Raw genomic sequence first — 91,362 nt, forward strand, 5'->3', positions numbered from 1 at the left:
GCGTATGGCCAAAATGGACATGACTCTGGAAATCGAACTGGGTTGCACCGGTGGTGAAGAAGACGGCGTGGACAACAGCCACATGGACGCTTCTGCCCTGTACACTCAGCCAGAAGATGTTGATTACGCTTACACCGAGCTGAGCAAAATCAGCCCACGCTTCACTATCGCAGCGTCCTTCGGTAACGTGCATGGCGTTTACAAACCAGGTAACGTGGTTCTGACCCCGACCATCCTGCGTGATTCTCAGGAATACGTTTCTAAGAAACACAACCTGCCGCACAACAGCCTGAACTTCGTCTTCCACGGCGGTTCCGGTTCTTCTGCTCAGGAAATCAAAGATTCCGTCAGCTACGGCGTTATCAAAATGAACATCGATACCGATACCCAATGGGCAACCTGGGACGGTATCCTGCAGTACTACAAAACCAACGAAGCGTATCTGCAAGGTCAGCTGGGTAACCCGAAAGGCGAAGACCAGCCGAACAAGAAATACTACGATCCGCGCGTATGGCTGCGTGCTGCCCAGTCATCCATGGTGACGCGTCTGGAGCAGGCCTTCAAAGAGCTGAACGCGGTTGACGTTCTGTAATTTGCGCTGCTAACAGCCTCAGAAAGGCCCGCCTGTGCGGGCCTTTTTTTATGCTTTTTCAATAAGCTGTAAATCCTGATTTTGTGATCTGTTTGGCAAAACCCTGGCTTTTTGTTTACCCTTTACTCACTTGCCTGTCCCTCTGTGGGAGGGTTCTGACGTTGAATGAGCATAAGGATAGATAAATGGAAGATCTCGGTGTTGTAGATAGCATCAATAACGCTGGCTCCTGGCTGGTGCGTAACCAGGCGCTACTGCTGAGTTATGCGGTAAACATCGTTGCGGCGATTGCGATCATCATCATCGGGATGATTGTCGCGCGAATCATTTCGAATGCGGTTAACCGCGTAATGCGCGCGCGTCACATTGATGCCACGGTTGCGGACTTTCTCTCCGCGCTGGTTCGTTACGGTATTATTGCCTTTACGCTGATCGCCGCGCTTGGCCGCGTCGGGGTGCAAACGGCATCGGTTATCGCCGTATTGGGTGCCGCCGGTCTGGCGATTGGCCTGGCGTTGCAGGGCTCCCTGTCGAACCTGGCGGCTGGCGTGCTGCTGGTGACCTTCCGCCCGTTCCGCTCCGGCGAGTACGTTGATCTGGGTGGGGTGGCAGGTACGGTATTGCAGGTGCAGATCTTCTCTACCACTATGCGTACCGTAGATGGCCGTATCGTGGTCATCCCGAACGGTAAAATCATCGCTAATAACATCATCAACTTCTCACGCGAACCGGTACGTCGTAACGAGTTTATTATTGGTGTCGCGTATGATTCTGATATTGATAAAGTGAAACAGCTGCTCACCAACATCATCGACTCCGACGATCGTATTCTGAACGATCGTGAAAAGACGGTGCGTCTCAACGAGCTGGGTGCCTCATCAATTAACTTTGTGGTTCGTGTCTGGAGTAACAGCAGCGATCTGCAGAGCGTTTACTGGGACGTACTGGAGCGCATCAAACGTGATTTCGATGCCAACGGTATTAGCTTCCCGTATCCGCAGATGGACGTTAACTTTAAGCGAGTGAAAGAGAACGCGAGTGAATAACTGACACCCGTTTAATGACGCCCACGCATCGCGGGGGCGTCGTTTAAAGGCTATTTTTGCAAGGCATCCTTAAGCGCTAATCCCACGGCACGCATTATCAGAGCGGCATCTTTATTGCCTTTCTCTTCCTGAATCTGGATCCATTCTGCCTGTACCTGTTGATAATTCGTGGCTTCCTGCCAACGCGCGAGCTCTGCATGGCTCAGGATGTGAAGGTGAGCCCCCTCTTTTGCCATCCGCTTACCCAGGGAACGAACACTCTTGTCGAGTAGCGTGCCCAGTTGCTTTTCCGTTGATGCCGCCGCCCGTTGAATGGCAGCCTGATCTTTTGCATCCAGCGCCGCCCACACCTCTTTATTAATCGCTAATAGATAAACATGTCCCAGCCACATCGCGGGAGAGTAACTTACCCACGGCGCAGCGCGCTGCGCCTGAATGTCCCAGGCGCTATCAAGATTTACCAGAAGACCATCAAGCTGCCCGCTGCGCAACGCCCCGCTAATGTTGTTGTTCCAGGGCATTGAGATTGGCGTTCCTCCCGCGTTCCTGAGCCACGCCTGGTGCCAAAAGCTGGCTGTGCGCCAGCGGGTTCCCTCCAGCGCATCGAACCGTAGCGACGGTACCGTGCTGAAAAATCCGGCTGGATAGCCCAGGAAAAATTGCAGATTGATCAGGTTGTTGTTGTTCAGCTCGCAGCTGAACTGTGGATTCTGCAAAAATATGTGTTTAAAAAAGGCGACCTGAGCTGCGCCCGTATCCGGCCCAACAGGGAAGCTTTTGAAAATCTGGTGCAGAGGGAGTTGGGCGGGTGAATACTCCGGAACCACAATACCCATATCCGCTATTTTGCCCTCGGCAACGGTGGTAAGCGCATTGTAGCTGGCGGAGAGCTCACCTCCCCAGTGAGCTTCTATTTTTACCTTTCCCTGAGATTCACGCTCAACTGCATGGAAAAAAATCTCGTTGATGGCTCGTGTTCGCATGTTGCCATAGGGTTCGTGATCGGTGTAGCGCAACACAGTTTGCGCGTGGCCAACAGCGCAGGACATGAAAAGGGCAGTGAGAACTAACGACAGACAAAACATTCTACGATGATGTTTCATACCAATCCCTGGTGAGTTAAATAAACGGAATTGATTCTGTTATACAATAATCACCACTGCCATTAATTATTTTAATTAACAATTAATAATATCAATTTCAACTAATGAAGCTCTGGCAGTATAGTCTGCACTTAAGACAACAGCATGAGACATTAAGAATGTTATCCTATTATTTTCAAGGTCTTGCACTAGGCGCGGCCATGATACTCCCCCTCGGCCCACAAAATGCCTTTGTGATGAATCAGGGGATACGTCGCCAGTATCACCTGATGATTGCGCTGCTATGTGCCGTGAGCGATCTGCTGCTCATTTGCGCGGGGATCTTTGGCGGAAGCGCCCTGTTAATGCAGTCACCGTGGCTGATGGCGCTGGTGACCTGGGGCGGAGTGGCGTTTTTACTCTGGTATGGATTTGGCGCCCTGAAAACCGCAATGAGCAGTAATCTGGAACTGGCGACCGCCGAAGTAATGAAGCAGGGACGCTGGAAGTTGATTGTCACTATGCTGGCCGTCACCTGGCTTAATCCGCACGTTTATCTTGATACCTTTGTCGTACTGGGCAGTCTGGGGGGGCAGCTCGACGTAGAGCCGAAGCGCTGGTTTGCGCTGGGGACAATTAGCGCCTCATTCTTGTGGTTCTTCGGTCTGGCGCTGCTCGCCGCCTGGCTGGCTCCGCGACTGCGCACCGCCAAAGCCCAGCGCATTATCAACATCCTGGTGGGGCTGGTGATGTGGTTTATCGCCTTCCAGTTGGCGAAAGAGGGTATTTATCACGTGCGTGAACTATTCAACTAAGCGTTGTCTTATGGACAATAGGCCAGCAGCCGCTAAGCTTGCTGGCATGCGCCCTGTTACATGGGCACTCTTTCGCAGCATGGAGGAATGAAAGTGAAGTTGAATGCAATCGCCCTGGCGACATTAATGGGTTTTGCCGCCGTATCTGTTCAGGCCAGCGAATTGCCTGACAGCCCGCATATTGTTACCTCAGGTACGGCAAGCGTGGATGCGGTACCGGATATCGCCACCCTGGCCATTGAAGTGAACGTGGCGGCAAAAGACGCCGCGACAGCCAAGAAGCAGGCTGACGACCGTGTTGCGCAATATCTCTCTTTCCTTGAGCAGAACGGCGTAGGTAAAAAGGATATCAACTCAGCCAACTTGCGTACCCAGCCAGATTACGATTACCAGAACGGTAAAAGCATTCTGAAAGGCTACCGTGCCGTGCGTACGGTGGAGGTGACCGTGCGTCAGCTCGATAAACTTAACTCTCTACTGGATGGCGCGCTGAAAGCGGGGCTGAACGAGATTCGCTCCGTCTCACTGGGCGTTGCGCAACCTGAAAAATACAAAGACGAAGCACGTAAAGCGGCGATTGATGATGCCGTGCGTCAGGCGCAGCAGCTGGCTTCCGGTTTCAACAGTAAGCTGGGGCCAGTGTACAGTGTTCGTTATCACGTCTCTAACTACCAGCCGAGCCCGATGGTTCGTATGATGAAGGCCGATTCAGCACCGGTCTCCGCACAGGAAACCTACGAGCAGCCAACGATTCAGTTTGATGATCAGGTTGATGTGGTGTTCCAGCTTGAGCCTGCGCAGGGTCAGCAGCAGGATACGGCAGCTAAAGCGCAGTAACGATTTACGCTTCACTTAAACCCTCTCCAGCCGGAGAGGGTTTTCACGTTTAATCCTGTCTTAATACCTTATGCCCGTGGGCCAGCAGCGCATCCGTCACGTTGCGCATCATGCGGCTTTCCGGCGCAAAACGGTGCCAGTACAACATCCGGCGCTGATAGAGACCTGGCGTCAGGTCGATAAGCTCGCCGCTGTTCAACTCTTTCTCAATCTGCAAGTGCGGAATCATACAGCAGGTGGTGCCCTGACGCGCCAGCTGCACAAAGGCCTCTGACGAGTTAACAATATGGCACGGCACGCTGCCTGGCGGCAGGTCGAAGTTCTGTTGTAAAAATGCCTGGTGCATATCATCCAGATGGTCGAACGCCACGGCAGGGGCTTTAAGCAGCGCGGCACGGGTCACGCCGTTCGGGAAATAGCGGTCGGCAAAAGCTTTTGACCCGACGAACAGGTAATCCAGCGCCCCCAGTTGGTCTACCAGGCAGCTTGGCAGCGCCTGAGGCTGGATACTGACTGCGCCTACCACTTCCCCGCGACGCAGACGCTCCTGGGTGCGGGTTTCATCTTCAACCTGCAGGTTCAGACGAATGGGCGAATCGGATAAGACCGGCGCCAGCGCGGGCAGCAGCCATGTCGCCAGACTGTCGGCGTTTACCGCCAGTGACAGCAGCAGTGGGGTAGAGCCGGTCTGCTCGTCACCCAGCCACTCCTCTTCAAGCAGCTCAACCTGACGCAACAACGCCAGCAACTTCTGCCCCTGTTCGGTTGGGCGCGGTGGTACGGTACGAACCAGCAGCGGCTGCCCGAACATGTTCTCCAGCTGTTTGATACGTTGTGATACGGCGGATTGCGTAATGCACAGCTTTTGCGCCGCGCGTTCAAAACCGCGTTCACGAATAACGGCATCAAGCGCCTGAAGTGTTCTGTAGTCCGGACGTTTCATTGCTTTGGCTGGCTCCCAGGAAATTCATTACGTCGCACTATGACATAAATTTATGTTTGATACAGACGAAATTGGTGACCGCGCCGATCACACCGGCAAGGTGTTTGCTCTATAATGCGCGTCACGCATTGACACCACAGGCATGAGATCATGACACAGGATGAACTGAAAAAAGCAGTAGGATGGGCCGCTCTCCAGTATGTGCAGCCGGGCACCATTGTTGGCGTGGGTACGGGGTCGACCGCAGCACACTTTATTGATGCGCTGGGGACGATGAAAGGCCAGATCGAGGGCGCGGTTTCTAGCTCTGACGCCTCTACCGAAAAACTGAAAAGCCTGGGTATTACCGTTTTTGATCTCAACGAAGTGGATCGTCTGGGGATCTATGTCGATGGTGCTGATGAGATCAATGGTCATATGCAGATGATCAAAGGCGGCGGCGCGGCGCTAACGCGTGAGAAGATTATCGCCTCCGTAGCTGACAAGTTTATCTGTATTGCTGATGCCTCCAAGCAGGTGGATATTCTGGGTGCATTTCCCCTGCCGGTTGAGGTGATCCCGATGGCGCGCAGCGCTGTGGCGCGCGAACTGGTGAAGCTGGGTGGCCGTCCGGAATACCGCCAGGGCGTGGTTACGGATAACGGCAACGTGATTCTGGATGTTCACGGTCTGGAAATTCTGGATGCTATCGCAATGGAAAACGCGATCAACGCGCTTCCGGGCGTCGTCACGGTAGGGTTATTTGCCAATCGCGGCGCGGATGTCGCGCTGATCGGTACCGCAGATGGCGTCAAAACCATCACAAAATGATCTCGTGGGGGGCATTGTCCCCCCGCTAAATATTTTGCAAAAGCCAAATTCGGTGACTTGTATCACGTTTTTCGGTCTCGTCTGACAATCCTGCCGCTTTCATTATCATCTCCAGCATTTTCCTCTGCCATTTTGCTCTGGATGACTTTTCTTCAGAGAGCCGACGCAAACGTTCATATTGCTGCAATAGTTTTTTTTGATATGTTGGCTGGAGCGGATTTAAATCCAGCACAACATCAGTTCAGACAATCAGACAGGGTCGGGTAAATGGCAAAGGTATCACTGGAGAAAGACAAAATTAAATTTCTGCTGGTCGAAGGGGTGCATCAAAAAGCACTGGATAGCCTTCGTGCGGCGGGTTACACCAACATTGAGTTTCATAAAGGTGCGCTGGACACTGAACAGCTGAAAGAGTCGATCCGTGATGCACACTTCATTGGCCTGCGATCCCGTACCCAACTGACCGAAGACGTTATCTCCGCCGCTGAGAAGCTGGTTGCTATCGGCTGCTTCTGTATTGGCACTAACCAGGTTGATCTCGGCGCTGCGGCGAAACGCGGTATTCCGGTGTTTAACGCACCGTTCTCAAACACCCGTTCCGTTGCCGAGCTGGTTATTGGCGAACTGCTACTGCTGCTGCGTGGTATTCCGGAAGCGAATGCCAAAGCACACCGCGGTATCTGGAACAAACTGGCGTCCGGCTCTTTCGAAGCGCGCGGTAAGAAACTGGGCATCATCGGCTACGGCCATATCGGTACTCAGCTCGGTATTCTGGCGGAATCTCTCGGCATGAACGTCTTCTTTTACGATATCGAGAGCAAATTGCCGCTGGGCAACGCGACTCAGGTTCAGCATCTCTCCGACCTGCTGAATATGAGCGACGTGGTGAGCCTGCACGTGCCAGAAAATGCCTCCACCAAAAACATGATGGGTGCGGAAGAGCTGGCGCTGATGAAGCCCGGTTCACTGCTGATCAACGCCGCACGCGGTACCGTGGTCGATATTCCGGCTCTGTGCGATGCCCTGAAGCGTAAACACCTGGCGGGTGCCGCCATCGACGTCTTCCCGACTGAACCGGCAACCAACAGCGATCCCTTTACCTCTCCGCTGTGCGAATTCGACAACGTGATCCTGACGCCGCACATTGGTGGCTCAACGCAGGAAGCGCAGGAGAATATCGGTCTGGAAGTGGCGGGCAAGCTGAGCAAATACTCCGATAACGGTTCGACGCTCTCTGCCGTGAACTTCCCGGAAGTGTCTCTGCCGCTGCACGGTGGCCGTCGTCTGCTGCACATCCATGAAAACCGACCAGGCGTGCTTACCGCCATCAACCAGATCTTCGCCGAGCAGGGCGTGAACATCGCGGCTCAGTATCTGCAAACTAACGCCCAGATGGGCTACGTGGTTATCGATATTGAAGCAGATGAAGATGTGGCGGAGAAAGCGCTGCAGAGCATGAAGGCGATTCCGGGCACCATTCGCGCCCGTCTGCTGTACTAATCCTGCAAGTTTGTCGGGTAGCGTTCGCGCTTACCCGACATCTCTACCACTCCCACACCCTGGACGGGGTAACCACCGCAGGCAGCGGAATATCCCATTTCTCAACCGGCAGCGCTTCCACTCTCTGACAATCATGGGCATAACCCACAGGCTGCAGGCCATACTGCTGCCAGTTTTGCAGGGTACGATCGTAAAAACCGCCACCCATCCCCAGCCGTTGGCCGTGCTCATCAAAGGCGACCAGAGGCGTAATCAATACATCCAGTTCGCTCAGAGGCAGCACGTCACGTACATCCAGTTTTGGCTCGGTGATTTTCAGACGATTCACCACCAGCTCGCTGTGGGGATGGTAGTGCAGGAAGAGTAAATGGCCTGGGCTGAAGGGGTGCAATACGGGCAAATAGACCTTCTTGCCGGCGCGCCACAGCGCATCGATAAGCGGTCGGGTATCCAGTTCGCCATCAAACGACAAAAACAGCGCCACGGTATGGGCCATCAATACGGGTGGCCAGGCCATCATGCGGGCGGCGGCTTGTTGGGCAAAAAGGGTTTGCTGTTCGGCGGATAATGCGCGACGACGCTGGCGAATAGATTGACGAATGGCTTGTCGGGATGAAGAGACTTCAGGAAGTTGCGTCATGGGTAATGAAGAGGTAGTAGGAAGAGAGGGAATCTCCGAGATGCCGCCGCGGGCTGTAACCCTTGAACCCTTGGTTCAAGGTGAATGTGTCGTCATAGTCTTAAGGCTTCTCGGACGAACCGAGCATGCTCACCGACCATGGAGCGCCACATTCTTGTGGTATGAAATATCGGCTCAGGGGACTGGCCCACATGCAAACATCTCAGAGAAATTTTTTCTTCACAGTCACTCTACCATAGTCAACTGTGAAGCGTTATTCAAAGTTTTGCCCCGTTCTTTCGGTAATGCGACCCTGATCAAGTAACGCCTGTTCAATGGTCTGCTGGAGCATTTTAATACGTTGTTCCATGCTCGCCGCGTAATCGCGGGTCTTCGCTTTTTCCTGAGTCAGTTCATAACTGATGTTCAACGCGGCAATAAAAACCAGTTGCTCAGTATTGGTGACTCTAGTGCGTTCTTTTAGATCTTGCAACCGCTGATTCAGATCATCCGCAGCCTGATTCAGAGCATCCCTTTGTTCAGGCGGGCAATTCACTCGCAGCGAGCGGCCAAAAATTTGGATATCGACGGGTTGTGCAGACATGCCACCTTCCTGCTGTTTGACTGCGCTACCTTCACATCCGGCCCGGGGCCTGCGAAGGGGCGACACTATAGCTACCCTGGTGCGGAGATACAAGCCCTTTTCTGGTGTCACCAGGGTCCAAAGTGGTAGCATATCATGAATATTCCTCCCAATGATGACGAATGCGCATGTCTATACAGAACGAAATGCCTGGCTACAACGAATTTGGCCAGTTACTGAACCAGCAGGGCGTGGGGCTCACCCCGGCTGAAATGCACGGTCTGATCAGCGGGATGCTGTGTGGCGGAAACAACGACAGCTCATGGCTGCCGCTGGTTCACGACCTGACTAACGAAGGGCTGGCTTTTGGCCACGAGCTGGCCGAGGCCCTGCGAAAAATGCACGCCGCGACCAGCGATTCACTGGAAGATGACGGCTTCCTTTTTCAGCTTTATCTGCCTGAAGGCGATGAGGTCAGCGTCTTTGAGCGCGCCGACGCGCTGGCCGGTTGGGTTAACCACTATCTGCTTGGCCTGGGGGTAACGCAGCCGAAGCTGGATAAAGTGACCGGTGAGGCGGGTGAAGCCATCGATGATCTGCGTAATATCGCCCAGTTAGGCTATGACGAAGACGAAGACCAGGAAGAGCTGGAGATGTCTCTCGAAGAGATCATTGAGTATGTACGCGTAGCATCGCTGCTGTGCCATGACGCGTTTACGCGCGTGAAACCGACAGCACCGGAAGTTAAGAAGCCAACCTTACATTAAGAACAACCACTGGAGGGTGTCATGACTCAGCAAGAGTATCTTCGCCGCCGTCAGGCGCTGTTGGCGACCATGAAGCCAGGCAGCGCCGCGCTTATTTTCGCCGCACCGGAAGCCACACGCAGCAACGACAGCGAGTACCCCTATCGCCAGAGCAGCGATTTTTGGTACTTCACTGGCTTTAACGAGCCCGAAGCCGTGCTGGTGCTGATTAAGAGCGATGACACCCATAACCACAGCGTGTTGTTTAACCGGGTACGCGACCTGACGGCCGAGATCTGGTTTGGCCGTCGGCTGGGGCAGGAGGCAGCACCAGAAAAACTGGGCGTAGACCGTGCGCTGGCCTTCAGTGAGATCAATGAACAGCTCGCGCAACTGCTCAATGGCCTGGACGAGGTCTACCACGCCCAGGGCGAGTATGCGTATGCCGATGAGATTGTATTTACTGCGCTCGATACGCTGCGCAAAGGCTCACGGCAGAACCTGAAGGCACCAGCGTCTGTGACTGACTGGCGCCCTGTCGTGCATGAGATGCGCCTGTTTAAATCGCCCGAGGAGCTGGAGGTAATGCGTCGCGCCGGTGAGATCAGCGCCCTGGCGCATACCCGTGCCATGGAACGCTGCCGCCCCGGGATGTTTGAATATCAGCTGGAGGGGGAAATTCTGCACGAGTTTACCCGCCACGGCGCGCGTTTCCCCTCTTACAACACTATCGTTGGCGGCGGCGAAAACGGCTGCATTCTGCATTACACTGAAAACGAATCCGAACTTCGCGATGGGGATCTGGTGCTGATCGATGCAGGGTGTGAGTATAAAGGCTATGCGGGAGACATTACCCGTACCTTCCCGGTTAACGGTAAGTTCACCCCTGCCCAGCGTGCGATTTACGATATTGTCCTCGATTCGCTGGAGACGGCGCTGACCCTCTTCCGCCCTGGCACCACCATTCAGGAGGTGACCGGTGAAGTGGTGCGTATTATGGTCACCGGGCTGGTCAATCTCGAAATCCTCAAAGGTGACGTGGAACAGCTCATTGCAGAGAACGCACATCGCGCCTTCTTTATGCACGGACTTAGCCACTGGCTGGGGCTGGATGTCCACGATGTCGGCTTCTATGGCCCGGACCGCTCCCGCGTGCTGGAGCCGGGAATGGTGCTCACCGTGGAGCCCGGTCTGTACATTGCCCCGGATGCCGATGTCCCGGCGCAATATCGCGGCATCGGTATTCGTATTGAAGACGATATTGTGATTACCGAAACCGGTAATGAAAACCTGACGGCGACGGTGGTGAAAAAAGCCGACGATATCGAAGCGTTGATGGCGGCGGCGTGCGCATGAGCGTCATCATCGTAGGCGGCGGCATGACCGGCGCGACGCTGGCGCTGGCGATCTCCCGGCTTACCCAGGGGCAATTACCCGTCCATCTTATTGAAGCCGTCGCACCACAGCGTAACGACCATCCGGGTTTCGATGCCCGTGCTATCGCTATCGCGCAGGGTACCTGTCAGCACCTTGCCCGCATCGGTATCTGGCAGGCGATTGCCGACTGCGCGACGGCGATCAAGACCGTGCACGTGAGCGATCGCGGCCACGCCGGGTTCGTCACCCTTGAAGCGCAGGATTATCGTATCGATGCCCTTGGACAGGTAGTCGAGCTCCATGATGTGGGGTTGCGGCTTTTCCGTCTGTTAAAAGAGGCGCCGGGCGTGACGCTGCATTGTCCGGCACGTGTTACCCATTTCACGCGTAGTGAAGATCAGGTCAGCGTGACGCTTGATGATGGCAGCTCTCTCACGGGTGAGTTGCTGGTGGCCGCCGATGGCTCGCGTTCAGCGCTGGGCCAGCAGTGTGGTATCCAGTGGCAGCAGCAGCCTTATCACCAGTTAGCGGTTATCGCCAACGTTGCCACTGCCGTGGCGCATCAGGGCCGTGCCTTTGAACGTTTCACCGAATACGGCCCTCTGGCGATGCTGCCCATGTCTGAGGGGCGCAGTTCGCTGGTCTGGAGCCATCCGCTGGAGAAAGCGGACGAGATCAAAGGCTGGTCTGACGAACGTTTTCGCAACGAATTACAACAGGCTTTCGGCTGGCGGTTAGGGCGCATTACCCATGTTGGGCAGCGCGCACATTATCCGCTGGCGCTCACCACCGCCAGTCAGGCTATTTCCCATCGCGTAGCGCTGGTGGGTAACGCCGCCCAGACCCTGCACCCGATTGCCGGGCAGGGCTTTAATCTGGGGCTGCGCGACGTGATGACCCTCGCCGAAACGCTGGCGCAGGCATTTTTCGGACAAGAAGATTGCGGGGCGTATCCCCTGTTATGCCAATATCAACACCGTCGTCAGCGCGATAAAGAGGCGACCATCGGCGTCACCGATGGGCTGGTGCATCTGTTCGCTAACCGCTGGGCCCCGCTGGTTGCGGGGCGCAACTTAGGGCTGATGGCGATGGAATTATTCATTCCGGCACGCGACGTGCTGGCGCAGAGGACTCTCGGTTGGGTCGCTCGCTAAGGAGTTAACAAGTGCAGAATGTTGATGTTGCCATTGTCGGTGGTGGGATGGTTGGGCTGGCGTTAGCCTGTGGTTTACAGGGTAGCGGCCTGCGCGTGGCGGTACTCGAACAGCAGCCGCCTCAGCCCATAGCCGCCGATGCGGCACCCGAATTGCGCGTGTCGGCCATCAATGCCGCCAGCGAAAAGCTGCTTACCCGCCTTGGCGTCTGGTCTGATATCGTTGCGCGCCGCGCCAGTTGCTATCACGGTATGGAAGTGTGGGAGAAAGACAGCTTCGGTCACATTGCCTTTGATGACGAGAGCCTGGGCTATAGCCATCTCGGCCATATCGTTGAAAATGCAGTGATTCACCAGGCGCTGTGGCAAAAAGCTGAACAGTGCAGCGATGTCACACTACTGGCGCCAGCGCAAATCCAGCAGGTAGCCTGGGGAGAAAATGAGGCGTTTCTCACCCTGCAAAGCGGCGAAATGCTCACGGCACGCCTGATGGTGGGGGCCGATGGCGCCAACTCCTGGCTGCGTAACAAAGCCGATATCCCCCTGACCTGGTGGGACTACCATCACCATGCGCTGGTAGCGACGATCCGCACCGCTGAGCCGCATCAGGCCGTGGCGCGGCAGATTTTCCACAATGACGGCATTCTGGCCTTTTTACCGCTCAGCGATCCCCATCTCTGTTCCATCGTCTGGTCGCTCTCTCCCGATGCGGCACAGGCCATGCGCGATGCTACACCAGAGGCCTTTAACCAGGCGCTTTGCGTGGCGTTTGATAACCGCCTGGGGCTCTGCAGCGTCGAAAGCGAACGTGTTGTCTTCCCGCTGACGGGGCGTTATGCCCGCCAGTTTGCCGCGCATCGTCTGGCGCTGGTGGGGGATGCTGCCCACACCATTCATCCGCTGGCCGGGCAGGGGGTCAATCTCGGCTTTATGGATGCCGCGGAGCTGGTTGCTGAATTGCGTCGTCTGCATCAGCAGGGTAAAGACATTGGCCAGCATCTCTATCTGCGCCGCTATGAGCGTAGCCGCAAACATAGCGCCGCCATGATGCTGGCAGGGATGCAGGGTTTTCGCGAACTCTTTGCCGGTGCTAACCCGGCCAAAAAATTGCTGCGCGACCTGGGCCTGAAGCTGGCCGATACCCTTCCGGGCGTGAAACCCCAACTTTTACGCCAGGCAATGGGTCTGAACGACCTGCCGGACTGGCTGCGCTAAATAAGACCCCCGTCACACTTTCCTTTCCCGGCCTGCTGGCCGGGTGTTTCTCCTCGTTTGAAATAATCTAATTTCACCCGCTTTTTCGCATTAATAAAACTAATGTGGTGATTTTTATGTTGCGGAAAATCATCCCGTTTTTCCAGATTAAATATCATTTTTAACAGAATGCGGCGGGTGTGATGCTGGATTTGTGCGGCCTGTATCGCATAATTCTAGTGAATAACTCTGTAGGCTTTCGGCACCTTTTTGGTCATAAGCTAATGTGATGGCCCATTTTCGCTTATGGTTTGCCGCCGTTTTCGGTGGTAAGTTCAGGTCAAAGAGAACGTTTGCGTCGACATCCAGGAGTGGTGCCGATGCCGGGTTTCGTGGGGATAAAACCGCATGAAACGCAAAGATAGCCCTGCTTATTCAACGAGGAAAAGATGGCTCAACAGACTCCTTTGTACGAACAGCACACGTTATGTGGCGCGCGCATGGTGGATTTCCATGGCTGGATGATGCCGCTGCACTACGGCTCACAAATTGATGAGCACCACGCCGTGCGCACCGATGCCGGCATGTTCGACGTTTCCCACATGACCATTGTCGATCTGCACGGCAGCCGCACCCGGGAGTTTTTACGTTATCTGCTGGCCAACGACGTCGCCAAACTGAAGACGCCGGGAAAAGCGCTCTATACCGGCATGCTCAATGCCTCCGGCGGCGTGATTGATGACCTCATCGTCTATTATTTCACTGAAGATTTCTTCCGCCTCGTTGTAAACTCCGCCACCCGCGAAAAAGACCTCTCCTGGATTACCCAACACGCCGAACCTTACGCCATCGACATCACCGTCCGTGACGATCTGTCGCTGATTGCCGTTCAGGGGCCGAATGCCCAGATGAAAGCCGCGACGCTGTTTAGCGATGAGCAGCGTAACGCCACCGAAGGTATGAAGCCGTTCTTTGGCGTGCAGGCAGGTGACCTGTTCATTGCCACCACCGGTTACACCGGCGAGGCGGGCTATGAAATTGCCATGCCTAACGAGAAAGCCGCAGATTTCTGGCGTGCGCTGGTAGAAGCTGGCGTGAAACCGGCAGGCCTGGGGGCGCGCGATACGCTGCGTCTGGAAGCCGGTATGAATTTATATGGCCAGGAGATGGACGAAGGCGTCTCTCCGCTGGCTGCGAATATGGGCTGGACCATTGCCTGGGAACCGGCTGACCGTGACTTTATCGGTCGCGAAGCGCTGGAGATGCAGCGTGAGAAGGGCACCGAACAGCTGGTTGGCCTGGTTATGAAAGACAAAGGCGTACTGCGCGGTGAACTGCCGGTGCGCTTCACCGATGCCGATGGCAATCATCGCGAAGGGGTGATCACCAGCGGCACCTTCTCGCCGACCCTGGGCTACAGCATTGCGCTGGCACGCGTACCGGCGGGCATCGGTGAAACTGCCGTTGTACAGATCCGCAATCGCGAGATGCCAGTTGCCGTCACTAAACCGATTTTTGTTCGCGCCGGTAAGCCGGTCGTCTAATTATTTTTATCAGGAGAACTTCAATGAGCAATGTGCCAGCAGAACTGAAATACAGCAAAGAACACGAGTGGCTGCGCAAAGAGGCGGACGGCACTTACACGGTAGGCATCACCGAGCATGCGCAAGAGCTGCTGGGTGACATGGTCTTTGTTGACCTGCCGGAAGTGGGCGCGACCGTTAGCGCAGGCGATGACTGTGCGGTGGCGGAGTCTGTGAAAGCCGCTTCTGACATCTACGCGCCGGTTGGCGGCGAAATCGTTGCCGTGAATGACGCGCTGAGCGACTCCCCGGAGCTGGTAAACAGCGAACCTTACGCGGGCGGCTGGATCTTTAAAATCAAAGCCAGCGATGAAGCGGAAGTTGCCGCGCTGCTGGATGCCACCGCGTACGAAGCACTGTTAGAAGACGAGTAAGCCTTTTCCCTCTCCCCTTTGGGGAGAGGGTAGGGTGAGGGGAACAGACGACATCCTCACCCCAGCCCTCTCCCTCAGGGAGAGGGAGAATACACATTCACTGCACGTTTCAGGAACCATCGCTCATGACACAGACTTTAAGCCAGCTTGAAAATCGTGGCGCCTTTATTGAACGTCACATCGGGCCGGATGCTCAGCAACAGCAGGAGATGCTGAACACGGTTGGCGCAGATTCATTAAACGCCCTGATCGGCCAGATCGTGCCAAAAGACATCCAGCTTGCCACACCGCCGCAGGTAGGCGAAGCCACGACGGAGTTTGCCGCGCTGGCGGAGCTGAAGGCGATTGCCGGCCTTAACAAGCGCTTTAAGTCTTACATTGGCATGGGCTACACCCCGGTACAGTTGCCGCCGGTTATTCTGCGCAATATGCTGGAAAATCCGGGCTGGTACACCGCCTATACGCCGTATCAGCCGGAAGTCTCTCAGGGCCGTCTGGAAGCGCTGCTGAACTTTCAGCAGGTGACGCTGGATCTCACGGGGCTGGATATTGCTTCTGCCTCACTGCTGGATGAAGCCACCGCCGCTGCCGAAGCCATGGCAATGGCAAAACGCGTCAGCAAACTGAAGGGCGCAAACCGCTTCTTCGTCGCGGCCGATATCCATCCGCAAACTCTGGACGTAGTACGTACCCGTGCGGAAACCTTCGGGTTTGATGTCATTGTGGATGATGCCGAAAAGGTGAAGGATCATCAGAATGTCTTTGGCGTGCTGTTGCAGCAGGTGGGCACCACCGGTGAAGTCCACGATTACAGCGATCTTATTGCCGAGCTGAAAGCCCGTAAAATCGTGGTCAGCGTAGCGGCCGATTTTATGTCGCTGGTACTGCTCACGGCGCCGGGTAAACAGGGGGCGGACATCGTCTTCGGCTCTGCCCAGCGCTTTGGCGTTCCGATGGGCTACGGTGGCCCGCACGCGGCCTTCTTTGCCGCAAAAGATGAATTCAAACGCTCCATGCCGGGCCGTATTATCGGCGTCTCTAAAGATGCGGCCGGTAATACCGCGCTGCGCATGGCGATGCAGACGCGCGAGCAGCATATCCGCCGCGAGAAAGCGAACTCCAACATCTGTACCTCTCAGGTACTGCTGGCCAACATCGCCAGCCTGTATGCCGTCTTCCATGGCCCGGTTGGCCTGAAGCGCATTGCTTCCCGCATTCATCGCTTCGCCGATATCCTGGCGGTGGGTCTGCAGCAAAAAGGGCAAAAGCTGCGTCACGCCCACTTCTTCGACACCCTGTGTGTTGAGGTTGCCGACAAGGCCGCCGTGCTGGCGCGCGCCGAGGCCGCAGAGATTAACCTGCGCAGCGACATCCTGAACGCGGTGGGTATTACGCTGAACGAAACCACGACCCGCGACGATGTTGCAGCGCTGTTCGATGTCCTGCTGGGTGCAGACCATGGCCTGAACATCGACACGCTGGATAAAGAGGTGGCGCACGATAGCCGCTCCATCCAGGAAAGCATGCTGCGTAACGACGACATCCTGACCCATCCGGTCTTTAACCGTTACCACAGCGAAACGGAGATGATGCGTTATATGCACTCTCTGGAGCGCAAAGATCTGGCGCTGAACCAGGCGATGATCCCGCTGGGGTCATGCACCATGAAGCTCAACGCCGCGGCCGAGATGATCCCGATCACCTGGCCGGAATTCGCCGAGCTGCACCCGTTCTGCCCGGCAGATCAGGCGGAAGGTTACCATCAGATGATCAACCAGCTCTCTGACTGGCTGGTGAAGCTGACCGGCTACGACGCGCTCTGCATGCAGCCGAACTCCGGCGCACAGGGGGAATACGCGGGCCTGCTGGCGATTCGTCACTATCATGAAAGCCGCAACGAAGGGCATCGCGATATCTGCCTGATCCCAAGCTCCGCGCACGGCACCAACCCAGCCTCTGCTCAGATGGCGGGTATGGAAGTGGTGGTGGTCGCTTGCGATAAGAACGGCAACATTGATCTTGCGGATCTGCGGGCGAAAGCCGAGCAGACCGGTGACAAGCTCTCCTGCATCATGGTCACTTACCCGTCCACTCACGGTGTGTACGAAGAGACTATCCGTGAAGTCTGCGAAATCGTGCACCAGTATGGCGGCCAGGTTTACCTGGATGGCGCCAACATGAATGCCCAGGTGGGTATCACGACCCCAGGCTTTATCGGCGCGGACGTCTCCCACCTGAACCTGCATAAAACCTTCTGCATCCCACACGGTGGCGGCGGACCAGGTATGGGGCCGATTGGCGTGAAAGCGCACCTGGCGCCGTTTGTTCCGGGCCATAGCGTGGTGCAGATCGAAGGCATGCTGACCCGTCAGGGCGCGGTTTCTGCCGCACCGTTTGGTAGCGCTTCTATCCTGCCAATCAGCTGGATGTATATCCGCATGATGGGTGCTGAAGGGCTGAAGCAGGCAAGCCAGGTCGCCATCCTCAACGCGAACTACATTGCGACGCGTCTGAAAGATGCCTATCCGGTGCTCTACACGGGCCGTGATGGCCGCGTAGCACACGAGTGCATTCTGGATATCCGTCCGCTGAAAGAAGAGACCGGCATCAGCGAACTGGATATTGCTAAACGTCTGATCGACTACGGCTTCCACGCGCCAACCATGTCCTTCCCGGTTGCCGGAACCCTGATGGTTGAGCCAACCGAGTCTGAAAGCAAAGTCGAGCTGGACCGCTTTATCGATGCGATGCTGGCGATCCGCAGTGAGATTGACCGCGTGAAATCGGGTGAGTGGACGCTTACCGATAACCCACTGGTAAATGCCCCGCATACCCAGAACGAACTGGTGGCGGAATGGAACCACGGTTACACCCGCGAACTGGCGGTCTTCCCGGCGGGTGTGGCAAACAAATACTGGCCGACGGTTAAACGTCTGGACGATGTCTACGGCGACCGGAATCTGTTCTGCTCTTGCGTGCCGATGAGCGAATACCAGTAACCCCCCACTGATTAACAAACCGGGTAAGCGCATGCGCTACCCGGTTTTTTTTAAGGAGTGAACAATGGCAATCGCACTGGTTACCGGCGCCAGCCGGGGGATTGGCAAAGCTACCGCGCTGCAGCTGGCCCGTGAAGGTTATACCGTGGCGGTTAACTACCATCACAACATCCACGCCGCAACGCAGGTCATTAATGCCATACAGGACGCAGGAGGCAGGGCATTTGCATTGCGCGCCGATATCAGCGATGAAGCGCAGGTGCTGGCAATGTTTGAAAGTCTCGATCGTGAAGGAGAACCGCTCGCCGCCCTGGTCAATAATGCCGGCATTCTGTTTGAACAGAGCACGATTGAGAATCTCTCTGCCGAGCGCATTAATCGGGTGCTGGCGACCAACGTCACCGGCTATTTCCTCTGCTGCCGTGAGGCGGTCAAACGCATGGCGCACAACCACGGGGGTAAAGGCGGGGCGATTGTTAACGTCTCCTCCGCCGCCTCTCGCCTTGGCGCACCGGGCGAGTATGTGGATTATGCCGCGTCGAAAGGGGCCGTGGATTCGCTGACCACCGGCTTAGCGCTGGAAGTGGCAGCGCAGGGGATCCGCGTGAACTGCGTGCGTCCGGGGCTGATTTACACCGATATTCATGCTTCTGGCGGTGAGCCGGGGCGTGTCGATCGGGTGAAGTCGATGTTGCCGATGCAGCGCGGTGGGCAGCCGGAAGAGGTGGCACAGGCGATTGTCTGGCTGCTGAGCGAGAAGGCGTCGTACGTGACGGGCAGTTTTCTTGAATTAGCGGGCGGGAAATAGAACCTCTCCCCGCAGGGGAGAGGCCATGTGCCCGTGGGGCTTAAAGCGTTTCGCCGTTACTGGCGATGACGGTTTTATACCACTCAAAGCTCTTCTTACGGGAGCGCGACATGTCGCCCGTACCGTCGTCGTGCTTGTTCACATAGATAAAGCCGTAACGCTTGCTGTATTGACCCGTGGTGAACGACACACAGTCGATGCAGCCCCACGGGGTATAGCCCATCAGATCTACACCATCGTAGGTGACGGCTTTTATCATCTCTTCGACGTGGGCACGCAGATAGTCGATGCGGTAATCATCGTTGATGCTGCCGTCCTCTTCCACTTTATCGTAGGCGCCGAACCCGTTTTCCACGATGAACAGCGGCTTCTGATAGCGTTCATACAGCTCGCACAGTGCGTAGCGCAGGCCCACCGGATCAATCTGCCACCCCCAGTCAGAGGCTTTGACGTGCGGGTTCGGCACGCTACCTTCGAAGCCGGAAATTGCATCGCCGGTACCGCCCTCTGCCTTCACGGCGTTGGTCATGTAGTAGCTAAAGCCTAAATAGTCGCAGGTGCCTTCGCGCAGGATCTGCTCGTCGCCCGCTTCCATATTGATAGAGAAGCCGCGGCGTTCCCACTCGTTCAGCACGTAAGACGGGTAGTAGCCGCGCAGCTGAACATCGGTAAAGACATAACGCTCACGCATGGATTCCTGGGCATACATCACGTCTTCTGGCTTGCAGGAGAACGGATAGAGCGCCACCATCGCCAGCATGCAGCCGACTTTCATCTCCGGGTTAATGCGACGCGCGGCCTTCACCGCCAGGGCGCTGGCCACGAACTGGTGATGCAGCACCTGGTACATGGTCTCTTCCGGATTAGCATGCTCGGTATAGACCACGCCAGAGCAGCAGTAGCCGAACAGCGGCGCACGCCAGTTACGCTGGTTATTGATTTCGTTAAAGGTCATCCAGTACTTGACCTTATTTTTGTAGCGCTCGAAGACCACTTCAGAGAAGCGCACAAAGAAATCGACCACTTTACGGTTGGTCCAGCCGCCGTATTCCTGCACCAGATGCAGCGGCATTTCGAAGTGGGAGAGGGTGATCACCGGCTCGATGCTGTACTTCAGCATCTCATCGAACATCTCATCGTAGAACTTCAGCCCTTCTTCGTTTGGCTGGGTTTCATCCCCTTTCGGGAAGATACGGGTCCAGGCGATGGAGGTGCGGAAACATTTGAAGCCCATTTCGGCAAACAGCTTAATGTCTTCTTTATAGTGGCCGTAAAAATCGACCGCCTCATGGTTCGGATAGTATTTCCCCGGCACCACTTGCTGGGTGATTTCACGCGGTACGCCATGGGCACCGCCGGTCAGCACGTCACAAATGCTCGGCCCTTTGCCGCCTTTGTTCCAGCCGCCTTCGACCTGATGCGCCGCAACCGCGCCGCCCCATAAAAAGTCTTTTGGTAAGGTGAGTTTTTTCATCTTTGCTAATCTCGTTAATTACGTTCTGTTTTCGAGTCTAACAAAGGGGAATTAAAAGTCACGATATAACAATTCGCGCAAAATGTGATTTGTTACACCAAAAAAACAGGATGTTTTATTCTGTCAGTTTCTTCGCCAGTTTACGGCCTAAAGATTCCAGAATATAAATCACCGGGATCTGAGTGGTAATATCGTAGACGCCGCCGATGCGCGTTTGAGGCACATGCCAGGAGAGATTAAAGTCGGCCAGCTTCGCCAGGCGAGAGTGCTCGTGACTGGTAATGGAGAGTACCTTGCAGTGATGCAGGCTGAACTGGCTGGCGAAACGCAGGATCTCTTCAGTTTCGCCCGAGACAGAGAGGACAATAGCCAGGGCGTTTTTAGCCATATCGTTAGTGACGGGGAAATAAGGATCGTCGATATGGTTGCTGAATTTTCCGATATTTGAGAAAAAGCGTGCGCCATATTTTGCCAGGGAGCCAGAGGTGCCCGCGCCGACAAATATAATTCGTTCAGAAGATAAAATAATATCTACAGCGTCGTCGAGCAGGGCATCAAACTCTTCGTTATTGACACCTTTAAAGAAGCTGATAATTTCGCTGGCGCCAAAATTAGCTTGTTGAGGTTCGTTCTGCTCTAAATAGAGTTTAAAGCGTACCCGAAATTCAGAATAACCTTCACAGTTAAGCTTGCGGCAAAAACGCAGCACGGTGGTCGTGGACACGCCCGCGGCATCTGCCAGCTCGCGAATGGTCATATACATGACTTTGTCGCGGTTTTTGATGACAAAGTTGTAGACCATCATCTCCAGATTATTGAGACTGGCAATCGCGGCGTGGGTGAACATACTCACTGTGGCAAAACTCTCATCGCAGACGTCATCGTTAAGGAATCATACCATGCAGCCAAACGACATCACTTTTTTTCAACGCTTTCAGGATGACATTCTGGCCGGGCGTAAGACCATTACCCTTCGCGATAAAAGCGAGTCGCATTTTAAAACAGGTGATATTTTGCGCGTTGGCCGCTATGAAGATGATGGCTATTTCTGCACCATCAAGGTGACCGGCACCGCGACCGTGACCCTGGATACGCTTGATGAACAACATGCACGACAAGAAAACATGACCTTATCTGAGCTAAAGCAGGTCATCACCGACATCTATCCCGGGCAGACGCAGTTTTATCTCATTGAATTTGAATGTCTTTAACGTAGAGTGAACAGCTGTGCGGTGAGGTTTATATGTAACAATATGAAAAATATAACTTATCTGAAAATCAGACTTTATTTTAGCTAACAGGTGTTCACTGGAATCATTCTCAGTTAGCATAGTCTGGCGATACGTTATTTTTTTATGTTCTCCTGGAGACCTCTATGGTTAATAAACCATTACTCGCACAGGGATATTCACTGGCTGAGGAGATAGCCAACAGCATCAGCCACGGCATCGGCCTCGTCTTTGGTATTGTCGGTCTGGTGTTACTGCTGGTGCAGGCGGTGGATGCTAACGCCAGTGCGATGGCTATTACCAGCTACAGTTTATACGGCGGGAGCATGATTTTGCTGTTCCTGGCCTCCACGCTTTATCACGCTATTCCACACCAGCGAGCCAAGATCTGGCTGAAGAAATTCGACCACTGCGCCATCTATCTGTTGATTGCCGGCACCTATACACCTTTCCTGCTGGTGGGGCTGGGTTCTCCGCTTGCGCGTGGGTTAATGATTGTTATCTGGAGTCTGGCGCTGCTGGGCATCCTATTTAAACTGACCATCGCTCACCGCTTCAAAGTTCTGTCACTGGTCACCTATCTGACCATGGGCTGGCTGTCGCTGATTGTGGTCTATCAGCTGGCGGTGAAACTGTCGGCAGGCGGCGTGACCTTGCTTGCGGTAGGGGGCGTAATCTATTCGCTAGGGGTTATTTTCTACGTCTGCAAACGCATCCCTTACAACCACGCCATCTGGCACGGCTTCGTGCTGGGGGGAAGTGTCTGTCACTTCCTGGCGATTTATTTATATGTGGGGCAGGTGTAACCGCGGTGCGGCGCGCGCGCTCTCATAACAAAAAACGGTAACCTTCGGGTTACCGTTTTTTTTTACTCGCCGTCTGTCAGGGCTATTACTCTTCCAGAGAGTAAGGCAGCGGCTCGATGCTTAATGTGTTGGCGTCATCACGTACACGGAACACGCTGTCAGGCTCCATATCGTTATTCATCACGACCTGCACCAGCAGGCGGCCATCATCAAGCTGAACGGCGGCCAGAACCGTACCGGTACGACGCCAGTTATCACCCATCTTCATTTCAAGGTCTTCGCCGGCTTCCGGAACGCGGCTGGCGGTGCCCGCCAGATACCAGAGCGCACGTTTATTCGCGCCACGGAACTTCGCACGCGCCACCATCTCCTGGCCGGTATAGCACCCTTTTTTGAAGCTGATGCCACCCAGCGCCTGCAAATTCGTGGCCTGCGGAATAAATTGCCCACTGTTGGCGCTATCGATGACGGGCACACCGGCTTCAATGTTCAACGCCAGCCACTGCTGGCTGCCGTTCAGCTGCGCTTCGCCGCGCAGCGCTTCGGTCAGGCGCTCGGCCGTGGCGACGTCGGTGACCAGCAGGAAGCGTTCAGCGGGATGTTCAAACCACAAAATAGACGTAACGCCATCGGTGGTCAGCGGTTTGCTGGCATCCGGCAGCTCTGCAAACTGATTCGTCAGGGCAGCACGCGCCTGGAAACCGGCCACGCCCAGCAGCACGACCTCGTCGTCCGGCGAAAAAGTGACTTTGGAGAAGACCGCGTATTTTTTTAGCTCAGTCAGCTGAGCATCGCGCAGGTTGCGGCGCTCGATAAAAGCAAAGCCCTCGCCGCGACGGAACAGGCGCAGGTTACTCCACATTTTACCTTTTGCATCGCAGTGAGCCGCAAGCAGATGCTGGTGCTCCGTCAGTTGACCCACATCCGCAGTCACCTGGCCCTGCAGATATTTTTCGCTATCCGGGCCGGTAACGGAAACCAGCGCCCAGTCATCGAGGGTGATCAGCGTCAGCGGCAGACGCGCAGAGGCGACAGGCTGGCGCGGAGAGAAAGGGGTAAATGCCATAGTGATGTCCTGATTTGCTTAACGCTTTATTGATGCCTAATGGTAAAAGAGACTGTAGTCAATGCAAGCGGTTTCAACAGGCTATTCGTGCCTTCAACGCGTTCTGCGAAAGGTTACGCAAGAGCGTGCGAGCCGCTTCAGTTTTGCCTCTGTTTTCTGCGCAGCCTCTTCCGATGCGTAATATTCCAGTAAAGAATCGACAGAAAACACGTTACACTAGATTTTGCCTCACGCAGGGAAAACTCTGGCGTGGAGCAGTGTCTGAACCCAACGTTATGCAGGAAAAATGACATGGATATTAATAATAAAGCCCGCATTCACTGGGCATGCCGTCGCGGTATGCGTGAACTCGACATCTCCATCATGCCGTTCTTCGAACATGAATACGACAGCCTGAGCGATGAAGATAAACAGCTGTTTATCCGCCTGCTGGAGTGTGATGATCCAGATTTATTCAACTGGCTGATGAATCATGGCGAACCAGCCGACAGCGAGCTGCAACGGATGGTGCTTTTAATTCAAACACGGAATCGGGAACGTGGTCCTGTGGCAATCTGATTTACGCGTCTCGTGGCGCTCACAGTGGATGTCTCTTTTACTCCACGGGTTGGTTGCGGCCGCCATTCTGTTAATGCCATGGCCGCTGAGCTATACCCCGCTCTGGCTACTACTTCTCTCGTTGGTGGTCTTTGACAGCGTTCGAAGCCAGCGGCGGATCAACGCCCGTCAGGGTGAAATTAAACTGTTTATGGATTCTCGCCTGCGCTGGCAGGGGAAAGAGTGGGAGATCGTCGGCTCGCCGTGGATGATTAACGCCGGCATGATGCTGCGTCTGCGTGCAAGCGAAGAGCAGCGCTGCCACCATTTATGGGTATCGGCGGATAGCATGGATGAAGGCGAGTGGCGAGACCTGCGTCGGATGATTGCTCAGCAACAGCCGACGCAAGGACGGTAGCGATTTAGCTAAACTGCTCTGCCATTTCGCCGAGGATCTGCTCGCACCAGTTTTGCAGCCGCTCTTCGCTGAGGTCGTATTGGTTGGTTTCATCCAAGGCCAGACCGACAAACAGCTGCCCTTCTGCGGTGATAGGTTTCTTACTGGTAAACTCGTAGCCTTCCGTCGGCCAGTAGCCGATAAAGGTCACCCCTTTTGGCGCGAGTTTATCGTGCAGCATGCCCAGCGCATCCAGAAACCATTCGCCGTAACCCAGCTGGTCGCCCATGCCGTACATCGCAATAATTTTGCCGTCCAGGTTCAGAGAGTCCAGCTGATCCCACACCGTTTCCCAGTCCTCCTGCAGTTCGCCAAAATCCCAGGTTGGAATGCCGAGGATCAGCACGTCGTACTGCTCCATCAGGGTCGGCGCATCGTCTTTGAGGTTATGGAGGGTGACCAGCTCAGGGCCGATAATGTCGCGAATTTTCTCAGCAGCCATTTCGGTATAGCAGGTGCTGGAACCATAAAACAGACCAATATTCATCGCTAAAATGTCTCAATACTTGCTTTGACGTTGCGAACTAGTGTACCAGAAACGATACGCCTTCAGGCATAATGCACCGACAGCAGAACTAAAGGGGCGGAAGTGGAAAAGGATCTCGCACTCATCGAACAATTTCTCGACGCGCTCTGGCTTGAGAAGAATCTGGCTGAAAATACCCTCAGTGCTTATCGGCGCGATTTGACGATGCTGGCGGCGTGGCTGCATCATCACGATCGCGAACTGGCGACTGCGCAAAGCGACGATTTGCAGGCCCTGCTTGCCGAGCGCGTGGAGGGGGGATACAAAGCCACCAGCTCCGCGCGGCTGCTCAGCGCCGTGCGTCGGCTGTTTCAATATCTTTATCGCGAGAAAATTCGCCCGGACGATCCCAGCGCCTCGCTGGCGTCGCCTAAGCTGCCCCAACGTCTGCCCAAAGATCTGAGCGAAGCGCAAGTTGAGCGATTATTACAGGCACCCGTTGTTGACCAGCCGCTGGAGTTACGCGATAAAGCGATGCTTGAAGTGTTGTATGCGACAGGTCTGCGCGTCTCTGAGCTGGTCGGGCTGACGATGAGCGATATCAGCCTGCGTCAGGGTGTAGTGCGGGTGATCGGTAAAGGGAATAAAGAGCGATTGGTTCCGCTGGGCGAAGAGGCGGTGTACTGGCTGGAAAACTGGCTGGAGCACGGTCGCCCCTGGCTGCTGAACGGCGTCTCTAACGATGTGCTGTTTCCCAGCCAGCGCGCCCAGCAAATGACGCGGCAAACCTTCTGGCATCGCATCAAACATTACGCCACACTGGCAGGCATCGACAGTGAAAAACTGTCACCGCACGTTCTGCGTCACGCCTTTGCAACGCATCTGTTAAACCACGGGGCCGATTTGCGCGTGGTGCAGATGTTGCTTGGTCATAGCGATCTTTCCACGACGCAAATCTATACGCACGTCGCCACGGAACGCTTGCGGCAGCTACATCAACAGCACCACCCACGCGCGTGAGTGCCGAATTGTTTAAGGAAGGATTATGAAAAAGTCATTAGCGCTGTTCACTCTGCTGGCAGCTTCGTTATCGGGTTTGGCACATGCAGATGATGCAGCGATTAAACAGTCGCTGGCTAAGCTTGGCGTCACCAGCAGCGACATTCAGCCTGCGCCCATTGCCGGAATGAAAACCGTCATGACCAGCGGCGGCGTGCTGTACGTCACCGAAGATGGCAAACATTTCCTTCAGGGGCCGCTGTACGATGTGAGCGGCGCGCAGCCGGTGAATATCACCAACCAGATGCTGATGAAAAACCTGAATGCGCTGGAAAAAGAGATGATCATCTACAAAGCGCCGCAGGAAAAACATGTTATCACCGTCTTCACCGACATCACCTGCGGCTACTGCCACAAGCTGCATGAAGAGATGAAAGACTACAACGCGCTGGGGATCACCGTGCGTTATCTGGCCTTCCCGCGCGCGGGCGTCCAGAGCCAGCCAGAACAGGATATGAAAGCCATCTGGTGTGCGAAAGATCGCAACAAAGCCTTTGATGACGCCATGAGCGGCAAAGGCATTCAGCCGGCCTCATGCGATATCGACATCGCGAATCACTATGCGCTGGGCGTTCAGTTCGGTGTGACCGGCACCCCGGCCATTGTGCTGAATAACGGCTACGTAGTGCCGGGTTATCAGGGGCCGAAAGAGATGAAAGCCTTCCTTGATGCACACCAGAAACAGTTTGGCGGTAAATAATTCGCGTGAAATCAACGATACAGCTCCGCCGACGTGAAGTGGATGAAAATGCAGATCTGCCTGCGGATCTGCCGCCCCTCTTGCGTCGGTTGTACGCCAGCCGTGGCGTAAAAAAACCTGACGATCTGGAACGCAGCGTAAAAGGGATGCTTCCCTGGCAGCAACTGAGCGGTATCGATAAAGCCGTTGAAATGCTCTACAACGCGTTTCGTGAAGGCACCCGCATTATGGTGGTGGGCGATTTTGACGCCGATGGCGCTACCAGTACGGCGCTGAGCGTCTTGAGCCTGCGGGCGATGGGCTGCGACAATGTGGCCTACCTGGTGCCGAACCGTTTTGAAGATGGTTACGGCCTGAGCCCGGAAGTGGTGGATCAAGCCCACGCGCGCGGCGCGCAAATGATCATGACCGTGGATAATGGGATCTCCTCTCATAGCGGCGTGGATCGCGCGCATGAGCTTGGGATCCCGGTGCTGGTCACCGATCATCACCTCCCCGGCGATACGCTCCCGGCGGCAGAAGCGCTCATCAACCCAAATCTGCGCGACTGCGCCTTCCCGTCTAAATCGCTGGCGGGTGTCGGGGTGGCGTTTTATCTGATGCTGGCCCTGCGCGCCTTGCTACGTGATAAAGGCTGGTTTGAATCTCGCGGCATCGCCGTACCTAACCTCGCTGAATATCTCGATCTGGTGGCGCTGGGTACCGTGGCAGATGTGGTACCGCTGGATACTAACAACCGTATTCTCACCTGGCAGGGGTTAGGCCGCATCCGTGCGGGCAAATGCCGGCCGGGTATTAAAGCGCTGCTGGAGATCTCCGGGCGCGATCCGTTAAAGCTGGCTGCCAGCGATCTGGGCTTTGCTCTGGGGCCGCGGCTGAATGCGGCGGGGCGTCTGGATGATATGTCCGTCGGCGTGGCGCTGCTGCTGTGCGATAACATCGGCGAAGCGCGCATGCTGGCCAACGAACTGGATGCGCTGAACCAGACCCGCAAAGAGATTGAGCAGGGGATGCAGGCCGAAGCGCTGACTCTGTGCGAGAAACTGGAGCGCAGCAGCGAGACGCTGCCGGGCGGGCTGGCGATGTATCACCCGGAATGGCACCAGGGTGTCGTCGGCATTCTGGCGTCGCGTATCAAAGAGCGTTTTCATCGTCCTGTCATTGCCTTTGCCCCCGCGGGGGATGGCACGCTGAAGGGTTCCGGCCGCTCCATTCAGGGGCTGCATATGCGCGATGCTCTGGAGCGACTCCACACGCTTCATCCGGACCTGATGATTAAGTTCGGCGGCCACGCGATGGCGGCGGGCCTGTCGCTGGAAGAGGCAAAGTTTGACGAGTTCCAGCAGCTGTTTGGCGCGCTGGTGACCGAGTGGCTGGATCCCGCGTTACTGCAGGGCGAGGTGGTCTCGGACGGAGAACTTCCGGCAGCCGAAATGACCATGGAAACGGCACAAATGCTGCGCGATGCAGGGCCCTGGGGGCAGATGTTCCCGGAACCGCTGTTCGATGGCCGCTTCCGTCTGCTGCAGCAGCGCATTGTCGGCGAACGCCACCTGAAAGTTATGGTCGAGCCTGTCGGCGGCGGTCCGCTGCTGGATGGCATCGCCTTTAATGTTGATACCTCTATCTGGCCGGACAACGGCGTGCGTGAAGTGGAGTTGGCTTATAAACTCGATATTAACGAGTTTCGTGGCAACCGCTCCCTGCAGATCATCATCGACAATATCTGGCCAATTTAACGGCAGTAATCGCTATAAAAAAGGGCGTGGATTGGGTACAATCCCGCTCTTATCACCGCATTTTGACTAGTCCAGAAAAGAAAACAGACCATGTTTGAAATTAACCCGGTAAAAAACCGCATTCAGGACCTCACGGAGCGCTCTGACGTTCTTAGGGGGTATCTTTGACTACGATGCCAAGAAAGAGCGTCTCGAAGAAGTAAACGCCGAGCTGGAACAGCCGGACGTCTGGAACGAACCTGAACGCGCACAGGCGCTGGGTAAAGAGCGTTCCTCCCTCGAAGCCATTGTTGATACCCTCGACCAAATGTCTCAGGGTCTGGAAGATGTTTCCGGGCTGCTGGAGCTGGCTGTTGAAGCCGACGACGAAGAAACCTTTAACGAAGCCGTAGCCGAGCTCGACGTTCTGGAAGAGAAGCTGGCACAGCTCGAATTCCGTCGTATGTTCTCTGGCGAATACGACAGCGCAGATTGCTACCTGGATATCCAGGCGGGCTCCGGCGGTACCGAAGCACAGGACTGGGCCAGCATGCTGACTCGTATGTACCTGCGCTGGGCGGAAGCGCGTGGTTTCAAAACTGAAATCATCGAAGAGTCTGAAGGCGAAGTGGCGGGTCTGAAATCCGTGACTATCAAGATCATCGGCGATTACGCTTACGGCTGGCTGCGTACTGAAACCGGCGTGCACCGTCTGGTGCGTAAGAGCCCGTTTGACTCCGGCGGCCGTCGCCATACCTCCTTCAGTTCCGCGTTTGTTTACCCGGAAGTTGACGAAGATATTGATATCGACATCAACCCGGCGGATCTGCGTATCGACGTTTATCGCGCATCCGGCGCGGGTGGTCAGCACGTTAACCGTACAGAATCTGCGGTGCGTATTACCCACATCCCAACCGGGCTGGTGACGCAGTGCCAGAATGACCGTTCCCAGCATAAGAACAAAGACCAGGCCATGAAGCAGATGAAAGCGAAGCTTTATGAGCTGGAGATGCAAAAGAAAAATGCTGAGAAGCAGGCGATGGAAGATAACAAATCTGACATCGGCTGGGGCAGCCAGATTCGTTCTTATGTCCTTGATGACTCCCGCATTAAAGATCTGCGTACCGGTGTTGAAACCCGTAACACGCAGGCGGTGCTGGATGGCAGCCTGGACCAATTTATCGAAGCAAGTTTGAAAGCAGGGTTATGAGGAACCAACATGTCTGAACAACAAGCACAGGGCGCTGACGCGGTCGTCGATCTTAACAATGAACTGAAAACCCGCCGTGAGAAGCTGGCTGCGCTGCGTGAGCAGGGCGTGCCGTTCCCGAACGATTTTCGTCGTGACCATACCTCAGACCAACTGCACGCTGACTTTGATGGTAAAGAGAACGAAGAGCTGGAAGCGCTGAACATCGAAGTGGCCGTTGCTGGCCGCATGATGACCCGCCGTATTATGGGTAAAGCCTCCTTTGTAACGCTGCAGGACGTGGGCGGCCGTATTCAGCTGTACGTTTCTCGTGATGACCTGCCGGAAGGCATTTACAACGAGCAGTTCAAGAAGTGGGACCTGGGCGATATTCTGGGCGCGAAAGGCAAGTTGTTCAAAACCAAGACCGGCGAGCTCTCTATTCACTGCACCGAGCTGCGTCTGCTGACCAAAGCCCTGCGCCCGCTGCCGGACAAATTCCACGGCCTGCAGGATCAGGAAGCGCGTTATCGTCAGCGCTATCTGGACCTCATCTCTAACGATGAATCCCGCAAGACCTTCAAAATTCGCTCTCAGATCATGGCCGGTATTCGCCAGTTCATGGTGAATCGCGACTTTATGGAAGTGGAAACCCCGATGATGCAGGTGATCCCTGGCGGCGCCTCTGCGCGTCCGTTCATCACCCATCACAATGCCCTCGACCTCGACATGTACCTGCGTATCGCGCCGGAACTGTATCTGAAGCGTCTGGTGGTGGGTGGTTTCGACCGCGTGTTCGAAATCAACCGTAACTTCCGTAACGAAGGCATCTCCGTGCGTCATAACCCAGAGTTCACCATGATGGAACTCTATATGGCGTATGCAGATTACAAAGATCTGATCGAGCTGACCGAATCCCTGTTCCGTACCCTGGCGCAGGATATTCTGGGCACCACGGAAGTGCCTTACGGTGAAGAGGTCTTCGACTTCGGCAAGCCGTTCGAAAAACTGACCATGCGCGAAGCGATTCAGAAATACCGTCCTGAAACCAATATGGCCGATCTGGATAACTTCGACTCGGCGAAAGCCATTGCCGAAAGCATCGGTATCAAGGTTGAGAAGAGCTGGGGTCTGGGTCGTATCGTGACCGAGATCTTCGAAGAAGTGGCCGAAGCGCACCTGATTCAGCCGACCTTCATCACTGAATACCCGGCTGAAGTTTCTCCGCTGGCGCGTCGTAATGACGAGAACCCGGAAATCACTGACCGCTTCGAATTCTTTATCGGTGGCCGTGAAATCGGTAACGGCTTTAGCGAGCTGAACGATGCCGAAGACCAGGCGCAGCGTTTCCAGGATCAGGTTAACGCGAAAGACGCCGGTGACGACGAAGCGATGTTCTTTGACGAAGACTACGTAACCGCGCTGGAGCACGGTCTGCCACCAACGGCGGGCCTGGGCATTGGTATCGACCGTATGGTAATGCTGTTTACTAACAGCCACACTATCCGTGACGTGATCCTCTTCCCGGCGATGCGTCCGGTGAAGTAAGCCTGACAGAGACACAAATAAGCCCCGACGTTTACCGCGTCGGGGCTTTTTTATTGCCTGCCGCGGGGAGATAACAGCGCATCGGGCACTATCCACCGGTATACCGTTATCTCGTCTGGCCGCAGACGAGTTCAGCTGCCGTGAAAAGATTGGGCATCGGGAAGGGGGCTGCTATCATATGGCGGCCATTCACGTTGAATAAGGAACTGTTTTGTTTGCAGGAAGCCTGACGAGAAAAAACCTCTTCGCGCTTACTTGCCTGACGCTCACACTTTTGCTGGTGGGATGTTCGGGCAGTAAATCTTCGGGGGGCAGTTATTCCGGTGCGGTTTATACCGTTAAACGCGGCGATACCCTTTATCGCATATCGCGGATGACGGGCACCAGCGTGAAGGAGCTGGCGCGTCTGAATAATATCTCTCCGCCGTATACCATCGAAATCGGGCAGAAGCTGAACGTGAACGGCAGCAGCGCGGGTTCGAAAAAATCGTCTGGCAAGAGCAGCAGAAAAACTGCCGTCACGCCGTCCTATGCGGTGCCGACCTCATCCTGGCCACCGGTTGGGCAGCGCTGCTGGGTCTGGCCTGCCAGTGGAAAAGTGATTGTTCCCTATTCCACCGCAGAAGGGGGAAACAAAGGAATAGATATCGCAGGCACGCGCGGTTCACCGGTTTATGCCTCGGGTGCCGGCAAAGTGGTCTACGTGGGTAATCAGCTACGTGGCTATGGCAACCTGATTATGATTAAACATGGTGAGGATTACATTACCGCCTATGCGCATAATGATTCCATGCTGGTGAATAACGGGCAAAACGTGAAGGCCGGACAGAAGATCGCCACCATGGGCAGTACCGGGACCAATTCGGTGGCGCTGCATTTCCAGATCCGCTATCGCGCCACGGCTATCGATCCCCAGCGCTATCTGCCCGCCCCGGGCGGAAAACCGAAGTGCTAAATGGTTATTTAATCGCCACTTAGCTGTTAGCAGGCTTGTCAGCGTGTGCGTAAAGCCTATAATGCTTTACGCACCTCAAAGCGGGCGTAGTTCAATGGTAGAACGAGAGCTTCCCAAGCTCTATACGAGGGTTCGATTCCCTTCGCCCGCTCCAGCTTTCTCTTTTCTTAAAAAATCTCTTTATTCCTGCATCACCCGACAAATAATCAGCCGCTTAACGCTCTGTCAGCCTGAACAATCACAGCTTTAAACGAAAAAAAGCGCATCTTCTTCCACTCTCTTTTTAAAACGCCACTCTTCTATCTGAACTGCCTGAGGCACCCTTTTTCATTTTGCTTCTCAATGAGCCGTAGCGCTATTCTTACTGCCGAATCAATAATAATTACAGAGGCAATGTCATGGATAACGAACTCCTGGAAGCGGGGTATCGCGCCTATACCGGTGAAAAAATTGATGTCTATTTTAATACCGGTATCTGCCAGCATGCAGGCAACTGCGTGCGTGGAAGTGCAAAGCTCTTCAATCTTAAACGTAAACCCTGGATCATCCCTGATGAAGTGGATGTAGATACCGTGGTGCGCGTCATCGACACCTGCCCGAGCGGCGCCCTTAAATACCGTCATAAATAAGCGAGAAATTATGGAAATTCAGGAAGGCCACAACAAGTTTTATGTCAATGATGCCGCAGGTAACCAGGTCGCGGAAATCGTCTTTGTGCCTACGGGCGAGCACCTGAGCATCATTGAACATACGGATGTCGATCCGAGTCTGAAGGGGCAAGGGGTGGGCAAACAGCTGGTGGCGAAAGTAGTCGAAAAAATGCGTGCAGAGAATCGCAAAATCATTCCTCTCTGTCCGTTTGCTAAGCATGAATTTGATAATAATCGCGAGTACGACAGTATCCGCGCCTGATGTCGCATTCACAGACCTTATCCTGCAAAATCTGATAGTTGCCTCAGTGCTATGCCCCCCGGTACTCTTTCAGGGATATCAGGGGGAAGCATGGATTTACAGATCAAAGAAGCCACGGTTGAGGATATCGCCGTGCTATCCGCATTAGGCAAAACAACCTACCTTAGCCACTTTGCCCACTACTGGCATTCGCAACAGGCGATGCTGGCATGGCTGGAGGAGGAGTATTCTGTCTCGACCCTTACGGCCAGCCTGAACGACCCTGATGTGCGCTGGCTGCTGGCCATCACCGATAAGCCCATCGGTTTTGCAAAATACACCCGGCAACAGCAGCCCGCGGAGCCGGGTACGCTGCTGAATAAACTCTATTTCACCCAGGCCGCCACCGGTCATGGCTTTGGACAATTACTCTTTACAGAGGTGTTAACCCGCGCGAAAGCCAGCGGCAGTCGCTACTTTTGTCTTGAGGTATTGCAGGGCAACGAAAGGGCAAGGCGGTTTTATGAAGCGCAGGGCATGCGCCATCTGCGCGACGACGTGTTCAGCACGCCGGACCAGACCAGCGTGCTGCACGTCTATGGCATGGCGATTTAGGCGATAAACATCACCGATACGCACATCACGCCGACAATCAGCGTCAGCAGATTGCCCACCGAGCGGTAGGGTTTCAGGGACGGGATCAGGTAGGTTGATAACGTCGGCATGATGAACAAAATCATGGCGATGAGCGGCCCGCTAATGGCATAAATCATCGAAATGGCGTTCGGATTAATGCAGCACACCACGAACGTAATCAACGACACGATCATAATAGAGAGCGCGCGGTTAAAGGCCCGGCTTTTCTTGACCCCCACCTGGTTCAACGACGATTTCACTATCTCCGTCGCCCCCTCGATCACGCCAAAATAGGTGCCAAGGAAGGATTTCGACATCGCCACAATGGCGACCACAATCCCGGAAATACCCAGCCAGGACGGCGATGAAGGCATCATCGACAGCGCAGAGAGAATGGTCACGCCTTGCTCTTTGGCGGCCACGATATAGGCCGGCGGAATCGACAGCAGACAACTAAAGACAAAGAACAGCACGCTCAGGCAGATGATCAAATAGGCCACCTTCATGATGCGGGTACAGTGTCCCATGGCGGCATCGCCATACTTTTCCCGACGGTCAACGGCAAAGGTTGAAATGATCGGCGTGTGGCTAAAGGCAAATACCATGACCGGGATCGATATCCACACCTGATGCAGCGTCTGTTTATCGAAGCTCATCTGGTTGGTGAGCAGGGTGGGTTGCCAGCTGCCGGTCAAATAAATCGAGACCAGCAGAAAATAGGCGATCAGCGGGAAGACCAGAAAACCCATTACCCGCAGAGTGATATGACGTCCCATCAGGAAGATGAGGTTAAGGGCCAGTACCACGCCAAGGCTCACCAGCACCCGCACGGTAAGGTCTACCGTCATGCGTTTTGCCAGCTGTTCAGTAAGCGAATTGGTGATCGCCACGGCATAGATCAGCACGACCACAAAGAAAGCCACGAAATAGAGCGTGGTGATCAGATTGCCGATCGTCTTTCCGTAGTAGTGCGTTACCGCACCGGTGATCCCTTCATTGCCTTTTGTCTTTGAGGAGAGGATGAACTGGCACAGTGCTTTATGAGGCCAGTAAGTGAGTGGCCAGGCCACAAGAGCGGTGATAAACAGGACGATAGCGCCTGCGGACCCGAGCTGGATAGGCAAGAACAGGGTTCCTGCGCCCACGGCAGTGCCATACAGGGCAAAGCTCCAGAGGGTCTCTTCTTTAGACCAAATTTTCGACATTAGGAAAACGTATCAACTATAAAAACAACAAAAAGGAGACTAATTTACCATAATTATGGGGAGACGGCGCAGTTGACGTTAGGTAAGCGGGGCCGGAAAGCATTTCCGGCCGGTGGGGACGTTAGTTTGCTGCGGCGCGTCGCAGCTCGCGGCGGCGGATAATACGATCGCGTAGCGTGTCGTATGCCCAGTTATAGAACATGGTGTAGGGCAGGAAGAAAATGAAGAACCCTATCTCTAACATAAACGCCTGAAGCAGACTCACACCCAGCACCATCGATACGATACCGACGCCGATAAATATAAATCCGACTTCAAAACCGAGCGCGTGCAGGGCGCGCACTTTGGTCGTGCGCGGCACCTTATGCCGGGGCCACAGTGCGTCGAACCCGGCGTTATAAATGATGTTCCAGATCATCGCGGTGGTGGCGAGAAGCAGGGTTAATCCTCCCATCTCCAGCACCGGGCGCTGCATCAGCCAGGCGGTTGTCGGCGCGAGGATCGCCGTGGCAATCCCCTCAAAACAGACGGCGTGAAAGATGCGTTCCGGCAGTTTTCTGCGTTGAACATCGTTGTGCTGCATAACCTGATACCTCGTTAGCGTGCCTGTATGGGCAAAATAATGTCGCTATTTTTATCGTTTAAACTGATATATAAAAGTTGGATTCCATCGATAAAGTAGATACACCATGCGCTACTCTCCTGAAGCATTAACGGCGTTTGTCGAGACGGTGGCGGCGGGATCCTTCTCCGCTGCGGCCCGCCGTCTACGAAAAAGTCAGTCCACTATCAGCACGGCCATCGCCCACCTGGAGGACGATCTCGGTTTTACACTGTTTGATCGCAGTGCACGACAGCCGGTGTTGACTGCTCAGGGAAGGCAGGTGCTGGGCTATGTCCAGTCGATCCTGGCCGCCAGCGCTCGTCTCGATGAACTGGCGGTCTCGCTCAGCGATGAAACTGAACCCCGGCTGACCTTTGTACTTTCTGACACCCTGCACCCGGATGTGCTTGAAGAGATGCTCTACCGTTTTGACGAGCGCTTTCCGCACACCGAATTCGAATGTCTGATTGGGGAAGAAGAGGACGTGATCGATCTGCTGCAAAAAGAGCGGGCGCAGATTGGCCTGACCGAGGCGCGTGAGCACTATCCTACCGATATTGGTGCCACCCGCCTGCCCATGCAGACGCACATGGCGATATATACCTCTGCCGGCCACCCTCTGGCGGCGCAGACGCGCATCAATGCCGATGAACTGCACGGCTGGCGAGAGCTGCGCCTGAACACCTATCTGGAGCGCCAGCCAGCGCTGGCTCAGGGACCGGTCTGGTCTGCACCTAACTATCTGATGTTGCTCAGCATGGCGGTACAGGGCTTCGGCTGGTGCGAATTACCCTGCGCGCTGGTAGAGGAGTTCGCGCCGGCAAAAACCCTGGTGCAGCTCAATGTCGCAGGATGGCCGCGATCGGTGGCCATTGATGTGGTATGGAATAAACGTTCCCCGCCGGGAATGGCGGGGAACTGGCTGCGGCATTACTTACAGGAGAAGGCCGATCCCGGGACATCGTCCGGCAGAAAAGGCCCACCCATCCGTTTGTGACGAGCGGGAAAACATTACTTACCGGTATAGATATCAAAACTGAAATAGCGGTCGGCGAGCTTTTTGTAGGTACCATCCGCCAGGATCGCGGCAATCGCCCCGTTCAGCTCCTGGCGCAGCTTATCGTCCTCTTTACGTAGACCGATGGCCGCCCCGGCGCCAAACAGGGCATCGTCCTGAAGCGCGCCGCCAACAAAGGCAAATGCCTTGCCCTGGGGTTTGCTCAGAAAACTGTACTCAGCCATAACGCCCGAGAGGACAGCCCCGTCAATTCGCCCGGATTCGAGATCGCGGATAACCTGGTCGGCCCCCTGATACGCCACCACGTTAACTCCCTCACCGCGCCACTTCTGGTTGGCGTAAGTCTCCTGGGCGGAACCCTGCTCAACGCCAATGGTTTTACCTTTCAGCTGGTCCAGACTGTTGTCGGGCAGGCTATTTTTACGGGCGACCAGGAAAGCGGGTCCGCTGTATATCTTGTCGCTGAAGGCAATCTGCTCTTTGCGTTTCTCGGTGATATACATCCCCGATAAAATGGCATCGAATTTACGCGCCTTCAGGGAGGGAATAATCCCGTCGAAATTATTTTCTACCCAGACGCATTTCGCCTGTAACTTTGCGCAAATCGCATTACCCAGATCGATATCAAACCCAACCACGTCGCCCTGAGGATTTTTCGACTCAAAAGGGGCGAAGGTCGGATCTACGCCAAAGCGGAGCTCCCGGGTCTCACCCGCGAACACGGATGAGGCAGCCATCAATGCCAGCAGCGGTAATAAATATTTTTTCATTTTTATGTACTCTCTTAACGGCAATAGTTTTCCACTAAACGGGCAAAGAAAGAGGCACCCGTGGTGATGATTTCGTCATTAAAGTCGTAGCCCGGGTTATGCACCATGCAGCCGCCTTTCTCCCCTTTCTCGCCGTTGCCGAGTAAGAAATAGCTGCCAGGGCGTTCCTGCAACATAAAAGCGAAGTCTTCGCTGCCGTTAGAAGGCGATACGCTATCCAGCACTGCATCCTGACCAAAAAACTCGATGGCCAGCTGGCGGGCAAAAGCAGTCTGTTCGGCATCATTAATTAATACCGGGTAGGAGTCATAAATCTCGATTTCACAGCGGGCGCCATAGCTACGGGCGGTGAGATCGGCAATCTCTTTAATACGGCGAATCAGTAGCTCACGGATCTCCGGTTTCATGGAACGTACTGTCAGTTCCATCTGGGCACTATCCGGGATCACGTTGGAAGCAATACCCGCGTTGAAGGTCCCTACGGTAACGACGGCGGTTTCTCCCGGCGGTACGTTTCGCGAAACAATGCTTTGCAACGCCATCACCAACGCGGCGCCCGTCAGAATGGGATCGACGCTACGCTCAGGGTGCGCGCCATGTCCACCGTAGCCGTTAAGGGTAATTTTGACGGTATCGGCAGAGGCCATAAAGTTGCCTTCATAGAAGCCGAATTTACCGGTCGGCAGCCAGGGCATATTGTGCAGGGCAAAAATTCGGTCGCAGGGGAAGCGGTCAAACAACCCATCCTTAATCATTAAATCCGCCCCGCCAATTGCCTCTTCGGCCGGCTGGAAAATAAGGTGCACTGTGCCGTTAAACTGACAGGCGTCTGAGGCGAGGTATTTTGCCGTCGCCAGTAAAATGGCGGTGTGTCCGTCGTGACCGCAGGCGTGCATTTTGCCGGGTACGGTACTGGCCCAGGGGAGGTCGGTGGTTTCAAAAATCGGCAGCGCATCCATATCGGCCCGCAGGCCGATAGTTTTACTGCCCTGGCCTTTGCTGAGCGAACCCACAACGCCGGTTTTACCAATATCACGGGTAACCTGGTAGCCCCACGATGCTAGCTGGTGGGCAACCAGATTACTGGTATTAAACTCTTCGAGGCTTAATTCTGGGTTGGCATGTAAATAACGGCGGATGGCAATAATTTCGTCTTCTGATTCTTTTATTTCTGGAATGATACAGTCGACCATTTGTTACTCCAGTGTGAACGCGTGTTTGCAATTTCTAACTTATCTTTCTGCTGAGATAATGCAAATACGTTCTCTTATAATTACCTTGATAATGATTACTCTTCTTAATGTCCTGCGGCGTTAAGCCACAAATCCTTTGTGATAAAACTCACTATTTTTAAACAATTACATTAATAGTTGATAACAATCCTCTACTATTGCCGGTGTCATTTTGCGCAGAGGTTGAGATGAAAGACGTCGTCATTGTGGGTGCATTGCGTACAGCTATTGGCTGTTTTCAGGGAGCGTTGGCGCGTCACTCTGCGGTTGAGCTGGGTAGCGTGGTGGTTAACGCGCTGGTGGCACGTAGCGGCGTTGCTGCCCATGAAATTGATGAAGTGATCCTCGGTCAGGTATTGACCGCAGGAGCCGGGCAAAATCCCGCGCGGCAGGCGGCGTTAAAAGGGGGACTCCCGAATACCGTCTCGGCGATCACCATTAACGACGTATGCGGTTCGGGCCTGAAGGCACTGCACCTGGCCACGCAGGCGATCCAGTGCGGCGAAGCCGACGTGGTCATTGCGGGCGGTCAGGAGAACATGAGCCGTGCTCCGCATGTTCTGACCGACAGCCGCACCGGTGCGCAGCTCGGCAACAGTCAGCTTATCGATAGCCTGGTGCACGATGGCCTGTGGGATGCCTTCAATGATTACCATATGGGCGTGACCGCAGAGAACCTGGCGCGTGAATATGGCATCACGCGTGAGTTACAGGATGCCTATGCGCTCAGCTCTCAGCAAAAGGCCCGCGCGGCTATTGATTCCGGGCGTTTTCGCGATGAGATTGTACCGGTTGCCGCATCCCGCGCTGGCGGCGAACCCTTTATCGTCGATACCGACGAACAACCGCGTGTGGATGCCAGCGCCGAAGGGCTGGCCATGCTGGCTCCGGCCTTTGAAATGCTCGGTTCCGTGACCGCCGGCAATGCCTCGTCAATCAATGACGGTGCTGCAGCGGTGATGATGATGAGTGAGAGTAAAGCGGAAGAGCTGAATCTGCCGGTGCTGGCGCGTATAAAAGCCTTTGCCAGCGTGGGGGTCGATCCTGCCCTGATGGGGATTGCGCCGGTCTATGCCACCCGCCGCTGTCTGGAGCGTGCAGGCTGGCAACTCAGCGACGTGGATCTGATTGAAGTCAACGAGGCCTTTGCCGCGCAGGCGCTGTCGGTAGGTAAGATGCTGGAGTGGGATCCTCTCCGGGTCAACGTTAACGGCGGGGCAATCGCCCTCGGTCATCCTATTGGTGCTTCAGGCTGTCGTATTTTAGTGTCGCTGGTTCATGAGATGGCGAAGCGCAATGCCCGTAAAGGGCTGGCCACATTATGTATCGGCGGCGGCCAGGGTGTGGCGCTCGCCATCGAAAGATAACCCCAGCGCAGTAATATCTCCTGCTACACAGCCCCCAATTTTGGGGGCTTTTTTTGTGAAATGAATCTTATTTTTATCCGCATAAGTCAATTCTCAATTTTCTAATAATTTAAGTGTCATTAATCCCGTGCGTTAATACCCTCCTTTTGTGATCCTTACCATTAAATTTCCCCTTAATCATCTTCTTTTGTTGATGGTTGTCACGTCCATCGTTGCCAAAAAAAATGAAACAAATAATTACGATCAGGATCACTAAAATATCGTTATTTAAAAAATAAAATGCAATTCCATAAAAACGAAACATCATTTTAATTGAGGGTGTCCCATGTTTAAAAAATCTCTGGTCCTTGCTTCTCTCATTGGTGCGTCTTTCGCGGCTCAGGCTGTTACCGTAGATTTGCGTCATGAGTATATCGATACAGGAACTAACGCAGACCGCGTGTCCGTATCACATCGTTTTGATAATGGTTTTGGTTTCTCTGTTGAAGCGAAATGGAAATCAGGTGGTGATAAAGCCGATCAGCCTTTTGCAGATATCGTGGGCAATGGCCATGAAGAGCAAATTAGCTGGCGCTGGAAAGCAAACAAGAATATTGCAATAACGCCGGGCCTGACGCTGGAAAGCAAAGAGAGTAATACCGTCTATAAACCTTATCTGCATGCACAATATAGCTTCGATAGCGGTTTCTACATGGCCGCACGTTACCGTTATGAATATAACCGTTATCCTTCTACGCCAGACCGTGAAGACGATAAAGTCAATCGTGGTGATGCGTGGATCGGTTGGGTAATGGGCGACTGGCGCACCGAGCTCAATTATGTTTATGCGAAAAGCTCTGAAGGCACCATTCGCAATAACAATAAAGATTATTCTCAAGAATATAACGTGAAGCTGGCATATAAGTGGGATAAAAACTGGGCGCCATACGCTGAAGTGGGTAACGTCGGTGTTAAAACAACGGATGAACGTCAAACCCGTTTCCGTTTAGGTGTGGCATATTCATTCTAACCAGACAGCATCAGGGAAAGAAAAGCCGGCTCATGCGCCGGCTTTTTTGTGGCTGAAATATTTTGCGGGTGGCAGTAGAAATAAAAAAAGCCCTCCGCGAAGGAGGGCAAGGCCAGTTACAGAAACACTAACTCAATTAAGATTGCAACATTTCAGGTTGCTCAGGAAGTTTCGCGATATAAAGAGCGGGTTTACCGTCTTTATCGGAACTAAACAGGACCGCACTGTCATCCGGCGTAAAGGAGGGGTGCGGATGGGTCACCTGGCGGCTATTTGCTACCGTGGCCCAGGAGGTATCGTGACGCGCGATGCGGAAATAACCTTTCTTCGCCACGTCGAACGCATACAGATAAGGATCGTTATCGATGGTATAGCCGCTGGTGTCTTTCACATCCACCGGCGTACCCGAACCATCGCCTACCAGCAGCGTGCCATCAAAGTTACTCATCAGATGGGAACAGGCGGGCATCTGCATCACGGTTTCATTAATGCCGGTATCCGGATTGAAGCGATAAATCGTACGGCCCTGTTCGCCCTTCAGATAAGAGACATAAATCAGGGCAGAACCGTTTGGCACCCAGAACTCGTGGGTGCAGCTTTCGCCTTCAGCGTGCTCCTTCACTTTACGCACATGGCTCCCGTCTTCGTTGACCAGCCACATGCGGGCATCGACCAGGTCGTGCGGACCTTCATGGCAGAACGCAACGGTGTTGTCATCGAACGGACGATAGATAGGGTGACCGAGCCAGTTTTTCTCTTCGTGGATGACGCGGCTTTCGCCGGTTTGCAGATCCACGCGCAGCAGACGGCAGTGTGGGCCTTTGTGGAAAAAGTCGTGGAAGATCTTCCAGTCATTGAGCGGTGTCCAGTCGCTTTTGGCGATTTCAATGCCCACCAGTTTCGTGCAATCGCTGTTCGCCACCCAGGTGCCGTATCCGACCCAGTCATCGCTCACGCGATAGATTTCACGCTCGTCGAGCGTGCGCAGATTCACTTCCCGCAGGGTACGATCGTTCTTCACGTAGTAGAGCGAAGTATCGTCGGGTGACAAGAAGCCGCCAAAGGTGTTATCACCGGCCCCTTCGGTCAGCTGTACGGCCTCGGCTTTGTTGATATCCAGCAGGTAGTAGTTCCAGTGGCCGTCAAACTCTCCGGCAAACAGCAGATGGCTGCCATCATTGAAAAAGCATTTTTGATAGAAGTAGTTACGGTGGCACGTTACTTCCGGGGGGGTCAGGCGGGTGACTTCCACGCCTGTATCCGGATCGCGGCTGACGTCATAGTTCAGCTTGACCCGCATACCTTTTGCCATGATGCGCTCCTTGATGTCGACGGCAGGGCAAAGGCCCTGAAGATAATGGTTTAAAAACTGGGTATTAAATTATCAAAACATCGTTTCAATGTGTGTGACTGGTGGCGCACTTCTGGACAATATGGAGACATTTGTATCATTCAGTTTCATGTTATTGCTGATAATAATTTTTGTGCTGAATAACCTAGTAAAAACCTTTCTCTATTCTATCTTCATGTTTTTAAAGTGATTTAAAAACGACCTTAAACGGCGCGGTAGGGCCGTTAGCCTGACAATCGTGATCGAAACTACACTTCTGAGATTAACATGCAGAAAAAGTGAAACAACGTTTCGAATGCAATTGAAAACCCATTTCACAGAAGATAATATGTGCTCATCATGAAAACGGAACATCGTTTTGTTAATTATCCAGGCTAACTAGCCAGAATACGTTGGAGGTTAATGTGGAAGTCAGACAAAGCATCCACAGTGCGCACGCAAAAACGCTGGATACCCAGGGGCTGCGTAATGAGTTTTTAGTTGAGAAAGTGTTTGTCGCGGATGAGTACACCATGGTGTACAGCCACATTGACCGCATCATTGTTGGCGGCATTATGCCGGTGGCAAAAACCGTCTCCGTGGGCGGCGAAGTGGGCAAACAGCTGGGCGTAAGCTACTTCCTCGAGCGTCGCGAACTGGGCGTGATCAACATCGGTGGGCCAGGTACCATCACCGTTGATGGCCAGTGCTACGAAATTGGTCATCGCGACGCGCTGTATGTAGGCAAGGGTGCAAAAGAGGTGGTCTTCGCCAGCGTAAATAACAGCAAACCCGCGAAGTTCTACTACAACTGCGCCCCTGCGCATACCACCTATCCCACCAAAAAAGTGACCCCGGCAGACGTCGCTCCGGTCACGCTGGGGGATAACCTCACCAGCAACCGTCGCACCATCAATAAATATTTCGTTCCCGATGTGCTGGAAACCTGCCAGCTCAGCATGGGGCTGACCGAGCTTGAGCCGGGCAACCTCTGGAACACCATGCCGTGCCATACCCATGAGCGCCGCATGGAAGTTTACTTCTACTTCAACATGGAAGACGACGCCTGCGTATTCCACATGATGGGACAGCCGCAAGAGACGCGCCATATCGTGATGCACAACGAGCAGGCCGTTATCTCGCCAAGCTGGTCCATTCACTCAGGCGTTGGTACCCGTGCATACACCTTTATCTGGGGTATGGTGGGTGAGAACCAGGTCTTTGATGACATGGACCACGTCGCTGTTAAAGATTTGCGCTAACTGCGGGCAGTTATGCATAACTCTGCCTGTTATGACAGGCGCTGAACGATTAAGGAAAAAACATGATTCTGGATTCATTTTCTCTGCAAGGTAAAGTGGCCGTTGTTTCGGGTTGTGACACGGGGCTGGGCCAGGGTATGGCGTTAGGTCTGGCAGAAGCGGGCTGCGACATCGTTGGTATTAACATCGTTGAGCCGACAGAAACCATTGAGCGCGTTACTGCGCTGGGTCGTCGCTTCCTGAGCCTGACTGCCGATTTGCGTAAAATCGACGCTATTCCTGAGCTGCTGGATCGCGCCGTTGCTGAGTTCGGTAAAATCGACATTCTGGTAAACAACGCGGGTCTGATTCGCCGTGAAGATGCGATTAACTTCAGCGAGCAGGACTGGGATGACGTGATGAACCTGAACATCAAGAGCGTGTTCTTCATGTCTCAGGCGGCGGCGAAGCACTTTATCGCTCAGGGCAACGGCGGCAAGATTATCAATATCGCCTCTATGCTCTCCTTCCAGGGCGGTATCCGTGTGCCTTCTTACACCGCATCGAAAAGCGGCGTAATGGGCGTGACCCGTCTGCTGGCCAACGAGTGGGCGCAGCACAACATTAACGTGAACGCCATCGCGCCAGGTTACATGGCAACCAACAATACCCAGCAGCTGCGTGCTGACGAAGAGCGCAGTGCTGCCATTCTTGAGCGTATTCCGGCAGGCCGCTGGGGTCTGCCATCGGATCTGATGGGGCCGGTGGTATTTCTGGCCTCCGGTGCATCTGACTATATCAACGGCTATACCATTGCGGTTGATGGTGGCTGGCTGGCACGTTAATTTTCGCGTCACGTTATAAAAAACCTCTGCCCATGGGCGGAGGTTTTTTTTGCCTGTAATGTTGATTATCCATATCAAGAAAGATAATTAATCCATACTTAAAAAACAGGCACGACAGGCGTCACACATTTATTGTTTATTTATTAGCTAATTAACGGGAAATTAAGATTTTTCATAATCATTTGAAATTGTAATGTCCATCACATAACGCCATGCCATAGCTAATTAGTCCATAACTTCACCCATTCCCGCCTGACACTTATTCCCCTTATCTCGTAATTTCAGTTAACGATTTTTCGGTTCTGGCAGGAAATTATGACATCGATAAATGACTCTACCCTTATGCCGGCTGCGCTGCGCGACACCCGGCGCATGAATCAGTTTGTCTCGATTGCGGCTGCCGTGGCAGGCCTGCTGTTCGGGCTCGATATTGGCGTGATCGCCGGTGCGTTGCCGTTTATTACCGAGCATTTCACCCTCAGCAGCCGCCTGCAGGAGTGGGTAGTGAGCAGCATGATGCTGGGCGCAGCGATAGGTGCGTTATTTAATGGCTGGCTCTCATTCCGTCTGGGGCGTAAATACAGCCTGATGGTGGGGGCAATTCTATTTGTTGCCGGGTCCGTTGGCTCTGCCTTTGCCACACAGGTTGAAGTGCTACTGCTCGCCCGCGTGCTGCTGGGCGTGGCGGTGGGGATTGCATCTTATACGGCGCCGCTCTACCTCTCGGAAATGGCGAGTGAAAACGTGCGCGGGAAAATGATCAGTATGTATCAGCTGATGGTGACGCTGGGCATCGTGCTGGCATTCCTGTCGGATACCTATTTTAGCTACAGCGGTAACTGGCGCGCTATGTTAGGAGTACTGGCGTTACCAGCGCTGCTGCTGATCGTATTAGTGATTTTCCTGCCGAACAGCCCGCGCTGGCTGGCGCAGAAAGGGCGCCACGTGGAAGCGGAAGAGGTGCTACGCATGCTGCGAGACACCTCTGAAAAAGCGCGCGAAGAGCTGAATGAGATCCGCGAAAGTCTGAAGCTGAAGCAGGGCGGCTGGTCGCTGTTTAAGGTTAACCGCAACGTTCGCCGCGCGGTATTCCTCGGCATGCTATTGCAGGCAATGCAGCAGTTTACCGGCATGAATATCATCATGTATTACGCCCCGCGTATCTTCAAAATGGCCGGATTCACTACCACAGAACAGCAGATGATTGCTACCCTGGTGGTCGGGCTGACCTTTATGTTTGCCACCTTTATCGCCGTGTTCACCGTCGATAAAGCCGGGCGTAAGCCGGCGCTGAAGATTGGCTTTAGCGTGATGGCAATAGGTACGCTGATCCTCGGCTACTGCCTGATGCAGTTCGATAACGGTACCGCATCGAGCGGGCTCTCCTGGCTTTCGGTGGGCATGACCATGATGTGTATTGCAGGCTATGCCATGAGCGCCGCGCCGGTGGTATGGATCTTATGTTCTGAAATTCAGCCACTGAAATGCCGTGACTTTGGCATCACCTGCTCTACCACCACTAACTGGGTCTCCAACATGATCATCGGGGCAACCTTCCTGACATTGCTGGATGCCATTGGTGCGGCGGGAACGTTCTGGCTCTACACGGCATTAAACGTGGCCTTTATTGGCATCACCTTCTGGCTTATTCCTGAAACCAAAGGGGTGACGCTGGAACATATCGAACGCAAACTGATGTCAGGAGAGAAACTGCGCGACATCGGCGTGTAATGTCTGTTCAGTTTGCCCCTCTTTTTCGCATAGAGAGGGGCAAGCAAGTTAAACCGCACACAGATAGAGCGCAGGCATTCCTTCCGTATCTGAGGTGTACAACACCCACTTATTATCCGGCGAGAACGAGGGGTGGGGATGCGTCACCTGACGGTCGCCGTCCAGCACTTTCCAGCTGCTGTTATGTTGGCAAATGGCTTTTTGTGTTCCCTTCTTAATATCGAATACCCAGATAAAAGGATCGTTCAGGTTGATATCGCCCGTGTTGTGCGGCGAGCCGTCGCCGACGATCAGCGAGCCATCGTCGTTGCTCATCAGATGAGAGCAGGGGGGAATGGCCATCAGTTCGCGGTTCTCTAAGGTGGCAGGATCGGCACTGCACAGATAGCGCTGGGCTGCATGCTCTTTGTGCGCCACATAATAGAGAGCGGATCCGTCCGGCACCCAGAATTCATGGGTAAAACTCTCTCCTGCGGCGTGCTGGCGCACTTTGCGCAGGTTGCGACCGTCGGGGTTGATCAGCCACATACGCGCATCGATAGCATCGCGCGGGCCCTCATGGCAAAAAGCGATGGTATTGTCGTCAAACGGACGATAAATGGGATGCCCAAGCCAGCGCTTCTCCTGCAAAATCACTGTCCTTTCGCCGGTGCGTAAATCGATATTGATTAAGCGGCACTCCGGCTGAGTGAAGTAAAATGCCCGAAACTTGCTCCAGTCGGTGAGGGGTTGCCAGTCGCTCTTTTTAATTTCAATCCCGACCAGCTTCGTGCAGTCGCTGTTGGCCACCCAGGTGCCGTAGGCGACCCAGTCGTCATCGACCTCGTACACCACGTACTCTTCAAGGCTCTCCAGGTCGACGCGCCGGAGTTCGCGGGTCTCTTTGACATACCAGAGCGATTTATCGTCAGCCGATAAAAAGCCGCCAAAGGTGTTATCTCCAGGCCCCTCGGTGAGCTGCATGGCTTGCTGACCGGGGATATCCAACAGATAGTAATTCCAGTGCCCTTCAAAGGCGCCGCCAAAGAGCAGTTTGCTGCTATCGCGGGTGAAGCACTTTTGATAGAAGTAATTACGGTGGCAAATAATATGCGGGGGCGTCATCCGTATGACCTCGTGTCCGGTCTCACTGTCCTGACGCGTCTGAAAACTCAGCGGGATGATTTTGCCTTTCATGGTGTTTTCTCCATAAAAAAATACCCCAACGCATAGGCGTCAGGGTATTCAAAGTAAGTCCTTGTTAGCGCATGGCGCGCTTCAGAATACGTTCAGCCTGACGCTGGAAGTCAGCGGCAGTCTCTTCCACGGTTTTCTGGCCGTAATCGAGGTATTGCAGAGAGGTGCCGAACTGCGCCACGATCTGTGGATCGTCAAAGTATGGCGATACAGAGAGTTTGGCAGGCAGTGACTGCGCCAGGCGCAGACCCGCTACGGAAGGATCGTTCTCTTTGATGGTGCCGTCTTCCGTCAGGTACTGCACTGCCGCTTTACTCAGCGGTACGCCACGTTCCAGGCCCAGAGTATGGACACCCTCTTTGCTGTTGAGTAGGAAGTTAATCAACTTAGCGGCCGCTTCCGGGTTCTTCGTCGATTTGCCGATGGAGAGCATCTGTGCCGGTTTAAAGAACAGACCCGCGTCCGTTGCGCCCGGCAGCATTGGGTAGCTACCAAGCTCCAGTTTTGCCGGTGGCTTCAGGTTGTCGGAATACTTGGTGATGGTGGAGTTCCACATATAGGTCCCGCCCCATTCACCCTGGATCCACGGCTTCATCTCATACATGTTGCTCTTACCAAATGAGGCATAGTATTTGGTGTCTGGCATCACGTGGCTATCAACCAGCTTTTTGTAGGTCTGGAAAAACTCCACCCACTGCTCTTTGCTGTAGGAGAATTTTTTCGCCTTTTCATCAACCGCCGGGATGTTGTACTTCTGAGTCATATAAGAGTTCAGCAGCGCCAGGGTGTCCTGGTGCTCCAGTACAACCGGGTAATACTGTTTGCCCAGTTTGCTTTCGAAGGTTTTACCCGCCGCCATCAGCTCATCCCAGGTTTTTGGGTAGGTGACACCGGCTTTTTTCCAGGTTTCATCGTTGAAATAGAAGACGCGCGCGGTCACGGAGATAGGGATCCCGTTCAGCTTGCCGTTTACCGTGGTGGACTGCAGCTCTTTAGGATCGAACTGCGCCAGGTCGATCACATCTTTCATTTTGTTCAGATCGTAGAAGCCCTCACCGGTCTTAGAGAAGATCGGCAGCCAGTTCCAGTTGGTCTGCATCACGTCCGGCTCGGTGCCGCCTGCGATTTGCGTCGTCAGACGGGAGAGGTGTCCGTCCCACCCCGTGTATTCGGCTTTAACGTTGATGTCCGGATTCTGTTTGTGGAACTCTTCAATCGCCTTCAGCGTCACCTGATGGCGGCCATTACCGCCCCACCAGGACATACGTAAATCAACATCCTGCGCCATCGATGGCAAAGCAGTCAGACCCAGGGTAGCGGAGATTGCTGCGCTTAAAAGCACTTTTTTCATTTTTATAACTCCAGTCAGAGAGAGATGTTCTGTTCAGATTTCGCGTCAAAGATATGACACTTATTCATGTCGAACTTAAAATACACCTTACGATGAAGCCCCTTTTCAATCATGGGCTTAGCTTCGTCGGAAGGAATGCGGGCTGTCAGTTCATAGTCGGCGACTTTCAGGTAAACAAAGAATTCGTGCCCCATGTTTTCGGCGCGAACCATCTCGCCGCAGCAGCCGCCCTGAAGGAAGGGCTCATCAGAGAGCGAGACAAAGTCCGGGCGAATCCCGTAGAAAATGTCCTGGCCAACGTGGCTCTCGACTTTCTCTTTCAGTTCAGCGCTTAGCGGCATGGTCTGGTCGCCGATGGTCAGGGCGAGCTGGCCGTCCTGGTGCACCAGTTTGCTGGCGCGGATGTTCATTTCCGGCGAGCCGATAAAACCGGCCACGAACATGTTTTTCGGCTTGTGGTAGAGGTTGTCCGGGGTATCTACCTGCATGATATGACCCAGTTTCATCACGCAGATGCGGTCGCCCATGGTCATCGCTTCGGTCTGATCGTGCGTTACGTAGACGGTGGTCGCCGGTTTGCCGGAGGCCTTCAGCTGCTTGTGCAGATCCGAAATACGAATACGCATTGAGGCACGCAGTTTGGCATCCAGGTTGGAGAGCGGTTCGTCAAACAGGAACACGTCCGGCTTTTTCACAATCGCACGGCCTACCGCCACACGCTGGGCCTGGCCCCCGGAGAGCTGGCGCGGCAGGCGATCCAGCAACTCTTCCAGTTCAAGGATTTTGGCCGCTTCATTCACCTGCGCCTCAATTTGCGTTTTTGGCAGTTTGCTCAGCTTCAGGCCAAAGGCCAGGTTTTCGCGCACGGTCATATGCGGGTAAAGGGCGTAGTTCTGGAACACCATCGCAATCCCGCGCTCTTTTGGCGCCAGGTTATTGACGATCTTGTCGCCGATGCGCACTTCGCCGCCGCTAATGGTCTCCAGACCGGCCAGCATACGCAGCGTGGTGGACTTCGCGCAGCCGGAAGGGCCGACGATCACCATGAACTCACCTTCAGCGATTTTCAGGTCGATAGCATGTACCGCTTTGAAGCCGTTGGAGTAAACCTTTTCCAGTTTGTTGAAGATAACTTCAGCCATGATATTTCCCTCTTAACCTTTAATTCCGCTGCTGGTTACGCCCTGTACGAAGTAGCGCTGTGCCAGGAAGAAGACAATGATGGATGGCAGAATGGAGATGCTCGCCATTGCCAGAATTTCGTTCCACGGCGCCCCTTCGGTGACGTCGATGGACATTTTCAGAGCCAGTGCAATCGGGTATTTATCCACGCTGTAGACATAGATCAGCGGCCCGATAAAGTCGTTCATGGACCACATGAACTGGAACAGTGCCACGGAGATGATGGCCGGCTTCAGGATAGGTACCACCACGTACCACAGCACCTGAATAGAGTTACAGCCGTCAATCTGCGCCGCCTCTTCCATGTCTCGCGGCACGCCGCGCAGGAACTGGATCAGCATGAAGACGAAGAACCCTTGCGTGGCGAAGGCCAGCGGCAGGTACAGCGGCATATAGCTGTTCAGCATGCCCATTTCACGGAACATCAGGTACTGCGGGATCAGCAGCACGGTGCTTGGCAGCAACATGGTGGTGATCAGCGTCGCGAACCAGAACTTCTTCCAGGGGATCTCGAAGCGGGCAAAGCCGTACGCCACGATGGTGGAGGAGATAATGGTCAGGATCACTTTGGGGATCACATACTTAAAGGTGTTCAGCATGTAATGACCGAAGTTGTACTCGGTGCCGGTTTTCCAGCCATTCACAAAACCATCCCAGGTGGCATGGGCAGGCCACAGGCTCAGGGTGGTAAAGATCTCGTGGTTCGGTTTGAACGACGCCGAGAACATCCACACCAGTGGGTAGAGCATCAGCAGGCCAACAAACAGCAGGATCACATAGCGAATGCTGGCGCTAATTTTTTCACGACGCAGCGTACGGGCCACCTCGCGTTCTGCGATGCTTCTCGCCGTGGAGAGTTGTTGAATATCAGCCATTTTTGCCTCCCTTATCGGCGGAGTAGAACACCCAGTATTTCGAAGACTTAAAGGCGATAGCGGCGAAGACAGCAACGACCAGGAACAGGACCCAGGCCAGTGCGGCGCCATAACCCATGTCAAAGTATTTGAATGCGGTGTCGTAGATGTAGAGCGAGAACAGATAGGTCGAGTAAGTCGGCCCACCGCCGGTGATGACATACGGCCCGGTAAATTCCTGGAACGCCTGGGTCGTCTGCATAATGAAGTTAAAGAAGATCACCGGGGTAATCAGCGGTACGGTCACTTTCATGAACATCTGCCACTTAGATGCGCCGTCGATCATTGCCGCTTCGTACTGGGATTGCGGCACGTTTTGCAGAGCGGCAAGGAAGATGACCATCGCGGAGCCGAACTGCCATACGCGCAGCAGGGTGACGGACATCAGCGCCAGCGACGGCTCACCAAGCCAGTTGACCGGATCGAGGCCAAATACGCCGATAAAGCTATTTAACAGCCCATCGATGGCAAACAGGGCGCGCCACAGAACGGCAATCGCGACGGAGCTGCCCAGGATCGACGGAATATAGTAAGCGGTTCGGAAGAATCCAATGCCGCGTAATTTAAAGTTCAGGACAAAAGCGATGCCAAGGGCAAAGGCCAGCTTTAACGGGATGGTTAAAAATACATACGCGAAGGTCACGCCCATGGATTTCCAGAAGAGGGTGTCTTCGGTAAACATGTAGCGATAGTTCTCAATGCCGTTAAATACCGGCGGGCTCATCAAATCGTAATCAGTAAAACTGAGGAAGAAAGATGAAACAAATGGGAAAGCAGTAAAGAGTATCAACCCAATTATGTAGGGCGATATCCATGCTAACCCCAGCAGCTTGTTTTCATTCATACATACCTACCTGGCGATCAATGGTTTAAAAAACGGAATCTGCATTTGTAAAGACTTCTCACGCCTGTGTTCCTTAGCATGAGGGGAAATTTTTAGGGCGATGCGAAGGTTAGTCACCCATTACATGCTGATTAATAGGGTATTTTCAGAATGCACCTCGCACTGAAGTGTCTGGTTTTCAAAACTTACGAACTGTCTTTCTTGAATACTAAAACATCGTTTTATTTTATTTTATTGCTATTTATTTCCGCGTCATTCGGTTAATGATGGAAATGTGATCGATGTCGAAACGCTGTTTCAATAAGGTGATGGGGCTGGCATTTTTGCGTCATTTCAAAAAATTGCACTCGCCAAAAGGAAGAGGAGGGTGGGGCATAACGGAGAGGTTTTATAGCAGCAATCCTTTTGTTGGATGGGCTACTAAATTTGATAGCCCATCGACAGATATACCATTCAGGCGTTCAGATTATTCTTAGGTTCTTGTATCATCGGGATCCCCGTAATTTGCCAGGCAGAAATGCACTGCACCTTTAAAAGAAAAACGGTTATGTCATCTATGGATACCAACAAACACACGGACCTCGATTTCCCTCGTTATGCCTCCCCGGCAGTCAATACCCGAGAAATAGACCTTCTGGAGTTGTTACAGACCCTTTTTGCAGCCAAAAAGCGCATTGTGGCAATTACCTTCGCGTTTGCGTTGGCCGGCCTGGCAATCGCGTTTTTACTCCCGCAGAAATGGACCAGTAAAGCCGTTATCACCCCGGCAGAACAGACACAGTGGAACCCGCTGCGCCAGATGATGGTTGCGTTACAAGTCCTTGATGTTGACGTTAAGGTGGACCGACCGGAAGTGTTCAAACTGTTCATTAAAAAATTCCAGTCGCAGTCCCTTCTCGAAGAGTACATGGCGAGTTCACCCTATGTAGTGGGGCAGTTGAAAGGCACAGAGGTGGATCCCCTGACGCTGCATCGCGCGGTGGTCAGCATCGCTGACAGAATGAAAGCAGCCGATAACACCTCCGCAAAAGATGCGGATAAAGCGCCCTATATTTCGTGGACGTTGAGCTTTACCGCGCCAACAGCAGCCGATGCACAGACCGTGCTGGAAGGCTATATCAACTACGTTTCTCGCATCGTCGAGCAGGAGACAATGCAGAACATACGCAACCAGATCGCGCTGAAAACCAAAGTGGTAAAAGAGCAGCTGCAGCTTGATAGGGTGCGCCTGACCAATGTTCACAACACCAATCTTCAGCGCCTGCATTACTCGCTGGAGGTTGCTAACGCGGCGGGCATCAAAAAGCCGGTCTACAGTAACGGGCAAGCGGTGAAGGATGATCCTGACTACTCAGTGGCGTTAGGCGCTGACGGTATCGCGCAGAAACTGCAGATTGAAAAAAACATCAAGGACGTGGCTGAACTCAATGCGGACTTCCAGAACCGTCAATACTATCTGCAACAGCTCGAAAACCTTTCTATCGAAGATGTGAACGTAGAGCCGTTTAAATATCAGCTTTCCCCTTCTATGCCGGTGAATAAAGACGGCCCGGGTAAAGCGCTCATTGTACTGCTGGCGGGATTACTGGGTGGGCTATTCGCTTGCGGTAGCGTACTGTTGAACCAGGCATTAAGTTCCCGTATTCCACTGCCCGAGCCGGTAGCGGCATAAAGGCCAGGAAAGAAAAGGGCGCTTAACCGCGCCCTCTTATTTACTTCAGAAAGTCTTCGCGCACCGGCGTGAAGGTATCCAGCAGCGTACCGGGCTTCAGGCAGACGCAGCCGTGCATCACATGCGGTTCTTTATAGAGCGTATCGCCAGCGGTCACGATATGTTTTTCATCACCGATAGTGAACTCAAACTCGCCAGACAGCACATAGGTCAGCTGCTCGTGCGGATGGTTGTGCATCGGGCCAATTGCCCCCTCCTCAAAATTCACCTCTACTGCCATCATTTTGCCGTCGTGAGCCAGAATGCGGCGCGTCACGCCGTTGCCCAAATCGTCCAGGCGGGTCTCTTTATGAAAAATAAACATGGTTGTATCCTGATATAGAGTGAAACGTTGTTTCAATTAACTTATCTCAGCCCGTATAAAAAGAAAACATTGAACCAAGGAACTGGAAACTCGATCACAAGTTTGCTTCACTGAGGAAAACCAGAAAGGGGAGCAGAATGAAAACGATCGGTCTGTTGGGCGGAATGAGTTGGGAATCAACCATTCCCTATTATCGTTTAATCAATGAGGGCGTAAAGCAGCGCCTGGGTGGTCTGCACTCTGCAAGTCTGCTGCTGCATAGCGTGGACTTTCATGAGATCGAAGCCTGTCAGTCAAGCGGCGACTGGGATAAAGCCGGAGAGATGCTGGCCAGCGCGGCGCTGGGCCTGCAGCAGGCGGGGGCCGAAGCCATTCTGCTCTGTACTAATACCATGCACAAAGTTGCGTCGCATATTGAAGCGCGTTGCTCGCTACCATTTCTGCATATTGCCGATGCGACCGGGCGGGCGATTACGACTTCCGGCATGTCGCGCGTGGCATTGCTGGGCACCCGCTATACCATGGAGCAGGACTTTTACCGGGGCCGTCTGACGTCGCAGTTTGCCATTGAAACGCTGATCCCCGATGAAGCAGACCGCGCGCGCATCAATGAGATCATCTTTGCAGAGCTCTGCCTCGGCACCTTTAGTAATGCCTCGCGCGACTATTATCTTAGCGTGATCGAGAAACTGGCGGCGCAGGGGGCGGAAGGGGTGATCTTCGGCTGCACCGAGATTGGCCTGCTGGTGCCTGCTGAGCAAAGCCCCATTCCGGTCTTCGATACGGCGGCGATCCACGCGGCAGATGCGGTGGAATTTATGTTGTCCTGAGAAGATCGGCCGTAAACTGTTTTGCCCCCTGCTGTAACCAGCCGCTGAATGCCTCCACCAGGGCGGAGGCCGGGCGGTGCAGCGGGCGGATCAAACTCACCGTAAACGGCACCGAGAGGCTAAATGGGCGGATAACCACTCCGCTCGCCGCATACTCCAGCGCCGTGAGCGGATTCACTACCGAAATTCCCACCCCTGCGCGCACCATGGCGCAAATCGATGCTGCGCTGTGGGTCTCCACCACCATCCGGCGTTTAACCTGATGCTCGCTAAAGAGCGAATCCAGCAGCTGGCGATAGCTGTCGGTGCGCGACAAGCTAATGTAGTTCTCACCCTGAAAATCGGCGGGGGTGAGCGCGCTCTTCTGACTGAGCGGATGCCCTGCGGGCAGCACGCACACCTCATCCAGCGACAGCAGTTCAGTACGTTCCGTTCCGGCAGGGGTGAGCAAGGTTTCCGTCAGCCCCAGATCGTGTCGCTGGGCGGAAAGCCACTCCTCAAGTAGCGGGGATTCTTGCGGCACGATAGTGAGATTGACGTCGGGATAGCGCGTCAGAAAGGGCTGTAACAGCGTCGGTAAAAAGGACTGGGAAAAAACCGGCAGACAGGCGATCGACAACTCTCCCTGGCGGAATTCACGCAGGCTTTCGGCGGCGCTGACAATCCTGTCCAGCCCGTACCAGGATCGCTGGACCTCTTCAAAGAGCCGCAGCCCTTGCACCGTAGGATGCAGACGCCCGCGGCTTCGCTCAAAGAGCGTCAACCCAATTACCTTTTCAAAGCGCGCCAGCTCGCGGCTGACCGTGGGCTGCGAGGTGTGGAGCAGACGTGCGGCCTCGGTCAGGTTACCGGCGGTCATTACGGCGTGAAAGATTTCGATATGGCGTAGGTTAACGGCGGGCATAACGGTGGCCTGTGGCAAAAAGTTATCCATATCATTTTTGCATAGACTGACGATAAAACGATATTTTTTATTCGGTTCGCACTGTGGCGTAATCATAAAAAACCTGTACCGGAGAAGACCATGCCACGCTCGTTACACAATACAGACACCGCCCTCAACGCCGAGAATCTGCTGCGCCTGCCTGCGGAGTTTGGCTGCCCGGTCTGGGTTTACGACGCACAGATCGTTCGCGAAAAAATCGCCGCGCTGCATCAGTTTGATGTGGTGCGTTTCGCTCAGAAAGCGTGCTCAAACATCCATATCCTGCGCCTGATGCGCGAGCAGGGTGTCAAAGTCGACTCCGTATCGCTGGGGGAGATCGAACGTGCCCTGGCGGCGGGTTATGATCCGCAAGCCGATGGCGATGCCATTGTGTTTACTGCCGATCTGATCGACAGCGAAACCCTGGCCCGCGTGCATGAACTGCAGATCCCGGTTAACGCGGGCTCGGTAGATATGCTTGCCCAGTTAGGCGAGGTTTCGCCTGGCCATCGCGTCTGGCTGCGCGTTAACCCCGGCTTTGGCCATGGCCACAGTCAGAAAACGAATACCGGCGGCGAGAACAGTAAACACGGCATCTGGTATAGCGATCTGCCGGCGGCGCTTAAGGTATTGCAACAGTACAACCTGAAGCTGGTGGGCATTCACATGCACATTGGTTCTGGCGTCGATTACGGCCACCTGGAGCAGGTATGCGGTGCCATGGTGCGTCAGGTCATGGAATTCGGGCAGGATCTGGAAGCGATCTCCGCGGGCGGCGGCCTCTCTATTCCGTATCGTGAAGGGGAAGAGGCGATCGATACCGATCACTATTACGGCCTGTGGAGCGCCGCGCGTGACAAAATTGCCGCTCACCTCGGCCATCCGGTAAAGCTGGAGATCGAACCAGGGCGTTTCCTGGTGGCTGAGTCCGGCGTATTGGTGGCACAGGTGCGTAGCGTCAAGACAATGGGTAGCCGCCACTTCGTGCTGATCGACGCAGGATTCAACGATCTGATGCGCCCGGCAATGTACGGCAGTTATCACCATATTACCGCGCTGGCCGCCGACGGGCGCGATTTAACCCAGGCAGAGCAGGTAGAAACCGTGGTTGCCGGGCCGCTGTGTGAATCCGGTGATGTCTTTACCCAACTGGAAGGCGGCAAGGTCGAAACCCGTTCGCTGCCCGCCGTGGTACCGGGAGATTATCTGGTACTGCATGATACGGGGGCCTACGGTGCGTCGATGTCTTCTAACTACAACAGCCGCCCGCTACTGCCGGAAGTGCTGTTTGATAACGGCGCGGCACGCCTGATCCGCCGCCGTCAGACGATTCAGGAATTGCTGGCGCTGGAACTCTTCTGATCATACTCCGGCCCTGGCGCGACGGAGTCCCGGATGACGAGCGTGCCGGTAAAGGGCGGGATCGCCTCGATCGGCTGGTCGTTCGCCAGCCGGATCGCCTGATCGATAGCCGTGGTGATCATATTGTCGATCGGCAGATAGACGGTCGACAGGGCTGGCTCCAGCCATTTCGCGCAGGGGGCGTCATCAAAGCCGAACAGAGAGACATCCTGAGGGATACGCAGCCCCGCCTGGTGCAGCGCTTTTGATGAACCCAGCGCCATATCGTCGTTACAGGCAAACAGGGCGGTAAACTTCACGTTTTCGGTAAGCAGTTCACGGCAGAGTTCATAGCCCCGCGTCATCCCGGCGTCGCCATATTTTACCCGGCTCTCATCCCACGCAATGCCGTGTTCTTCCAGCGCTTTACGATACCCCATCAGACGCGCTTTCCCGGTCGGCGTATGGATCGGTACCGTCATACAGGCGATCTCCCGATGCCCCTGGCGAATCAGATAATCCACGGCTTTATACGCCGCATCCTGTTGCTCGAAGAAGACGCAGCGATCGCGGGCCTGGCTGACGTCACGGTTGATGACAATAAGCGGCATCTTCACGCTGTTGATCAGCGCCATAATGGCTTTTTCGCTCATATACCGGGTATAGAGGACGATGGCGTCGCACTGACGATCCGCCAGCATCTGCACGGCTTCCTGCTCCCGCTCGGGCGTGTCATGGCCATCGGTAACAATCAGCTGCTTGCCATGCGTTTCTGTCTGACGCGAGGCTTGTTGCAACAGGCGGCCAAAATAGAATCCGTCAAAGGTGGAAACCACCAGGCCAATACTGTTGCTGGTACGGTTAGCCAGCGAGCGGGCAAGAAAATTAGGGCGATAACCCAGCTCTTCCATCGCTTTAAACACTTGCTGCCGCGTACTCTCTTTTACCTGACCTGTGCCGTTCAGCACGCGCGATACAGTGGCTTTTGATACGCCCGCACGCAGTGAGACATCCAGCATTGTTGCCATTCGTTATTCCTGCATTCCCGTTATAAAAGCAGTTTATCACAGACGTTCCGGCGCTTAAGCCGGGCGGGTAGGGCAAAACCCCCATCATGATCACGCTTTTTGCCACCCGCGGCATCGCGGGCGATAAGTGGTATACCAAAGTGTATCTAAATCACAATCTGGGATACCTCTTACCGCGTTGCGAGCCAAGTCACAGAACAATATGACGCTGAAAGCTATTTTTGGTATGCCAATAGTATCCGGCTGTACACCTTATTCAATAAAAGCCCTTTTACTGAGGTATTACCCCTATGGCCTTACAGGAAAAACTGATCGATTCTCTGGGCAGTTTCGCCACCAAGTTCAACAGTTATCGCTACATCATGGCGATAAAATCCGCTTTCATCACCTTAATGCCGGTCATCATCGTTGGCGCGTTTTCGGTGCTGATCTCCAATATGGTGCTGGATCCGAAAAACGGCCTGGCCAGCTTTCAGTCGCTCTCGTTCCTGGCGGCGCTAAAGCCCATCACCAGCGCGCTTAACTACGCCACCCTTAACTTCCTGAATATCGGCGCCGTGTTCCTGATCGGCGTCGAACTGGGGCGGATCAACGGCATTAAATCGCTCTTTCCGGGGCTGCTGGCGGTCATCTGCTTTATTTGCGTTACGCCAACGACGGTAGAGATGCTGGTGGATGGTGAAATGCACGTGGTAAAAGATGTGCTGCTGCGCCAATTCTCTGACACCCGCAGCCTGTTCCTCGGCATGTTTATCGCGATTCTGTCGGTAGAGATCTATTGCTGGCTGGAGACCCGCCCCGGGCTGAAGATCAAAATGCCCGACACCGTGCCGCCTAACGTTTCTGCCTCTTTTTCTGCGCTGATCCCGGCGATCATCACCACCACCACTATTGCCACCTTCGGCTTTGTCTTCCATCAGTTGACCGGTATGTATCTGTACGATGCGGTTTATCAGGTGGTGCAACAGCCGCTTGAACGCGTGGTGCAAAGCCTGCCGGGCATTCTGCTGCTGATGTTTGTGGCCCAGCTGTTCTGGGTGATCGGCATTCATGGCAACCAGATGATTAAACCGATCCGCGAGCCGCTTCTGCTGGGGGCCATCACCGTAAATATGAGCGCGTTTGAGCAGGGCAAAGAGGTACCCAATATCATTACCATGCCGTTCTGGGATGTCTATATGAGCATCGGCGGCTCCGGCCTGACGATCGGGCTGCTGATCGCGGTGATGATCGCCACCAAACGTAAAGAGATGAAAGAGATCGCCAAGCTCTCGATTGGCCCGGGCATTTTCAATATCAACGAACCGGTGATCTTCGGTATGCCAATCATGCTCAACCCGATTCTGGCGATACCGTTCATTATCACCCCACTGGTGACGGGCTCTATCGGCTATTTCGCCACCGTAACTGGTTTTGCCGGTAAAGCCGTGGTGATGGTGCCCTGGACGACGCCGCCGCTGATTAACGCCTGGCTCTCTACGGCGGGCTCGATGGGGGCGGTGATTACCCAGTTGATCTGCATTGTGACCGCGATACTTATCTATCTGCCCTTTGTGAAAATCGCCTCCCGCCGCGCAGAGATTGCCGCGCAGCAGGCCCAGAACCAGCAGGCGACCCATAACGCATGAGGATTTCATGAGCATAAAACGCATTAGCATCCCTCAGGATTTTATCCTGGGGGCGGCGGCCTCCGCCTGGCAGACTGAAGGCTGGAGCGGCAAGCGAGAGGGACAAGACTCCTGGATTGACCTCTGGTACAAAAATGATCGCCACGTCTGGCATAACGGCTATGGCCCGGCGGTGGCCACCGACTTCATCAACCGCTTCAGGGAAGACGTGGCACTGATGAAACAGGCGGGACTGACCCATTACCGCACGTCCATCAACTGGTCGCGCTTTTTAATCGACTATGAAAACGCCGTGGTCGATGAGACCTACGCCGCCTGGTACGATGAACTGTTCGCCGAGATGCATCGCCAGGGCATTGAGCCGATGATCTGCCTCGAACATTACGAACTGCCTGGCACCCTGCTGGAGACCTACGGCGGCTGGGGATCGAAGCATGTGGTGGAGCTCTTCACCCGGTATGCAGAGCAGGTCTTCGCCCGTTATCACAAGGTCGTGAAGCGTTGGTTCACCTTTAACGAGCCGATCGTTGTACAGACCCGCGTCTATCTGGATGCGCTGCGCTGGCCCTACGAGCAGAACACCGGCACCTGGATGCAGTGGAACCATCACAAAGTGCTGGCGACGGCAAAGGTGGTGAAACTGTTTCGCGAAAAAGGTTACAGCGGAAGCGTGGGCTGCATACTCAACCCGGAGGTGACCTATCCGCGCTCACGCGCAGCGCATGACGTGCGGGCGGCAGAAATTTACGATCTCTTCTACAACCGGGTCTTTCTCGATCCGCTGGTTCACGGGCGTTACCCGCAGGCGCTGTTCTCCCTACTGGCACAGCACGATGTGCAGTGGGAATACAATGAGCAGGAGCTGGCGCTAATTGCGGATAACACCGTCGATGAGCTGGGCATCAACCTTTACTACCCGCACCGGGTTAAGGCGCCCTCCAGGGCCTGGCATCCTGAGACACCTTTCCATCCGGCCTATTATTACGAGCCTTTTGAGCTGCCGGGGCGGCGCATGAATAAATCCCGCGGCTGGGAGATTTATCCGCGCATTATTTATGACATGGCAATGCGCATCAAAAACGACTATCGCAACATCCCGTGGTTCGTTGCCGAAAGCGGGATGGGGGTCGAGAACGAGAGTCAGTTCCGCAACCGTGACGGATTCATAGAAGATGATTACCGGATCACGTTCATCAGCGAACATCTTTATTACACGCTACTGGCGCGGGAAGAGGGGGCGAACTGTCACGGCTACATGCTGTGGGCGTTTACCGATAATGTCTCGCCAATGAATGCCTTTAAGAATCGCTACGGCCTGATTGAGATCGATCTCGATAATCAGCGCGCCCGGCGGCCCAAGAAGTCGGCGAGTTGGTTCCGACAGCTACGTGATGAGCGTGTGCTGGCGCTCACTCTCGACGAAGAATGGAAGTAGGCGAAGAGCGTGCCAGTTCTGGTAACATAGCGCACAAACTGGCCGGGAGGATGCCCGGCCGACGCATTAACAAAGAGTACAGGTGATAACGTGGATAAGGCTGTCGTCCCGGCGGAAAAGAAGCAGTACCAGGAGATTGGCGAGGATCTGCGCCTGCAGATCATCCAGGGGCACTATCCCGTGGGATCGCGCCTGCCGCCGGAGCGTAATATCGCGGAAACCTATGGGGTGAGCCGTACCATCGTCCGTGAAGCGCTGCTGATGCTTGAGCTACAGGGGACGGTGGATATTCGCCAGGGGTCTGGCGTGTATGTGATGCGCATTCCGGAAGAGCACGAAAACGAAGAAGAGCGTTTTCTCAATAGCGACGTCGGCCCGTTTGAAATCCTGCAGGCCCGGCAGTTACTCGAAAGCAATATCGCCGCTTTCGCCGCTAAAATGGCCACCCGCGCCGATATCGACAACCTGCGGCGGATCATTGAGCAGGAGCAGCGGGCGATTGCGGCTAATGATAATAGCCAGGACAACAATAAGATGTTCCACCTGGTGCTGGCGGGCGCCACGCAAAACCAGATGCTGCTGGCAACGGTCGAAAGCGTCTGGCACCACATGGACAGCAGTCCACTGTGGCAACAATTTAATGTGCATATTGCCAGTCGCGCCTATCGTCTGAAGTGGCTCGGGGATCGGCAGACGATCCTGGCGGCATTGCGTCGCCGCGACGTGATGGGCGCCTGGCAGGCCATGTTTCAGCATCTGGAAAACGTCAAAAAGAGCCTGCTGGAGCTTTCTGACGAAGACGCACCGGATTTTGACGGCTATCTGTTTGAATCGGTGCCCCTTTTCCAGGGCAAGCTGGTATGACTATTCAGCCTCTGTACGCCGCCCCCCAGCATGCGGGGCAGGTCGCGCAGTGGTTGTGGCAGGCCTTTGGTGAGGGATTACCGCAGGCGTTCTTCGCCAGTATCGTCCAGCACAGCCAAACGCCCGGGGCACTGCCGCTGACTTTTATTGCCACCGACGGCGAGCGTCTGCTAGGCACGGTGGGGCTCTGGCGCTGCGATCTGATTAGCCGTCAGGATCTTTACCCCTGGCTGGCAGCGCTGTATGTGGATGAAGCCGCACGCGGACAAGGGCTGGCGGGACAACTACAGGATTATGTACGACGTTGGGCGACAGAGGCCGGGTATCGCGAGCTGCATCTCTGGTCTGCCTGCCGTGACTTTTACGAACGTTACGGCTGGCAGTATATCGGCGATGGGCTGGAGTACCCGGACAAAACGGTGCACCTCTACCGTTATTCGCTCACCGCCTCGGCGGGTGGCGTAACGGAGTGACGGCGCACCAGCGTCGGGCTAAAGACATGGGTGATTTCTGGCGGCTGGCGTTTCTCAGCAAGGGAAAGGGCCAGCTCTGCAGCCTGGGTTGCCATGGTAACAATCGGATAGCGCACGGTGGTCAGCCTTGGCCGCACATAGCGCGATATTAAAATGTCGTCGAAACCAATCAGCGAGATCTCGCCCGGCACCTCAACGCCATTATCGTTCAGCACCCCCATCGCCCCGGCGGCCATCGAGTCGTTATAACAGGCCACCGCGCTAAAATTACGTCCGCGTCCCAGCAGCTCGGTCATCGCCTGCTCCCCGCCGCTCTCATCGGGCTCGCCGTACGTGACCAGCCGATCATTGCAGGGCAGGCCGTTTTCACGCAGCGCGTCGTAATAGCCTTGCAGACGATCGTCAGCGTCTGAAATTTGATGGTTAGAGCAGAGATAGCCGATGCGCGTATGGCCTTGTTGAATAAGGTGGCGGGTGGCGAGCCAGGCGCCGTAGCGGTCGTCCAGCGCCACGCAGCGCTTCTCATAGCCCGGGATAATGCGGTTGATAATCACCATGCCGGGGATCTGCTTCATCAAATGAATGAGCTCTTCATCGGGCAATACTTTGGCGTGCACCACCAGCGCCGCGCAGCGATGGCGAATGAGTTGTTCAATGGCCTGGCGCTCTTTTTGCTCGCTGTGGTAGCCGTTGCCAATCAACAGGAAATTACCGGTCTGGTAGGCAACCTGCTCCACGGCTTTCACCATGGCACCAAAGAACGGATCGGAGACATCGCCCACCACCAGACCGACGGTGTCGGTAGACTGCTGAGCAAGGGCGCGGGCATTGGCATTAGGGTGATAGTTGAGGGACTCCATCGCCGTCAGTACCGCCTGGCGAGAGGCCTCGCTGGCTTTCGGGGAGTCATTGATAACGCGCGAGACAGTGGCGACAGATACTCCAGCCAGCCGGGCCACATCCTTAATTGTCGCCATTTAACACCTTCAGTATTGGGTAAGCGTTTACACACCTAACAGTGTTGCGGAAAAGCGAGGTCTATTCAAGCCTGGGAAAATCGTGGCGATCACAAAAGCAGGAGTTATCACCGAAAACAGTGTAATCGTTACACGGCAAGGCGTTTCAGGAGCGTGTGATTATGAATCTTTGCTTACACTTTGGCGCAGGCTGTTGCGATTGTTCGCTGGCTGGCGTCCGGCCCCCCTTGCTACATTCAGGATCCCAGAGGTATTGATAGGTGGAATCAACGTCAGTTGATGAACCGCGTTACACCAGCCTGCGTTCTTACGCAGGTTTTTTTTTGCTTGTAACTCAATATGTAACAGGCGGCGGAAATATTCACACCTGGTTGCACTTAGGCTCATTCGCTTGCGTTTTCACGCTGGCGAAGCCCGTGCCCAACAGCCACAATCAAGATCCCAGAGGTATTGATTGGTGAGAATTCTTGGTACGTACTGCGTACTCATCTCTTGCACCAACCTGCGCAGATGCGCAGGTTTTTTTTTGTCCGGATATAGCTGTCGCCCCTGCCGCACTTCTCGTGTAATCTGCCACAATTTATAGTCATCCCATACATTGTCTGGGCAAAGGGAGTTGAAATGCTTTTTGGGTTTTTTCGCACACTCTTCCGTATTCTTTTCCGCATCCGCCTCACGGGCGATACTCAGGCGCTTCGCGCCGAGCGCGTACTGATCACACCGAACCACGTCTCATTTATTGATGGTATTTTACTGGCGCTGTTTTTGCCGGTGCGCCCCGTATTTGCCGTCTATACCTCCGTTAGCCAACAGTGGTACATGCGCTGGCTTACCAAAGTGATCGACTTCGTGCCGCTCGACCCCACCAAACCGATGATGATCAAACATCTGGTGCGTCTGATTGAGCAGGGTCGCCCGGTGGTGATCTTCCCCGAAGGGCGTATCTCTATTACCGGCTCGCTGATGAAAATTTATGACGGCGCGGGGTTTGTGGCGGCTAAATCCGGGGCAACCGTGGTACCGCTGCGTATTGAAGGGGCGGAGCTGACTTATTTCAGCCGTCTGAAAGGGTTGGTGAAACAGCGCCTTTTCCCGCGTATTAGCCTGCATATTCTGCCGCCTACTCATTTGCCGATGCCTGAAGCGCCCCGCGCCCGCGATCGCCGCAAAATTGCCGGTGAGATGTTGCACCAAATCATGATGGAAGCACGCATGGCGGTGCGTCCGCGCGAAACGCTGTATGAATCACTGCTCTCGGCCCAGTATCGTTATGGGGCGAAGAAGAATTGTATTGAAGACATCAATTTCGCGCCGGATACCTATCGCAAACTGCTGACCAAAACCCTGTTCGTGGGCCGCATCCTGGATAAATACAGCCAGCAGGGCGAAAAAATTGGCCTGATGCTACCGAACGCAGGGATCAGCGCCGCGGTGATTTTCGGGGCGGTCTCACGCGGGCGTATCCCGGCGATGATGAATTACACCTCCGGGGTGAAAGGGCTTACCAGCGCCATCACCGCCGCCCAGATCAAAACCATCTTTACCTCGCGCCAGTTCCTCGATAAAGGCAAGCTCTGGCATCTGCCGGAACAGCTGACGCAGGTACGCTGGGTGTTCCTGGAAGATTTAAAAGCCGATGTCACAACCGGCGATAAGCTGTGGATCTTTGCGCACCTGCTGGCCCCGCGTCTTGCGCAGGTCAAACAGCAGCCAGAAGATGCGGCGATTATCCTGTTCACCTCCGGTTCTGAAGGCAACCCAAAAGGCGTGGTGCACAGTCATAAAAGCCTGCTGGCAAACGTAGAGCAGATTAAAACTATCGCCGACTTCACGGCAAAAGACCGCTTTATGTCTGCGCTGCCCCTGTTCCACTCTTTTGGTCTGACCGTTGGGCTCTTTACCCCACTATTGACCGGTGCGGAAGTGTTCCTTTATCCGAGCCCGTTGCACTATCGCATTGTGCCGGAGCTGACCTATGACCGTAACTGCACGGTGATTTTCGGTACCTCGACTTTCCTGGGGAACTATGCTCGCTTCGCCAATCCGTACGACTTCCACCGGATTCGCTACGTGGTGGCGGGCGCGGAAAAATTGCAGGAGAGCACTCGCCAGCTTTGGCAGGATAAATTTGGCCTGCGCATTCTGGAAGGCTACGGCGTCACCGAGTGTGCGCCCGTCGTGTCGATTAATGTGCCGATGGCCGCGAAGCCGGGCACCGTCGGGCGTATTCTGCCGGGTATGGATGCACGTCTGATGGCCGTGCCGGGCATTGAAGAGGGGGGGCGGCTGCAGCTAAAAGGGCCGAACGTCATGAACGGTTATCTGCGGGTTGAAAACCCGGGCGTACTGGAAGCGCCGACGGCAGAGAACGTGAACGGCGAGGTCGAGACCGGCTGGTACGACACCGGGGATATTGTTCGTTTTGACGAACAGGGCTACGTGCAAATCCAGGGCCGGGCGAAGCGCTTTGCCAAAATTGCCGGCGAGATGGTGTCGCTGGAGATGGTTGAGCAGCTGGCTCTCTCTGTCTCTGCCGATAAACTTCATGCCACTGTCGTAAAAAGCGATGCCAGTAAAGGTGAGGCGCTGGTGCTTTTCACGACCGATAGCGAGCTCAGGCGCGAGCAACTGCTGCAGCATGCTCGCGAGCACGGCATTCCGGAGCTGGCGGTACCGCGTGATATCCGTTTCCTGAAACAATTGCCGGTGCTGGGCAGCGGGAAACCCGATTTTGTGACCCTGAAAGGGATGGTTGAAGAGGCGGAACAACCACATGCGTGAGTCAGTACACACTAACACTTCCCTGTGGTCGAAAGGGATGATGGCGGTGACCGCCGCCCAGTTCCTCTCTGCATTCGGCGATAACGCGCTGCTGTTTGCCACCCTGGCGCTGCTAAAAGAGCAGTTCTATCCGGACTGGAGTCAGCCGATCCTGCAGATGGTGTTTGTGGGTGCTTACATCGTTTTTGCCCCCTTTGTCGGGCAGGTGGCTGACAGCTTCCCGAAAGGCAGAGTGATGATGTTCGCTAACGGTCTGAAGTTGCTTGGCGCAGCCAGCATCTGTTTCGGCGTTAATCCCTTTATTGGCTATACGCTGGTGGGCGTGGGGGCGGCAGCTTACTCGCCGGCTAAGTACGGCATTCTTGGAGAGCTGACGACCGGCGATAAGCTGGTGAAAGCCAACGGCTTAATGGAGTCCTCCACTATTGCCGCGATTCTTCTGGGATCGATGGCGGGAGGCGTGCTGGCCGACTGGCATGTGCTGGCGGCGCTGGGCGTGTGTGCCGTTGTCTATGCCGGGGCGGTGGTGGCAAACCTCTTTATTCCGCGTCTTCCGGTTGCTCGTCCGGGACAATCCTGGCGCTTTACGCCAATGACGGCCAGCTTCTTCAATGCCGTGCGCGTACTGTGGCATAACGGTGAAACGCGTTTTTCGCTGCTGGGAACCAGCATGTTCTGGGGGGCCGGGGTTACGCTACGCTTTCTGCTGGTTCTGTGGGTGCCAGTTGCGCTTGGCATCACGGATAACGCCACGCCAACCTATCTCAATGCGATGGTTGCGGTAGGGATTGTGGTGGGCGCTGGCGCGGCAGCCAAACTGGTGACGCTGCAAACGGTGGCGCGCTGTATGCCTGCGGGGATCCTCATCGGTGTGGCGGTGCTGTTCTTCACGTTACAACACGCGCTGTTGCCCGCCTATGCGCTGTTACTGCTGATCGGTATGTTCGGCGGTTTCTTTGTGGTGCCGCTCAATGCGCTCTTGCAGGAGCGCGGCAAGCACACCGTAGGGGCGGGGAATGCGATTGCGGTACAAAACCTGGGCGAAAATATCGCGATGCTGCTGATGCTGGGCCTTTATTCGCTGGCGGTGAAGGTGGGAGTGCCGGTGGTGGGTATCGGTGTGGGCTTTGGCGCATTGTTTGCGCTGGCGATTGCGGCGCTCTGGATTTGGCAGCGTCGGCGGTAAACCTGTGCGGGCTGATACCTTCTCCATAAGGGAGAGGGCAGAGACGAAAACGGCAACCTCTGGGTTGCCGTTTTGCTTTTGTTATGGGGCGGGGTAGGTATAAACCTGATGCACCGCTTCAATCTCGGCTAACACCTCTTCACTCAGTTCGAGATGCCGGCTTTCAACGTTGGTTTTCAACTGCTCCAGCGAGGTTGCGCCCAGCAAGGTGCTGGCAACAAACGGCTGACGGCGAACAAAGGCCAGCGCCATCTGGGCAGGATCCAGACCGTGACGTTTCGCGATATCGACATACGCCGCCACCGCTTTTTGCGACTGCTCGCCGCTGTAGCGGGTAAAGCGGCTAAAGAGGGTATTACGCGCTCCGGCAGGTTTCGCGCCGTTAAGGTATTTACCCGTCAGGGTGCCAAAGGCCAGACACGAGTAGGCGAGCAGTTCCACCCCTTCATACTGGCTCACTTCCGCCAGACCCACTTCATAGCTGCGGTTCAGCAGGCTATAGGGGTTCTGGATAGTGACGATACGCGGCAGATCATGCTTATCGGCCAGGTGCAGATAGCGCATCACGCCAAACGCGGTTTCGTTAGAGACACCGATATAACGGATCTTTCCGGCGCGCTGGCACTCGGTCAGCGCTTCCAGGGTTTCGAGCAGGGTCACCACCGGCGCGCTGTCGGCCCAGCTGTAACCCAGCTTGCCGAAACAGTTAGTTGGTCGCTGCGGCCAGTGTACCTGATAGAGGTCAAGGTAATCGGTCTGCAGACGCTTCAGGCTGGCATCCAGCGCTTCGCGAATGTTCTTGCGATCAAGGATCTGATTCGGGCGGATCCCGCTGTCATTGTTGCGTGACGGCCCGCTGACTTTAGAGGCGAGGACCAGCTTCTCACGGTTGCCATGCTTTGCCAGCCAGTTGCCAACATAGGTTTCCGTTAAGCCCTGAGTCTCGGGGCGCGGCGGCACCGGGTACATCTCTGCCACATCAATCAGGTTTATCCCCTGGCTGATGGCGTAGTCGAGTTGAGCATGGGCATCGGCTTCGCTATTTTGTTCACCAAATGTCATGGTGCCCAACCCCAGTTGACTGATTTCCAGTGAGCTATGGGGGATACGGTGATAATGCATAGCCGGCTTCCTTTATAGTGACTTATAAGATGGGTCAGGAACCTCCCGACAAAGGAATATAAACATGGCAGAGGGGAAGCAAAAGGGGAAGAGAAAAATCAAAAAGGCCAGCGGGCGCTGACCTTAATCTTTATCGTTCAATAATTTGTGAAACTTCATCGCGGTTAATCTGCATCGAATTTCCTTGCTGATCGCGGTAGCTCACCAGACCGGTATCATCGTCGACTTCGGGTTTGCCGTCAGTCAAAATCATCCGACCGTCCTTTGTCGCCATGACGTAATCGCTACTGCAACCAGAAACGGCAAACGCTAAACCAACAGCTGAAATGATCACTGCCCATTTTTTCATATCCACCCCCTTTAACTGGCTCAAACTCTTCTTAGTGTAGTAATAACTTAGAAGTTACGAAGCCGAAAGCAGTAAAATCTTAAAAATACTCATATTGCGGGCGATATAACGAAAATGGCCATGAAAAACTATGTTTTCAACAAAAAATGGCGTGCCAGCAAGGTGCCGGTGAAATTCTTTTTCAGGTAAAAGCCGCGCGGAAGGGTCAAAATGGGCTCGCCATGTGTACCAATGGCCTCGGTCAGGGCTTTGCTATTGGCGGCTTTAGGACGCAATTGCAACACCTCTCCGTGACGCGCAGTGATACGCTCAACCTGGCCAAGGACAATCATATCCATCAACTCTTCCCAGTCCAGCCGCAGTTGCCGATCTTCTTCTTCGTCAGGGCTCCAGATCAGCGGCGAACCGATTCGCCGTTCTGCCAGTGGAATAGCCCGATCCCCTTCAACCGGCACCCACAGGACGCGGTTCAATTTATGCTTCACGTGGCTGGTTTCCCAGGTGATCCCGGTATTCCCCGTCAGTGGTGCCACACAGACAAAGGTCGTCTCCAGCGGTTTACCCTGACTATCCACCGGGATGGTTTTGAGCTCTACCCCGAGCGCCGCAAAATCCTGCTCCGGCTTGCTGCCGGCGCTGGCACCCAGCCACACCTCCAGCAAGAGACCGATCCAGCCTTTATCACGCTTCAGATCCTGCGGAATGGGTAAACCTGCAAGCCGCGCCAACTCCCCCAAAGAGTAGCCAGCCAGCCGCTGGGCCTGGGCCATTAACTGTGCTTCGCTGTCAGGTGGAGAGCTTAACGGTACGAGGGAAAACATAACGAACCTATTGGTTAAAAAATGAGCAGTTGTTATACACGATCGAGAATGAGTTTATCCCGTTCTTTATAAAGAAAACAGACCAATGATTTATAACGATTTTCTTAACCTTTTAAGGCGAAATTTTTCGAACACAAAAAGGTTGTTCAAATCTGGTCACTGACAATGAACAGGATCTTACACCATGTTATCCACAGAAAAGTGGGATAAGTGGTGATAACCCTGACTACTGGTTCCATTTACAGCCTTGACGTATGGTCAAAATCGAAAAATCAGACAAAATGTGCCTAACTTATTGGCACAATCTGTGGATAAAACCGACGCTGGTGGATCTTTCATCAATACGATGATCTTGCCTGTGACCTGCATCACATTAACCGATGTTATGCAGTGAATTAACAGGGTAATACCCTGTATTTAAAGCTTTTGTTTGGGTGCCATTTTTACGTATCATTAAGAGTAATCTGGGTTGTCCATCGGTAATTCCATACTTCTTCACAACTCTATCCACAGAAAAAGTGAATAAAATCGTCTTTCGGCTCGGTCATCTGTTTATAACTCAGATGAAATTTGTGAGTTATTCAAATGTTATTACGCCGCAGGGCTGTAAGAGAGTGGTTTACCGCCTCACTGGAGTGTGAAACAATCATTTGTATATAAAGTTTAGTTTGAGGTAGTCCGGTGATTGATGACGATGGCTACCGCCCGAATGTCGGAATCGTAATTTGTAATCGTCAGGGGCAGGTGATGTGGGCCCGCCGATATGGCCAGCACTCCTGGCAATTTCCCCAGGGTGGGATAAACCCCGGAGAGACCCCAGAGCAAGCGATGTATCGGGAGCTGTACGAAGAAGTTGGCTTAAGCCGGAAGGATGTTCGTATCCTTGCTTCGACCCGCAACTGGTTGCGTTACAAATTACCAAAACGTTTGGTGCGTTGGGACACAAAGCCGGTATGTATCGGCCAGAAACAAAAATGGTTTCTTCTGCAACTGGTGAGCAGCGACGCAGATATCAACATGCAAAGCAGTAGCACGCCGGAGTTCGACGGTTGGCGCTGGGTTAGCTACTGGTATCCTGTCCGTCAGGTCGTGTCGTTTAAACGCGACGTTTACCGCAGGGTAATGAAAGAGTTCGCAAGTGCCGTCATGACGCTTCAGGAGGCCCCTCCTAAGCCGCAAAGTGCACCTGCCTGGCGACGTAAAAGAGGTTAAGCTACGCACATTATGCTCACCCGCCTGCGAGAAATAGTCGAGAAGGTGGCCAGCGCTCCACGGCTCAACGAGGCGCTGGATATTCTGGTCACTGACATCTGTCTTGCGATGGAAACTGAGGTCTGTTCGGTCTACCTGGCCGACCATGATCGGCGTTGTTATTATCTGATGGCCACGCGAGGTTTGAAAAAACCACGCGGCCGTACCGTCGCGCTTGCATTTGATGAAGGTATCGTCGGGTTGGTTGGGCGCCTTGCTGAGCCTATCAACCTGGCGGATGCGCAGAAACACCCCAGCTTTAAATATATCCCCTCCGTAAAAGAAGAACGCTTCCGGGCATTTCTGGGCGTTCCCATTATTCAGCGTCGTCAGCTGCTTGGCGTGCTGGTCGTTCAGCAGCGCGAACTGCGTCAGTACGACGAAAGTGAAGAGTCTTTTCTCGTAACGCTGGCCACGCAAATGGCAGCCATACTCTCCCAGTCCCAGCTCGCGGCGCTGTTTGGTCAATATCGCCAGACGCGCATACGCGCGCTGCCTGCTTCGCCGGGCGTCGCCATCGCCGAAGGCTGGATGGACGCAACCCTGCCGTTAATGGAGCAGGTTTACGAAGCCTCTACGCTGGACACCGCCCTTGAGCGAGAGCGACTAACCGGCGCGCTGGAAGAGGCAGCCAGTGAGTTTCGCCGCTACAGTAAACGCTTTGCCGCCGGTGCGCAGAAAGAGACGGCCGCCATTTTCGATCTTTACTCCCACCTGCTGTCAGATGCGCGTCTGCGTCGGGAGCTTTTTGCTGAGGTGGATAATGGCTCGGTGGCCGAGTGGGCGGTCAAAAAGGTCATCGAAAAATTTGCCGAGCAGTTTGCGGCCCTGACCGATGGCTATCTGAAAGAGCGGGCAGGGGATCTGCGTACGTTGGGTCAGCGCCTGCTCTTCCATCTTGACGACACCATTCAGGGACCCAATACCTGGCCTGCACGCTTTGTGCTGGTGGCCGATGAGCTGTCAGCGACTACGCTGGCGGAGCTGCCGCAAGATCGCCTCGCCGGGATTGTCGTGCGCGACGGGGCAGCTAACTCGCATGCTGCCATCATGGTGCGCGCGCTGGGGATCCCAACGGTCATGGGGGCAGACATCCAGCCTTCAGTACTGCATCGCCGTACGCTGGTGGTGGATGGCTATCGCGGAGAACTGCTGGTCGATCCTGAACCGGTAGTCCTGCAAGAATATCAAAAGCTTATTGTTGAAGAGAATGAGCTGAGTCGTCTGGCAGAAGACGATGTTAACCTGCCCGCTGCGCTGAAAAGCGGCGAGCGAATCAAAGTCATGCTCAACGCTGGCTTAAGCCCGGAGCATGAAGAAAAGCTGGGTAGCCGTATCGACGGCATTGGACTTTATCGCACCGAAATCCCCTTTATGTTGCAAAGCGGCTTCCCGTCCGAAGAGGAGCAAGTCGCGCAATATCAGGGCATGCTGCAGATGTTCAATGATAAACCTGTCACGCTGCGTACCCTTGATGTGGGGGCGGACAAGCAGCTCCCGTATATGCCGATCAGCGAAGAGAACCCCTGCCTCGGCTGGCGTGGGATCCGGATTACGCTCGATCAGCCTGAGATCTTCCTGATCCAGGTGCGGGCCATGCTACGAGCCAACGCCGCGACCGGCAATCTCAGTATTCTGCTGCCGATGGTTACCAGCATCGACGAGATTGACGAGGCGAAACGCCTGATCGAACGCGCCGGGCGCGAAGTAGAAGAGATGATCGGCTATGCGATCCCGAAACCACGTATCGGGGTGATGCTTGAAGTACCCTCAATGGTGTTCATGCTGCCCCAGCTGGCTTCTCGCGTCGATTTTATCTCCGTGGGCACCAACGATCTCACGCAGTACATGCTGGCGGTCGATCGTAACAATACCCGTGTGGCGAGTATCTACGACAGCCTGCACCCGGCCATGCTGCGTGCGCTGGCGATGATTGCCCGGGAAGCAGAACAGCAGGGTCTCGACCTGCGGCTCTGCGGCGAAATGGCCGGTGATTCCATGTGCGTAGCGATTCTCGTCGGCCTGGGCTTCCGCCACCTCTCCATGAACGGGCGTTCCGTGGCGCGCGTCAAATACCTGTTACGCCATATTGAATATGAAGACGCGCAGCAGTTGGCCCAGCGCAGTCTCGAAGCCCAACTGGCGACAGAGGTACGTCATCAGGTTGCGGCCTTCATGGAGCGCCGTGGGATGGGGGGCCTGATTCGCGGCGGGCGCTAAAAAGCGATACCCTCCCGGTGACGAGAGGGTATACATATCTTTTACAACTTCACCACCGCGTCGCCGTCTCCCTTGTGCTATGATTCGCAACCCTGGAGCCCCCGATAAACACGGGCGGCATTTTTACCGCTGTCCACCTCTTTTCGGCGGAATAACAAGATCCTGTGGTGACAGATGAATAGTGGCTATCTGCATTTTCCGGAATTTGATCCGGTCATTTTCTCAATTGGACCCGTTGCGCTTCACTGGTACGGCCTGATGTATCTGGTTGGTTTCATCTTTGCCATGTGGCTGGCAGGCCGTCGCGCCTCCCGTCCCGGCAGTGGCTGGACCAAAAACGAAGTTGAAAATCTGCTCTATGCCGGCTTCCTCGGGGTATTCCTCGGCGGACGTATCGGCTATGTGCTGTTTTACAACTTCCCGGTGTTCCTCAGCGATCCGCTCTATCTGTTCCGCGTCTGGGATGGCGGCATGTCGTTCCACGGCGGCCTGATTGGCGTCATTCTGGTGATGGTGATCTTCGCTTATCGCACCAAACGTAACTTCTTCCAGGTGTCAGATTTTATCGCGCCGCTGATCCCGTTTGGCCTGGGTGCAGGTCGTCTCGGTAACTTTATCAACGGCGAGCTGTGGGGACGTGTTGATCCTAACGTCTCCTTCACCATGCTCTTCCCGGCTTCCCGCGCGGAAGATATGGCGCTGCTGCCCTCGCATCCAGAATGGCAATCGATTTTCGATACCTACGGCGTTCTGCCGCGACACATGTCTCAGCTGTATGAAATGGCGCTGGAAGGCATAGTGCTGTTTATCATTCTGAACATTTTTATCCGCAAACCGCGTCCAATGGGGGCCGTATCGGGTCTGTTCCTGATAGGTTACGGGGCGTTCCGTATTATCGTGGAATTCTTCCGCCAACCGGATGCGCAGTTCACCGGCGAGTGGGTGCAGTACATCAGCATGGGGCAGATTCTCTCCATCCCGATGATTGTCGCGGGTATTATCATGATGATTTGGGCTTATCGTCGTCGCCCACAGCAACAGCTTTCCTGAGGTCTCATGAAACAGTATCTTGACCTGATGCAAAAAGTGCTCGATGAGGGCACGCCGAAAAACGACCGCACCGGCACCGGTACGCTCTCCATTTTTGGCCACCAGATGCGCTTCAATCTGCAAGAGGGCTTCCCGCTGGTCACCACCAAGCGTTGCCATTTGCGCTCGATTATCCATGAGCTGCTGTGGTTCCTGCAGGGTGATACCAACGTTGCGTATCTGCATGAAAACAATGTCTCCATCTGGGACGAATGGGCCGACGAGAACGGCGATCTGGGGCCGGTATACGGCAAGCAATGGCGCGCCTGGCCTACGCCAGATGGCCGTCACATTGACCAGATCACCACCGTGATGAACCAGCTGAAGAATGACCCGGATTCGCGCCGGATCATCGTTTCTGCCTGGAACGTCGGCGAGCTGGATAAGATGGCGCTGGCGCCATGCCACGCCTTCTTCCAGTTCTATGTGGCAGACGGTAAGCTCTCTTGCCAGCTCTACCAGCGCTCTTGCGATGTGTTCCTCGGCCTGCCGTTTAACATCGCCAGCTATGCGCTGCTGGTACATATGATGGCGCAGCAGTGCGATCTGGAAGTGGGTGACTTCGTCTGGACGGGCGGAGATACCCACCTGTACAGCAACCATATGGAGCAGACCCATCTGCAACTCACCCGTGAGCCGCGTGCCCTGCCGAAACTGGTGATCAAGCGTAAGCCCGACTCTATCTTCGATTATCGTTTTGATGACTTCGAAATCGAGGGCTACGACCCGCACCCTGGCATCAAGGCCCCGGTCGCGATCTGACCCGGTCATGCTGACACAACCGGTGCCCCAGGGCGCCGGTTTTTTTTGCCTGTAATCTCTCTTTGCGGCCCTGCTTCCGCCCTGTTTGCAATGGGCTGCAATGTCAAAAAAAGCGTGGAAACCGCCTCGTAAACCGCCGACTTGCCTGTCGCCAGCGCTTCGCCGCTGCGCCACACTCCGCACATGAAAATCGCAAAGGGCTTTACGCTCATCGAAACGCTGGTGGCTATTTCGCTTGTCGTGACGCTAAGCGCGGCGGGGCTGTATGGCTGGCGAAGCTGGCAGCAACAGCAACAACTCTGGCAGACCGCACGTCAGGTACGTGACTATCTGGTTATGCTGCGCAACGACGCCTGGCGTAATAACCGCGACCATAGGGTGGTACTCGGGCAGCGCGGTCAACAGTGGTGCCTGCGAAGGGAACAGGCAGTCGCGTGCCAGCAGCATGATCCCTGGGTGCTAATCCCCCTCTGGCCAGCCATCAGCGTCAAAGCGATCACGCCCGGGCTAGGCTTTTATGGGCTTCGGGATACGGCCTGGGCCGGGCGCATTTACCTTCAAAGCCCGGCGGGGGAGTGGCTGGTGATTGTCTCATCCTGGGGTCGCATCAGGATGTGCAGCGCAAAGGGAGAATTTGCATGCCGCTAAAACAGACAGGCTTTTCACTGACGGAAGTATTGATCGCGATGGCCATCAGCAGCTTGCTGCTGCTCAGTGCCGTCCGTTTCCTGCCGGGGCTGCAGCGGGCGCTGCAAACGGAAACCGCGCAGCAGGAAATTGAAGAGGAGATCGGGCTGCGATTAGCGGGTATAGGGAAACATCTGCAGCGCGCGGGTTTCTGCGCCGGCACCTGTCAGGGGGCTGCGTTAGAGCTTAGCGCGCAGGGTGAGTGCGTCATTGTGCAATGGGATGAAAACAGTAATGGCCGCTGGGAAACCACCCCACAAACGGCGGCGGAGCAAACGGGATTTCGTCTGAATGCCGGGGCACTGGAGACGCTGCGCGGGGCCACATCCTGTCGGGGTAAAGGCTGGGAGCGGATAACGGATCCGGACAGGGTCACGGTTGTTCATTTTAAAGTAGAAAAGATGCAGCGAGCGGGGTTTGCCCCGGAGCTTACCCTGGCACTTTCTGCCGCGTTTGCAGGTCGGCAGGGGCGGGTTTTCCAGGCCTATCACAGTGTGACGGGGTATAACCTGTGAAGCGGCAAAAAGGGATCTCTTCGCTGGCAATGGTATTGATGATTCTCATGCTGGGCTCGCTATTGCTGGCCGGGCACAACCAGCAACTGAATACGCTGTTGTTCATCGTCAATGCTGAACGTCATGCTATACAGCAGCAGGCCGGGGCGCAGTCAGCGATGGAGTGGGCGCGCACCCTTGGCTGGCAGCCTGTCGCTGCGCAGCAATGCCAAAAGCATCCCAGCCAGACGTGGTGGGCGTGTCTGCGTCCTGTTGGGGATGACGAGCGTCTATTGATTGCCGGCAGCGAAGGCAGCACGCTGTGGCGGTTAGGGAGCATTACCTCCGGTGAGGTCGTATTTTCCCGCCACGGCTGGAGCGACTTTTGCCCCATAAAGGAGGCCGCACTGTGTCAGGCAAAATAATCAGCAGACAGCGTGGATTCAGTATTGTCGAGGTGTTACTGGCAATGGCGCTGATGATCATGGTCGTCACGATGCTGGCGGGCTATCATCGTGCCCTGGCCAGCCGGTTCGTCATGCTCGATCACTATCGCCAGCTCTGGCGCCATGGCTGGAACCAGTCTCAGCTCCACGCCAGCGCTCTCCCGGAAGGCTGGCAAATAAACCGGGGGCAGACAACGCACGCCGGATGTGTCAGCATCTCGGTCACACTTATTTCTCCACAAGGTCGACAGGGGCAGATGACACGCCTGCACTGTCCAATCAGCAAATAGTTGAGAGCAGTTATGTTAAGGGTCTACCACTCAAACCGCCTGGATGTGCTGGAAGCACTGATGGAGTTCATCGTCGAACAGCAACGGCTCGACGATCCCTTTGAACCCGAGATGATCCTGGTTCAAAGCACCGGTATGGCCCAATGGCTGCAGATGTCCCTGTCGCAAAAATTTGGTATCGCCGCCAATATTGATTTCCCGCTGCCCGCCAGCTTTATCTGGGATATGTTCGTCCGCGTGTTGCCAGAAATTCCAGAACAGAGCGCGTTCAATAAGCAGAGCATGAGCTGGAAGCTAATGTCGCTTCTGCCCGATATGTTACCCCGCGATGAGTTTGCCATGCTGCGGCACTATCTCAACGATGATACGGATAAGCGAAAACTCTTCCAGCTGGCCTCGCGGACGGCGGATCTCTATGACCAGTATCTGGTCTATCGCCCGGAATGGCTCACCCGCTGGGAAGCGGGTGAACTGATTGATGGCCTGGATCAGGCGCAAATCTGGCAGGCCCCGCTCTGGAAGGCGCTGGTGGAACATACGCACGCGCTGGGGCAGCCCCGCTGGCACCGTGCCAATTTATATGAGCGTTTCATCGCCATGCTGGAGTCTGCAGACTCTGCACCAGAAGGCCTGCCTTCAAGGGTCTTTATCTGCGGTATTTCTGCTTTGCCGCCGGTCTACCTGAAGGCGCTTAATGCGCTGGGTAAACACATTGATATCCACATTCTCTTTACCAATCCCTGTCGTCACTACTGGGGTGATATTCAGGATGCCCGCTGGCTGGCACGCAGGCTGACCCGTCAGCGGCGTCGTCTTTTCGATGAGCGCAGTGTCCCGCTGTTCAAAGACAGCGAGACGGCGGCGCAACGCTTTAACGATGAAGGGATCCATGAGCTGGCGAATCCTTTGTTGGCCTCCTGGGGCAAGCTGGGACGCGACTATATCTACATGCTTTCAGAGATCACGGAAACGGGTGAAGGGGATGTGGATGCGTTTGTAGATATCACGCCCGACAACCTGCTGCATAACGTCCAACTGGATATTCTGGATCTGGAAAACAGTGCCGTCGCGGGAATCACTGCCGATGAGTTTGCCCGCAGCGATAGAAAACGCCTGCTTGATCCCGAGGATCGCAGCGTGACCATCAATATCTGCCATAGTCCGCAGCGTGAAGTAGAAGTGCTGCATGACAGACTGCTTGCGATGCTTGAGGACGATCCGTCGCTCACTCCACGCGATATCGTGGTCATGGTGGCCGATATCGATAGCTACAGTCCTTTTATTCAGGCGGTGTTTGGCAGCGCGACGGGCGATCGCTATCTTCCCTATGCCGTATCTGACCGTCGCGCGCGCCAGTCTCATCCGGCCCTGCAGGCCTTTATTAGTCTGCTTACGCTACCAGACAGCCGCTTTGTGCCTGAAACCGTACTGGCGCTGCTGGACGTGCCGGTGCTGGCTGCCCGTTTCGACATTGATGAAGAGGGGCTACGTTACCTGCGCCAGTGGGTAAACGAATCGGGCGTGCGCTGGGGGATGGATGACGACAACGTGCAGGCGTTTGAACTGCCCGTGACGGGCCAGCACACCTGGCAATTCGGGCTGACCCGTATGCTGCTCGGCTATGCCATGGAGAGCAGCCAGGGGGAGTGGAACGACGTTCTACCTTACGACGAATCAAGCGGCTTAATTGCCGAACTGGTTGGGCATCTTGCCTCGTTGCTGATGCAGCTTAATCGCTGGCGTAGCAGGCTGATGGAGAGCCGGGAGCTGGAAGCGTGGCTGCCAGTCGCCCGGGAAATGTTGAACGACTTTTTCCTGCCCGACCAGGAGACTGAAGCGGCAATGGCGCTGATTGAGCAGCAGTGGCAGGCGATCATCGAAGAGGGGGTAAATTCTCACTATGGCGAAGCGATTCCCCTCTCTCTGCTGCGCGACGAACTGACCCAGCGTCTGGATCAGGAGCGTATCAGCCAGCGCTTCCTGGCCGGGCCGGTTAACATCTGTACTCTGATGCCAATGCGCTCCATTCCGTTCAAGGTGGTCTGCCTGTTAGGGATGAACGACGGTGTCTATCCACGCGCGCTGGCCCCGCTCGGCTTCGATCTAATGAGCCAGAATCCCCAGCGTGGCGACCGTAGTCGTCGTGATGATGACCGCTATCTGTTCCTTGAAGCCTTGATCTCAGCTCAGCAAAAACTTTACATCAGCTATATCGGTCGCTCCATTCAGGATAACAGCGAACGTTTCCCCTCCGTGCTGGTGCAGGAGTTGGTGGACTATATCGGGCAGAGCCATTACCTGCCGGGCGATGAAGAACGTAACTGTGACGAGAGCGAGAAGCGGGTGAAAGCGCATATCACCTGCTATCACAGCCGCATGCCATTTGATCCAGCCAACTACGTGGCAAGCGAGCAGCAGAGCTATGCCCGCGAATGGTTACCGGCGGCGAAGAGAGAAGGCAAAGCCCATACCGACTTTATACAGCCGCTGCCCGCGCTGTCCATCACCGCCATTACCTTCGAGCAGTTACAGCGTTTCTGGGCGCACCCTGTGCGCGCTTTTTTCCAGATGCGCCTGCAGGTCAACTTCCGCTCTGAAGAGAGCGAAATCCCCGATGCGGAGCCCTTTACCCTGGAGGGACTAAGCCGTTATCAGCTTAATCAGCAACTGTTGAATGCGCTGGTCGATGAGCAAGATGCCGACATGCTGTTTCGTCGTTTTCGCGCTGCGGGGCAGCTACCCTATGGCGCCTTTGGCGAAATCGTCTGGGAGACTCAGTGTCAGGAGATGCAGACGCTCGCTTCCCGCGTGATTGAATGTCGCCAGCCGGGTATCAGTATGGAGATCGATCTCGAATGCAGCGGTATTCCGCTCACCGGTTGGCTACAGCATGTACAGCCGGATGGCCTGCTGCGCTGGCGCCCGGCGATGTTGAGTGTTTCACAAGGGTTGCAACTTTGGCTGGAACATCTTGTCTACTGTGCCAGTGGCGGTGAAGGCGAAAGCCGGCTCTTTGTGCGCAAGGATGGCGAGTGGCGCTTCCCGCCGCTTCCGGCGGAACAGGCTATGCACTATCTGGAACAGCTCGTTGCCGGTTATCTGCAAGGAATGAACCAACCGCTACTTCTGCTGCCAGAAAGTGGGGGGGCATGGGTAAAAACCTGTTACGACGCGACAAACAATGTCATGTTAACCGATGAGGCCACATTGCAAAAAGCGCGTAGCAAGTTCCTGCAGGCCTACGAGGGCAATATGATGGTGCGCGGCGAAGGGGATGATGTCTGGTATCAGCGTTTATGGCGCACCCTTGAACCGGAATACTTTGACGCTATCACGGAAGAGGCGCAGCGCTATCTGTTACCTTTGTTCAAATTTAATTAGTCCTGGCGGCTGTATAAAAATTGCGCGGTCATAAGCATTGAATTATGATGCCCATCGCGTCACGGACTGATGTACCACGATAAAGAGATGCCGGCGCGTTCGGCACGAAACACGTTAATGATGTCGTCCGTGATGATGAGGTAGTGAATGCCAGGCAGCACCATGTTGAAAGCGTTTGTTTTGTTTGTCGCCCTCTGGGCACCCTTCAGTCAGGCGAACACCGGTTGGCAACCCCTTCAGGAAACGATCCGCAAAAGCGACAAAGACACCCGCCAGTATCAGGCTATTCGGCTTGATAACGGGATGGTTGTGCTTTTGGTTTCCGATCCTCAGGCGGTAAAGTCGCTGTCGGCGCTGGTGGTGCCGGTTGGCTCGCTGGAAGATCCCGATGCGCATCCCGGGCTTGCACACTATCTTGAACATATGATCCTGATGGGCTCGAAAAAGTACCCGCAGCCCGACAGTCTCGCCGAATTTTTAAAAATGCACGGTGGCAGCCACAACGCCAGTACCGCGCCGTATCGCACCGCCTTCTACCTTGAAGTGGAAAATGACGCCCTGGAAGGGGCGGTAGATCGTCTTGCGGATGCGATTGCCTCGCCGTTACTGGATAAAAAGTATGCCGATCGTGAACGCAACGCCGTAAACGCAGAGCTGACGCTGGCCCGTACCCGTGACGGGATGCGTATGGCCCAGGTAAGCGCCGAGACCATCAACCCGGCGCACCCGGCTTCCCGTTTTTCTGGTGGGAACCTCGAAACCCTGAGCGACAAACCCGGCAGCCCGGTGCTGGATGCCCTGCATGCGTTTCGCGATAAATACTACTCCGCCAACCTGATGAAAGCGGTGGTGTACAGTAATGAGCCCTTGCCAGCACTGGCAAAAATCGCTGCTGAGACTTACGGCCGCGTGCCGAATAAAAACATTACTAAACCGCAAATTGACGTCCCGGTCGTGACCGATGCACAAAAAGGGGTAATCATTCATTACGTACCGGCGATGCCGCGTAAAGTCTTGCGCGTCGAGTTTCGTATTGACGACAACACCGCCCAGTTCCGCAGTAAAACCGACGAACTGGTGAACTACCTCATCGGCAACCGCAGCGCCGATACGCTGTCGGACTGGCTGCAAAAGCAGGGGCTGGCAGAAGGTATCCGCGCTGATTCCGATCCGGTAGTAAACGGCAACAGTGGCGTGCTCGCCATCTCCGCAACCTTAACCGATAAAGGCCTTGCCCATCGCGACGAGGTGGTGGCGGCGATTTTCAGCTACCTCAATCTGCTGCGCGAGAAAGGGGTCGATAAGCGCTACTTTGACGAACTGGCTCACGTGCTGGATCTCGACTTCCGTTACCCCTCTATCACCCGCGATATGGATTACGTCGAGTGGCTGGCTGATACCATGATCCGCGTGCCGGTTGAGCACACGCTTGACGCGGTCAATATTGCCGATCAATACGATGCTGCCGCGGTGAAAGCCCGTCTGGAGATGATGACGCCGCAGAATGCCCGCATCTGGTATATCAGCCCGGATGAACCGCACAACAAGACAGCCTATTTCGTCAATGCGCCTTATCAGGTCGATAAAATTAGCGATAAAACCTTTACAGACTGGCAGCAAAAATCGGCGGCCATCGCGCTCAAGTTGCCGGAGCTGAACCCTTACATTCCTGATGACTTCACCCTGATCAAGCCTCAGGGGGCTTATCCTCAACCCAAACTGATTGTCGATGAGCCAACCCTGCGGGTGGTCTATACCCCAAGCCAGTACTTTGCTAACGAGCCGAAGGCCGACGTTAGCGTAATACTGCGTAATCCTGCGGCCATGAACAGTGCCCGCAACCAAGTGATGTTTGCCCTGAATGATTATCTGGCGGGGATCGCGCTGGACGAGCTCAGCAACCAGGCCGCCGTCGGCGGGATCAGCTTCTCGACCAATGCCAACAATGGCCTGATGCTCAATGCCAACGGCTATACCCAACGGCTGCCGCAGCTTTTCCAGGCCCTACTGGCGGGATATTTCAGCTATACGCCAACCGAGGATCAGCTGGAGCAGGCGAAGTCATGGTATGCCCAGATGATGGATTCGGCGGAAAAAGGCAAAGCCTTTGATCAGGCGATCATGCCGGTGCAAATGTTGTCTCAGATTCCGTACTTCCAGCGTGAAGAGCGCCGTGCATTGCTGCCCTCTATCAGTCTGAAAGAGGTAATGGCCTATCGCGATGCGCTGAAAGCCAATGCCCGTCCGGAGTTCCTGGTGGTCGGAAATATGACGGAAGAGCAGACGAAAACGCTGGCGAAAAATGTCCGTGACCAGCTGGATGCTCATGGTAACGAATGGTGTCGTAATCAGGATGTGCTGGTCGAAAAACAGCAGAACGTGATTTTCGATAAAGAGAGCAACACCTCTGACTCTGCGCTGGCGGCCGTTTTTGTCCCTACCGGATACGACGAGTTTGCCAGTTCGGCAAACAGCGCGGTGCTGGGACAGATCATTCAGCCATGGTTCTATAACCAGCTGCGTACTGAAGAACAGCTGGGTTATGCGGTCTTTGCCTTCTCGATGAACGTCGGGCGCCAGTGGGGGCTCGGCTTCCTGCTGCAAAGTAGCGATAAGCAGCCTGCCTATCTGTGGCAACGCTATCAGGCATTCTTCCCGCAGGCAGAGGCGAAGCTTCGCGCCATGAAGCCGGAAGAGTTTGCCCAAATCCAGCAAGCAGTGATTGCGCAGATCAACCAGGCGCCACAAACCCTGGGCGAAGAGGCCTCAAAAATCAGCAAAGATTTCGATCGGGGTAATATGCGCTTCGATTCGCGTGATAAAGTAGTGGCCGAAATTAAGCAGCTCACGCCGCAAAAAGTGGCCGACTTCTTCCACCAGGCGGTGGTTGATCCTAAAGGGATGGCCATCCTCTCCCAGGTGTCAGGTAGCCAGAACGGGAAGGTCGAATACCTCCACCCGGACGGCTGGAAAGTCTGGAAAAGCGTAAGTGAGCTGCAGCAATCACTGCCATGGAGCAAGAAAGAATGACCGATACCGCTGAGTCTCTTAATCCCCTTCGTTTAGCACTCCAGGGCGAAAGGTTGATTGAAGCCTCAGCGGGAACCGGAAAGACCTTCACCATCGCCGCCCTGTACCTGCGACTACTGCTCGGCCTGGGCGGCAGTTCTGCCTTTAGCCGCCCCCTGAGCGTTGAAGAGTTGTTGGTGGTGACTTTCACCGAGGCCGCAACGGAAGAGTTGCGTGGCCGTATCCGCGCCAACATCCACGAATTACGCATCGCCTGCCTGCGAAACGCCACCGATAACCCGCTCTATGCCAGCCTGCTCGAAGAGATTGGCGATACCGAACAGGCGGCGCAATGGTTGCTGCTGGCAGAGCGGCAGATGGACGAAGCGGCGGTCTTTACTATCCACGGTTTTTGTCAGCGGATGCTCAGCCTCAATGCCTTTGAATCGGGCATGCTGTTTGAACAACAGCTGATCGAAGATGAATCTGAGCTGCGCTACCAGGCCTGCGCTGATTTCTGGCGTCGCCATTGTTACCCCTTGCCACGCGATATCGCCCAGGCTGTTCACGACCTGTGGAAAGGGCCGGAAGCGCTCCTGCGTTCCATCGATCGTTATCTGCAGGGGGAAGCCCCGGTGATTAAATCCCCGCCGCCAGCAGATGAAACCCTGGCCTCTCGCCATGAAAAGATCATCGCGACGATCGACGCGATGAAAGAGCAGTGGCGCAGTGGGGTCGGTGAGATTGATGCCATTATCGAAAATTCGGGCATCGACAGGCGCAAGCTTAACCGGGGTAATCAGGCGAAATACATTGAGAGAATTAACGCCTGGGCTGAAGAAGAGACCTGTAGCTATCAGTTGCCTGACGCGCTGGAAAAATTCTCTCAGACATCCCTGACCGAACGCACCAAAGCAGGCGGCCAGGTACCGGAACATCCGCTGTTCACCGCCATTGATGCGATACTGGCTGAGTCGCTTACCCTGAACGATTTAATGATTACCCGTGCGCTGGTGGAGATCCGCGAAGCCGTAGCGCGCGAAAAACGCCGTCGGGGCGAGCTCGGCTTTGACGACATGTTGAGTCGACTTGATGCTGCGCTTAACAGTGAAAACGGCGAAGCGCTGGCGGCCGCGATTCGTAAACGATTCCCGGTGGCGATGATCGATGAATTCCAGGATACCGACCCGCAACAGTACCGTATCTTTCGCCGCATCTGGCGCCAGCAAGCGGAGACGGCGCTGCTGCTGATCGGTGACCCTAAGCAGGCGATCTACGCATTTCGCGGCGCCGACATCTTCACCTACATGAAAGCACGTGGCGAAGTGGCGGCGCACTATACGCTGGATACTAACTGGCGTTCCGCGCCTGGCATGGTCGAGAGCGTAAACAGGCTCTTCTCGCAGATGGACGATGCCTTCATGTTCCGCGACATTCCTTTCAAACCGGTCAAATGGGCTGAAAGAAATGCCGGGTTACGTTTCGAATACCAGGGTGAAGCACAGCCGGCGATGCGTTTCTGGCTGATGGAAGGAGAGGGCTGCGGCGTAGGAGACTACCAGGCCTTTATGGCCCAGCACTGCGCGGCACAAATCCGCGACTGGCTGAGCGCCGGGCTGCGCAATGAAGCCGTGCTGCATACAGGCAAAGATTCCCGACCGGTGCAGGCATCGGATATCACGGTGCTGGTGCGCAGTCGCCAGGAGGCCGCGCTGGTGCGCGACGCGCTAACCTTGCTCAGCATCCCTTCGGTCTATCTCTCCAACCGCGACAGCGTGTTCGAAACGCTGGAGGCGCAGGAGATGCTCTGGCTGCTGCAGGCGGTGCTGGCGCCGGAGCGCGAAAACGTGCTGCGCAGTGCGCTCGCCAGCTCCATGCTGGGGCTGAACGCGCAGGATATCGATACGCTGAATAATAATGAAACCCACTGGGATGCAGCGGTAGAAGAGTTCACCCGCTATCGCGACCGCTGGCAAAAGCGGGGCGTGATGGCAATGCTGCGCGATGTCATGACGCAGCGACAGATTGCCGAGAATATGTTGGCGACTCCCGGCGGCGAGCGGCGTTTAACGGATATCCTGCATATTAGCGAGCTGTTACAGGAAGCGGGTTCGCAGCTGGAAAGCGAGCACGCGCTGGTACGCTGGCTGGCGCAGCATATTGCCGAGCCAAACAGCAATGCTTCCAGCCAGCAGATGCGCCTGGAAAGCGACAAACACCTCGTCCAGATCGTGACTATCCACAAATCCAAAGGCCTGGAGTACCCGCTGGTCTGGCTGCCCTTTATTGCTAACTATCGGGTGCAGGATCAGGCCTTCTACCACGATCGCAAAACCTTCGAAGCGGTGCTGGATCTCAGCAAGGCCGATGCCAGTATTGAGCTTGCCGAGGCGGAGCGACTGGCAGAAGATCTACGCCTGCTGTACGTAGCGCTCACCCGTTCCGTATGGCACTGCAGCCTGGGGGTGGCCCCTCTATCACGCCGTCGTGGCGATAAATCCGGCGAGAGCGATTTCCACCTCAGCGCGCTGGGACGACTGGTGCAGAAAGGCGAAGCGAAAGACGCCGTCGGGCTGCGCCAGTGTCTGGAGGCGCTCTGCAATGAACATATCTCGCTGCACACGGCCGGCGTGGCAGACAGCGACCGCTGGCAAATGCCTGAATCGTTATCTCCTGAGCTGCAGGCGCGACAGATCGCCCGCGCGCTGGCGGATGACTGGCGGGTCACCAGCTACTCCGGTTTGCAGCAGCACGGCCAGGCGCTGGCACAGGATCTGATGCCGCGGCTGGATGTCGATGCCGCAGGCGTTGGAGAAGTCGCGCAGGAGCCGGAGCTGACGCCGCACCAGTTTCCACGTGGTGCGTCCCCTGGGACCTTTCTGCACAGCCTGTTTGAAACACTCGACTTTACCCAGCCGGTATCAGAAACCTGGGTAGCGGATGTGCTGCAAAAAGGGGGGTACGACGTACGCTGGCAACCGGTGCTGACGGCCTGGATTACCCGTATTTTACAGGCGCCGCTGAACGATGAAGGCATCTCTCTGAGTCAGTTAACGGCGAAAGAGAAACAGGTTGAGATGGAGTTTTATCTGCCTATTTCTGGCCCGCTTACCGCTACGGCGCTGGACGCGCTAATTCGTCGATATGATCCCCTGTCGCAGGGCTGCCCACCTCTCGACTTTCGTCAGGTGCGCGGCATGCTGAAAGGCTTTATCGACCTGGTATTTCGCCATAACGGCCGTTATTACCTGCTGGATTACAAATCTAACTGGCTGGGCGAGAACCGTGACGCTTACACCCAGGAGGCGATGGCGCGGGCGATGCAGACGCATCGCTATGATCTGCAGTACCAGCTCTATACCCTGGCGTTACACCGCTATTTGCGCCATCGCATCGCGGATTACACTTATCAGCGCCATTTTGGCGGCGTGATTTATCTGTTTTTACGTGGCGTCGACGGCAGTGCGCCGGGATCGGGAATTTTCTGCACGCGTCCTGACGAAGCCCTGATTAACCAGATGGATAGCCTGTTTGCTGGCACCACAGAGGAGGTAGCGCAATGACGATGCAGGAGTGCTTACTTGAGGCGGTTGAGCAGCGTCTGTTGCGTCGTCTGGATGTGCAATTTGCCATGATGGTGGCAGATAACGACCACCCGACGTTGATGCTGGCTGCCGCTTTACTCAGTTATGATGCCGGGGAAGGGCATGTCTGCCTGCCATTATCGCGCCTGAAGCCCGACGCGAAAACGCCAGCCCCGCTGCTGGCCTGCTTCAATCTGTTGGGGGACGATCCCGACTGGCGGGGAGCGTTAATGGACTCTCCGGCGGTGAGCGATGGCGCGAAACCTACTCCGCTGATCCTGGTTGACGATCGGCTCTATCTGAACCGGATGTGGCGCTACGAGCAGGCAGTGGCGCGTTTCTTTACGGAAGCGAACCAGCCTTTAACGCACAATGAAGCAGAGATGCAGAAGACGCTCAACGATCTGTTTAGCGTCGAGGGCGACGTGAACTGGCAAAAAGTGGCCGCGGCAGTCGCATTGACACGCCGAATCTCGGTCATTTCCGGCGGGCCGGGTACCGGTAAAACCACCACCGTGGCGCGCCTGCTGGCCGCGCTGATTCAGATGGCCGGCAAGACAAAATGCCGTATCCGCCTGGCCGCACCGACGGGCAAAGCGGCGGCACGCCTGACGGAGTCATTGGGGGGCGCAGTGCAAAAACTGCCCCTGACAGAGGCGCAGCGCAAGCTCTTCCCGAGCGAGGCCAGCACGCTGCATCGCCTGCTGGGGGCGCAGCCGGGTAGCCAGAATCTGCGTTACCACGTAGGTAATCCACTGCATCTGGATGTGCTTGTGGTAGACGAAGCGTCCATGATTGACCTGACGATGATGTCGCGCCTGATCGATGCGCTGCCTGCGCATGCGCGCGTGATCTTCTTAGGGGATCGCGATCAGCTGGCTTCGGTAGAGGCCGGCGCGGTGCTGGGGGATATCTGCACCTGGGCCAGCGCGGGTTTCACGGCCCAGCGCGCGCAGGAGCTTGCTGGCCTGACGGGGTACGCGCTCGAAGGTAATGCCAGCCAGGTGGCAGGGGCGCTGCGCGACAGCCTGTGCCTGCTGCAAAAGAGCTATCGATTTGGTAGCGACTCCGGCATTGGTCAGCTGGCGGCGGCAGTCAATCGCGGCGATCGCCAGGCCTTAAGTACCGTCTTTGATGGTCGTTTCAGCGATATTGAGAAAAAGGCGCTACAAAGCGGTGAAGAGTATCTGAGTATGCTCGACGATGCTCTGGTAGGCTATCAGCGCTTCCTGCAGGCCGTTCAGCAGCAAGCCTCCCCGGAGGCAGTCATTGCCGCCTTTGGCGAGTTCCAGCTGCTGTGTGCGCTGCGAGAAGGGCCCTTCGGTGTGGCAGGGTTGAACGAGAAGCTGGAGCAGGTACTGGCGCAAAAACGCAAGATTACCCGTCAGCCCCTCTCCCGTTGGTATGAGGGCCGCCCGGTTATGATCTCGCGCAACGACAGCGCGCTCGGGTTATTTAACGGGGATATCGGGATTGCCCTGGATCGCGGGCAGGGGTTACGTGTCTGGTTCCAGATGCCGGATGGCCGCGTGAAATCGGTTCAGCCAAGCCGTTTACCGGAAAATGAAACCGCATGGGCCATGACGGTGCATAAATCCCAGGGGTCGGAGTTCGATCATGCGGCGCTGATCCTGCCGGTACAGATGTCGCCCGTCGTCACCCGTGAGCTGGTCTATACCGCCATTACCCGTGCGCGTCGCCGCTTATCCTTGTATGCGGATGAGAGTGTCCTGACGCAGGCTGTCACCACGCGAACCGAGCGGCGTAGCGGCCTGAACACCCTTTTTGAAGCGCTGTAACTGCCCCTCACGCCGGGGAGGGATCAGGTGAGATCGGCCATCAGCACTTTGGAACGGCGCTGATAGTTATACATCTCTTTTTTGCTCTCAGGCAGAGAGTCAATATCCACCGGCGTGAAGCCACGCTCCTGGAACCAGTGAATGCTGCGGGTAGTGAGGACGAAGAGTTTATTCAGCCCAATTTGCCGCGCCTGGGCGGCAACACGCTCCAGCAACACTTCACCGCGTGACGAACTGCGGTAATCCGGGTGCACGGCCACACAGGCCATCTCACCGATCTTCTCTTCCGGGAAGGGGTAGAGAGCCGCACAGGCGATAGTCAGGTTGTCGCGCTGAATAATGGTGAACTTGTCGATCTCCATCTCCAGCTGTTCGCGGGAACGACGCACCAGAATCCCCTGCTGCTCCAGCGGGCGGATCAGCTCCAGAATTCCGCCGATGTCGTTGATGGTGGCGCGACGTATCTGCTCGGCGCTCTCCATGACGATCTGCGTACCAATGCCGTCGCGCGAGAAGAGCTCCTGCAACAGCGCGCCATCTTCCTGATAGCTAATCAAATGGCTGCGACGCACCCCGCTGCGGCAGGCTTTTACCGCCCCCCGCAAGAAGCGCACGGTGCCAGAGTGGTAATCGCCCTGGGCTTCGAGAGACTCTACGCGGGCCTGCGCTTCGTTAGGGAACAGCTCAGAGACAATATCCCCCAGCTCGTTGGTCACGCCCTGCGATGAACAGAAACCAATCATCTTCTCGGCTTTCAGCTTGATAGCCAGTTGCGTGGCAATCTCTTCCGAGGTGAGGTTGAAGCTTTCGCCGGTGACGGAGACGGCGACCGGCCCCGTCAGTACGATGGCGCCGCCGTCCAGCTGACGATGGATCGCCTCTTCGTCGATACGCCGTATACGGCCGCTATGGCAGTAATCCACCCCGTCATCTACGCCGAGCGGCTGGGCGATAATAAAATTGCCGCTCACCACGTTGATATGTGCCCCCTGCAGAGGGGTATTGTTCAGGCTCATTGAGAGACGTGCGGTGATATCCAGCTGCAGCAGGCCCGCCGCCTGCTTAACCAGTTCCAGCGTTTTGGCATCGGTAACACGAGTGTGTTTATGGTAGATAGGTTCGTGGTGATGAGAGGCCAGATTGGCGTCGATCTGCGGCCGGGCGCCATACACCACAACCAGGCGAATACCCAGACTGTGCAGCAGGCCGATGTCGTTGACGATACTGGAAAAGTTTTCGTGTTCAATGGCTTCGCCGCCGAGCAGCACGACAAAGGTTTTCCCACGATGGGTGTTGATATAGGGAACAGAATGGCGGAATCCCTGGACCAGTTCGATTCTACGCTCCTTCACCACGGCACAACCCTCAATGAATTTTTATTCGTAATTAATGTATTTTTATTCGATCGTGGCCGTGAGCGCAAGCCTAAATTTTGGCTGATACGAAGAAATAGCTATATAAGCAAGGCATTAACTAAGGATTGTTTACCCTTTAATAGATGACAGTTTATGCGTCATTCGTTAAAGTTTTCGGTCAATTTGGACGTTTTGTGTATAAATACGATTTCTTTGCTCGGGAGAAGCATGTCGGGATCCAAGTCAGCTTTAAGCCGCCGCCGTCTGTTACAAGGGGCCGGGGCCATGTGGTTACTCAGTGTGAGTCAGGTTGGGCTTGCTGCTGTCACGCAGGTCGTGGCTGTACGCGTCTGGCCATCCTCAACCTATACCCGCGTCACGGTAGAATCGAACCGGGTGATGAAATATAAGCAGTTTGCCCTGAGCAACCCTGAGCGCGTTGTAGTGGATCTTGAAGGTGTCAATCTTAACTCCGTCCTGAAGGGGATGAGCGCGCAGATCCGCGGCGATGATCCTTACATCAAGTCTGCGCGGGTAGGGCAGTTTGATCCGCATACCGTGCGCATGGTGTTTGAACTGAAACAAAACGTGAAGCCGCAGCTGTTTGCGCTGGCGCCGGTCGCGGGTTTCAAAGAGCGTATGGTGATGGATCTTTATCCGGCCAATGCCACAGACATTCAGGATCCGCTGCTGGCCCTGCTGGAAGATTACAACAAAGGCGATCTTGACCGGCAGGTTCCTCCGGCCCAGAGTGGCCCGCAGCCGGGAAAAGCCGGGCGCGATCGCCCGATAGTCATCATGCTCGATCCGGGGCATGGTGGAGAAGACTCCGGCGCGGTAGGCAAATACCATACGCGCGAAAAAGATGTGGTACTGCAGATCGCCCGTCGCCTGAAGGCATTGATCGATCGGGAAGGCAATATGCGCGCCTATATGACGCGTAACGAAGATGTCTTTATCCCGCTGAAGGTGCGCGTGGCCAAAGCGCAGAAGCAGCGTGCGGATCTCTTTGTTTCGATTCATGCGGATGCCTTTACCAGCCGTCAGCCGAGCGGGTCCTCCGTCTTTGCGCTCTCAACAAAAGGGGCCACCAGTACCGCAGCACGCTATCTCGCCGATACGCAGAACGCCTCGGATTTGATTGGCGGCGTGAGCAAAAGCGGCGACCGCTACGTCGACCACACGATGTTTGATATGGTGCAATCGCTCACTATCACCGACAGCCTTAAATTTGGTAAAGCGGTGCTGGGTAAACTTGGCGGCATCAACAAACTGCATAAGAACAGCGTTGAACAGGCCGGCTTTGCCGTGCTGAAAGCACCGGATATTCCGTCGATTCTGGTTGAGACGGCCTTTATCAGTAACGTGCAAGAGGAGCGTAAGCTTAAAACCGCTAAATTCCAGCAGGAAGTGGCCGAGTCGATTCTGGCCGGGATTAAAGCTTACTTTTCTGATGGCGCGACGCTGGCCAGAAGAGGGTAGTGGAGGCACGCCGGGTTCACGCCCGGCTAATTCACAAATCGCAGATACAAAAAAACACCCAGATGGGTGTTTAATGTTTTCGAAGTATTGGTTGCGGGGGCCGGAT

The 91,362-nt window shown here is 55.0% G+C and carries 81 protein-coding genes, 1 tRNA gene and 1 other RNA gene (1 of these 83 only partly in view); 56 read left to right on the forward strand and 27 right to left on the reverse strand.

Going from position 1 to position 91,362, the window contains the following annotated elements:
- Both fbaA and B3B59_RS03470 read left to right on the forward strand, forming a co-directional pair.
- Positions 1 to 592, forward strand: the 3' portion of a protein-coding gene (fbaA, locus tag B3B59_RS03465) for a class II fructose-bisphosphate aldolase (RefSeq protein WP_040074120.1). 488 nt of this gene lie to the left of the window's left edge; the window shows 592 of its 1,080 coding nt (coding positions 489-1,080); the start codon falls outside the window, past its left edge; it ends in the stop codon at positions 590 to 592.
- 185 nt (positions 593 to 777) lie between these two features.
- A complete protein-coding gene (locus B3B59_RS03470; protein ID WP_046887126.1) occupies positions 778 to 1,638 on the forward strand; it encodes a small-conductance mechanosensitive channel MscS in 861 nt (286 codons plus the stop codon).
- A 50-nt stretch (positions 1,639 to 1,688) separates the two neighbouring features.
- Here B3B59_RS03470 and dctP read toward each other — a convergent pair whose 3' ends face one another.
- Positions 1,689 to 2,741, reverse strand: a complete 1,053-nt coding sequence (dctP, locus tag B3B59_RS03475; RefSeq protein ID WP_286808094.1) for a TRAP transporter substrate-binding protein DctP — start codon at positions 2,739 to 2,741, stop codon at positions 1,689 to 1,691.
- Between the two features lie 158 nt (positions 2,742 to 2,899).
- On the opposite strand from dctP, the gene argO reads away from it, so the two are divergent.
- The gene (gene argO, locus B3B59_RS03480) at positions 2,900 to 3,535 is read left to right on the forward strand and encodes an arginine exporter ArgO (RefSeq protein ID WP_046887124.1); all 636 of its coding nucleotides are present in this window, start codon (positions 2,900 to 2,902) and stop codon (positions 3,533 to 3,535) included.
- A gap of 93 nt (positions 3,536 to 3,628) precedes the next feature.
- A complete protein-coding gene (locus B3B59_RS03485; protein ID WP_286808095.1) occupies positions 3,629 to 4,372 on the forward strand; it encodes an oxidative stress defense protein in 744 nt (247 codons plus the stop codon).
- Positions 4,373 to 4,421: 49 nt separating this feature from the next.
- Here B3B59_RS03485 and argP read toward each other — a convergent pair whose 3' ends face one another.
- A complete protein-coding gene (gene argP / locus B3B59_RS03490; RefSeq protein ID WP_040074124.1) occupies positions 4,422 to 5,315 on the reverse strand; it encodes a DNA-binding transcriptional regulator ArgP in 894 nt (297 codons plus the stop codon).
- Between the two features lie 150 nt (positions 5,316 to 5,465).
- Between argP and rpiA the strand changes: the two genes are divergently transcribed.
- Together rpiA and serA are read left to right on the forward strand one after the other, a co-directional pair.
- On the forward strand, positions 5,466 to 6,125 hold the full coding sequence (rpiA, locus tag B3B59_RS03495; RefSeq protein WP_040074125.1) for a ribose-5-phosphate isomerase RpiA: 660 nt from the start codon (positions 5,466 to 5,468) through the stop codon (positions 6,123 to 6,125).
- A gap of 267 nt (positions 6,126 to 6,392) precedes the next feature.
- Positions 6,393 to 7,625: a phosphoglycerate dehydrogenase gene (serA, locus tag B3B59_RS03500; protein ID WP_040074126.1), complete on the forward strand. Its 1,233-nt coding sequence runs from the start codon at positions 6,393 to 6,395 to the stop codon at positions 7,623 to 7,625.
- A gap of 43 nt (positions 7,626 to 7,668) precedes the next feature.
- On the opposite strand, the gene B3B59_RS03505 is transcribed toward serA, so the two are convergent.
- The 3 genes from B3B59_RS03505 to zapA all read right to left on the reverse strand — a co-directional run bounded on the left by B3B59_RS03505 (position 7,669) and on the right by zapA (position 8,848).
- Positions 7,669 to 8,265: a 5-formyltetrahydrofolate cyclo-ligase gene (locus tag B3B59_RS03505; protein WP_046887123.1), complete on the reverse strand. Its 597-nt coding sequence runs from the start codon at positions 8,263 to 8,265 to the stop codon at positions 7,669 to 7,671.
- Between the two features lie 28 nt (positions 8,266 to 8,293).
- A non-coding RNA gene (gene ssrS, locus B3B59_RS03510) (6S RNA) lies at positions 8,294 to 8,477 on the reverse strand.
- Positions 8,478 to 8,518: 41 nt separating this feature from the next.
- Entirely contained in the window at positions 8,519 to 8,848 is a 330-nt protein-coding gene (zapA, locus tag B3B59_RS03515; protein ID WP_040074128.1) for a cell division protein ZapA, read from the reverse strand.
- Positions 8,849 to 9,015: 167 nt separating this feature from the next.
- Between zapA and B3B59_RS03520 the strand changes: the two genes are divergently transcribed.
- The 8 genes from B3B59_RS03520 (at position 9,016) to B3B59_RS03555 (ending at position 19,061) form a co-directional block, all read left to right on the forward strand.
- Positions 9,016 to 9,594 (forward strand): YecA family protein, encoded by a 579-nt coding sequence (locus B3B59_RS03520; protein ID WP_154298974.1) that lies wholly within the window; start codon positions 9,016 to 9,018, stop codon positions 9,592 to 9,594.
- A gap of 21 nt (positions 9,595 to 9,615) precedes the next feature.
- Positions 9,616 to 10,929 (forward strand): Xaa-Pro aminopeptidase, encoded by a 1,314-nt coding sequence (gene pepP, locus B3B59_RS03525; protein ID WP_046887122.1) that lies wholly within the window; start codon positions 9,616 to 9,618, stop codon positions 10,927 to 10,929.
- Positions 10,926 to 12,104, forward strand: a complete 1,179-nt coding sequence (gene ubiH / locus B3B59_RS03530; RefSeq protein WP_046887121.1) for a 2-octaprenyl-6-methoxyphenyl hydroxylase — start codon at positions 10,926 to 10,928, stop codon at positions 12,102 to 12,104. Before pepP ends, ubiH begins: the two co-directional genes overlap by 4 nt.
- An 11-nt stretch (positions 12,105 to 12,115) precedes the next feature.
- Entirely contained in the window at positions 12,116 to 13,318 is a 1,203-nt protein-coding gene (ubiI, locus tag B3B59_RS03535) for an FAD-dependent 2-octaprenylphenol hydroxylase (protein ID WP_046887120.1), read from the forward strand.
- 428 nt (positions 13,319 to 13,746) lie between these two features.
- Positions 13,747 to 14,841, forward strand: a complete 1,095-nt coding sequence (gene gcvT / locus B3B59_RS03540; RefSeq protein WP_286808096.1) for a glycine cleavage system aminomethyltransferase GcvT — start codon at positions 13,747 to 13,749, stop codon at positions 14,839 to 14,841.
- 23 nt (positions 14,842 to 14,864) lie between these two features.
- Positions 14,865 to 15,254 carry a glycine cleavage system protein GcvH gene (gene gcvH, locus B3B59_RS03545; protein WP_040074134.1) on the forward strand — a complete coding sequence of 130 codons (390 nt, stop codon included), beginning with the start codon at positions 14,865 to 14,867 and terminating at the stop codon, positions 15,252 to 15,254.
- A 125-nt stretch (positions 15,255 to 15,379) separates the two neighbouring features.
- Positions 15,380 to 18,253 carry an aminomethyl-transferring glycine dehydrogenase gene (gene gcvP, locus B3B59_RS03550; protein WP_046887118.1) on the forward strand — a complete coding sequence of 958 codons (2,874 nt, stop codon included), beginning with the start codon at positions 15,380 to 15,382 and terminating at the stop codon, positions 18,251 to 18,253.
- Positions 18,254 to 18,317: 64 nt separating this feature from the next.
- Positions 18,318 to 19,061 (forward strand): SDR family oxidoreductase, encoded by a 744-nt coding sequence (locus B3B59_RS03555; RefSeq protein WP_286808097.1) that lies wholly within the window; start codon positions 18,318 to 18,320, stop codon positions 19,059 to 19,061.
- A 40-nt stretch (positions 19,062 to 19,101) separates the two neighbouring features.
- Here B3B59_RS03555 and B3B59_RS03560 read toward each other — a convergent pair whose 3' ends face one another.
- Positions 19,102 to 20,535: a 6-phospho-beta-glucosidase gene (locus B3B59_RS03560; protein WP_286808098.1), complete on the reverse strand. Its 1,434-nt coding sequence runs from the start codon at positions 20,533 to 20,535 to the stop codon at positions 19,102 to 19,104.
- 115 nt (positions 20,536 to 20,650) lie between these two features.
- Positions 20,651 to 21,382 (reverse strand): MurR/RpiR family transcriptional regulator, encoded by a 732-nt coding sequence (locus B3B59_RS03565; protein ID WP_040074138.1) that lies wholly within the window; start codon positions 21,380 to 21,382, stop codon positions 20,651 to 20,653.
- A 52-nt stretch (positions 21,383 to 21,434) separates the two neighbouring features.
- Here B3B59_RS03565 and yqfB point away from each other — a divergent pair, with 52 nt between their 5' ends.
- Together yqfB and trhA are read left to right on the forward strand one after the other, a co-directional pair.
- Positions 21,435 to 21,746: a N(4)-acetylcytidine aminohydrolase gene (gene yqfB, locus B3B59_RS03570; RefSeq protein WP_040074139.1), complete on the forward strand. Its 312-nt coding sequence runs from the start codon at positions 21,435 to 21,437 to the stop codon at positions 21,744 to 21,746.
- Positions 21,747 to 21,910: 164 nt separating this feature from the next.
- Positions 21,911 to 22,570: a PAQR family membrane homeostasis protein TrhA gene (trhA, locus tag B3B59_RS03575; RefSeq protein ID WP_040074140.1), complete on the forward strand. Its 660-nt coding sequence runs from the start codon at positions 21,911 to 21,913 to the stop codon at positions 22,568 to 22,570.
- An 85-nt stretch (positions 22,571 to 22,655) separates the two neighbouring features.
- On the opposite strand, the gene ygfZ is transcribed toward trhA, so the two are convergent.
- A complete protein-coding gene (gene ygfZ / locus B3B59_RS03580; protein ID WP_207292359.1) occupies positions 22,656 to 23,636 on the reverse strand; it encodes a tRNA-modifying protein YgfZ in 981 nt (326 codons plus the stop codon).
- A gap of 291 nt (positions 23,637 to 23,927) precedes the next feature.
- Between ygfZ and sdhE the strand changes: the two genes are divergently transcribed.
- Together sdhE and B3B59_RS03590 are read left to right on the forward strand one after the other, a co-directional pair.
- Complete coding sequence (gene sdhE / locus B3B59_RS03585) at positions 23,928 to 24,194, forward strand: FAD assembly factor SdhE (protein WP_040074142.1); 267 nt, start codon at positions 23,928 to 23,930, stop codon at positions 24,192 to 24,194.
- On the forward strand, positions 24,175 to 24,591 hold the full coding sequence (locus B3B59_RS03590; protein WP_046887112.1) for a protein YgfX: 417 nt from the start codon (positions 24,175 to 24,177) through the stop codon (positions 24,589 to 24,591). The genes sdhE and B3B59_RS03590 overlap by 20 nt, the downstream gene beginning before the upstream one ends.
- A 4-nt stretch (positions 24,592 to 24,595) precedes the next feature.
- On the opposite strand, the gene fldB is transcribed toward B3B59_RS03590, so the two are convergent.
- A complete protein-coding gene (gene fldB / locus B3B59_RS03595) occupies positions 24,596 to 25,117 on the reverse strand; it encodes a flavodoxin FldB (protein WP_207292358.1) in 522 nt (173 codons plus the stop codon).
- 102 nt (positions 25,118 to 25,219) lie between these two features.
- Here fldB and xerD point away from each other — a divergent pair, with 102 nt between their 5' ends.
- The 10 genes from xerD to B3B59_RS03645 all read left to right on the forward strand — a co-directional run bounded on the left by xerD (position 25,220) and on the right by B3B59_RS03645 (position 33,771).
- Complete coding sequence (xerD, locus tag B3B59_RS03600; protein WP_040074146.1) at positions 25,220 to 26,116, forward strand: site-specific tyrosine recombinase XerD; 897 nt, start codon at positions 25,220 to 25,222, stop codon at positions 26,114 to 26,116.
- 25 nt (positions 26,117 to 26,141) lie between these two features.
- Complete coding sequence (gene dsbC, locus B3B59_RS03605) at positions 26,142 to 26,855, forward strand: bifunctional protein-disulfide isomerase/oxidoreductase DsbC (RefSeq protein WP_040074147.1); 714 nt, start codon at positions 26,142 to 26,144, stop codon at positions 26,853 to 26,855.
- Between the two features lie 5 nt (positions 26,856 to 26,860).
- Positions 26,861 to 28,594, forward strand: coding sequence for a single-stranded-DNA-specific exonuclease RecJ (gene recJ / locus B3B59_RS03610; protein ID WP_040074148.1), 1,734 nt, complete (start codon positions 26,861 to 26,863; stop codon positions 28,592 to 28,594).
- A 90-nt stretch (positions 28,595 to 28,684) separates the two neighbouring features.
- Positions 28,685 to 29,783 (forward strand): peptide chain release factor 2 gene (gene prfB / locus B3B59_RS03615; protein ID WP_154298971.1). Its coding sequence is split into 2 segments (ribosomal slippage): positions 28,685 to 28,759 and positions 28,761 to 29,783, totalling 1,098 coding nucleotides; the frame shifts between segments, so codons are not numbered across the junction.
- 9 nt (positions 29,784 to 29,792) lie between these two features.
- Complete coding sequence (gene lysS, locus B3B59_RS03620; protein ID WP_040074151.1) at positions 29,793 to 31,310, forward strand: lysine--tRNA ligase; 1,518 nt, start codon at positions 29,793 to 29,795, stop codon at positions 31,308 to 31,310.
- Between the two features lie 211 nt (positions 31,311 to 31,521).
- Positions 31,522 to 32,265, forward strand: coding sequence for an amidase activator ActS (actS, locus tag B3B59_RS03625; protein WP_046887109.1), 744 nt, complete (start codon positions 31,522 to 31,524; stop codon positions 32,263 to 32,265).
- A gap of 80 nt (positions 32,266 to 32,345) precedes the next feature.
- A tRNA-Gly gene (locus tag B3B59_RS03630) sits at positions 32,346 to 32,419 on the forward strand.
- Between the two features lie 244 nt (positions 32,420 to 32,663).
- A complete protein-coding gene (gene yjdI, locus B3B59_RS03635) occupies positions 32,664 to 32,894 on the forward strand; it encodes a 4Fe-4S mono-cluster protein YjdI (protein WP_040074154.1) in 231 nt (76 codons plus the stop codon).
- A gap of 10 nt (positions 32,895 to 32,904) precedes the next feature.
- Complete coding sequence (locus B3B59_RS03640; protein ID WP_040074156.1) at positions 32,905 to 33,177, forward strand: GNAT family N-acetyltransferase; 273 nt, start codon at positions 32,905 to 32,907, stop codon at positions 33,175 to 33,177.
- A gap of 90 nt (positions 33,178 to 33,267) precedes the next feature.
- Positions 33,268 to 33,771 carry a GNAT family N-acetyltransferase gene (locus B3B59_RS03645; RefSeq protein ID WP_046887108.1) on the forward strand — a complete coding sequence of 168 codons (504 nt, stop codon included), beginning with the start codon at positions 33,268 to 33,270 and terminating at the stop codon, positions 33,769 to 33,771.
- On the opposite strand, the gene B3B59_RS03650 is transcribed toward B3B59_RS03645, so the two are convergent.
- Both B3B59_RS03650 and B3B59_RS03655 read right to left on the reverse strand, forming a co-directional pair.
- Entirely contained in the window at positions 33,768 to 34,997 is a 1,230-nt protein-coding gene (locus B3B59_RS03650) for an amino acid permease (protein ID WP_046887107.1), read from the reverse strand. The two genes, B3B59_RS03645 and B3B59_RS03650, sit on opposite strands and share 4 nt — an antisense overlap.
- 121 nt (positions 34,998 to 35,118) lie before the next feature.
- Positions 35,119 to 35,580 (reverse strand): multidrug/biocide efflux PACE transporter, encoded by a 462-nt coding sequence (locus B3B59_RS03655; protein WP_046887106.1) that lies wholly within the window; start codon positions 35,578 to 35,580, stop codon positions 35,119 to 35,121.
- 106 nt (positions 35,581 to 35,686) lie between these two features.
- Here B3B59_RS03655 and B3B59_RS03660 point away from each other — a divergent pair, with 106 nt between their 5' ends.
- Positions 35,687 to 36,598 (forward strand): LysR family transcriptional regulator, encoded by a 912-nt coding sequence (locus B3B59_RS03660; protein WP_046887105.1) that lies wholly within the window; start codon positions 35,687 to 35,689, stop codon positions 36,596 to 36,598.
- Positions 36,599 to 36,612: 14 nt separating this feature from the next.
- On the opposite strand, the gene B3B59_RS03665 is transcribed toward B3B59_RS03660, so the two are convergent.
- Positions 36,613 to 37,389, reverse strand: a complete 777-nt coding sequence (locus B3B59_RS03665; RefSeq protein WP_046887104.1) for an ABC transporter substrate-binding protein — start codon at positions 37,387 to 37,389, stop codon at positions 36,613 to 36,615.
- A 14-nt stretch (positions 37,390 to 37,403) separates the two neighbouring features.
- Positions 37,404 to 38,582, reverse strand: coding sequence for a M20 aminoacylase family protein (locus tag B3B59_RS03670; RefSeq protein WP_046887103.1), 1,179 nt, complete (start codon positions 38,580 to 38,582; stop codon positions 37,404 to 37,406).
- Positions 38,583 to 38,809: 227 nt separating this feature from the next.
- Here B3B59_RS03670 and B3B59_RS03675 point away from each other — a divergent pair, with 227 nt between their 5' ends.
- Positions 38,810 to 39,988 carry an acetyl-CoA C-acetyltransferase gene (locus tag B3B59_RS03675; protein WP_040074167.1) on the forward strand — a complete coding sequence of 393 codons (1,179 nt, stop codon included), beginning with the start codon at positions 38,810 to 38,812 and terminating at the stop codon, positions 39,986 to 39,988.
- A 325-nt stretch (positions 39,989 to 40,313) separates the two neighbouring features.
- On the forward strand, positions 40,314 to 40,997 hold the full coding sequence (locus tag B3B59_RS03680; RefSeq protein WP_040074170.1) for an oligogalacturonate-specific porin KdgM family protein: 684 nt from the start codon (positions 40,314 to 40,316) through the stop codon (positions 40,995 to 40,997).
- A gap of 136 nt (positions 40,998 to 41,133) precedes the next feature.
- On the opposite strand, the gene B3B59_RS03685 is transcribed toward B3B59_RS03680, so the two are convergent.
- Positions 41,134 to 42,309, reverse strand: a complete 1,176-nt coding sequence (locus tag B3B59_RS03685) for an oligogalacturonate lyase family protein (protein ID WP_046887101.1) — start codon at positions 42,307 to 42,309, stop codon at positions 41,134 to 41,136.
- Between the two features lie 443 nt (positions 42,310 to 42,752).
- Here B3B59_RS03685 and kduI point away from each other — a divergent pair, with 443 nt between their 5' ends.
- From kduI to B3B59_RS03700, 3 genes are all read left to right on the forward strand, one after another.
- Positions 42,753 to 43,589, forward strand: coding sequence for a 5-dehydro-4-deoxy-D-glucuronate isomerase (gene kduI, locus B3B59_RS03690; protein ID WP_046887100.1), 837 nt, complete (start codon positions 42,753 to 42,755; stop codon positions 43,587 to 43,589).
- A 62-nt stretch (positions 43,590 to 43,651) separates the two neighbouring features.
- Positions 43,652 to 44,413, forward strand: a complete 762-nt coding sequence (gene kduD, locus B3B59_RS03695; RefSeq protein WP_040074172.1) for a 2-dehydro-3-deoxy-D-gluconate 5-dehydrogenase KduD — start codon at positions 43,652 to 43,654, stop codon at positions 44,411 to 44,413.
- A 315-nt stretch (positions 44,414 to 44,728) separates the two neighbouring features.
- A complete protein-coding gene (locus B3B59_RS03700; RefSeq protein ID WP_040074173.1) occupies positions 44,729 to 46,144 on the forward strand; it encodes an arabinose-proton symporter AraE in 1,416 nt (471 codons plus the stop codon).
- Between the two features lie 48 nt (positions 46,145 to 46,192).
- On the opposite strand, the gene B3B59_RS03705 is transcribed toward B3B59_RS03700, so the two are convergent.
- The 5 genes from B3B59_RS03705 to B3B59_RS03725 form a co-directional block, all read right to left on the reverse strand.
- Positions 46,193 to 47,320: an oligogalacturonate lyase family protein gene (locus tag B3B59_RS03705; RefSeq protein WP_046887098.1), complete on the reverse strand. Its 1,128-nt coding sequence runs from the start codon at positions 47,318 to 47,320 to the stop codon at positions 46,193 to 46,195.
- Positions 47,321 to 47,384: 64 nt separating this feature from the next.
- Complete coding sequence (locus tag B3B59_RS03710; RefSeq protein ID WP_207292350.1) at positions 47,385 to 48,671, reverse strand: ABC transporter substrate-binding protein; 1,287 nt, start codon at positions 48,669 to 48,671, stop codon at positions 47,385 to 47,387.
- Positions 48,672 to 48,685: 14 nt separating this feature from the next.
- On the reverse strand, positions 48,686 to 49,813 hold the full coding sequence (locus tag B3B59_RS03715) for an ABC transporter ATP-binding protein (RefSeq protein WP_046887096.1): 1,128 nt from the start codon (positions 49,811 to 49,813) through the stop codon (positions 48,686 to 48,688).
- 12 nt (positions 49,814 to 49,825) lie between these two features.
- Entirely contained in the window at positions 49,826 to 50,728 is a 903-nt protein-coding gene (locus B3B59_RS03720) for a carbohydrate ABC transporter permease (RefSeq protein WP_040074178.1), read from the reverse strand.
- Positions 50,721 to 51,611 carry a carbohydrate ABC transporter permease gene (locus B3B59_RS03725; RefSeq protein WP_040074179.1) on the reverse strand — a complete coding sequence of 297 codons (891 nt, stop codon included), beginning with the start codon at positions 51,609 to 51,611 and terminating at the stop codon, positions 50,721 to 50,723. Before B3B59_RS03725 ends, B3B59_RS03720 begins: the two co-directional genes overlap by 8 nt.
- A 547-nt stretch (positions 51,612 to 52,158) precedes the next feature.
- On the opposite strand from B3B59_RS03725, the gene wzz(fepE) reads away from it, so the two are divergent.
- Positions 52,159 to 53,283: an LPS O-antigen length regulator Wzz(fepE) gene (wzz(fepE), locus tag B3B59_RS03730; protein ID WP_286808102.1), complete on the forward strand. Its 1,125-nt coding sequence runs from the start codon at positions 52,159 to 52,161 to the stop codon at positions 53,281 to 53,283.
- A 40-nt stretch (positions 53,284 to 53,323) separates the two neighbouring features.
- On the opposite strand, the gene B3B59_RS03735 is transcribed toward wzz(fepE), so the two are convergent.
- A complete protein-coding gene (locus B3B59_RS03735; RefSeq protein WP_040074182.1) occupies positions 53,324 to 53,647 on the reverse strand; it encodes a cupin domain-containing protein in 324 nt (107 codons plus the stop codon).
- 137 nt (positions 53,648 to 53,784) lie between these two features.
- Here B3B59_RS03735 and B3B59_RS03740 point away from each other — a divergent pair, with 137 nt between their 5' ends.
- The gene (locus B3B59_RS03740) at positions 53,785 to 54,477 is read left to right on the forward strand and encodes an aspartate/glutamate racemase (RefSeq protein WP_046887094.1); all 693 of its coding nucleotides are present in this window, start codon (positions 53,785 to 53,787) and stop codon (positions 54,475 to 54,477) included.
- Here B3B59_RS03740 and B3B59_RS03745 read toward each other — a convergent pair.
- Complete coding sequence (locus B3B59_RS03745) at positions 54,464 to 55,381, reverse strand: LysR family transcriptional regulator (RefSeq protein WP_046887162.1); 918 nt, start codon at positions 55,379 to 55,381, stop codon at positions 54,464 to 54,466. The genes B3B59_RS03740 and B3B59_RS03745 overlap by 14 nt on opposite strands.
- Before the next feature lie 120 nt (positions 55,382 to 55,501).
- Here B3B59_RS03745 and lysA point away from each other — a divergent pair, with 120 nt between their 5' ends.
- On the forward strand, positions 55,502 to 56,764 hold the full coding sequence (gene lysA / locus B3B59_RS03750; RefSeq protein ID WP_286808103.1) for a diaminopimelate decarboxylase: 1,263 nt from the start codon (positions 55,502 to 55,504) through the stop codon (positions 56,762 to 56,764).
- Here lysA and B3B59_RS03755 read toward each other — a convergent pair.
- The gene (locus tag B3B59_RS03755; RefSeq protein WP_040074186.1) at positions 56,734 to 57,771 is read right to left on the reverse strand and encodes a LacI family DNA-binding transcriptional regulator; all 1,038 of its coding nucleotides are present in this window, start codon (positions 57,769 to 57,771) and stop codon (positions 56,734 to 56,736) included. The genes lysA and B3B59_RS03755 overlap by 31 nt on opposite strands.
- Positions 57,772 to 58,061: 290 nt before the next feature.
- Between B3B59_RS03755 and B3B59_RS03760 the strand changes: the two genes are divergently transcribed.
- The 4 genes from B3B59_RS03760 (at position 58,062) to B3B59_RS03775 (ending at position 62,171) form a co-directional block, all read left to right on the forward strand.
- Complete coding sequence (locus B3B59_RS03760; RefSeq protein WP_046887092.1) at positions 58,062 to 59,399, forward strand: PTS sugar transporter subunit IIC; 1,338 nt, start codon at positions 58,062 to 58,064, stop codon at positions 59,397 to 59,399.
- A gap of 7 nt (positions 59,400 to 59,406) precedes the next feature.
- Positions 59,407 to 60,834 (forward strand): glycoside hydrolase family 1 protein, encoded by a 1,428-nt coding sequence (locus tag B3B59_RS03765; RefSeq protein ID WP_046887091.1) that lies wholly within the window; start codon positions 59,407 to 59,409, stop codon positions 60,832 to 60,834.
- Between the two features lie 90 nt (positions 60,835 to 60,924).
- Positions 60,925 to 61,698 carry a GntR family transcriptional regulator gene (locus B3B59_RS03770; protein WP_040074191.1) on the forward strand — a complete coding sequence of 258 codons (774 nt, stop codon included), beginning with the start codon at positions 60,925 to 60,927 and terminating at the stop codon, positions 61,696 to 61,698.
- Complete coding sequence (locus B3B59_RS03775) at positions 61,695 to 62,171, forward strand: GNAT family N-acetyltransferase (protein ID WP_046887090.1); 477 nt, start codon at positions 61,695 to 61,697, stop codon at positions 62,169 to 62,171. Before B3B59_RS03770 ends, B3B59_RS03775 begins: the two co-directional genes overlap by 4 nt.
- Here the strand turns inward: B3B59_RS03775 and galR are convergent.
- The gene (gene galR, locus B3B59_RS03780; RefSeq protein WP_040074193.1) at positions 62,132 to 63,148 is read right to left on the reverse strand and encodes an HTH-type transcriptional regulator GalR; all 1,017 of its coding nucleotides are present in this window, start codon (positions 63,146 to 63,148) and stop codon (positions 62,132 to 62,134) included. The two genes, B3B59_RS03775 and galR, sit on opposite strands and share 40 nt — an antisense overlap.
- A gap of 621 nt (positions 63,149 to 63,769) precedes the next feature.
- Here galR and aas point away from each other — a divergent pair.
- Together aas and lplT are read left to right on the forward strand one after the other, a co-directional pair.
- Complete coding sequence (aas, locus tag B3B59_RS03785) at positions 63,770 to 65,929, forward strand: bifunctional acyl-ACP--phospholipid O-acyltransferase/long-chain-fatty-acid--ACP ligase (RefSeq protein WP_046887089.1); 2,160 nt, start codon at positions 63,770 to 63,772, stop codon at positions 65,927 to 65,929.
- Positions 65,922 to 67,115 (forward strand): lysophospholipid transporter LplT, encoded by a 1,194-nt coding sequence (lplT, locus tag B3B59_RS03790; protein ID WP_046887088.1) that lies wholly within the window; start codon positions 65,922 to 65,924, stop codon positions 67,113 to 67,115. Before aas ends, lplT begins: the two co-directional genes overlap by 8 nt.
- Positions 67,116 to 67,196: 81 nt before the next feature.
- Here lplT and B3B59_RS03795 read toward each other — a convergent pair whose 3' ends face one another.
- The 3 genes from B3B59_RS03795 to mutH all read right to left on the reverse strand — a co-directional run bounded on the left by B3B59_RS03795 (position 67,197) and on the right by mutH (position 69,407).
- On the reverse strand, positions 67,197 to 68,237 hold the full coding sequence (locus B3B59_RS03795) for an NADP(H)-dependent aldo-keto reductase (protein WP_046887087.1): 1,041 nt from the start codon (positions 68,235 to 68,237) through the stop codon (positions 67,197 to 67,199).
- 130 nt (positions 68,238 to 68,367) lie between these two features.
- Entirely contained in the window at positions 68,368 to 68,586 is a 219-nt protein-coding gene (locus tag B3B59_RS03800) for a YgdI/YgdR family lipoprotein (protein ID WP_040074197.1), read from the reverse strand.
- A gap of 128 nt (positions 68,587 to 68,714) precedes the next feature.
- A complete protein-coding gene (gene mutH / locus B3B59_RS03805; RefSeq protein ID WP_046887086.1) occupies positions 68,715 to 69,407 on the reverse strand; it encodes a DNA mismatch repair endonuclease MutH in 693 nt (230 codons plus the stop codon).
- A gap of 681 nt (positions 69,408 to 70,088) precedes the next feature.
- On the opposite strand from mutH, the gene rppH reads away from it, so the two are divergent.
- From rppH to recD, 12 genes are all read left to right on the forward strand, one after another.
- The gene (gene rppH, locus B3B59_RS03815; RefSeq protein WP_040074200.1) at positions 70,089 to 70,619 is read left to right on the forward strand and encodes an RNA pyrophosphohydrolase; all 531 of its coding nucleotides are present in this window, start codon (positions 70,089 to 70,091) and stop codon (positions 70,617 to 70,619) included.
- Between the two features lie 12 nt (positions 70,620 to 70,631).
- Positions 70,632 to 72,878 carry a phosphoenolpyruvate--protein phosphotransferase gene (gene ptsP / locus B3B59_RS03820; protein WP_046887085.1) on the forward strand — a complete coding sequence of 749 codons (2,247 nt, stop codon included), beginning with the start codon at positions 70,632 to 70,634 and terminating at the stop codon, positions 72,876 to 72,878.
- Between the two features lie 174 nt (positions 72,879 to 73,052).
- A complete protein-coding gene (gene lgt / locus B3B59_RS03825) occupies positions 73,053 to 73,928 on the forward strand; it encodes a prolipoprotein diacylglyceryl transferase (protein ID WP_040074202.1) in 876 nt (291 codons plus the stop codon).
- A gap of 6 nt (positions 73,929 to 73,934) precedes the next feature.
- Positions 73,935 to 74,729, forward strand: a complete 795-nt coding sequence (thyA, locus tag B3B59_RS03830; protein WP_040074203.1) for a thymidylate synthase — start codon at positions 73,935 to 73,937, stop codon at positions 74,727 to 74,729.
- 183 nt (positions 74,730 to 74,912) lie between these two features.
- Positions 74,913 to 75,377, forward strand: coding sequence for a prepilin peptidase-dependent protein (locus B3B59_RS03835; protein ID WP_046887161.1), 465 nt, complete (start codon positions 74,913 to 74,915; stop codon positions 75,375 to 75,377).
- Positions 75,368 to 75,931: a prepilin peptidase-dependent protein gene (locus B3B59_RS03840; protein ID WP_286808105.1), complete on the forward strand. Its 564-nt coding sequence runs from the start codon at positions 75,368 to 75,370 to the stop codon at positions 75,929 to 75,931. Before B3B59_RS03835 ends, B3B59_RS03840 begins: the two co-directional genes overlap by 10 nt.
- Positions 75,928 to 76,335: a DUF2509 family protein gene (locus B3B59_RS03845; protein WP_286808107.1), complete on the forward strand. Its 408-nt coding sequence runs from the start codon at positions 75,928 to 75,930 to the stop codon at positions 76,333 to 76,335. Before B3B59_RS03840 ends, B3B59_RS03845 begins: the two co-directional genes overlap by 4 nt.
- Positions 76,320 to 76,646, forward strand: coding sequence for a prepilin-type N-terminal cleavage/methylation domain-containing protein (locus tag B3B59_RS03850; RefSeq protein ID WP_263616360.1), 327 nt, complete (start codon positions 76,320 to 76,322; stop codon positions 76,644 to 76,646). The genes B3B59_RS03845 and B3B59_RS03850 overlap by 16 nt, the downstream gene beginning before the upstream one ends.
- 12 nt (positions 76,647 to 76,658) lie before the next feature.
- Positions 76,659 to 80,027, forward strand: a complete 3,369-nt coding sequence (recC, locus tag B3B59_RS03855) for an exodeoxyribonuclease V subunit gamma (protein ID WP_286808109.1) — start codon at positions 76,659 to 76,661, stop codon at positions 80,025 to 80,027.
- Positions 80,028 to 80,174: 147 nt separating this feature from the next.
- On the forward strand, positions 80,175 to 83,057 hold the full coding sequence (ptrA, locus tag B3B59_RS03860) for a pitrilysin (RefSeq protein ID WP_286808111.1): 2,883 nt from the start codon (positions 80,175 to 80,177) through the stop codon (positions 83,055 to 83,057).
- Entirely contained in the window at positions 83,054 to 86,599 is a 3,546-nt protein-coding gene (recB, locus tag B3B59_RS03865; protein ID WP_286808112.1) for an exodeoxyribonuclease V subunit beta, read from the forward strand. The genes ptrA and recB overlap by 4 nt, the downstream gene beginning before the upstream one ends.
- Positions 86,596 to 88,419 carry an exodeoxyribonuclease V subunit alpha gene (gene recD / locus B3B59_RS03870; protein WP_286808113.1) on the forward strand — a complete coding sequence of 608 codons (1,824 nt, stop codon included), beginning with the start codon at positions 86,596 to 86,598 and terminating at the stop codon, positions 88,417 to 88,419. The genes recB and recD overlap by 4 nt, the downstream gene beginning before the upstream one ends.
- Positions 88,420 to 88,442: 23 nt before the next feature.
- Here the strand turns inward: recD and argA are convergent, their stop codons facing one another.
- Positions 88,443 to 89,774 (reverse strand): amino-acid N-acetyltransferase, encoded by a 1,332-nt coding sequence (argA, locus tag B3B59_RS03875; protein ID WP_040074213.1) that lies wholly within the window; start codon positions 89,772 to 89,774, stop codon positions 88,443 to 88,445.
- A gap of 228 nt (positions 89,775 to 90,002) precedes the next feature.
- Here argA and amiC point away from each other — a divergent pair, with 228 nt between their 5' ends.
- Positions 90,003 to 91,256, forward strand: a complete 1,254-nt coding sequence (amiC, locus tag B3B59_RS03880) for an N-acetylmuramoyl-L-alanine amidase AmiC (RefSeq protein WP_040074214.1) — start codon at positions 90,003 to 90,005, stop codon at positions 91,254 to 91,256.
- Positions 91,257 to 91,362 lie beyond the last annotated feature (106 nt).

Source organism: Leclercia sp. UBA2479 (assembly GCF_002341985.1).
Taxonomy (GTDB): Bacteria; Pseudomonadota; Gammaproteobacteria; order Enterobacterales; family Enterobacteriaceae; genus Enterobacter; species Enterobacter pneumoniae.

Bases quoted from the DNA above. Each gene is read 5' to 3' on its own strand.
- lplT (WP_046887088.1), top strand. From the start codon at position 65,922: ATGCGTGAGTCAGTACACACTAACACTTCCCTGTGGTCGAAAGGGATG.
- B3B59_RS03745 (WP_046887162.1), bottom strand. From the start codon at position 55,381: ATGCCCGCCGTTAACCTACGCCATATCGAAATCTTTCACGCCGTAATG.
- B3B59_RS03560 (WP_286808098.1), bottom strand. From the start codon at position 20,535: ATGAAAAAACTCACCTTACCAAAAGACTTTTTATGGGGCGGCGCGGTT.
- kduD (WP_040074172.1), top strand. From the start codon at position 43,652: ATGATTCTGGATTCATTTTCTCTGCAAGGTAAAGTGGCCGTTGTTTCG.
- B3B59_RS03555 (WP_286808097.1), top strand. From the start codon at position 18,318: ATGGCAATCGCACTGGTTACCGGCGCCAGCCGGGGGATTGGCAAAGCT.
- yqfB (WP_040074139.1), top strand. From the start codon at position 21,435: ATGCAGCCAAACGACATCACTTTTTTTCAACGCTTTCAGGATGACATT.
- B3B59_RS03520 (WP_154298974.1), top strand. From the start codon at position 9,016: ATGTCTATACAGAACGAAATGCCTGGCTACAACGAATTTGGCCAGTTA.
- recD (WP_286808113.1), top strand. From the start codon at position 86,596: ATGACGATGCAGGAGTGCTTACTTGAGGCGGTTGAGCAGCGTCTGTTG.
- B3B59_RS03675 (WP_040074167.1), top strand. From the start codon at position 38,810: ATGAAAGACGTCGTCATTGTGGGTGCATTGCGTACAGCTATTGGCTGT.
- pepP (WP_046887122.1), top strand. From the start codon at position 9,616: ATGACTCAGCAAGAGTATCTTCGCCGCCGTCAGGCGCTGTTGGCGACC.
- argP (WP_040074124.1), bottom strand. From the start codon at position 5,315: ATGAAACGTCCGGACTACAGAACACTTCAGGCGCTTGATGCCGTTATT.
- B3B59_RS03670 (WP_046887103.1), bottom strand. From the start codon at position 38,582: ATGGTCGACTGTATCATTCCAGAAATAAAAGAATCAGAAGACGAAATT.
- B3B59_RS03640 (WP_040074156.1), top strand. From the start codon at position 32,905: ATGGAAATTCAGGAAGGCCACAACAAGTTTTATGTCAATGATGCCGCA.
- gcvH (WP_040074134.1), top strand. From the start codon at position 14,865: ATGAGCAATGTGCCAGCAGAACTGAAATACAGCAAAGAACACGAGTGG.
- ptrA (WP_286808111.1), top strand. From the start codon at position 80,175: ATGCCAGGCAGCACCATGTTGAAAGCGTTTGTTTTGTTTGTCGCCCTC.
- B3B59_RS03760 (WP_046887092.1), top strand. From the start codon at position 58,062: ATGGCCTTACAGGAAAAACTGATCGATTCTCTGGGCAGTTTCGCCACC.
- B3B59_RS03700 (WP_040074173.1), top strand. From the start codon at position 44,729: ATGACATCGATAAATGACTCTACCCTTATGCCGGCTGCGCTGCGCGAC.
- B3B59_RS03655 (WP_046887106.1), bottom strand. From the start codon at position 35,580: ATGCAGCACAACGATGTTCAACGCAGAAAACTGCCGGAACGCATCTTT.
- B3B59_RS03705 (WP_046887098.1), bottom strand. From the start codon at position 47,320: ATGAAAGGCAAAATCATCCCGCTGAGTTTTCAGACGCGTCAGGACAGT.
- ygfZ (WP_207292359.1), bottom strand. From the start codon at position 23,636: ATGGCATTTACCCCTTTCTCTCCGCGCCAGCCTGTCGCCTCTGCGCGT.
- sdhE (WP_040074142.1), top strand. From the start codon at position 23,928: ATGGATATTAATAATAAAGCCCGCATTCACTGGGCATGCCGTCGCGGT.
- serA (WP_040074126.1), top strand. From the start codon at position 6,393: ATGGCAAAGGTATCACTGGAGAAAGACAAAATTAAATTTCTGCTGGTC.
- galR (WP_040074193.1), bottom strand. From the start codon at position 63,148: ATGGCGACAATTAAGGATGTGGCCCGGCTGGCTGGAGTATCTGTCGCC.
- lysS (WP_040074151.1), top strand. From the start codon at position 29,793: ATGTCTGAACAACAAGCACAGGGCGCTGACGCGGTCGTCGATCTTAAC.
- B3B59_RS03680 (WP_040074170.1), top strand. From the start codon at position 40,314: ATGTTTAAAAAATCTCTGGTCCTTGCTTCTCTCATTGGTGCGTCTTTC.
- ptsP (WP_046887085.1), top strand. From the start codon at position 70,632: ATGCTCACCCGCCTGCGAGAAATAGTCGAGAAGGTGGCCAGCGCTCCA.
- rpiA (WP_040074125.1), top strand. From the start codon at position 5,466: ATGACACAGGATGAACTGAAAAAAGCAGTAGGATGGGCCGCTCTCCAG.
- B3B59_RS03715 (WP_046887096.1), bottom strand. From the start codon at position 49,813: ATGGCTGAAGTTATCTTCAACAAACTGGAAAAGGTTTACTCCAACGGC.
- amiC (WP_040074214.1), top strand. From the start codon at position 90,003: ATGTCGGGATCCAAGTCAGCTTTAAGCCGCCGCCGTCTGTTACAAGGG.
- aas (WP_046887089.1), top strand. From the start codon at position 63,770: ATGCTTTTTGGGTTTTTTCGCACACTCTTCCGTATTCTTTTCCGCATC.
- thyA (WP_040074203.1), top strand. From the start codon at position 73,935: ATGAAACAGTATCTTGACCTGATGCAAAAAGTGCTCGATGAGGGCACG.
- recC (WP_286808109.1), top strand. From the start codon at position 76,659: ATGTTAAGGGTCTACCACTCAAACCGCCTGGATGTGCTGGAAGCACTG.
- dctP (WP_286808094.1), bottom strand. From the start codon at position 2,741: ATGAAACATCATCGTAGAATGTTTTGTCTGTCGTTAGTTCTCACTGCC.
- B3B59_RS03565 (WP_040074138.1), bottom strand. From the start codon at position 21,382: ATGTTCACCCACGCCGCGATTGCCAGTCTCAATAATCTGGAGATGATG.
- gcvT (WP_286808096.1), top strand. From the start codon at position 13,747: ATGGCTCAACAGACTCCTTTGTACGAACAGCACACGTTATGTGGCGCG.
- B3B59_RS03835 (WP_046887161.1), top strand. From the start codon at position 74,913: ATGAAAATCGCAAAGGGCTTTACGCTCATCGAAACGCTGGTGGCTATT.
- B3B59_RS03765 (WP_046887091.1), top strand. From the start codon at position 59,407: ATGAGCATAAAACGCATTAGCATCCCTCAGGATTTTATCCTGGGGGCG.
- recB (WP_286808112.1), top strand. From the start codon at position 83,054: ATGACCGATACCGCTGAGTCTCTTAATCCCCTTCGTTTAGCACTCCAG.
- dsbC (WP_040074147.1), top strand. From the start codon at position 26,142: ATGAAAAAGTCATTAGCGCTGTTCACTCTGCTGGCAGCTTCGTTATCG.
- mutH (WP_046887086.1), bottom strand. From the start codon at position 69,407: ATGTTTTCCCTCGTACCGTTAAGCTCTCCACCTGACAGCGAAGCACAG.
- yjdI (WP_040074154.1), top strand. From the start codon at position 32,664: ATGGATAACGAACTCCTGGAAGCGGGGTATCGCGCCTATACCGGTGAA.
- B3B59_RS03740 (WP_046887094.1), top strand. From the start codon at position 53,785: ATGAAAACGATCGGTCTGTTGGGCGGAATGAGTTGGGAATCAACCATT.
- B3B59_RS03470 (WP_046887126.1), top strand. From the start codon at position 778: ATGGAAGATCTCGGTGTTGTAGATAGCATCAATAACGCTGGCTCCTGG.
- gcvP (WP_046887118.1), top strand. From the start codon at position 15,380: ATGACACAGACTTTAAGCCAGCTTGAAAATCGTGGCGCCTTTATTGAA.
- B3B59_RS03725 (WP_040074179.1), bottom strand. From the start codon at position 51,611: ATGAATGAAAACAAGCTGCTGGGGTTAGCATGGATATCGCCCTACATA.
- ubiH (WP_046887121.1), top strand. From the start codon at position 10,926: ATGAGCGTCATCATCGTAGGCGGCGGCATGACCGGCGCGACGCTGGCG.
- B3B59_RS03755 (WP_040074186.1), bottom strand. From the start codon at position 57,771: ATGGCAACAATGCTGGATGTCTCACTGCGTGCGGGCGTATCAAAAGCC.
- B3B59_RS03660 (WP_046887105.1), top strand. From the start codon at position 35,687: ATGCGCTACTCTCCTGAAGCATTAACGGCGTTTGTCGAGACGGTGGCG.
- B3B59_RS03685 (WP_046887101.1), bottom strand. From the start codon at position 42,309: ATGGCAAAAGGTATGCGGGTCAAGCTGAACTATGACGTCAGCCGCGAT.
- B3B59_RS03645 (WP_046887108.1), top strand. From the start codon at position 33,268: ATGGATTTACAGATCAAAGAAGCCACGGTTGAGGATATCGCCGTGCTA.
- lgt (WP_040074202.1), top strand. From the start codon at position 73,053: ATGAATAGTGGCTATCTGCATTTTCCGGAATTTGATCCGGTCATTTTC.
- B3B59_RS03710 (WP_207292350.1), bottom strand. From the start codon at position 48,671: ATGAAAAAAGTGCTTTTAAGCGCAGCAATCTCCGCTACCCTGGGTCTG.
- B3B59_RS03775 (WP_046887090.1), top strand. From the start codon at position 61,695: ATGACTATTCAGCCTCTGTACGCCGCCCCCCAGCATGCGGGGCAGGTC.
- fldB (WP_207292358.1), bottom strand. From the start codon at position 25,117: ATGAATATTGGTCTGTTTTATGGTTCCAGCACCTGCTATACCGAAATG.
- B3B59_RS03795 (WP_046887087.1), bottom strand. From the start codon at position 68,237: ATGCATTATCACCGTATCCCCCATAGCTCACTGGAAATCAGTCAACTG.
- B3B59_RS03735 (WP_040074182.1), bottom strand. From the start codon at position 53,647: ATGTTTATTTTTCATAAAGAGACCCGCCTGGACGATTTGGGCAACGGC.
- argO (WP_046887124.1), top strand. From the start codon at position 2,900: ATGTTATCCTATTATTTTCAAGGTCTTGCACTAGGCGCGGCCATGATA.
- zapA (WP_040074128.1), bottom strand. From the start codon at position 8,848: ATGTCTGCACAACCCGTCGATATCCAAATTTTTGGCCGCTCGCTGCGA.
- lysA (WP_286808103.1), top strand. From the start codon at position 55,502: ATGCCACGCTCGTTACACAATACAGACACCGCCCTCAACGCCGAGAAT.
- B3B59_RS03800 (WP_040074197.1), bottom strand. From the start codon at position 68,586: ATGAAAAAATGGGCAGTGATCATTTCAGCTGTTGGTTTAGCGTTTGCC.
- B3B59_RS03505 (WP_046887123.1), bottom strand. From the start codon at position 8,265: ATGACGCAACTTCCTGAAGTCTCTTCATCCCGACAAGCCATTCGTCAA.
- B3B59_RS03720 (WP_040074178.1), bottom strand. From the start codon at position 50,728: ATGGCTGATATTCAACAACTCTCCACGGCGAGAAGCATCGCAGAACGC.
- B3B59_RS03840 (WP_286808105.1), top strand. From the start codon at position 75,368: ATGCCGCTAAAACAGACAGGCTTTTCACTGACGGAAGTATTGATCGCG.
- trhA (WP_040074140.1), top strand. From the start codon at position 21,911: ATGGTTAATAAACCATTACTCGCACAGGGATATTCACTGGCTGAGGAG.
- B3B59_RS03665 (WP_046887104.1), bottom strand. From the start codon at position 37,389: ATGAAAAAATATTTATTACCGCTGCTGGCATTGATGGCTGCCTCATCC.
- B3B59_RS03650 (WP_046887107.1), bottom strand. From the start codon at position 34,997: ATGTCGAAAATTTGGTCTAAAGAAGAGACCCTCTGGAGCTTTGCCCTG.